This is a genomic window from uncultured Lentibacter sp. (assembly GCF_937123735.1).
Taxonomy (GTDB): Bacteria; Pseudomonadota; Alphaproteobacteria; order Rhodobacterales; family Rhodobacteraceae; genus Lentibacter.
Window position 1 is genome coordinate 1 of sequence record NZ_CAKZKL010000004.1, and the last position, 113,831, is coordinate 113,831.

109 protein-coding genes, 2 tRNA genes and 1 other RNA gene (1 of these 112 running past the window's edge) are annotated in these 113,831 nt (G+C 60.1%); 50 read left to right on the top strand and 62 right to left on the bottom strand.

Annotation, left to right across the window (positions count from 1 at the left end; genetic code table 11):
• Positions 1-70: 70 nt before the first annotated feature.
• The 14 genes from Q0478_RS00100 to Q0478_RS00165 form a co-directional block, all read right to left on the bottom strand.
• Positions 71-160: transfer RNA gene (locus tag Q0478_RS00100), tRNA-Ser, on the bottom strand.
• A gap of 52 nt (positions 161-212) precedes the next feature.
• Positions 213-941: an alanyl-tRNA editing protein gene (locus Q0478_RS00105; protein WP_298674708.1), complete on the bottom strand. Its 729-nt coding sequence runs from the start codon at positions 939-941 to the stop codon at positions 213-215.
• Positions 938-3,316 (bottom strand): DUF3772 domain-containing protein, encoded by a 2,379-nt coding sequence (locus Q0478_RS00110; protein WP_298674711.1) that lies wholly within the window; start codon positions 3,314-3,316, stop codon positions 938-940. The genes Q0478_RS00105 and Q0478_RS00110 overlap by 4 nt, the downstream gene beginning before the upstream one ends.
• A 23-nt stretch (positions 3,317-3,339) precedes the next feature.
• Positions 3,340-4,377: a cysteine synthase A gene (locus Q0478_RS00115; RefSeq protein ID WP_298674714.1), complete on the bottom strand. Its 1,038-nt coding sequence runs from the start codon at positions 4,375-4,377 to the stop codon at positions 3,340-3,342.
• Between the two features lie 110 nt (positions 4,378-4,487).
• Complete coding sequence (locus Q0478_RS00120; protein ID WP_298674716.1) at positions 4,488-5,600, bottom strand: NUDIX domain-containing protein; 1,113 nt, start codon at positions 5,598-5,600, stop codon at positions 4,488-4,490.
• A 23-nt stretch (positions 5,601-5,623) separates the two neighbouring features.
• The gene (locus Q0478_RS00125; protein WP_298674719.1) at positions 5,624-6,073 is read right to left on the bottom strand and encodes a TrgA family protein; all 450 of its coding nucleotides are present in this window, start codon (positions 6,071-6,073) and stop codon (positions 5,624-5,626) included.
• A complete protein-coding gene (locus Q0478_RS00130; protein WP_298674722.1) occupies positions 6,074-7,282 on the bottom strand; it encodes a cyclopropane-fatty-acyl-phospholipid synthase family protein in 1,209 nt (402 codons plus the stop codon).
• A gap of 74 nt (positions 7,283-7,356) precedes the next feature.
• Positions 7,357-8,763, bottom strand: a complete 1,407-nt coding sequence (locus Q0478_RS00135) for a deoxyribodipyrimidine photo-lyase (RefSeq protein ID WP_298674724.1) — start codon at positions 8,761-8,763, stop codon at positions 7,357-7,359.
• A 55-nt stretch (positions 8,764-8,818) separates the two neighbouring features.
• A complete protein-coding gene (locus tag Q0478_RS00140; RefSeq protein WP_298674727.1) occupies positions 8,819-10,039 on the bottom strand; it encodes an aminotransferase class V-fold PLP-dependent enzyme in 1,221 nt (406 codons plus the stop codon).
• Between the two features lie 96 nt (positions 10,040-10,135).
• Positions 10,136-10,552, bottom strand: a complete 417-nt coding sequence (locus tag Q0478_RS00145; RefSeq protein WP_298674730.1) for an HIT family protein — start codon at positions 10,550-10,552, stop codon at positions 10,136-10,138.
• A gap of 127 nt (positions 10,553-10,679) precedes the next feature.
• The gene (acuI, locus tag Q0478_RS00150; RefSeq protein WP_298674733.1) at positions 10,680-11,672 is read right to left on the bottom strand and encodes an acryloyl-CoA reductase; all 993 of its coding nucleotides are present in this window, start codon (positions 11,670-11,672) and stop codon (positions 10,680-10,682) included.
• A 16-nt stretch (positions 11,673-11,688) separates the two neighbouring features.
• Positions 11,689-12,792 carry a dimethylsulfoniopropionate demethylase gene (locus tag Q0478_RS00155; RefSeq protein ID WP_298674736.1) on the bottom strand — a complete coding sequence of 368 codons (1,104 nt, stop codon included), beginning with the start codon at positions 12,790-12,792 and terminating at the stop codon, positions 11,689-11,691.
• Positions 12,792-13,424, bottom strand: coding sequence for a DUF1326 domain-containing protein (locus Q0478_RS00160; protein ID WP_298674739.1), 633 nt, complete (start codon positions 13,422-13,424; stop codon positions 12,792-12,794). The genes Q0478_RS00155 and Q0478_RS00160 overlap by 1 nt, the downstream gene beginning before the upstream one ends.
• Before the next feature lie 12 nt (positions 13,425-13,436).
• On the bottom strand, positions 13,437-14,201 hold the full coding sequence (locus tag Q0478_RS00165) for a DUF2182 domain-containing protein (RefSeq protein ID WP_298674742.1): 765 nt from the start codon (positions 14,199-14,201) through the stop codon (positions 13,437-13,439).
• Between the two features lie 80 nt (positions 14,202-14,281).
• Between Q0478_RS00165 and Q0478_RS00170 the strand changes: the two genes are divergently transcribed.
• From Q0478_RS00170 to Q0478_RS00210, 9 genes are all read left to right on the top strand, one after another.
• On the top strand, positions 14,282-15,022 hold the full coding sequence (locus tag Q0478_RS00170) for a GntR family transcriptional regulator (RefSeq protein WP_298674745.1): 741 nt from the start codon (positions 14,282-14,284) through the stop codon (positions 15,020-15,022).
• 59 nt (positions 15,023-15,081) lie between these two features.
• A complete protein-coding gene (locus Q0478_RS00175) occupies positions 15,082-15,468 on the top strand; it encodes an ectoine synthase (RefSeq protein WP_298674748.1) in 387 nt (128 codons plus the stop codon).
• Positions 15,469-15,543: 75 nt separating this feature from the next.
• Positions 15,544-15,893, top strand: a transfer-messenger RNA (tmRNA) gene (gene ssrA / locus Q0478_RS00180).
• A gap of 132 nt (positions 15,894-16,025) precedes the next feature.
• On the top strand, positions 16,026-17,258 hold the full coding sequence (gene chrA / locus Q0478_RS00185; protein WP_298674751.1) for a chromate efflux transporter: 1,233 nt from the start codon (positions 16,026-16,028) through the stop codon (positions 17,256-17,258).
• A 136-nt stretch (positions 17,259-17,394) separates the two neighbouring features.
• The gene (locus Q0478_RS00190; protein WP_298674754.1) at positions 17,395-17,871 is read left to right on the top strand and encodes an SspB family protein; all 477 of its coding nucleotides are present in this window, start codon (positions 17,395-17,397) and stop codon (positions 17,869-17,871) included.
• A gap of 144 nt (positions 17,872-18,015) precedes the next feature.
• On the top strand, positions 18,016-19,407 hold the full coding sequence (gene fumC, locus Q0478_RS00195; RefSeq protein ID WP_298674757.1) for a class II fumarate hydratase: 1,392 nt from the start codon (positions 18,016-18,018) through the stop codon (positions 19,405-19,407).
• The gene (locus Q0478_RS00200) at positions 19,407-19,583 is read left to right on the top strand and encodes a DUF4169 family protein (protein WP_298674760.1); all 177 of its coding nucleotides are present in this window, start codon (positions 19,407-19,409) and stop codon (positions 19,581-19,583) included. Before fumC ends, Q0478_RS00200 begins: the two co-directional genes overlap by 1 nt.
• Positions 19,580-19,792 (top strand): ribbon-helix-helix domain-containing protein, encoded by a 213-nt coding sequence (locus tag Q0478_RS00205; protein WP_298674762.1) that lies wholly within the window; start codon positions 19,580-19,582, stop codon positions 19,790-19,792. The genes Q0478_RS00200 and Q0478_RS00205 overlap by 4 nt, the downstream gene beginning before the upstream one ends.
• 34 nt (positions 19,793-19,826) lie before the next feature.
• On the top strand, positions 19,827-20,051 hold the full coding sequence (locus tag Q0478_RS00210; protein WP_298674765.1) for an N-(5'-phosphoribosyl)anthranilate isomerase: 225 nt from the start codon (positions 19,827-19,829) through the stop codon (positions 20,049-20,051).
• 76 nt (positions 20,052-20,127) lie between these two features.
• Here the strand turns inward: Q0478_RS00210 and Q0478_RS00215 are convergent, their stop codons facing one another.
• The 3 genes from Q0478_RS00215 to Q0478_RS00225 are packed head-to-tail and all read right to left on the bottom strand — an operon-like array spanning position 20,128 to position 23,519.
• A complete protein-coding gene (locus Q0478_RS00215) occupies positions 20,128-21,471 on the bottom strand; it encodes a cytochrome P450 (RefSeq protein ID WP_298674766.1) in 1,344 nt (447 codons plus the stop codon).
• The gene (locus Q0478_RS00220) at positions 21,468-22,709 is read right to left on the bottom strand and encodes a hypothetical protein (protein WP_298674769.1); all 1,242 of its coding nucleotides are present in this window, start codon (positions 22,707-22,709) and stop codon (positions 21,468-21,470) included. Before Q0478_RS00220 ends, Q0478_RS00215 begins: the two co-directional genes overlap by 4 nt.
• A 60-nt stretch (positions 22,710-22,769) precedes the next feature.
• Positions 22,770-23,519 carry a cytochrome c biogenesis protein CcdA gene (locus tag Q0478_RS00225; protein ID WP_298674772.1) on the bottom strand — a complete coding sequence of 250 codons (750 nt, stop codon included), beginning with the start codon at positions 23,517-23,519 and terminating at the stop codon, positions 22,770-22,772.
• Between the two features lie 93 nt (positions 23,520-23,612).
• Between Q0478_RS00225 and Q0478_RS00230 the strand changes: the two genes are divergently transcribed.
• Entirely contained in the window at positions 23,613-23,834 is a 222-nt protein-coding gene (locus Q0478_RS00230; RefSeq protein ID WP_298674775.1) for a sulfurtransferase TusA family protein, read from the top strand.
• A 70-nt stretch (positions 23,835-23,904) separates the two neighbouring features.
• Here Q0478_RS00230 and Q0478_RS00235 read toward each other — a convergent pair whose 3' ends face one another.
• The 7 genes from Q0478_RS00235 to purC form a co-directional block, all read right to left on the bottom strand.
• Positions 23,905-26,721 carry an Rne/Rng family ribonuclease gene (locus Q0478_RS00235; RefSeq protein WP_298674779.1) on the bottom strand — a complete coding sequence of 939 codons (2,817 nt, stop codon included), beginning with the start codon at positions 26,719-26,721 and terminating at the stop codon, positions 23,905-23,907.
• A gap of 432 nt (positions 26,722-27,153) precedes the next feature.
• Entirely contained in the window at positions 27,154-28,491 is a 1,338-nt protein-coding gene (locus Q0478_RS00240; protein WP_298674782.1) for a sigma-54 dependent transcriptional regulator, read from the bottom strand.
• An 18-nt stretch (positions 28,492-28,509) separates the two neighbouring features.
• The gene (locus Q0478_RS00245) at positions 28,510-30,270 is read right to left on the bottom strand and encodes an ATP-binding protein (protein ID WP_298674785.1); all 1,761 of its coding nucleotides are present in this window, start codon (positions 30,268-30,270) and stop codon (positions 28,510-28,512) included.
• Between the two features lie 45 nt (positions 30,271-30,315).
• Positions 30,316-30,984: a phosphoribosylformylglycinamidine synthase subunit PurQ gene (gene purQ / locus Q0478_RS00250; protein WP_298674787.1), complete on the bottom strand. Its 669-nt coding sequence runs from the start codon at positions 30,982-30,984 to the stop codon at positions 30,316-30,318.
• A gap of 18 nt (positions 30,985-31,002) precedes the next feature.
• A complete protein-coding gene (locus tag Q0478_RS00255; protein ID WP_298674790.1) occupies positions 31,003-32,046 on the bottom strand; it encodes a zinc-dependent alcohol dehydrogenase family protein in 1,044 nt (347 codons plus the stop codon).
• Positions 32,046-32,276 (bottom strand): phosphoribosylformylglycinamidine synthase subunit PurS, encoded by a 231-nt coding sequence (purS, locus tag Q0478_RS00260; RefSeq protein ID WP_298674792.1) that lies wholly within the window; start codon positions 32,274-32,276, stop codon positions 32,046-32,048. The genes Q0478_RS00255 and purS overlap by 1 nt, the downstream gene beginning before the upstream one ends.
• Before the next feature lie 78 nt (positions 32,277-32,354).
• Positions 32,355-33,113: a phosphoribosylaminoimidazolesuccinocarboxamide synthase gene (gene purC / locus Q0478_RS00265; RefSeq protein WP_298674795.1), complete on the bottom strand. Its 759-nt coding sequence runs from the start codon at positions 33,111-33,113 to the stop codon at positions 32,355-32,357.
• A gap of 151 nt (positions 33,114-33,264) precedes the next feature.
• On the opposite strand from purC, the gene Q0478_RS00270 reads away from it, so the two are divergent.
• The 5 genes from Q0478_RS00270 to Q0478_RS00290 all read left to right on the top strand — a co-directional run bounded on the left by Q0478_RS00270 (position 33,265) and on the right by Q0478_RS00290 (position 38,219).
• Positions 33,265-33,582, top strand: coding sequence for a DUF1476 domain-containing protein (locus tag Q0478_RS00270; protein WP_298674798.1), 318 nt, complete (start codon positions 33,265-33,267; stop codon positions 33,580-33,582).
• 144 nt (positions 33,583-33,726) lie between these two features.
• Positions 33,727-35,550: a phosphatidylglycerol lysyltransferase domain-containing protein gene (locus Q0478_RS00275; RefSeq protein ID WP_298674801.1), complete on the top strand. Its 1,824-nt coding sequence runs from the start codon at positions 33,727-33,729 to the stop codon at positions 35,548-35,550.
• A gap of 78 nt (positions 35,551-35,628) precedes the next feature.
• Complete coding sequence (gene bmt / locus Q0478_RS00280) at positions 35,629-36,636, top strand: betaine--homocysteine S-methyltransferase (protein ID WP_298674803.1); 1,008 nt, start codon at positions 35,629-35,631, stop codon at positions 36,634-36,636.
• A gap of 175 nt (positions 36,637-36,811) precedes the next feature.
• Complete coding sequence (locus Q0478_RS00285; RefSeq protein ID WP_298674806.1) at positions 36,812-37,516, top strand: corrinoid protein; 705 nt, start codon at positions 36,812-36,814, stop codon at positions 37,514-37,516.
• A gap of 67 nt (positions 37,517-37,583) precedes the next feature.
• Positions 37,584-38,219 carry a DUF1638 domain-containing protein gene (locus Q0478_RS00290; protein WP_298674809.1) on the top strand — a complete coding sequence of 212 codons (636 nt, stop codon included), beginning with the start codon at positions 37,584-37,586 and terminating at the stop codon, positions 38,217-38,219.
• Positions 38,220-38,302: 83 nt separating this feature from the next.
• Here the strand turns inward: Q0478_RS00290 and Q0478_RS00295 are convergent, their stop codons facing one another.
• The gene (locus Q0478_RS00295) at positions 38,303-38,707 is read right to left on the bottom strand and encodes a SufE family protein (protein WP_298674812.1); all 405 of its coding nucleotides are present in this window, start codon (positions 38,705-38,707) and stop codon (positions 38,303-38,305) included.
• A gap of 121 nt (positions 38,708-38,828) precedes the next feature.
• Here Q0478_RS00295 and Q0478_RS00300 point away from each other — a divergent pair, with 121 nt between their 5' ends.
• Positions 38,829-39,338: a hypothetical protein gene (locus Q0478_RS00300; protein ID WP_298674815.1), complete on the top strand. Its 510-nt coding sequence runs from the start codon at positions 38,829-38,831 to the stop codon at positions 39,336-39,338.
• Between the two features lie 67 nt (positions 39,339-39,405).
• On the opposite strand, the gene rnd is transcribed toward Q0478_RS00300, so the two are convergent.
• From rnd to purM, 3 genes are all read right to left on the bottom strand, one after another.
• Positions 39,406-40,563 (bottom strand): ribonuclease D, encoded by a 1,158-nt coding sequence (gene rnd / locus Q0478_RS00305; RefSeq protein ID WP_298674818.1) that lies wholly within the window; start codon positions 40,561-40,563, stop codon positions 39,406-39,408.
• A gap of 64 nt (positions 40,564-40,627) precedes the next feature.
• Positions 40,628-41,218 (bottom strand): phosphoribosylglycinamide formyltransferase, encoded by a 591-nt coding sequence (gene purN, locus Q0478_RS00310; RefSeq protein WP_298674822.1) that lies wholly within the window; start codon positions 41,216-41,218, stop codon positions 40,628-40,630.
• Positions 41,215-42,258 (bottom strand): phosphoribosylformylglycinamidine cyclo-ligase, encoded by a 1,044-nt coding sequence (gene purM / locus Q0478_RS00315; protein ID WP_298674825.1) that lies wholly within the window; start codon positions 42,256-42,258, stop codon positions 41,215-41,217. The genes purN and purM overlap by 4 nt, the downstream gene beginning before the upstream one ends.
• Before the next feature lie 107 nt (positions 42,259-42,365).
• On the opposite strand from purM, the gene Q0478_RS00320 reads away from it, so the two are divergent.
• A tRNA-Ile gene (locus tag Q0478_RS00320) sits at positions 42,366-42,442 on the top strand.
• Between the two features lie 70 nt (positions 42,443-42,512).
• Here the strand turns inward: Q0478_RS00320 and glpK are convergent.
• Entirely contained in the window at positions 42,513-43,991 is a 1,479-nt protein-coding gene (glpK, locus tag Q0478_RS00325) for a glycerol kinase GlpK (RefSeq protein ID WP_298674828.1), read from the bottom strand.
• 133 nt (positions 43,992-44,124) lie between these two features.
• Entirely contained in the window at positions 44,125-45,648 is a 1,524-nt protein-coding gene (gene glpD / locus Q0478_RS00330; RefSeq protein WP_298674831.1) for a glycerol-3-phosphate dehydrogenase, read from the bottom strand.
• 207 nt (positions 45,649-45,855) lie between these two features.
• Here glpD and Q0478_RS00335 point away from each other — a divergent pair, with 207 nt between their 5' ends.
• Positions 45,856-46,041: a hypothetical protein gene (locus tag Q0478_RS00335; protein WP_298674834.1), complete on the top strand. Its 186-nt coding sequence runs from the start codon at positions 45,856-45,858 to the stop codon at positions 46,039-46,041.
• On the opposite strand, the gene Q0478_RS00340 is transcribed toward Q0478_RS00335, so the two are convergent.
• Both Q0478_RS00340 and Q0478_RS00345 read right to left on the bottom strand, forming a co-directional pair.
• A complete protein-coding gene (locus Q0478_RS00340) occupies positions 46,038-46,751 on the bottom strand; it encodes an RlmE family RNA methyltransferase (RefSeq protein ID WP_298674836.1) in 714 nt (237 codons plus the stop codon). The two genes, Q0478_RS00335 and Q0478_RS00340, sit on opposite strands and share 4 nt — an antisense overlap.
• Positions 46,752-46,765: 14 nt before the next feature.
• The gene (locus Q0478_RS00345) at positions 46,766-47,878 is read right to left on the bottom strand and encodes a Ppx/GppA phosphatase family protein (RefSeq protein ID WP_298675120.1); all 1,113 of its coding nucleotides are present in this window, start codon (positions 47,876-47,878) and stop codon (positions 46,766-46,768) included.
• A gap of 247 nt (positions 47,879-48,125) precedes the next feature.
• On the opposite strand from Q0478_RS00345, the gene Q0478_RS00350 reads away from it, so the two are divergent.
• Genes Q0478_RS00350 through Q0478_RS00360 form a run of 3 tightly spaced genes read left to right on the top strand, consistent with a single transcriptional unit; the run spans position 48,126 to position 50,489 of the window.
• On the top strand, positions 48,126-48,422 hold the full coding sequence (locus tag Q0478_RS00350) for a virulence factor (RefSeq protein ID WP_298674838.1): 297 nt from the start codon (positions 48,126-48,128) through the stop codon (positions 48,420-48,422).
• Positions 48,423-48,449: 27 nt separating this feature from the next.
• On the top strand, positions 48,450-49,397 hold the full coding sequence (locus Q0478_RS00355) for a methylenetetrahydrofolate reductase (RefSeq protein ID WP_298674841.1): 948 nt from the start codon (positions 48,450-48,452) through the stop codon (positions 49,395-49,397).
• A gap of 12 nt (positions 49,398-49,409) precedes the next feature.
• A complete protein-coding gene (locus Q0478_RS00360; RefSeq protein ID WP_298674844.1) occupies positions 49,410-50,489 on the top strand; it encodes a methyltetrahydrofolate cobalamin methyltransferase in 1,080 nt (359 codons plus the stop codon).
• A gap of 90 nt (positions 50,490-50,579) precedes the next feature.
• Here Q0478_RS00360 and Q0478_RS00365 read toward each other — a convergent pair whose 3' ends face one another.
• The 3 genes from Q0478_RS00365 to pdxH form a co-directional block, all read right to left on the bottom strand.
• Complete coding sequence (locus Q0478_RS00365; RefSeq protein WP_298674847.1) at positions 50,580-51,074, bottom strand: DUF192 domain-containing protein; 495 nt, start codon at positions 51,072-51,074, stop codon at positions 50,580-50,582.
• Positions 51,050-51,580 (bottom strand): cold-shock protein, encoded by a 531-nt coding sequence (locus Q0478_RS00370; protein ID WP_298674850.1) that lies wholly within the window; start codon positions 51,578-51,580, stop codon positions 51,050-51,052. The genes Q0478_RS00365 and Q0478_RS00370 overlap by 25 nt, the downstream gene beginning before the upstream one ends.
• Before the next feature lie 144 nt (positions 51,581-51,724).
• Complete coding sequence (gene pdxH / locus Q0478_RS00375) at positions 51,725-52,330, bottom strand: pyridoxamine 5'-phosphate oxidase (RefSeq protein WP_298674853.1); 606 nt, start codon at positions 52,328-52,330, stop codon at positions 51,725-51,727.
• 101 nt (positions 52,331-52,431) lie between these two features.
• Here pdxH and fabI point away from each other — a divergent pair, with 101 nt between their 5' ends.
• From fabI to Q0478_RS00410, 7 genes are all read left to right on the top strand, one after another.
• A complete protein-coding gene (gene fabI, locus Q0478_RS00380) occupies positions 52,432-53,253 on the top strand; it encodes an enoyl-ACP reductase FabI (protein WP_298674856.1) in 822 nt (273 codons plus the stop codon).
• Positions 53,254-53,258: 5 nt separating this feature from the next.
• A complete protein-coding gene (locus tag Q0478_RS00385; protein ID WP_298674859.1) occupies positions 53,259-53,870 on the top strand; it encodes a LysE family translocator in 612 nt (203 codons plus the stop codon).
• 18 nt (positions 53,871-53,888) lie between these two features.
• Positions 53,889-54,407 (top strand): xanthine phosphoribosyltransferase, encoded by a 519-nt coding sequence (gene gpt / locus Q0478_RS00390; RefSeq protein ID WP_298674861.1) that lies wholly within the window; start codon positions 53,889-53,891, stop codon positions 54,405-54,407.
• A 136-nt stretch (positions 54,408-54,543) separates the two neighbouring features.
• The gene (locus Q0478_RS00395; protein WP_298674864.1) at positions 54,544-55,719 is read left to right on the top strand and encodes an aminotransferase; all 1,176 of its coding nucleotides are present in this window, start codon (positions 54,544-54,546) and stop codon (positions 55,717-55,719) included.
• Between the two features lie 75 nt (positions 55,720-55,794).
• The gene (locus tag Q0478_RS00400; RefSeq protein WP_298674867.1) at positions 55,795-57,648 is read left to right on the top strand and encodes a peptidylprolyl isomerase; all 1,854 of its coding nucleotides are present in this window, start codon (positions 55,795-55,797) and stop codon (positions 57,646-57,648) included.
• A gap of 11 nt (positions 57,649-57,659) precedes the next feature.
• Entirely contained in the window at positions 57,660-59,171 is a 1,512-nt protein-coding gene (gene trpE, locus Q0478_RS00405; protein WP_298674869.1) for an anthranilate synthase component I, read from the top strand.
• A 143-nt stretch (positions 59,172-59,314) separates the two neighbouring features.
• A complete protein-coding gene (locus Q0478_RS00410; RefSeq protein WP_298674872.1) occupies positions 59,315-59,875 on the top strand; it encodes a pseudouridine synthase in 561 nt (186 codons plus the stop codon).
• On the opposite strand, the gene Q0478_RS00415 is transcribed toward Q0478_RS00410, so the two are convergent.
• Positions 59,872-61,416 (bottom strand): divergent polysaccharide deacetylase family protein, encoded by a 1,545-nt coding sequence (locus Q0478_RS00415; protein ID WP_298674875.1) that lies wholly within the window; start codon positions 61,414-61,416, stop codon positions 59,872-59,874. The genes Q0478_RS00410 and Q0478_RS00415 overlap by 4 nt on opposite strands.
• 124 nt (positions 61,417-61,540) lie before the next feature.
• Between Q0478_RS00415 and Q0478_RS00420 the strand changes: the two genes are divergently transcribed.
• From Q0478_RS00420 to Q0478_RS00440, 5 genes are read left to right on the top strand one after another with little or no spacing between them, the layout of a single operon-like run.
• Entirely contained in the window at positions 61,541-62,122 is a 582-nt protein-coding gene (locus Q0478_RS00420; RefSeq protein WP_298674877.1) for an aminodeoxychorismate/anthranilate synthase component II, read from the top strand.
• Positions 62,119-63,141, top strand: a complete 1,023-nt coding sequence (trpD, locus tag Q0478_RS00425; protein WP_298674880.1) for an anthranilate phosphoribosyltransferase — start codon at positions 62,119-62,121, stop codon at positions 63,139-63,141. Before Q0478_RS00420 ends, trpD begins: the two co-directional genes overlap by 4 nt.
• Complete coding sequence (gene trpC, locus Q0478_RS00430) at positions 63,138-63,950, top strand: indole-3-glycerol phosphate synthase TrpC (protein WP_298674882.1); 813 nt, start codon at positions 63,138-63,140, stop codon at positions 63,948-63,950. The genes trpD and trpC overlap by 4 nt, the downstream gene beginning before the upstream one ends.
• On the top strand, positions 63,951-64,427 hold the full coding sequence (gene moaC, locus Q0478_RS00435) for a cyclic pyranopterin monophosphate synthase MoaC (protein ID WP_298674885.1): 477 nt from the start codon (positions 63,951-63,953) through the stop codon (positions 64,425-64,427).
• Positions 64,424-65,599, top strand: a complete 1,176-nt coding sequence (locus Q0478_RS00440; RefSeq protein WP_298674888.1) for a molybdopterin molybdotransferase MoeA — start codon at positions 64,424-64,426, stop codon at positions 65,597-65,599. Before moaC ends, Q0478_RS00440 begins: the two co-directional genes overlap by 4 nt.
• Here the strand turns inward: Q0478_RS00440 and lpxB are convergent.
• The 13 genes from lpxB to pyrH form a co-directional block, all read right to left on the bottom strand.
• The gene (lpxB, locus tag Q0478_RS00445) at positions 65,592-66,725 is read right to left on the bottom strand and encodes a lipid-A-disaccharide synthase (protein ID WP_298674889.1); all 1,134 of its coding nucleotides are present in this window, start codon (positions 66,723-66,725) and stop codon (positions 65,592-65,594) included. The two genes, Q0478_RS00440 and lpxB, sit on opposite strands and share 8 nt — an antisense overlap.
• Entirely contained in the window at positions 66,722-67,504 is a 783-nt protein-coding gene (lpxI, locus tag Q0478_RS00450) for an LpxI family protein (RefSeq protein ID WP_298674891.1), read from the bottom strand. The genes lpxB and lpxI overlap by 4 nt, the downstream gene beginning before the upstream one ends.
• A 1-nt stretch (position 67,505) precedes the next feature.
• Complete coding sequence (gene lpxA / locus Q0478_RS00455) at positions 67,506-68,294, bottom strand: acyl-ACP--UDP-N-acetylglucosamine O-acyltransferase (protein ID WP_298674894.1); 789 nt, start codon at positions 68,292-68,294, stop codon at positions 67,506-67,508.
• Positions 68,291-68,764: a 3-hydroxyacyl-ACP dehydratase FabZ gene (fabZ, locus tag Q0478_RS00460; RefSeq protein ID WP_298674895.1), complete on the bottom strand. Its 474-nt coding sequence runs from the start codon at positions 68,762-68,764 to the stop codon at positions 68,291-68,293. The genes lpxA and fabZ overlap by 4 nt, the downstream gene beginning before the upstream one ends.
• Before the next feature lie 79 nt (positions 68,765-68,843).
• Positions 68,844-69,530: an OmpH family outer membrane protein gene (locus tag Q0478_RS00465; RefSeq protein ID WP_298674897.1), complete on the bottom strand. Its 687-nt coding sequence runs from the start codon at positions 69,528-69,530 to the stop codon at positions 68,844-68,846.
• A complete protein-coding gene (gene bamA / locus Q0478_RS00470; protein WP_298674899.1) occupies positions 69,502-71,877 on the bottom strand; it encodes an outer membrane protein assembly factor BamA in 2,376 nt (791 codons plus the stop codon). The genes Q0478_RS00465 and bamA overlap by 29 nt, the downstream gene beginning before the upstream one ends.
• 135 nt (positions 71,878-72,012) lie before the next feature.
• A complete protein-coding gene (locus Q0478_RS00475; protein ID WP_298674902.1) occupies positions 72,013-72,144 on the bottom strand; it encodes a hypothetical protein in 132 nt (43 codons plus the stop codon).
• A 183-nt stretch (positions 72,145-72,327) separates the two neighbouring features.
• Complete coding sequence (rseP, locus tag Q0478_RS00480) at positions 72,328-73,650, bottom strand: RIP metalloprotease RseP (RefSeq protein ID WP_366914875.1); 1,323 nt, start codon at positions 73,648-73,650, stop codon at positions 72,328-72,330.
• A 33-nt stretch (positions 73,651-73,683) separates the two neighbouring features.
• Entirely contained in the window at positions 73,684-74,862 is a 1,179-nt protein-coding gene (gene dxr, locus Q0478_RS00485; RefSeq protein WP_298675123.1) for a 1-deoxy-D-xylulose-5-phosphate reductoisomerase, read from the bottom strand.
• 2 nt (positions 74,863-74,864) lie between these two features.
• Complete coding sequence (locus Q0478_RS00490) at positions 74,865-75,674, bottom strand: phosphatidate cytidylyltransferase (RefSeq protein ID WP_298674908.1); 810 nt, start codon at positions 75,672-75,674, stop codon at positions 74,865-74,867.
• A complete protein-coding gene (uppS, locus tag Q0478_RS00495; protein ID WP_298674911.1) occupies positions 75,671-76,405 on the bottom strand; it encodes a polyprenyl diphosphate synthase in 735 nt (244 codons plus the stop codon). Before uppS ends, Q0478_RS00490 begins: the two co-directional genes overlap by 4 nt.
• A gap of 30 nt (positions 76,406-76,435) precedes the next feature.
• The gene (frr, locus tag Q0478_RS00500) at positions 76,436-76,999 is read right to left on the bottom strand and encodes a ribosome recycling factor (RefSeq protein ID WP_298674913.1); all 564 of its coding nucleotides are present in this window, start codon (positions 76,997-76,999) and stop codon (positions 76,436-76,438) included.
• A 164-nt stretch (positions 77,000-77,163) separates the two neighbouring features.
• On the bottom strand, positions 77,164-77,895 hold the full coding sequence (gene pyrH, locus Q0478_RS00505) for a UMP kinase (RefSeq protein ID WP_298674916.1): 732 nt from the start codon (positions 77,893-77,895) through the stop codon (positions 77,164-77,166).
• A 130-nt stretch (positions 77,896-78,025) separates the two neighbouring features.
• Between pyrH and miaA the strand changes: the two genes are divergently transcribed.
• The 5 genes from miaA to Q0478_RS00530 all read left to right on the top strand — a co-directional run bounded on the left by miaA (position 78,026) and on the right by Q0478_RS00530 (position 85,130).
• Positions 78,026-78,904 carry a tRNA (adenosine(37)-N6)-dimethylallyltransferase MiaA gene (gene miaA / locus Q0478_RS00510; RefSeq protein WP_298674918.1) on the top strand — a complete coding sequence of 293 codons (879 nt, stop codon included), beginning with the start codon at positions 78,026-78,028 and terminating at the stop codon, positions 78,902-78,904.
• Between the two features lie 363 nt (positions 78,905-79,267).
• Complete coding sequence (locus Q0478_RS00515; RefSeq protein WP_298674920.1) at positions 79,268-80,353, top strand: ABC transporter permease; 1,086 nt, start codon at positions 79,268-79,270, stop codon at positions 80,351-80,353.
• Between the two features lie 12 nt (positions 80,354-80,365).
• Positions 80,366-82,210: an ABC transporter permease gene (locus Q0478_RS00520; RefSeq protein ID WP_298674923.1), complete on the top strand. Its 1,845-nt coding sequence runs from the start codon at positions 80,366-80,368 to the stop codon at positions 82,208-82,210.
• A gap of 177 nt (positions 82,211-82,387) precedes the next feature.
• Positions 82,388-84,472 carry an ABC transporter ATP-binding protein gene (locus Q0478_RS00525; RefSeq protein WP_298674925.1) on the top strand — a complete coding sequence of 695 codons (2,085 nt, stop codon included), beginning with the start codon at positions 82,388-82,390 and terminating at the stop codon, positions 84,470-84,472.
• A 115-nt stretch (positions 84,473-84,587) separates the two neighbouring features.
• The gene (locus Q0478_RS00530) at positions 84,588-85,130 is read left to right on the top strand and encodes a VOC family protein (protein ID WP_298674928.1); all 543 of its coding nucleotides are present in this window, start codon (positions 84,588-84,590) and stop codon (positions 85,128-85,130) included.
• Positions 85,131-85,149: 19 nt separating this feature from the next.
• On the opposite strand, the gene Q0478_RS00535 is transcribed toward Q0478_RS00530, so the two are convergent.
• Positions 85,150-85,761: a lytic transglycosylase domain-containing protein gene (locus Q0478_RS00535; protein WP_298674931.1), complete on the bottom strand. Its 612-nt coding sequence runs from the start codon at positions 85,759-85,761 to the stop codon at positions 85,150-85,152.
• 164 nt (positions 85,762-85,925) lie between these two features.
• Between Q0478_RS00535 and ssb the strand changes: the two genes are divergently transcribed.
• The gene (gene ssb / locus Q0478_RS00540; RefSeq protein ID WP_298674935.1) at positions 85,926-86,414 is read left to right on the top strand and encodes a single-stranded DNA-binding protein; all 489 of its coding nucleotides are present in this window, start codon (positions 85,926-85,928) and stop codon (positions 86,412-86,414) included.
• Positions 86,415-86,421: 7 nt separating this feature from the next.
• Here the strand turns inward: ssb and Q0478_RS00545 are convergent, their stop codons facing one another.
• Entirely contained in the window at positions 86,422-87,582 is a 1,161-nt protein-coding gene (locus tag Q0478_RS00545) for a deoxyguanosinetriphosphate triphosphohydrolase (protein ID WP_298674937.1), read from the bottom strand.
• Between the two features lie 89 nt (positions 87,583-87,671).
• On the opposite strand from Q0478_RS00545, the gene Q0478_RS00550 reads away from it, so the two are divergent.
• Positions 87,672-87,995 (top strand): iron-sulfur cluster assembly accessory protein, encoded by a 324-nt coding sequence (locus Q0478_RS00550; RefSeq protein WP_298674940.1) that lies wholly within the window; start codon positions 87,672-87,674, stop codon positions 87,993-87,995.
• A gap of 13 nt (positions 87,996-88,008) precedes the next feature.
• Here Q0478_RS00550 and Q0478_RS00555 read toward each other — a convergent pair whose 3' ends face one another.
• Positions 88,009-89,067: a hypothetical protein gene (locus Q0478_RS00555; protein ID WP_298674943.1), complete on the bottom strand. Its 1,059-nt coding sequence runs from the start codon at positions 89,065-89,067 to the stop codon at positions 88,009-88,011.
• A gap of 89 nt (positions 89,068-89,156) precedes the next feature.
• On the bottom strand, positions 89,157-89,435 hold the full coding sequence (locus Q0478_RS00560) for a DUF6749 domain-containing protein (RefSeq protein WP_298674946.1): 279 nt from the start codon (positions 89,433-89,435) through the stop codon (positions 89,157-89,159).
• 276 nt (positions 89,436-89,711) lie between these two features.
• On the opposite strand from Q0478_RS00560, the gene xth reads away from it, so the two are divergent.
• Entirely contained in the window at positions 89,712-90,491 is a 780-nt protein-coding gene (xth, locus tag Q0478_RS00565) for an exodeoxyribonuclease III (protein ID WP_298674949.1), read from the top strand.
• Here the strand turns inward: xth and pgi are convergent.
• From pgi to zwf, 3 genes are read right to left on the bottom strand one after another with little or no spacing between them, the layout of a single operon-like run.
• Complete coding sequence (gene pgi, locus Q0478_RS00570) at positions 90,475-92,058, bottom strand: glucose-6-phosphate isomerase (protein WP_298674952.1); 1,584 nt, start codon at positions 92,056-92,058, stop codon at positions 90,475-90,477. The genes xth and pgi overlap by 17 nt on opposite strands.
• Positions 92,058-92,732 (bottom strand): 6-phosphogluconolactonase, encoded by a 675-nt coding sequence (gene pgl / locus Q0478_RS00575; protein WP_298674955.1) that lies wholly within the window; start codon positions 92,730-92,732, stop codon positions 92,058-92,060. Before pgl ends, pgi begins: the two co-directional genes overlap by 1 nt.
• Entirely contained in the window at positions 92,729-94,183 is a 1,455-nt protein-coding gene (zwf, locus tag Q0478_RS00580) for a glucose-6-phosphate dehydrogenase (RefSeq protein ID WP_298674958.1), read from the bottom strand. Before zwf ends, pgl begins: the two co-directional genes overlap by 4 nt.
• 138 nt (positions 94,184-94,321) lie before the next feature.
• On the opposite strand from zwf, the gene Q0478_RS00585 reads away from it, so the two are divergent.
• The 4 genes from Q0478_RS00585 to arsJ all read left to right on the top strand — a co-directional run bounded on the left by Q0478_RS00585 (position 94,322) and on the right by arsJ (position 98,475).
• On the top strand, positions 94,322-95,272 hold the full coding sequence (locus Q0478_RS00585; protein ID WP_298674961.1) for a radical SAM protein: 951 nt from the start codon (positions 94,322-94,324) through the stop codon (positions 95,270-95,272).
• An 88-nt stretch (positions 95,273-95,360) separates the two neighbouring features.
• A complete protein-coding gene (locus Q0478_RS00590; RefSeq protein ID WP_298674964.1) occupies positions 95,361-96,209 on the top strand; it encodes a helix-turn-helix domain-containing protein in 849 nt (282 codons plus the stop codon).
• Positions 96,206-97,204, top strand: coding sequence for an ArsJ-associated glyceraldehyde-3-phosphate dehydrogenase (locus Q0478_RS00595; RefSeq protein ID WP_298674967.1), 999 nt, complete (start codon positions 96,206-96,208; stop codon positions 97,202-97,204). The genes Q0478_RS00590 and Q0478_RS00595 overlap by 4 nt, the downstream gene beginning before the upstream one ends.
• Positions 97,201-98,475: an organoarsenical effux MFS transporter ArsJ gene (gene arsJ, locus Q0478_RS00600; RefSeq protein ID WP_298674970.1), complete on the top strand. Its 1,275-nt coding sequence runs from the start codon at positions 97,201-97,203 to the stop codon at positions 98,473-98,475. Before Q0478_RS00595 ends, arsJ begins: the two co-directional genes overlap by 4 nt.
• 71 nt (positions 98,476-98,546) lie before the next feature.
• On the opposite strand, the gene Q0478_RS00605 is transcribed toward arsJ, so the two are convergent.
• Entirely contained in the window at positions 98,547-99,647 is a 1,101-nt protein-coding gene (locus Q0478_RS00605; RefSeq protein WP_298674973.1) for an anhydro-N-acetylmuramic acid kinase, read from the bottom strand.
• Positions 99,648-99,708: 61 nt separating this feature from the next.
• Between Q0478_RS00605 and tyrS the strand changes: the two genes are divergently transcribed.
• Positions 99,709-100,995 (top strand): tyrosine--tRNA ligase, encoded by a 1,287-nt coding sequence (tyrS, locus tag Q0478_RS00610; RefSeq protein ID WP_298674976.1) that lies wholly within the window; start codon positions 99,709-99,711, stop codon positions 100,993-100,995.
• 106 nt (positions 100,996-101,101) lie between these two features.
• Here the strand turns inward: tyrS and Q0478_RS00615 are convergent, their stop codons facing one another.
• From Q0478_RS00615 to Q0478_RS00625, 3 genes are all read right to left on the bottom strand, one after another.
• Positions 101,102-102,409, bottom strand: a complete 1,308-nt coding sequence (locus Q0478_RS00615; RefSeq protein WP_298674980.1) for an HlyC/CorC family transporter — start codon at positions 102,407-102,409, stop codon at positions 101,102-101,104.
• Between the two features lie 96 nt (positions 102,410-102,505).
• A complete protein-coding gene (locus tag Q0478_RS00620; RefSeq protein ID WP_298674983.1) occupies positions 102,506-103,426 on the bottom strand; it encodes a site-specific tyrosine recombinase XerD in 921 nt (306 codons plus the stop codon).
• Position 103,427: 1 nt separating this feature from the next.
• A complete protein-coding gene (locus Q0478_RS00625) occupies positions 103,428-104,969 on the bottom strand; it encodes a hypothetical protein (RefSeq protein ID WP_298674987.1) in 1,542 nt (513 codons plus the stop codon).
• 231 nt (positions 104,970-105,200) lie between these two features.
• On the opposite strand from Q0478_RS00625, the gene Q0478_RS00630 reads away from it, so the two are divergent.
• Complete coding sequence (locus Q0478_RS00630; protein ID WP_298675125.1) at positions 105,201-105,782, top strand: shikimate kinase; 582 nt, start codon at positions 105,201-105,203, stop codon at positions 105,780-105,782.
• The gene (gene aroB, locus Q0478_RS00635; RefSeq protein WP_298674989.1) at positions 105,782-106,897 is read left to right on the top strand and encodes a 3-dehydroquinate synthase; all 1,116 of its coding nucleotides are present in this window, start codon (positions 105,782-105,784) and stop codon (positions 106,895-106,897) included. Before Q0478_RS00630 ends, aroB begins: the two co-directional genes overlap by 1 nt.
• A 111-nt stretch (positions 106,898-107,008) precedes the next feature.
• Here the strand turns inward: aroB and Q0478_RS00640 are convergent, their stop codons facing one another.
• Entirely contained in the window at positions 107,009-109,435 is a 2,427-nt protein-coding gene (locus Q0478_RS00640; protein WP_298674992.1) for an FAD-dependent oxidoreductase, read from the bottom strand.
• A 196-nt stretch (positions 109,436-109,631) separates the two neighbouring features.
• Here Q0478_RS00640 and Q0478_RS00645 point away from each other — a divergent pair, with 196 nt between their 5' ends.
• Together Q0478_RS00645 and Q0478_RS00650 are read left to right on the top strand one after the other, a co-directional pair.
• Positions 109,632-112,049 carry an FAD-dependent oxidoreductase gene (locus Q0478_RS00645; RefSeq protein WP_298674995.1) on the top strand — a complete coding sequence of 806 codons (2,418 nt, stop codon included), beginning with the start codon at positions 109,632-109,634 and terminating at the stop codon, positions 112,047-112,049.
• Positions 112,050-112,051: 2 nt separating this feature from the next.
• Positions 112,052-112,669, top strand: a complete 618-nt coding sequence (locus tag Q0478_RS00650) for a nucleotidyltransferase family protein (protein WP_298674997.1) — start codon at positions 112,052-112,054, stop codon at positions 112,667-112,669.
• Positions 112,670-112,826: 157 nt separating this feature from the next.
• Here Q0478_RS00650 and Q0478_RS00655 read toward each other — a convergent pair whose 3' ends face one another.
• Positions 112,827-113,831, bottom strand: partial view of a Hint domain-containing protein gene (locus Q0478_RS00655; RefSeq protein ID WP_298675000.1) — the final stretch only. It continues 2,277 nt past the right edge of the window; the window shows 1,005 of its 3,282 coding nt (coding positions 2,278-3,282); its start codon lies off the right edge, out of view; the stop codon is at positions 112,827-112,829.

Genomic DNA, 113,831 nt, shown 5'->3' on the forward strand with positions numbered 1-113,831 from the left:
CTAAACCCCTTTGAAACAAAAAGAAAAAAGGCCCCGTCAGGGACCTCATCTCGGGTTTGCGATGTGCAAGTGGCGGACAGGAAGGGATTCGAACCCTCGAGACGGTCACCCGCCTACGCACTTTCCAGGCGCGCGCCTTCGACCACTCGGCCACCTGTCCGCGTTCCGTCTATCCAATAAGCGGGTAGTGCTGCAAGCCCAAAAAGTGTTTTTTAAACCAGGTGCAGGTTCACGCGGCGGTTTTGTTTGCCTTTGCTTTCAACCTTGCCAAGACGCACCGCTCCGATCTCCGCTGTGCGCGCCACATGAGTGCCACCGCAAGGCTGCAAATCAACACGAGAGCTCCCCTCTCCGATGGCCACAAGGCGGATTTTGCCGCGTCCGCGCGGCGGCGCAACCGACATAGTTTTGACAAGCTCTGGCTGTGCAGCGAGCTCGTCTTCGCTGATCCAAGCTTGCGTGACCGGCAGATCCAGATCGACCAACCGATTGAGAGCCAGCTCGACAGCCTCACGGTCCTCAAGCGGGTCCGGCATCAAAAAATCAAGCCGCCCCTTATGTTCAGCGATCTGTCCGCCCGTGACCGGCAGCGCCAGAACAACCGACAACAAATGCAGCGCTGTGTGGACGCGCATATGCCGGTGGCGGCGGTCCCAATCCAGAGATTGGTGAAGCTTTACGCCCACATCCGGAAGCGCCTCAGGCGCGGCCGGCACCAGCACGATTTCCGAGCCAGCACCCTTGACCGCGGTTGCAATGTCCAGCGTCTTGCCATCCCAGCTGATCTGGCCACTGTCCCCCGGTTGGCCACCTCCAGTGGGGTAGAAAACGGATTGATCAAGCACAACACCGCCCTCGGCCGTATGCCCCAATACGGTGGCGGGGCTGTCACGCAGATAAGCATCTTGCAAATACAGGGCTGCACTCTCAAGACCGCTCATTCAGTTTCTCCCAAAGCCGTATCAGAAGGAGAGGCAGCGGCGGGAGCTTTAGGTTTCTCAGATGCACTGCCCGGCAAAAGCGCCTCTGGATTTCTAATCCAAATATCGCGCTGACCGAAGGGAATCTCGATATTCTCGGCAGCAAACCGCCGCGCTATTTCATGATTCATATCCGAGCGCACAGACATAACGAAATTCACATCTCGCAAAATGGCCCTGATTTCAAAATCGAGGCTATCAGCACCAAACCCTTGGAAAATGACAGAAGGTCGGGGGTTGGCCAGCACCATCGGATGGGCTTCGGCGATCTCCATAAGAATTGACTCGATCCAGCGGGTGTCTGTTCCATAAGCAACACCCACGGGAACAATGACCCGCCCAACCGTGTTGCCACGGGTAAAATTTGTGACCTTGCCGCTGATCAGATCAGCGTTTGGCAAGATCACATCAGACCGGTCAAAGGTTTCAATTCTGGTCGAGCGCACAGAAATGTCTCGCACCGTGCCATGGGTGCCCCCCACCTCAATCCAGTCGCCCTCCGAAATCGGGCGTTCAATCAACAAGATGATCCCGGAAACAAAATTTGAGACGATGTTCTGAAGGCCAAAGCCAATCCCGACAGACAGCGCACCTGCAACGATTGCAAGGTTGGAAAGATCTATCCCTGCGCTGGTTATGGCGGCCAAGGCGGCCAGAAAAATACCGACATAGCCGACACCGGAGACAAGCGCATTCTGGCCTCCGTGATCCATTTTTGTCTTCGGCAAGACGGTGTTCTTCAAGGCCCCTTGAAGCAAGCGTGTCATGGTATAACCCACCACAAAAACGACGGCGAACATCAGAAAGCCACCAGCCGTGATGCGGGTGTCGCCGATTGTCAAACCTTCTTGGGCGCGTGTCCAGAACTCTGAAATTCGCGCATCGCTCGTGCCCCAAATCCGTAGGAACTCAGGCGTGGCCAACACGATCAGGGTAAAGCCGCCCAATATCGGCACCAACCCCTCGCGGGCCTCCTCTGCACCCCTGCGCAGTAGAACCCAGGTTTCCGCCAGCACACGCTGAGCAAGGATTAACAGCGCAACAAGCACAAGTGTCTCAATCGTCTGAAAGCTGATCGTTCGGCCCGCTTCAAAATAGCCCAATGCAGACAGCACAGGCCCGATCACCCCGACAAGCACAACAGCCCGCCCGAGCAAACCATACATCCGGTCGACATAGCGCAGAGGTTCTTCACTTGTGAGTTCTGCCGCAGCTGTTTCGGCATGTTGGCGCAACAAACGCCCCAAGCGCCACAAAAAGGCTCCCGCAAAGGCAACAAGCGGGAAATACAACACCGCCCGCGAGCTGGCCGCCCAATTGTCATAGCGGGCGAATTCGTCAAACAAGAAGCTGATCCCGAAGAGAACGCCAAGGGCAATCACGCTTTGACGACCGCGCGTGTTTTGCGCTTCACTCAAGGTAAAGCTGTGAAAACTACGATCACTGCGCGCAAAGACAAACGCACTGAGCCAAATCGACAGGATTACAAAAAAACCACCCCGCACAATGGCATCCAAGAGCGGGCCCAATCGCAAACCCACAAGCTCGGTGAGGTAAATCGAATTGACCAGACCAAACAAACCGATGCAGGCAACGGCCAGTTGTAGCAGCGATAGAGCAAAGGCCGAGAGCCACCCTTTCGCTGTTTTGCGGTGACGCACAAACCGCTCGCTCAGTGCGCGCACCCAACGCCAGCCCAACAGCAGAAATACAACAGAGAGCGTCGCCCCGCCTACCAGAGCGGGCAAGTTGTTTTGAAAGGCCTTGCGCTGGTTTGGATTGTTCCAGCCGTTGATGACTTCACTGCGGGTGCTGGTGATCGAACCACGCAGATCAGACCAGCTGCGCGCCCATATCGTGGGGTTCAAGGGCGTCGGACCGCGCTCAAGAAAAGCATTGGTTTGTCGCTCTGCAACGATCCGGTCAATCTCTGCAATCAGGGCATCTGCCCGGCTCTGAGCAACCTCGGCGCGCTTTCCTGGCGCCACAAGCTCAGCAAGGCGCTGGTTAAGCGCGTCACGTTGTTGGGCAATCTCGTCAGGCTCAGCGCCGCCCTCCGGAGCCGGTCCAAGGGTCTCGATTTGTGCCCTAACGGTGGAAATCAGCCGTGCATTGGCATCTTTGAGCTCCAAAAATTGCGCGCGCCAAGCCGACAAATCCCTGCGCACATTCTCCAAAATACTGTCCGATGCCCGCCCCGCCTCGACCGCATCCTCAATCCTTTCTGCAAAACTGTTCCACTGCTCAAAATCCACTTTGGCAACAGCAGACGATTGCGCAAAAAGGGGGCCAATGAGCAGAAATGCGGCCAAAAGCCAGGCGAAAACATGTCTCATGCGCCCGACCGCGCCCGCGCGGCTCATTCGGAAGCCTCAAACACAGCCGGCAGCTCGCGTTCGGCCTTGTCCAGCCACGCCGGAACCGGCAGCTCCTTGCTGCGCAGGAAGTCAGGGTTGAACAATTTTGATTGGTAGCGTGTGCCATAGTCACAGAGAATGGTCACAATCTTATGGCCAGGACCCATTTCGCGCGCCATCCGCACAGCCCCAGCAATGTTGATACCCGAAGAGCCGCCCAAGCAGAGGCCTTCGTCGGCCAACAGATCAAACACATAAGGCAGCGCTTCCTCATCGGGTATCTGATAAGACATATCCGGCGTGAACCCTTCGAGGTTCTTGGTGATCCTCACTTGCCCGATCCCTTCCGCGATGGAGCTTCCCTCAAGCTTGATTTCACCGGTCGTATAATGGCTGTAAAGGCCTGCCCCCATAGGGTCTGCAAGTCCGATCTTCACCCCTTTGGGCTGAAGAGCCTGCGCCGTGCCCGCGAGGGTGCCGCCAGATCCAACAGCGCAAATAAAGCCATCTAATGTGCCATCCGTTTGGCTCCAAATTTCCGGTCCGGTGGTCTCTACATGGGCCTGCTTGTTGGCGACATTGTCAAACTGATTGGCCCATACGGCTCCGTTTGGTTCGGTTTGCATCAACGCGGCTGCAAGGCGCTCGGAATAGTGCACAAAGTTATTCGGATTGCGATAGGGAGCCGCCGGCACCTGCACAAGTTCTGCCCCGGCGAGGCGCAGCATTTCCTTTTTTTCTTCGCTCTGGGTTTGCGGAATCACAATGACCGTCCGAAACCCCATAGAAGCCCCAACCAACGCCAGTCCAATGCCGGTGTTTCCAGCAGTGCCCTCAACAATAGTGCCGCCCGGTTTTAGGGTTCCACGGGCAATGGCATCCTTGATAATATAGAGCGCGGCGCGGTCCTTGACTGACTGCCCCGGATTGAGAAACTCGGCCTTGCCATAAATTTCGCACCCGGTTTCTTCACTGGCACGCTTCAGCTTTATCAGCGGTGTGTTCCCCACCAATTGCGCCAAATCATTCGCAACCTTCATGTCTCGCTCCTTGCAGCTTCGCGGCTCAATCTAGAGCCTCACAAGAACCGCCACAAGCCGGTAGCCAGAGGAAAGCCAACTGTTCTGTTTGGCACCTTGCTGAAGGGAAATCATCCCGTTTTCAGACGGCTTCTCTCGCCTTTGAGCCACAACAAGAGATGCAGCAACGGGCCAACGTTTATTTCGCCGGTTTGCATCAACAACTCAGCCTCTTCAAACGATAGAAGATGGCTGCGAATGTCTTCTGACTCGCAGCTAAGGCCACCCAGGCCGGCGATCCCGTCAGCAAGGTCACATAAGCCAACAAAGGTATGAAAATAGGTGCTGACCTCTCCAGGAGATGGATAATAGTTCGCAACCGGCAAGAGCCTATCCAGCGTCAATCCGGCTTCTTCCAATGCTTCGCGCGCGGCCGCCTCTTCTGGCGTTTCCCCAAAATCAATACGGCCCGCAATGGGCTCCAACGTCCATGGGTGGCAATCGCCGCGCCCAAAAGGACCCATCCGAAATTGCTCAATCAGCAGCACCCGATCTCGCTGCGGATCATAGGGCAGCACAAGTGCGGCATCTCCTGTCAGAAACACCTCCCGCGACAGGGGGCCACTTTGGCCTCCATCAAAACGAGGAAAAGACAGCGAAAGCCTGTCTGTTCGAAAATAACCCAGATGGCAGCACTCCACCTCAGACACCTCGATATCCCCGTGCTGGCCCGCGCTGCGCAGCTCTGTTGGCGCGGCCTCAGATTGTGCAATATGCCGAGAAAACGCCCGGGCTTTGATACGCTCGAAAACCAGTGGGATGTCAACCGGACGAAGCTTGCCAAAAAGCGCCATGAGCTCTTTGGCCGCGTGTTGGGTCACAGGCCAATGTTGCTCCGTCCAGCTTGCAAGGCTCCACGGCTCCGCAGCGTGCCAAAGCCCCTCTTGTGGAAAGTAAACCAACGCCTCTGCCCCCTCAACAGTGCAGCGGCGCAGCTCATAGCCAAAACCCAGTTCGTAATAGTCCAACCGCGCCTTTTCTTCAGGGGTGACCTCTTGCAACAACAGCCCGTTGCAGCGCCTACCCGGCTCTGCAACAATCAACGGAAAGTCCTGATCCTGTGCCCGCGCAACATGGTGGCCCTCAAGCGCGGCCTCGCGCAGCCGCGACATGGGCAGATGGCCCAATACAATCTCCAGCAATCCCATATGCCGAAGCGTGCCGTATAAGAAAATCTGGGTCACGTGAGCTCTCTATTTTTTCTGGCCTAGCGCCAGCGACGGCTGGCAAACTCTGCAAAAAGACCACCAAATATACCCGCCACCAGTAATATCAGGATGATTTGGGGTCTCAACAGTTCGGCGCCATAGTTCAAGCCAAATTCCAGTGCGCCCAACAAGGCCTCCATGAGCCCGTCATAGCGACTGTCCAGCGCGCGTCGCAACATTTCTATGCTTGCATGGGCGAACAAACACCAAAAAACCGCCGCCGCAATGGCTGTCAGGCCAAGCCCGGTGGCAACCGAATAGGGGTTCCCAATCCGACTGCCCAACATGAACCAGCCCAGAAAAGCGCAAATTGCTAAATTTATCTCCAGAAACCGCCCGAAATTTAGCGCAGGCTCCTGCGCCAGCATCGCCGCCATAACCATCTGACTCACAAAATAGGCAACAGCAGCGAGATAAATCGCCGAAAGCAATCTGGCAGCAGTGGGCATCTAAACTCGTTTCACCAATGTAATTTGCACTACATCACAGTTACCGCCACGAAAGGAGGCAGCGCAAGAGGTTAGATAGAAATTCCACATTCTGCGAAACCGCTCATCAAACCCCATCTGCGAAATATCCGCCCAATCCGCATTGAAGCGCTCATGCCAGTGTCGCAGAGTCTTCGAATAACTTTCCCCAAACTCAAGGCATCCGACCTCTTCAAGCCCGGCCTTGAGCACCTGTTGTCGCAACACGGTCTTTGATGGCAGCATCCCGCCGGGAAAAATATATTTTTGAATGAAATCAACGCCTTTTCGGTAAACCTCAAAGCGCGCCTCTTGCAACGTGATGATCTGCAAACACGCCCGTGCCTCAGGCTTGAGGCACCCTTGGAGCTTGTCAAAATAGACGGGCCAGTATTTTTCCCCAACCGCCTCAAACATTTCAATCGAAGCAATCCCGTCATAAACACCATGTTCATCACGGTAATCTTGCATTCTCAAGTCAACCCGATCAGCAACCCCGGCGCGCGCCATCCGGGCTTGCGCATAGCGCAATTGCTCAGCGCTGATTGTCAGCCCGGTGACACGCAACCCCCGCTCTTTGGCGGCATACTCAGCAAAACCGCCCCAGCCGCAGCCGATCTCAAGAATATGATCACCCTCTTTCACGTTCAAAGCGTCAACAAGAGCCGCGTATTTGGCTCTCTGTGCCACGGCAAGAGGTTCGTTGCCTGTTTTGAAGAGAGCGCTTGAATAGGTCATCGTTTCATCCAGCCATTTGGCATAAAACGCATTTCCAAGGTCATAATGATACGCAATATTCTTGCGGGCGCGCGCCTTGCTGTTGGAGCGCAAAATATGGCGCAGGCGCTCGTAAGCCTTGAGCAACCCTTTGCCGGGAAATCCGCGGTAAAGCACTTCATTTCCCGCATTCATCAAATCCAGAAAAGCCTGCAAATCAGGGGAGGACCACCCCTGCTCGAGATAAGCGTCACAAAAGCCCAGTTCGCCATCGCGAAGCAACCGCGCAAAAACGTCTGGGTCATGTATATGAACCGCCGCAACAGGCCCTGCCTGTTGGCCAATCGCGCGAAACAACCGTCCGTCTGGCAGGGTGATGTCGAGTTGGCCCCGCGATATGCGCTGTGCCGCTTCAAAGACCTGAGAAAAATACCTGGGCAGGTTTTTTTGCCCTTTCGTCTCAGTCAATATCATCGCTGGCCTCCTTGTGTCATCGGCGCGCACCTCTCGCGGGGTGTTCACCGCCCAACTCTCTTTAGCATTGTTTTCTATCTGGCAGAATAGGCGGCCAAGGCCCGCTCGCGACCTTCCTTTAAGCCGACAATCGGCGCCCCGCGCCGCTCGTTGGGTGCAGCGCCTTGCGACAAGTAGATCGCGTCGTAATACTGCAAGGCCGTTTGCGGCGGGCTTCGTTGACCTTCCGCAAGCCAACGCCTGACATAGGCGTGATCGGGGTCAAACTTCTTCAATTGGGTCTCTGGGTTGAAAATCCTGAAATAGGGCGATGCATCCGGCCCGGACCCAGCCACCCATTGCCATCCCATAGCGTTGTTCGCAGGGTCATAATCAATCAGCTGATCCGCAAACCAACGCTCGCCCACACGCCAATGAACCATCATGTGTTTGGTCAGATAGCTGGCGGCCACCATACGGGCGCGGTTGTGCATCTTGCCGGTGACCCATAACTCACGCATGGCGGCGTCTACAAAATCAACGCCTGTCCGGCCCAGCTTCCAGGCAAGAACCTCAGGCGTGTCCGTGGCCTCGCTCCAGGGAAACGTCTCCCATCCCGGACGCCAGTTGTCGCTGAGAATATGAGGCGTGTGAAACATCAGATGATGGGCAAAATCTCGCCAGGCAATCTGGCGCAGAAAAGGCTCTAACCCGCCGGTTCCAGATGCGGCCGCCTTTTGCCCGCTATCCCAGATACTGCGCGCTGAAATTTCTCCATAAGCCAAGTTGTCAGAGAGATCCGAAGTCCCTGACAACGCCAGATTGTCTCGCGCTTCTGCGTAGGTCTCTGCGCGCTCAGACAAGAAGGTTTCTAGCTTTTCCCAAGCTTTGGCCTCGCCAGCTCCCGTGTGGCCCGCAACAACCTGCGCGCCTCTTTGCATCTTGGCCCCCAAGCGCCACTGCGCCAAAGTCTCCGAGGCCGGCCAGACACCCGGACCTTCCAACGCCCCCGGAGCAGGCCGGGGTGGCGCAACCTCATGGGCTTGCATGGCCCGCCAAAATGGCGTGAAGACTTTGTAATAATCGCCGGTTTTGGTTTTTATGGCCATGGGCTCATGCAGCAAATGCCCGGCATGGCTCTGCGCGGTATACCCTTGCGCTCGCAAGCCGGCTTTCAACGCCGTGTCAATCGCGATCGACTCCGGGTCATAGAGACGGTTCCAATGCACCTCTGTGGCCCCGGTCTCGGAGATCACCGCCTGCAAGGCTTCCTGCGCATCTCCACGACGCAGGATTAGTCTTGAGCCAAGCTCCTCAAGCGCCCGTGACAGCGCTTTGAGAGCCGCCTCTAAACGCCAGAGCGGAGCGGCTCCCAGGCTCTCAAACCGTTGATCCAGGACAAACACCGCAACAACCGCTCCCGCGGCAACACTGGCTGATAAAGCCGGGTTGTCCTTCAGACGCATATCGCGCCGAACCCACCAGATCGCTGTCTTTGTCATTTTTTTCTTTGCCCCGCCTCAGATAGGAACCCTACGGCAAGGCCTCGCGTCCAGATCACAATACCCGCTCAAGCGCTTGGATAAGCTTATCAATTTCTGCTTTGTTGGTATAATGCACGAAGGAAAGCCGCAAAACGCCCCTCTGCATATCCACGCCCATGGCCTGAAGCGCGCGCACCGCGTAAAAATCACCGCCCCCGGCCATGATGCCCTGCTGCGCGAGGTCCGCAGCAACATCTTCGCCATTGGCACTCAAAGCGAGCGCAACCGTAGGCGCGCGCAGCGTTGCATCTGCGGGGCCAATCAGGCGCACCGAATTCTTGGCGGTGAGATAGTCCAGCAAAGGTTGCAACAACTGAACTTCATGGGCGCGCATCATATCATGGACAGCCATCGCGCGCTCTGCTGCGGAGCCTTCAACACCATGATGCCAAGCCAAGGCCTCCGCGTAATCCGCCATCCCCGCACAAGCGGCAACCTGCGCATGATCTGGTCCCGCAGGTGTGAAACGCTTATAGAGGCTGCCAGCATTGAAATAATGCCCCTGGTTGGGCAGAATTTCGCCCAAGGCGCGACGCATCACCATAATGCCCTGATGAGGGCCGTATGTTTTATAGGCCGAAAACAAGTAGATATCCGGCCCCATCAACCCGACGTTTGGAATACCATGGGGCGCATAGCTGACCCCATCAACGCAAACAAAAGCGCCCGCCGCGTGCGCCAGCGCGGTGATTTCCACCACCGGGTTGATCTCACCAACCACATTCGAGCAATGTGGAAAACACACAAGCCGCACGCGCTCGTCGAGCAACTCTTCCAGCTTGCTCAGCTCCAGATGGCCCGTCTCCGGATCAATCTGCCACTCGCGCACCTCAAAGCCCTCTTCTGCCAACCGCCGCCAAGGCCCGGTATTGGCTTCATGGTCTTGATTGGTCACAATCACCGCATCGCCTGGCTGCATGAACTGGCGAAACGCGTTGGCCAGCACATAGGTGTTTTGGGTCGTTGAGGGCCCGAAACTCACTTCATCGGCCTCTACCCCCATCATGGCCGCCAGGCGGCTACGGGCCTCATCCATTTCGGCACCGCCCAATCGGGACGCTTCATAGGGGGCATATGGCTGGACCTTGCGCTGCGTATAAAAGCGCATCAACCGTTCAATCACGGGTCGACAGGTGTAAGATCCTCCCGCGTTTTCAAAAAACGCCTGACCGGCAAGAGAGCCCTGTTCAAAAGCCGGAAACTGTGCGCGCACAAAATCAATATCGAGGTTCATGTTTCGCTCCTTCATTTGACATTTTCACCGGCACCGGATCGCACACGGATTGAAGCGCTCTGCCCTACAACCATCTGCGCAATCTGTCAGCCGGTCTCACCCCAATGCGGCGATCAGTTTTTCGGCATGTGCCTTGATCACTTCCATATCTCCCATGACACCAGCCGGACCCAAAGATTTGCCGCTGTGGCGGGGTAAGATGTGAAAATGCAAATGAAACACCTCCTGCCCTCCAGCAGCCTCGGAGAACTGTTGCAATGTAATGCCATCTGCCCCAAAGGCTTTCATCGCCGCATTGGCGACCGTGCTTACGGTCGCCATACAGGCGCAAAGCTGCTCAGGGCTGGCGTCCAGAATATTGCGGCAGGGTGTCTTTGGAATGACAAGGCAGTGACCGGCGCTGCGCGGCATGATGTCCATAAAACAATAGGTTTGCTCGTCCTCATACACCTTGAAGGACGGTATCTCGCCACGCAAGATTTTGGCGAAAATATTGTCCGGATCATAACTCATGGCGCACTCCTTTTTGACGCTTTGCCAGAGAGTTTCACCAAGCAGAAAGATTGGCAAGCACCTCAAACGAAAAGAGCTGCCCAAAACAGGGCAGCTCTCCCTTATTTGGCCGGGAAACCCGGCGCGATCAGGCGTTCACATCAACGACAACGCGCCCTTTGACTTGCCCCTTGAGGATGTCACGCCCCAACTGTGGCAGATCACTCAGCACTGCGGGCTGGATCATCGCTTCAAGCTTGTCCATGGGCAGATCTTTCGCGATCCTCTCCCAGGCCCGCAACCGGTTGTCATAGGGCTGCATGACACTGTCAATTCCCAACAGGTTCACACCTCGCAGCAAGAACGGAATAACCGTCGCGGGCAAGCCCGCCCCACCGGCAAGGCCAACAGCGGCAACAGAAGCCCCATATTGCATCTGTCCCAATGCGCGGGCCAGCATCTCGCCTCCCACAGCATCCACGCAGCCGCCCCATGTTTCGGCCTCTAGCGGGCGCTTCACGGTTTCGTTCAGCTCTTCGCGGGCCACAATTTGAGACGCGCCAAGGCCTGTCAGATAGTCAGCTGTTTCCGGACGGCCCGTCACCGCAGCAACTTCGTGACCAAGGTTGGCCAGAATAGCCGTTGCCACAGACCCGACACCACCGGCCGCCCCTGTCACCAAAACAGGCCCCGCCTTGATGCCGTGATCCTCAAGCGCCATCACCGCAAGCATGGCTGTGAAGCCGGCCGTTCCAACCGCCATTGCCTGCCGTGTGGTCAGCCCTGCGGGCAGTGGCACAAGCCAATCCGCTTTCACTCGGGCCTTTTGCGCATATCCACCCCAATGGGCCTCTCCCACGCGCCACCCTGTGAGCACTACCTTGTCGCCGGCTTTGTAGCGTGGATCGTTTGAGCTTTCGACAGTCCCGGCAAAATCAATGCCCGGAACATGCGGATAGTTGCGCACAAGGCCGCCGCCGGGCCCGATGCAGAGGCCATCCTTGTAATTTACAGTGGAGTAATCCACAGCCACCGTCACATCTCCCTCGGGGAGGTCCGCAACAGAAATTTGGCGAAGCTCAGCGTTTGTCTTGCCCGTCTCAGCATCTTTATCTACGATGATCGCGTTAAATTCGCTCATCTTTTTACCTCTTCCTTCAAATCCAGAATGTTTCTCTCACAGTGGCCGCACGCACACCGGCCGGCGTGATCACATCCACTTCACTGCCTTCATCCCAATGTGTCATACGCACAAGCCCAATGGACACATTCGTTGCAAAATCAGGCGAGTATGCAGCGCTGCTAATGTTTCCAACCTGTTTATCACCCACCATAATCGGCCAGAGGCGGTCACATGGCGGAACTTTGTCACCGTGTATCTCAACCGCCCGGATCTGGCGCACAGGGCCCTCTTGGGCCACACGCAACAACGCGTCCCGCCCCACACAGCCAATCGCGGAATGTGTGTTGCAAAACTTTCCCAACCCACATTCGTGCGGCGTGTTGTCATCGGTCATGTCGTTGCCGTAACTCAGCAAGCCTCCCTCGATGCGCTCGATCAGATTTGGGCATCCCGCATGGATATCATGCGCTTTACCAGCCTCCATCAAAGCATTCCAAAGCGGCATCCCGTTCTCGGTGCCATCGACATAGATCTCAAATCCACCCTGCTTTGAGTAACCCGAGCGCGCGACAACGTGTTTGCGGCCATTGAACTCCAGCATCGCGAACCGGAAAAACCGGATATCACGCACGGCATCGCCAAAAACGTCCGCCATAACATCGTCTGCCCGTGGTCCTTGCACAGCCAGCGGGCTGACATCAGGTTCATCGACCAACACATCAAGACGATACCCATAGGCAATGCCCTTGACCCAGAGCAGCAGATCGCTGTCAGCAATCGAAATCCACCAACGATCCTCCGCCAGCTTCACAGCCACCGGATCATTAAGCATTCCCCCGGTTTCATCGACGATTGGGACATAATAACACTGCCCAACCTGCATGTTGCGCAGATCACGCGGGGTGAGCATCTGCATGAGCCGTGTGGCGTCGGGCCCGCGCAGCTCCACTTGCCGCTCACAGGCCACATCCCAGAGCTGAACCGCCTCCTTGAGGTGGCGGTAATCTTCTTCAACCGATCGAAACACGGTTGGCAGGAGCATCCGGTTATAGACCGTATACCCTTTCACACCTGCGGCCTCCACACCCTCGCTAAACGGGGTGCGGCGCAGACGGCGCGACAAAGAAATCAGCGCCATTAGCGTGGACCGTGCCAATCAATCTGACAAATCTCTGCCGAGCGGCCATCAAAGTCCCAGACACGGCCAAAAGCACGCACCCGCCCTTTTGTCGCCTTGGCAACTGTGATGTCAGGGCCCATCCAATATTCCGTGTTGGTCACGACAATCTCTTTGCCGTCCTTGCCCTCGACAGGCACAACAGAGCCCTGGATTTTCTTGCCAACGGTTAGGCGGCGCTCTTTACCTTCGGTTTCGAAGCTTACAGGTGCGCGCTCTGCTCCCAGATATTCGCCGACCAGCATTCCAAACAAACCCGTTGTTCCGCGTGCCGCGCCCGAGAAAATTGCTTCCAACGCCTCATATTGCGCTTCATCGGCGCGATCATCGATAAACGCCGCAGCCTTCCAGTTGCCACGGCCCATATTCCCCGGAATCTCCAGGAACAAACCGACATTCAGCCCCGACAGGCTGACACCGCCATACTCGCCCTCGTCGATCCGCACACCAGACCAGGCCTGACAATGGCCCTCGGTGGGCGGATGCTGCCCAAGACTGACCACACAGGGGCAAAAAACGATACAGTTGCAATTGAGAATAAGCTCCCCTTTGATCGTCCAGGGAATCGTGCCGATTTCACCATCTAAAGCCATGTTCTTCCTCCTCTAAATTAGCGTGCCCGCAAGCACAAATAGCCCCCAACCAATCAGAGCAACCCCCAAAGGTTTGGTCAGCCAGCGCCCCAAATCGGGCAGTTTTTCCAAAATCATCATCGCAGTCGCCAACCCCATGAATGCGAGGTTCATCACGCCACCTACAAAGCCCAGCAACATGAGAGCCCAGCAGCACCCAAGGCAAACCAACCCAAGCCGCAGCCCATTGCGCCACGGCCCTTCATCCCAGTGTTGCATGAAAAAGCTCATGGGGCGGCGGCACTTGCTCAAACAGGCCTCTTTGAGGGCAGAAAACTGATACGCTCCCGCAAACAGCAACAAACCTGCCGTCAAAAGCGGTGATTGGCTTTGCCCCAACACATCCACAGCACCCTTGACTGTCAGGGCCATCTGCACCCCAGCTGCCAAGGCGGCGAATCCAAGCCAGACACACAAGTAACCGGCGACCAGCGTTCCAAAACGCCCCTGCCCGGTTGCGCCTGCCAAATCGTCGTATGTGCCAAAAGCCGGCAAGGCCGTTGGCGCCATCATCGCGGCCGACATCAAGGCCCACATGGCAAACAATTTAAGCAGCCCAACGCCATCCGGCGTCACGGTGCACAAGGCTTCCCAGAACTCTGATCCATAAATCTTGGAATAGGCGCGCATCTCGGCAGGTATGGCCATGACAAACAGAGCTGTCCATGCCGACGCAATCAGCACAAAAAGCATTAGCCAGTGCAGGCCTGTCATTGTTTTGATGCGGCTCAAAAGCATTCTGTTCTCATCTGCGACTCAGGTCTTGATCGCAAATGTCAGACAATTTATCCTCTGCGTAAAGAACAATTGTAAGACAAATGAAAAAAACTCGCACAACGCCCTCGGATCTCTCTGCGACAATCGCCAAAAACATCCGTGACGCCATTGTCTCGGGAGCCTTGATTGTGGATGAGCGCTTGCCCTCCGAAGCCGATCTCTCCGAGCAGTTCAACGTCTCTCGCCCAACGGTGCGTGAAGCGCTCAAACGCCTTGCGGCACAATCTCTGATCCGCACCCAGCGGGGTGCCACGGGGGGCGCATTTGTCAATCATATCAGCTTTCAAGACGCCTATCCGCAACAAATCACCACGTCGACCTTGCTTTTGAGCATGAATGACGTGAGCTTTGAAACAGCCTGCGAAGCGCGCTTTGCTCTGGAGCGGGCTTGCGCACCTCTTTCCGCACAACGGCGCAGTGCAGATCACCTCGCCACAATGCGCACCGAAATCTTTCGCCAATCACAGCCGGGTCTTTCTGATGAGGCCTGGTGCGCCTCAGATGTCAGCTTTCACCGCGCGCTGGTCGATGGTGCGGCCAACCCGGTCTTGTCCTATCAACTCGCCGGCGCAATCGAAGCGATCGAACCTTTGATGAACATGATCACCTTCACCGCCCGCTCACGCGCCGAGATCATTGCTTTGCATACCGAAATTGCTGATGGGCTGGAAGATCAAGCTCCAGACAAGGTTGATGGCGCCTTGATTGCCCTTGAAACCTACACACGACAACTCGCCAAAGACGTCTTTTCGCGCCAAAAATCTGCCAAAACCACGACCTAAATTGGCCTTTTTTGCAAGCTATGCCTTTTGCATGAACCTTGGTTATGCAGGGAGTAGACATGTTTACCCGCACACTCACCGAAGTTGAGAAAACAGATCGTTTTGTAAACTGGGGCAACGGCACAAGCCACCGCCTTCTCACCGAGCAAGATATGATGGGTTTCACCATCTGTCATACGGTCGTCCATGCCGGGACTGAATCACGGCTGCAATATCGCAACCATCTGGAAGCCTGCTATTGTGTGTCCGGAACGGGATCAGTGCGCACCTTGGATGGCAAGGTCCACAGCATCTCACCGGGAACAGTATATGTGCTCGATCAGCATGACGACCATTATCTCTCTGCCGATCCGCAGCAGAACATGGTTCTGATCAGCGTCTTCAATCCGCCCCTGAAAGGCACAGAGCGCCACAGCTTGGCTGCAAACGCAGCCTCGGCCTATTAAGACGTCCAGTCCGCTCAATCAAAAACGGCTCTGCGCGCGCCGTATCGCCCCCTTCGCTAAACATTGCTGAAATTACCCCTTCAAATAGGCCGGATAAGAGCCTATCTTGTCATTGTCTCTCTGAGACTATGGACATAAACGCGCTCGTAATAAGCGGATCGGACCCGGGGGCGGTACCCGGCGTCTCCACCAAACATCCTTCATTTGGGGATCATGGGGACGAAATAGGATCGACGAACGTCTAAAGGGGTTAGCTTTGTTTCGGCTGTCTGCCACCGTTATCGGCGAAACTTGTACAATTGCAAATGACAATCGTGCTCCAATGGCGATGGCCGCGTAAGCGACCGGAACTGTTGAAATCTAAGTCCTTACGTTTAGCGACCTAAGGCGGGGTTCGCAGGCACCTGGCAACAGAAGCCTGCACTTTTCCCCTTATCGCGCCGCCCATACACGACCAACACGCAAGTCTGATTAAAGGTGGCAAGCGGCCTCCGAGCTTTTGCACCGGCCACATGGCAGCTAAGATGCCCGAACACAGGCTAGCCAAAGGCGATTGAATGCACGACCAGACCAGACGGCACTTTTATCAAACCTTTGCCAAAATCGGCCTGCTCTCCTTTGGTGGACCCGCCGCACAGATTGCGCTCATGCACCGGGTTCTGGTGGCTGAACAGGCTTGGCTCAAAGAGCGTGAGTTCTCAACAGCGCTGAGCTTTTGTATGCTTCTGCCCGGTCCTGAAGCCATGCAACTGGCAACCTACGCCGGATGGAAGCTGCGCGGCATCGCTGGCGGGCTCGCCGCTGGTCTGCTTTTCATCTTGCCCGGAGCCTGTCTCATTTGGGCACTGGCCTTTGGCTATATAAAATACGGTGCCACCCCTTGGGTTGAAGACGCCTTTCTTGGAATCAAAGCCTCTGTGATAACAATTGTGGCCTTGGCTTTGATCAGGCTCGCACAACGCACGCTCTTATCGGCTCCCAGCCGGCTGATTGCGCTTTGCGCCTTTCTGGGTCTGTTTGTGCTGGCCCTGCCCTACCCGCTTGTCTTGATAATGGCTGCTATCGGCGGGCTTGCCTTGCTTTCCAATTCCAAGCGCGCGGTGTCTTTGCAGCCGGTTGGCAAGAAGCAGCCCCTGCGTGTGTTGGCTGTTGGCCTGCCTCTCTGGCTTGCGCCACTTGTCTTCTTGCACACCCTTGGCTTTAGCTTCCTCACCGAGCTGTCTCTTTATTTTGCAAAACTGGCCGTCCTAAGCTTTGGCGGGGCCTATGCTTTGCTTGGCTGGATGGTGCAGACTGTGGTGCAAGATCATGGCTGGGTCACAGCCACCCAGATGATGGACGCGCTCGGATTGGCCGAAACCACACCCGGCCCCCTGATCCTTGTGACCCAATTTGTTGGCCACCTGGCCGGCTATGGGCAAGGCGGCATCGGCTTGGCAGCTCTTGCCGGCGTGCTCACGCTGTGGACGGTATTTTTGCCCTGCTTTATCTTCATTTTCGTCGGCGCCCCCTACATCGAGCAGATCCTTGCACAGCCTAGGCTTCAGGCCGCGCTCGACGGTATCACCGCCGGTGTGAATGGGGTGATTGCAAGCCTCTCGCTCTGGTTTGCCGTTTCCGTGCTCTGGCCCGGACAGCGCCTTGAAACCCTGAGCAGCCCGGATTGGGCCGCAGCCCTGCTTATCGTGACAGGAGCCACGCTGGCTTGGCGCAGCCGCGCAAATCTTTTTGTGGTCATATTGGGAAATGCCGTTCTGAGCGTGCTGTTTCACCAAATATTGTTCACCTAAACACCCGTTTTGCCCACCGCAAACTGGCGTGTCCCACAGAAGTGCAGGTGTTTTTTAGCCGTCATAGCTTTATGCGGAATCAGCCTTTTGTTTTCTGTCAAATCCCGTATTATTTTGGAAAAAAGAGGGCAAGCGCATGTCAGACACGATTGACTATGGCACATTGATGCACAACGCCATGCGCAGCCTGATCAGGCGCGTTCTTTCAGATGTATCTGATGGCGGTCTGCCAGGAATGCATCATTTCTTCATCACCTTTGACACGCGCCATCCTGAGGCAAAGCTCGCAGATTGGCTCAAAGAGCGCTACCCGAGTGAAATGACAATCGTCATCCAGCATTGGTTTGAGGATCTGCAAGTCAATGACGACGGTTTTTGTGTGACCCTCAATTTCGGTGATGCGCCTGAAAAACTCTGTGTTCCCTACGACTCGATCAAAACATTCGTCGATCCTTCCGTTGAGTTTGGATTGCGCTTTGAAACGAGCGAAGACGATGACGACTTTGAGGATGACGACACGCAAGAGCCAGAAGAGCTGCCCTCAGAGAGCCGTGAGCCAACCTCCCAAAAGCACGAAGCTGATGTTGTCAGCCTAGATCAGTTCCGCAAATAGGCTTCTCACACTTCTTGTTGCACCAGCTCTGCTGAGATCGCCTCGGCCAAAACTTAGCTTGGCGCGTTAGGGCTATCAGCCATTGCCCCAAACGGTCTGGGGCGTTAGACCCGTCGCGACAGTTTTTTTGAAGGAGCCACACACATGGCCGACACCCGCACCGAAACCGACAGCTTTGGCCCCCTCGAAGTTCCGAATGACAAATATTGGGGCGCGCAAACGCAACGCTCCATTATGAATTTCCCGATCGGATGGGAAAAACAGCCCGTTGCCATCGTGCGCGCTTTGGGTGTGATCAAGAAGGCCTGTGCCATGGCCAACCGCGACAGCGGTGCGCTTGATCCCAAACTGGCCGAAGCCATCATCCAGGCCGCCGGCGAGGTGATCGACGGCAAGTTTGATGACAACTTCCCGCTGGTTGTCTGGCAAACCGGCTCGGGCACACAATCCAACATGAACTCAAACGAGGTTATCGCAAACCGCGCTATAGAAATCCTCGGTGGCGTGATCGGCTCCAAAGACCCGGTCCACCCCAATGATCATTGCAACATGGGCCAGTCGTCCAACGACACGTTTCCAACAGCCATGCACATCGCCACAGCCATGTCCGTGCGTGATGTGCTGCTGCCCGGTCTCGAAAAGCTCGCCAGCGGCCTTGAAGCCAAGGCTGAGGCCTTCAAAGACATCATCAAGATCGGCCGCACACACACCCAAGACGCCACGCCGCTCACCCTTGGGCAAGAGTTTTCAGGCTACGCGCACCAAATCCGCATGGGAATACAGCGTGTAAAGGCCGCCCTTCCCGCAATCTACGAGCTGGCCCAGGGCGGCACCGCCGTTGGCACCGGACTCAACACCCAGCATGGCTGGGGCGAGACTGTCGCCGCACATATGGCCGACATCACCGGCCTGCCTTTCGTAACAGCGCCCAACAAGTTTGAAGCCCTGGCCGCCCATGACGCCATGGTCTTTATGTCTGGTGCCCTGGCAACAATCGCCGGCTCCGCCTATAAGATTGCGAACGATATTCGCTTCCTCGGCTCAGGCCCCCGCTCGGGCCTCGGCGAGCTGATCCTGCCTGAAAACGAGCCCGGCAGCTCGATCATGCCCGGCAAAGTCAACCCGACGCAGGCCGAAGCGCTCACACAGGTCGCCGCCCATGTCATGGGCAATGATGCGGCCATCAAATTTGCCGGCTCCCAAGGACATTTTGAGCTCAACGTCTATAACCCGATGATGAGCTACAATCTTCTGCAAAGCATCCAGCTGCTTGGCGATGCCACCGACAGCTTCACAGAGCGGATGCTCATGGGCATCGAGGCCAACGAACCGCGCATTGACAAGCTGATGAAAGAAAGCCTGATGCTCGTCACGGCCCTTGCTCCAACCATCGGCTATGATAACGCCACCAAAGTTGCCAAAACAGCCCATAAAAACGGCACAACCCTCAAGGAAGAAGCCATAGCGCTCGGCTTTGTTGATGAGGAGACTTTCGAGCGCGTTGTGCGCCCCGAAGATATGATCGGTCCGAAGTGATGACAGAGCCGGTTAATCTCAACCGGTTCAGAAAAGCGGCAGCGCGGGCCAAACACAAAGCCCGCGCTGCTGAAAACGTGGTCAAACACGGGCGCACAAAGGCTCAAAAAGAGCTTGAGAAAGCCCGCGCTGCCAAGACCGCCCATGAGTTGTCCGGCAAAGAGCGCGAGAGATGAGCCGCCCTGTTAAACGCTCCCTCACCCTGCGTGGACATCGCACCAGCGTCTCTCTGGAAGATGAATTCTGGCGCGCATTCCGCATGATTGCGGCCCGAAAGAACAAACCCATCAACGAGCTGGCCGCCGAAATAGACGACGCGCGCGGGGTAAAAAGCGGCCTCGCTTCGGCCATTCGGCTTTATGTGTTGGCAGACCTGCAACGTTAAATGTGCGTTAACCACGCTGTGGCTAAATTGGGCCATGTCTCTCTTCGCGCACCTCTCCCCCGATCTCTGGATCGAACAGATTTTCAGTTCACGCGCCGCCGCGAAGGGCGGTGTCGTGCGTCGCAAACGGCGCGACGTTGAGCGCTTGGTAGGCATGAGCCGCTTCAAACAAGAGCTGAAGCGGCGCGGCTATACCGCGCTCACCAATGCCGGCGATATTATCATCTTTTGCAACCAAGACCCAATCGAACCGCTCTAACCCACAGCCGAAGTGACGCGCCTATCAAATTTCTTCACAGAAATTTGCCCAGAAAATTCAAATTTTCTGGGTCGGCCTAGCGCTTGCTCACCTTTAGCCAGATCCCGTCTTTTGCACGCACCGTCAGATGTGCAACCGGCTGTGGACTACGGCCCTCTACCAGATCAAAGCGAAACCGTTTCAAGAGCATTGACAAAATAAGCGGCCCCTCAACCATCGCAAATCCCGCCCCGGTGCAGACCCGTGGTCCCACGCTGAACGGCATATAAGCGTTGCGCGCGCAGCTGCGCCCCTCCTCGGTCTGCCAGCGCTCCGGCTCAAACGCATCCGGCCGCGACCAAAGCCGCTCATGACGGTGCAAATGCCAGGGGCTCAGCACAATCTGGCTGCCCACAGCAACTTTGCGCCCGCGGAAAACTTCCTCACAGGAAGCCTCGCGCACCATCATTGGAACAGGTGGATAGAGCCGCAGCGCCTCTCGGAAGACATCACGGCTCAACTTCAACTGTGACGTAACCGCAAAATCACAGCTTTCAAGCACCGCGGCTTCCTGTGCCAGCTTTTCTTGCCACTCTGGATAGAGCGCCAGCAGATACAGTGACCAAGCCAACGCCGAAGCGCTGGTTTCATGGCCGGCGAGAAAGAAGATCGCAACTTGATCTACCATTTCCTCTGAACTGAATGTGTCTCCCGTTTCAGGGTCAACGGTCGTCATGATTTTGGTTGCAAGATCATCCGGTGCCGCACCGGCGTCAATTTCAGCGGCCCGGGCCTTGGTGAGCTGCGCAATCAAACTGCGAATGCTGCGCGCTGTTTCCCGTGTTTGACGTCTAAAAAATCGTGGCATCCAGCGTGGCAAAGGCAGAAAAGCAGCAATATTCACAATCGGCTGGCTGCGTTGATAGTCGCGAAACTCCGAGAAGACTTTTGCCGCAATCTCGTTTTCAATCGGGATCGAAAACAACGTGCGAAAAATCACATCCGCCGCCGCATGGCTCGTCACCTCCTCAATCTCGATAGTCCCCGTCTCAAGCCGGGCCACGCAGGCCTGCGACGCGGCCCACATCGCCGGAAAAGTATCGCGCAGCCGCCCGCCTTCAAAGGCCGGATCAATGATCCGGCGTTGCCGCCGCCATGTTTCACCATTGGTCAAGAATACGCTTTGCCCCAGCAACGGCCGCAACCCTTCGCTGACCCGCGCGGACTTTGGAAAATCCTCCGGACGCTGCTTCAAGACCAGATCAAGCAAGCGCACATCATTCACCATAAACGAGCGAAAGAACGGCGTGCGGAACTCCGCCATCCAGGCCCGATAGAGCTTTGCAGGTTGGGCTGATAGAATATCCCGGCGAAACAGCTTTATATAGCGCCACAAAGACACCTTCTCAGGCCGGGCGACGGGTTTGGGCGGCAGCGTCATGGCACCACACTTCTAAATTTGTTAACTGGGCTGACAATACGGCTCTGCGATGGACCACGGTGTGAAAACCGCGCCGCCAGGCTGAGCGGGCCAGCGGTTATCTTGAAGTAGTCATAGTCCTTGGGGCGGTCAAACGCGCACAAATACTGAAAGTGAAGCCTGAAAAAGCGCCACCTGAGCGCCTTCCAACGCTCAGCGCTCAAAGTCTGAGTGAACGCCGCAGACACCACCAAAGGCCAGCGCTGCGCGCTTGGGGCAACCCCAGACACCGCAACAGGGTCGCAAAGCGCAAAGGCACAGCCATCTCCGGGGGCTGTCACATCCAGCCAGAAAACCGCCTCTTGTGTGCTCATATAGGCCAGATCGGCCCGCAAGCGCCACGCCTCGGGCAAGAAGGAGACCATGGGCACCACCTGCCCCAATGTCAGAAACGCCAGAGCAGGCCCCCCATCGGGTTTCTCACCGGCGCGCAAAAGGTCAGCAATAATGGAAACCCCCAGATGTGCACCCGAGGAATGCCCCACAACCAGCACCTCGTCATAGTCCTGTTGCAATGCATCGCGAATTGCCGCGCCAAACTGCGCCAAGCGTGTTTCAAGCTCGGGTGGGTTTGCCCCACGGTGGCGCGCTGAATAGGCGTAATCATGCATGAGATAATAGACAAAGAACTTCCCATCCAGCCTCTTGAACCATGCCAAGAGCCCCCAAGCGGCTCCCAATCCAAACGCCAGGCCCGCCGCAGCGCCCAGCCAATCAGGACAGCCAAATTGGGCCAATAGCCCGGCCGTGGCCCAGGCGAGAGCGCCCCCCAAAACCAGCGCCAGCACGCCTTGCAAGATCAACATCAAAACAGGATAGAGCGCCGCAATCACGGGCCCTTTTCTGAGGCGCATCAACCGCCAAAGAGCTCCCGTCCCGATATAGACCCAAGCCGTGCGCAGCATTTCGCCATAAGTCGCCGCAATCGTATGGCGCATCGAGTCTTGCACGATATCAGACCACAGCAACACATCCATGTCGGTCTGAACCTGTTGCCCGTCAATGCGGGTGTCGATGTGCCACCCATAGGTGCCAGTGCTGGCCTTGGGCGACAAGCCCAGCTCATATCCCGAAATAGCGGCCTGCGCCCTGCCCTCTTTGCGATACAGCTCACGATAGCGACGCGGCGGGATCGGATCATAGCCGGGGATATAAAACACCCGTCGTCGGGTCACATTTGTTCGCACCTGCTCGGACATGTTCACTCATCACTGCAATCTTTGCACATGTCTAGCGCAGCTTTTCGTCAAGAGTAAGGCTTAACCGAGCCGCGCAAGCGCAGGAAAGGTTTCAAGAAGCCAAAAAGAAAAGTCAGAAAACCCACCTGTCAACATCAAGAGACCCACAGTCCAGAGCAACAGCCCCATAACCCGCTCGATCTGCGCCATGTGAGCCTTCATCCAGCCCATGAGCCCGCCCAAACTTGGCAGATAGAGCGCCACCATGATGAACGGAATTCCAAGGCCGATGGCATAGGTGCCCAATAACACAAGGCCCTTGGCAATGCTTGCTTCAGAGGCGGCCAGAGACAAGATGGCCCCCAGCTGTGGCCCGATACAGGGCGTCCAGCCAAAGGCAAAGGCCAGCCCGAGCACATAAGCGCCCATCGCGCTGCCACCTTGGTCACCCACTTCCAGCCGCGCTTCACGGTCCAGAAAAGCAATTCGGTATACGCCGACAAAATGCGCCCCAAAAACCATAACCACCAGCCCCGCAACCGTTGAGAAAAGGTCGCTGTAGCTCAACAACACCTTTCCCAGAGCCGAGGCCGCAAACCCAAGCAGCAGGAAAACCGTCGACAGACCCATCACAAAAAAGATCGCCGGAACAAGGGCGCTTCGAGGGCCTTCCGCCCTGTTGAGATCAGAGACAGACACCCCGGACATATAGGCCAGATAAGGCGGCACAATAGGCAGCACACACGGGCTCAGGAACGAGACAACCCCCGCCACCAACGCCACCACCATCGCAGGGAGCATCCCCGCATCTATAATCTCGATTCCAAACATACGAGATCCTTAGCGCATCTTGCACAGCCCGTCATTGACACTTTCTGTCACAAGCCTGTGGACAGCCTGAAACATTCGCCATACATCCTCATTATGAGCGAATTGGTCGATGCCCGAGGGCTGCTGTGCCCCCTGCCTGTGCTGCGTCTGCGCAAGCGGATGAGCTTGTTGAAATCAGGCGAAGAGATCACCCTTCTTGCCGATGATCCCGCCGCTGTGATCGACGTGCCCCATTTCTGTTCAGAAGCCGGTCACAACCTATTGCACAGCAGCGAGGAAGATGGCGCACAGCGCTATGTGCTGCGCAAAGCCTAGCTCGGGTCTCTAAAAACGCAAAACCGCGCCCGAAGGCGCGGCTTTTCTTCACAATTGGGCGCAAGCTTTCCTAGCCACCAAGCGACCACCAGCCCCGTTTCTTGGGCTTGGGGGGGGTCTCTTCTTTGGCTTTCGTGGCTTCAGGCTCCGGTTGCGTCTTAACCGCAGCAGGCTCAGTAGGAACTTCTACTGGGGCTTCCACAGGGTCTGTCACTGGGTCTTTCTCAGCAGCCTTTTGCGGGGCCTCAACCTGAGCTTCGCTGGGAGTTTGCGTGACAGCCTTGGCTGCATCTGCCTCAACAGGTTTTTTGCGCGCTCGTGAACGCTTTGGCTTTTCGGGTGCTGGCGTTTCAGTGTCACCCTCCGTGGCCAGAGCTTCTGCTGAGGACTCCTCAACTTTGGGCTTCCTCGCACGCGTTGCGGGCTTGCGCTTGGCCTTTGGCTTGGCCTCCTCAGGCGCTGTTTCTGTCACAGCCGCCTCTTGGCTTTCACTGGCCTCCACAGCCACTGGCGCTTCTGTTTTCTTGCGCCGCGAACGAGTCACCGTTTTCTTTTTGGGTGCCTCAGGCGCTTGCTCGGTGGAGTCTTCGTCAGCTTTATCAGGTGCCGGAGCCGTTTGAGGGTCCTGCGACGCATCAGCAGCGACCGTCTCACCGCTCGCCTCAGGCGCGGCCTCACCGGCCACTGTGCCCTCGCTGCTACCTTCAGCAGCGTTCTCACCGCCCGAGCCCTTTCCACGACGACGACGGCGGCGACGGCGCTTCTTGGGTTTATCCTCGCCAGAGCCTTCAGGCGTCTCTAAAGGATCCGTCTGATCCGCATCCACAACGGCTTCATCTTCCCCGTCGATGTCTTCCATCAAGGCCGCTGTTGCCGAAATCACGGGTGCCGCAACCTCTTTCACCGCGCGTGTGGCGGTTTTGAGCTTCTCAAGCGTAAAGTCCGGGCTGATCAAAGCCGGATCGCCTTCGATCCGCACCGACATGCCATAGCGTGCTTCGATATGCGCCACATGCTCTCGCTTTTGGTTCATCAAGAAATTGGCGATCCCGACAGGGCATGTCACCAACACCTCACGGGTGCGGCGGCGCGTGCCCTCTTCCTCAATCTGGCGCAAGACACTGAGCGCAAGGTTGTCATCCGAGCGGATCAACCCTGTGCCGTGGCAGCTTGGGCAAGGTTGGGTCGTGGCTTCCAACATACCCGGACGCAATCTCTGGCGCGACATTTCCATCAACCCGAAACCAGAAATCCGGCCCACCTGTATGCGTGCGCGATCTGACTTGAGCTTATCTTTCATGCGCTTTTCAACGGCGGCGTTGTTGCGGCGTTCATCCATATCGATGAAATCGATCACAATCAGGCCCGCCAAGTCACGCAACCTCAACTGGCGCGCCACTTCTTCCGCTGCCTCGAGGTTTGTCTTGAGCGCAGTTTCCTCAATGCTGTTTTCTTTTGTCGCGCGGCCAGAGTTTACATCAACCGCAACCAAGGCTTCCGTAACCCCGAAAACAATGTAACCCCCCGACTTGAGCTGCACAGTGGGGTTGAACATGCCCGACAAATAGCTCTCGACCTGATAGCGCGCAAACAAGGGCAACGTATCTTCATAGCGTTGCACATTCTTGGAGTGCGACGGCATGATCATCTTCATGAAGTCCTTGGCGATGCGGTATCCGCGCTCGCCTTCCACCAACACTTCATCAATCTCGCGGCTATAAAGATCACGGATCGAGCGTTTGATCAGATCGCCCTCTTCATAGATCTTGGCAGGAGCCGTTGACTTCAGGGTCAGCTCGCGGATTTGTTCCCAAAGGCGTTGCAGATACTCATAGTCGCGCTTGATCTCGGTCTTGGTGCGCTTTGCACCCGCCGTGCGCACAATGAGGCCCGCGCCCTTGGGCACTTCAATCTCGTTGGCAATTTCCTTGAGCTTCTTGCGGTCAGCAGGATTGGTAATCTTGCGTGAAATCCCACCGCCTCGCGCGGTGTTTGGCATCAAAACGCAGTAACGTCCGGCCAGGCTCAAATAAGTGGTCAGCGCCGCACCCTTGTTGCCACGCTCCTCTTTCACCACCTGCACCAGCAAGATCTGGCGCACCTTGATCACTTCCTGAATCTTATACCGGCGTGGACGGGGCTTGCGAGGGGGCCGGATATCTTCTTCCTCGTCCTCGTCTGCAACGCTTTCGATGCTCTCATCCTTGGCGCTTGCATCTTTCTTGCGCCCTCTGGCACGCCCTTTTGCAGGCTCGCCATCTTCGTCAGCGGCTTGCGCATCCTCTTGCGTGTCGTCTTCGGTGGCCTCGGCATCTTCTGCCGGCAAGGCGTCCTCGGACCTCTCTTCAGAAGCTTCCCCCGCAGGCGTGTCATCGGGTTCTTCTACCGGCGTGTCGCCAACAAGCTCCATAGGAGACAGCCCCTCGGCCGTGTCCTCACCCTCGGTGAGGTCAATCGTCTCCATTCCCTCCGCCTCGCGCGCAACGTCGCGGGTTTCAACCGCATCCGCTGTGTCGGTCTTGGCAGCCTTTGAACGCGAAGACCGACGGCGCTTGGGCTTGTCTTCCTCGTCCTCGTCGCGCGCGCGCTGTGCTTCCACATAGGCACGCTCTTCTTCCATGAGCGCTTCACGGTCAGCCACCGGAATTTGGTAATAGTCCGGGTGAATCTCGTTGAACGCCAGGAAGCCGTGGCGGTTGCCGCCATAATCGACAAACGCCGCCTGAAGCGACGGCTCGACCCGTGTTACCTTTGCAAGATAGATATTGCCGGCAAGCTGCCGGCGGTTCTCGGTTTCAAAGTCAAATTCCTCAACTTTGTTTCCATCAACCACAACAACGCGAGTTTCCTCTGCGTGGGTGGCGTCGATAAGCATTTTCTTAGCCATGAAGTCCATTTGCACGCAAAATCCCTGCAAACGCCCAAAGGGGTCGCAGGGCTCAAAACGTGTCTATTTCGGGCAATGTCAGGCGCGTGTTCAAGAGGGGCGCTTGCGCCCTCTGCTCTCAAACTCAATTGTGTCGCGCGCTTCATCGCGTTTCTTCTCCGACACTTTGCTGCAAAATCTGCAAAAAGTGCCCATTTATTGGCAAGCTCAAGGCTTTGCCGGTCCGTTTGGCCACATCTCTGGGCCAATTCATCCTGCTGGGGATCGCGTCATGCGCTACATCCGAAGCAGATAAACTCCGCAAAGGGCGAGTGTCGCGCCTCTGTCCTCCTACATAAGAGCACTCAGCAGCCAAATACAATGGCTAATCGCCTTTGGCCCCAAGGAAACAACATTTCAACGGACCCCAAGTTCACACCGCTCCCGCCCCGCTCAGCTTAGGTATTCAGACCGTTGCAACCCATATTTGGCCATCTTTTCGTTCAACGTGCGGCGCGGCAAGCACAGCTCGTCCATCACCGCCGCAATCGAGCCTTTATGGCGGCGCATGGTGTTGTCAATCAACATCCGTTCAAAGGCCTCCACATATTCTTTCAAAGGCTTGCCCTCTGTCGTCATCACGGCCTGCATGTCGTCGTGATCGCTCATCATGAGAGAGGTGATAGACCCCGCCCCACGGCGCGCCTGAAGCACAGCCTGCTCGGCTGTGTTGATCAACTGACGCACATTACCCGGCCAGGGTGCTTGCAAAAGCTGCGCCGCCTCCTGGGCGCTGACCTTGGGCGCATCACAGCCGTATTCATCGGCAAACTCGTCTACCAAGCGGGTAAACAACGTCAGAATATCCTCCCCGCGCTGGCGCAGGGGCGGCACCGTCACCCGCAACGCCGCAAGCCTGTAAAAGAGATCAGAGCGCAAAGCATCCTCCACGGTGCGGTCCTGCTCTTGAAGGTTGGAAATCGCGACAATACGGGTTTCCGCCGGCGTGCCTTCGGTGTTGAGGTGGCTTAACAGCTGCGCTTGCACAGCGTCCGGAAGCGTTTCCACATCTTCCAAAACCAATGTGCCACCGCGCGCTTCCTCCAAAGCCGGTAGCTGGCTGTCTTCCGGCATCATCGGTCCAAACAGGCGCTTGGACAGGGCGTTCTCGTCCAAGGCAGAACAGCTCACGAGCACAAATTTCTTGCCCGCCCGCGCGCCAACAGCATGAAGCGCATGGGCCAGCAGAGTCTTTCCTGTGCCGGTTTCCCCGTCAATCAACACATGCCCGTCAGCCTGCCCCAAATCGAGAATATCCTCCCGCAGCCGCTCCATCACCGGGCTTGATCCGATAAATTTCTTCATCAACTGCCCACCATCCGAAAGCTCTCGGCGCAGGGCGCGGTTGTCCAAGGTCAAACGGCGCGCATTGGCTGCCTTCTTGGCCAGTTCGGTCATGCGGTCCGGATTAAAAGGCTTTTCCAGAAAATCATAAGCCCCAACCCGCATTGCCTCGACCGCCATGGGCACATCGCCATGCCCCGTGATCATGATCACAGGCAGGCCACTGTCTGCGCCCATCAGCTTTTTGAGAAATTGCATCCCGTCCATACCCGGCATCTTGATGTCAGATATGACAATACCCGGATACTCCGGACCAAGCTCCTTGAGGGCCTCCTCTGCGCTGGCAAAGCTCTGCGTGTCATATCCGGAAAGCGCAAGCCATTGGCTTATGGATTGGCGCATATCCTGTTCATCATCCACAATCGCAATTTTCATAGCCTTCGCCATTGGTCTGTCTCTCTCAAATTATTCCGCCGCAGCTCTGCTGTCTTCCAAAATAGGAAGCTGCATCTCAAAAACTGCTCCCCCCGAGATGGTATTGCGCGCGGTCAGTCGCCCGCCCAAGTCCGTGACGATCCCCGAAGAAATAGCGAGGCCAAGGCCAACACCGTCTCCGGGCTGTTTTGTGGTGTAAAAGGGCTCAAAAAGAGCATCCAAATTGTCAATGCCCGGGCCGTTGTCGCGCACGGTCAGGATTGCCGTGTCCCCGGCGGCCAACATCAGCTCGATTTCCGGCTCTGCCACCAATTTGGTGGCATCCAGCGCATTTCGGATCAGATTTACCATGACTTGCTCAATGCGCACCCGATCCCCCATCACCATCACGGGCCATTTCGGCAAGACCCGGTCAATCTTGACATGCCGCAGCTTGAGTTGCGGCTCCATCATGGACAGCGCCGAGGTGAGCGCATCGCCCAGATTGATCGGGCTCAACTGGTCTTGGCCTTTGCGCGCATAGCTCTTGAGCTGTTTGGTGATCGCTCCCATCCGTTCAATCAGATCATCAATACGGTGGAAGGAGGACAAGGCCTCTTCAGGGCGGTTGCGCTGCAACAAGAGCCGCGACCCGGCAAGATAGGTTTTCATCGCCGCCAAGGGCTGGTTCAGCTCATGACTGACCGCTGCCGACATCTCTCCAAGAGCGGCAAGCTTGGAGCTTTGGGCAAGGCTTTGCTCGGCCGTCTTGAGCGCGCCTTGCATCTTTTCACGCTCCGCGATCTCGCGTTGCAGCCGCATGTTCAACTGGCGCAACTCAGCAGATTCTCGTTGAAACAAAGCCATCCGCAGCGCCGATTTGCGGCTGAGCACATAAAACACAAGCGACAACAAAACGGCAAATACCATGATCTCAAGAGCCAGAACCCCGTTCACGCGCTCGCGCACGCTCGCATAGGTGGTGAAGGAGGCCATTTTCCAACCCCGAAAAGGCACGCGGGTCTCTTTGCGCATCACCGCCTCGCCCTGCACATAAGCGTCAGGGGGCAAGGAGGTCCAGTTCTGTGTGGCCCGGATCGCACGCTCAATGGCGCTGGTGGCCGGGGCCTGTTGCAACGCAAGATCTTCCTTCAGACCCCGCCAGCGCGGCTCTGTCGCCAAGATAATCGTGCCCTCGCTGTCCGTAACCAACACCGCATCTGAAATGCCCGCCCAGGCGCGCTCAAACTTCGCCAGATCCACCTCAACAAGGATAACCCCAATCGTCTCGCCCTGGCTGGTGATCCGGCGCGAATACAAAAAGCGATAGCCCCCGCTCTCGCGCTCAACCGTGGAAAACAATGTGTTTGGCGCGCGCAAAGTATCAATGAAATACCCCTGCTGGCGGTGCGGCTCTCCCAAACGGGCCCGATCTGTCGCCGCCACTGTGCGTCCGCTGGCATCAAGCAGGATCAGCGAGGCCGCTCCGATCTCCTCAACAAAGGACATAAGCCGTTGCGTGGATTGGCTGAAATCGCCCGAGTTTAACGCGCCGATCAGGGCCGGATCACGACTCAGCAGCTGCGGCACAATCGCGTTGCGCTTGAGCTCCGACATCAGGTTGCCCGAATAGAGCGTCAGGCGCAGCTCGGCCCTGTTGCGCGTGTTCTCGGTAAATCTCTCGGTCAAAAACCGGTTGGTGACCGAAATTGTCACCGCCGCCAACACCACAAGCGCCACAAAAATGGCGCGCATACGCCAACTTGTGGTGCGCGGCTGCGCGCGGGAGACAATGGGTCTGGGTGTGTTCATTGCCCCAATTTACAGGGCCGTTCGCGCACTCACAAGCAGGCAGATTTACGCAAGCGCCATTTGGCTCATGAGGCTTGTGAACATCGCCTTGCCATCGGTGCCACCATGGCTTTGCTCCGCCATCCGCTCTGGGTGCGGCATCAGCCCCAAGACCCGCCGGTTGCGGCTGATAACACCCGCAATATCGGCCACCGACCCGTTGGGGTTGTTCACATAGCGAAAGGCAACCCGGCCCTCTCCCTCAAGCTCAGAGAGCTTGTTGTCATCGACAAAATAATTCCCGTCATGGTGCGCGATCGGATAAGTGACGATCTGGCCCGCTTCATAACGGCTTGTGTAAGCCGTGTCTGTCGCCTCGACGCGCAAGTCGACAGGCTTGCAAATATACTTCAGCCCCGCATTGCGCCGCAACGCCCCCGGCAAGAGCCCGGTCTCTGTCAAAACCTGAAAGCCATTGCAAATACCAAGCGCATAGCCCCCACGCGCCACATGCGCCTTCAACTCACCGCAAATGGGCGAGTTGGCCGCAATCGCCCCGCAGCGCAGATAATCACCAAACGAAAAGCCTCCCGGAACAGCCACAAGGTCTACCCCCTCCGGCAAGGCCGTATCTTTGTGCCAGACCATGCTGACATCAGCGCCCTCGTTCTGCAAAGCGACAGCAAGATCGCGGTCACAGTTTGATCCAGGGAAGACAATTACAGCGGCTTTCATGGCGCTCTCCTTCGGGTTTCAGCTCTCAAAATCGGTTATAACGGCAACACCCGCAGGTGCTGCGCGGTCAAAGGCCGCAAGCTCTTCAGTGACCGTGCTCAGCGCAATGCGGCGTGTCACAAGCGGCGTCAAATCCACTTGCCCGCCTGCGATCATTCCCAGCAAGCTCGGATATCGGTGCGCGGGCATACCCCGGGTGCCAAACAGCGCCAGCTGTCCGGAATAGACAACATCCATCGGCAGGGTCATCTCGCTCTGCGCGCCAGCCGGCATCCCGACCTGAACCATCCGCCCCAGTTTTTTGAGCGATCTGAGCGCCGCCACGGTTGTTTGCGCCGCGCCAAGCGCCTCAATCGCAAGATCCGCCCCACCACCTGTCAGGCTGCGCACCGCTTCCGCGGCATCACAATCAGCTGCATTGACAACATGCTCGGCGCCTAGCGTTTTGGCGTAAGCAAGTTTTTCCGCCACCACATCCACCACGACAACACGGGCGCCCAGGGCGCGTGCGAGCATCAAAGCAGATAACCCGACACCTCCCCCGCCAAACACAGCCAGCCATTCGCCGCCCTGCAAACCCGCACGCCCCGTGAGGGCGTGCCAAGCCGTTGTCACACGGCAGCCCAGCCCAGCGGCCAAATCGGGCTCAATACTCTCGGGCAAGGCGGTCAAATTGGCGTCCGCAAAGGGCACAGAAATCAACTCAGCAAAGGCCCCTGCCCGGGTAAACCCGGGAACCGCCTGGCTGCTGCAAATGGTCTGATGACCGGCGGCACAATCTGCACAGGTGCCACAGGCCAGGATAAAGGGGGCAATCACCCGATCCCCGATCTGCCAGCGGGTCACCCCTTTGCCGATTGCGACAACCTCCCCACAATATTCGTGGCCCAATATATGGGGCAAGGCCACATCCGGATCTGCCCCCACCCAGCCATGCCAGTCAGAGCGGCAGACACCGCAGGCCAGAACCTTCAAGACCACGCCACCCGCGTCTGGCGCAGGGTCTGGCAGCCGCACAAGCTCCAAGGGCGCGCGCCACGCTGAGAGCTGCGCCGCAATCATCAGCCAAGCTCGATCGTGTAGCTTTCGATAACCGTGTTCGCGAGGAGCTTTTCACACATCTGTGCCACAGTGTCCTCATCCGTGCCATCGGCCAGATCAAGCTCAATCACCTTGCCTTGGCGCACGCCTTCAACACCGTCAAAGCCCATGGCTCCAAGCGCATGGCGCACCGCTTCACCCTGCGGGTCAAGGACCCCGTTTTTAAGCATCACATGCACACGCGCTTTCATGGCTTTCTCCGTTTTTCTCAGTTTGCCCAGCACATCCTTGCCAGACACAGTCAATTCTTAACACCGAACCCTGGCAGCTCAGTTGATCAGCGTCGGCTTCATTGGGGTCGCGCCTTTGGGCATCACACCCAGGCGCCGGGCCACTTCGCTGTAGGCGTCAGTCAAGGAGCCCAGATCTCGGCGAAACACATCCTTATCCAGCTTTTGGCCGGTCTCGATATCCCAGAGGCGGCAACTGTCCGGGCTGATCTCATCCGCAACGATCAGGCGCTGATAATCGCCCTCATAGACCCGGCCAATTTCAATCTTGAAATCCACCAGTTTGATCCCGACCCCAAACATGACCCCCGAGAGAAAGTCATTCACCCGCAAGGCAAGGCTCAAAATATCGTCCATGTCCTGCTGGCTGGCCCAGCCAAACGCCGCAATATGCTCCTCTGTCACCAAAGGGTCGCCCAAAGCGTCATCTTTGAAGCAATACTCTACAATCGGGCGAGGCAACGCCGTGCCCTCCTCAATCCCGAGCCGCTTGGCCATGGAACCGGCGGCAAAATTGCGCACGATCACTTCCAAAGGCACAATTTCGCAAGCTTTCACAAGCTGTTCACGCATGTTCAGACGGCGGATGAAATGATTTGGCACGCCAATTTGTGTCAAACCGTTCATAAAATACTCCGAAAGCATGTTGTTCAGAACGCCTTTGCCCTCGATCACATCGCGCTTTTCCGCATTGAAGGCGGTCGCATCGTCCTTGAAATACTGAACAATCGTCCCCGGCTCAGGCCCTTCAAAAAGTGTCTTGGCCTTGCCTTCATATATTTTCTTGCGCCGTGCCATCTGGGCTCCCATCTGAGCACATCAGGTGAGTCTGCGTGCTTGCTGCTCTCTTATGGCAAAGGGCCGTTTGTCGCAAGACACGCCATGAGCCCTTGTGCTTTGGCACGGCCAACTGCATATTTGAACCGTAACAAACCAGTAGGAGCACACCATGTCCTCATTTGACGATCGCGAAAGCGCTTTTGAAAACAAATTCGCCCATGACGAAGACATGAAGTTTAAGGCAGAAGCCCGCACCAACAAGCTTTTGGGCCTTTGGGCTGCCGGGTTGCTCGGCAAAACGGGCGACGACGCCAAAGCCTACGCCGCAGAGGTTGTCAAAGCGGATTTTGAAGAGGCCGGCCATGAAGATGTGGTGCGCAAAGTCGCCGCCGACCTCGGCGACATGGCCGATCCTGACACCATTCGCGCCAAACGCGCCGAGCTCGCCATAACGGCCAAAGAGCAGGTGATGAGCGAAACAGACTGAGGCAACCAAAGCTTCTGAAAACCGGCGTCATCTCCCTCGGGGTGGCGCCTTTTTTTATGGTGCATTTTATCCGTTAAGGGGCACGTCACCGGGCTGTGGCACAACGTGGTCTCCCAAACGCCTTTTTTCGGATCTCTCGCCAGTATGCAAAAACCGCGCGCCCCCGCCCTGCCCCAGCTCACCACACGTCAGATCATCCTGCCGTTGGCGATTGCCTTTTTGTGTATCTGGGTGCTTCAGCAAAAAATTGGTCCTCTAGATGTCGCCCAAATCTGGCATGCCTTGGCGCGCGTTTCGCCCACAGCCTGGGCGCTGGCAGCACTCGCAACCTGTGCCAGCTTCTGGGCCGTCGGGCGCTATGACACGGTGCTGCACCGCCACTTTGAGACCGGCGTGCCCACCCAACAAACCGTCCAGAGCGGCGCCGCCGCCATCGCACTCAGCCAGGTTTTGGGCTGCGGCCTTGTCACAGGCAGCTTCGCGCGTTGGCGCATTCTGCCACAGCTGGGTGCGCCGCGTGCCGTTGCGCTCACTTTGCTCTGCGCCCTGTCCTTCATGCTAGCGCTCGGATTAATCACAGCGCTCAGTGCGCTGTTTTTACAACCTTCTCTGGCACATCCATGGGCTTGGCCCCTGGCCTTGCTGCTTCTTGGCGTGCCGCTGTTTGCTTTGGTGCAGCCCAATATCGTGCTGCCCGGTCGTTTGCGGCTTCAGCTGCCCTCCTTGCCCGCCATGGGCGCGCTGCTCGCGCTCACCTTTGTGGACACGCTGTTCGCCGCTTTGGCATTCTTGCTCTTGCTCCCTGCGGGATCTGATATCGGCCTGAGCGTGCTTTACCCGGCGTTTCTCATGGCTCTGGGCGCGGGCCTTCTGTCAGGCGCCCCCGCCGGGGCTGGCCCTTTTGAGCTGACCTTGCTGGCGCTCTTGCCCGGTTTGCCCGAAGCCGATCTGCTCGCCGGCTTGATCGGGTTTCGTTTGCTTTACTATGTGCTGCCGGCCGCTCTTGCCGCGCTGCTTTTGCTGCGCCCTCTGCCCCAGCTTGCGGCGCAGCACCCCACAAAACAGCCCGTCACCCGGCGCATCCTCGCGCATGCTGCGCGCGCCGAACTTGGTGTCATGCGCCAAACCAAAGGCTATCTCCTGCAAGCAAGTGAAGCACGCCTTTGTGTGGTCAAGACCCCTCAAACCCTCACGGCCCTGTTCGATCCGGCCAGCGGCACATTGCCCGAGCTTGTGAGCCCGCTTTTGTCACATGCGCGGTTGAGCAATCGCGTTCCAGCCGTTTACAAATGTTCGGCCCAAAGCGCCGTTGCCCTGCGCCGCAGAGGCTTCCGGGTATTGCATATTGCGAATGAAGCCCGAATTGATCCTCGCCAGTTCAACCTTGCGAGCCCTGCCTACCGCCAACTGCGCCGCAAACTGCGCAGGGCCAAGACAGCAGGCGTCACCGTGCGCCGCCCAGCAGAGCTTCCCATCACAGCCATGCAAAAGATTGACGCCAGCTGGGTGGCGGCGCATGGGCGCGCGCGCAGCTTTTCGATGGGCCGTTTCTGCCCCGCCTATCTTTCGCATCAGCGGGTCTATCTCGCCTATCAGAACGACATCCTTGTCGCTTTCGCCAGCTTTCATACGAGCGCCCATGAAATCTGCCTTGACCTGATGCGCAGCAGCTCAAATGCCCCGGATGGCACCATGCACGCGCTGCTCGCCAGCGCCATCGAGGAGGCCGCACAGGCCGGGCGGCGGCAAGTTTCACTGGCCGCAGTGCCCCATATCGCCGCACATATCCCTTTGCGCCAAAGGCTCCTGCGGGTGGCCGGAGCAGAGGGGCTGACGCAATTCAAATCCTGCTTTAACCCCCGCTTTGTGCCCCTCTACATGGCCGCTCCCAGCTTCTCAGGCCTGCTCATCGCCCTCTGCGATCTGGCGCGCCACATCCATCGGGGCCATTCCGAGCCCACCTCATAATCTTCATGTATTTTATGAGTTTGCCTAAAGGTTCATTTCATGAAATGGGCACACATAATCTCAAAACAGGCGCACAGCATGACGACCGCTCTTCAATCCCTCCTTGATACCCGCGACTGGCTGCTCGCAGATGGGGCAACAGGCACCAATTTGTTCAATATGGGGCTCAGCTCCGGCGATGCGCCCGAACTCTGGAATGTCACCGAACCCGCCAAAATCACAGCGCTTTACAGCTCTGCGGTCGAGGCTGGGTCTGATCTTTTCCTGACCAACTCCTTTGGCGGAAATGCGGCCCGCCTCAAACTGCACGATGCCGCCAAACGCGCCCATGAGCTTAGCCGTATCGCCGCCGAAATCGGGCGCAATGTCGCCGACCGCGCCGACCATACCGTCATTGTTGCCGGCTCTGTCGGTCCAACGGGTGAAATCATGGCCCCCCTTGGCCAGCTTACCCACGCATTGGCGGTGGAAATTTTTCATGAACAAGCCGAAGGGCTCAAAGCCGGTGGGGCCGATGTGCTTTGGCTCGAAACAATTTCAGCACCCGAAGAGTATATTGCCGCCGCAGAGGCCTTTGCACTCGCCGACATGCCGTGGTGCGGCACCATGAGCTTTGACACCGCCGGGCGCACCATGATGGGCACGACCAGCGCTGATATGGTGAAGATGGTCGAAAAGCTCGCCCATCCGCCGCTGGCCTACGGGGCCAATTGCGGCGTGGGCGCGTCCGATTTGTTACGCACGGTGCAAGGCTTTGCCGCCCAGGGCACACCCCGCCCGATTGTTGCAAAGGGCAATGCCGGCATTCCCAAATATGTTGACGGCCACATCCATTATGACGGCACCCCCGAGCTGATGGCGGACTATGCGGTGCTTGCCCGTGACAGCGGCGCAAAGATCATCGGTGGCTGTTGTGGCACCATGCCGGCGCACCTGCGAAAAATGCGTGAAGCCCTTGAAACAAAACCAAAAGGCGAAAAACCTTCGCTGGAAGAGATCACCGCACGCCTGGGCGCTTTTTCCTCGGCCAGCGACGGGCTTGACACCGGCACGCCGGCCCCCCGCAGAAACCGCCGCCGCACCTGATATGCCGCAAGAACCTGTGGTCGCGAAAGGCCCCGCAAAGGCCCTTTTTCAGGCCATAGGCCAGACAATCGCACAGATGGTCGGCAACAGCCCCGTGTGTGTCGCAATCGGGCCAGTCATATTGTCGCAATTTGGCAAAAGCTGAACCCAGAAAATTCTATCAAAGGAATCCGCCATGTCGGACGAAGAACAAGACATCATCCTTGCCGATCTTGACGACGACGAGCTTGTCCAACAAATGTTTGACGACCTCTATGATGGCCTCAAAGAGGAAATCGAAGAGGGTGTGAACATCTTGCTGTCCCGTGACTGGGCCCCCTATCGGGTGCTCACGGAAGCGCTCGTTGGCGGAATGACCATCGTCGGGCAAGACTTCCGCGATGGCATCCTTTTCGTGCCCGAAGTTCTGCTCGCGGCCAACGCCATGAAGGGCGGCATGGCCATCCTCAAGCCGCTGCTCGCCGAAACAGGCGCGCCGCGCGTTGGCGGTATGGTGATCGGGACGGTCAAAGGCGACATTCACGACATCGGCAAAAACCTTGTGGCCATGATGATGGAAGGCGCGGGTTTTGAGGTTGAAGACATCGGCATCAACAACCCGGTCGAAAACTATCTCGCCGCTCTGGAAGAGCATAAACCCGAGATCCTCGGCATGTCCGCCCTGCTCACAACCACCATGCCCTACATGAAAGTTGTGATCGACACGATGGTCGAACAGGGCATCCGCGATGACTATATCGTTCTGGTCGGCGGTGCGCCGCTCAATGAGGAATTCGGCAAGGCCATTGGTGCCGATGCTTACTGCCGCGACGCCGCCGTCGCCGTGGAAACAGCCAAGGAATTCGTGCTGCGCAAACACAACAGCGCCGCTGCCGGCTAATCGCGCAGACTGTGCGGCAAAGGCCCGTCGGCAGCGCGCCGTGCGGGTCTTTTTTTTGGAGTGCCAAATGCTACCTGATGAGGCCACACTGACAGAAGAAGGCCTGCCGCCCAAAGGCCAGGGCCGCATCCTGCTCATTGCCTGCGGCGCTTTGGCCCGCGAAATTCTGGCGCTCATCGCCCAAAACAACTGGTCTCACCTCGATCTGACATGCCTGCCCGCCAATTTGCACCTTTATCCTGACCAGATTCCACAGGCGGTCGAAGACGCCGTCCTCAAACACCGCAACACCTACGCACAGATTTTCATTGTCTACGCCGATTGCGGGACCGGCGGTTTGCTGGAAGCCAAATGCAAGGCGCTTGGCGTCGAGATGGTCGCTGGCCCGCATTGCTATTCCTTTTTTGAAGGCAATAGCCGGTTTGCCGTCCATGACGACGAGATCACCGCCTTTTACCTCACCGATTTTTTGGTCAAGCAGTTTGACGCCTTTGTCTGGAAACCCATGGGCCTGCACAAAAATCCGGAATTGCGCGACATGATTTTCGGAAATTATACAAAATTGGTCTACCAAGCCCAAACCCAAGATCCCGCTCTTGAGCACAAAGCCAAAGACTGCGCCCGCCGCCTCGGGCTGGCCTATGAGTATCGCTTTACCGGTTACGGAGACCTCGCCACAGCCCTGTCAGCACAGGCGCAGTAATTTTTTCTTTCCAAAAATATCCTGGGGGTCTGGGGGCAAAGCCCCCAGCCGGTCGGATTTTGCGCAGCAAAATTCGAAAAGTCTCAGCCCGCGGCGGCAGCTCTGATCCGCGCAATCATCGCCCGCACCCCATTGGAGCGCTGCGCTGACAAATGCTCTTGCAAGCCCAGCCGCCCAAGCTCGGCCTCAGCATCAACCGCCGCCACCTCTGCAAGTGTCAACCCGTTGTAAAGCCGTCGTAAAACAGCCACCAACCCGCGCACAATCACAGCATCGGACTCACCTTCAAAGCGAAACACGCCCGCCTCTACCACTGGGTGGAGCCACACCTGGCTGGCACAGCCCTCCACCTTGGTTGCGGGCACTTTCAAGGCCTCCTCCAGAGGTGCCATGGCTTTGCCAAGCTCAATAACCAGAGCATAGCGCTCCTCCCAGTCCTCCAAAAATTCAAAGTCCTCGACAAGTTCTTCAAACGCTGCGCTGGCCATAGGCTCTCCTCTTCCTCCCTGTGAGATAGGCACCTCTGTCGCAAAGGTCCATATCTATTCCCGTCTTTTCAAGCCCTGCGCAATCAGGTAGCACCAAGGAAGATCAACGCTGGAGTCTCACATGCGGTTTATGCTCACAACAGCCCTACTCTCGGCTCTTGCGCTGCAAGGCTGCTCTTCCGGTTCTGGATCGCGCGCGCTGAACCCGTTCAAATGGGGCGCCAAAACAGAAAGCCCCGAGGCCGCGACAGCCAGCAATCCCCTCATCCCGCAGCGCTCTGCACTCATACGCGCCGAGGCACCTTACAATGGCGTTGCGCTTGAGCAAATCTTGCAGCTGTCTCTTGAGCCGGCCGCCGGCGGGGCCATCCTGCGGGTCACGGGTCTGAGCGCCACACTGGGTGCTTATAATGTCGCGCTGATCCCGGATGACCCCACCGAACAGGGCGTCGCAGCCGGACAAAACCTCAGCTACACCCTCAAGGCCGAGTATCCCAAGGGCCGCGCCCGCACAGCTCCGCCGCGCGCGCGTGAGGTGAGTGCCGCGCTCTTTTTGCCAGACACGCAGATGCGCACCTTAAATGAGATCCGCGTCAAAGCGGCCCAAAACATGCGCACGCTGCGCCCCTGACATCTGCGCCCCTGGCATCCGCGCCGCACCGGTCCCGGAACGCGCGATACCGGGCGCGGCCCGGCCTTCAGAGCGTGAAAACCTTCACAGCGCGCCCCTTCACAGCAAGGCCGATCTCTCCATTGCAGAGCCGCAGAGCGTCCGCGCCGAATGCCTCAAGCCGCCAACCGCGCATCGCAGGCACATCCCGGTCACCCGCCGCCAACATGTCAAGGTCGCTGGCCGAGGCAATCAGCTTGGCCGCCACACCCATCTCTTCGGTTTTTGCTTTCAGCAACACCCGTAGCAAATCGGCCAGAGCCGGGTTCACATTGAGCTTCTCGCGCCGCGTGTCCACAACCGGATAATCTTCGCTTGGGCAAGCTTGCCCGGCAGCAACAGCCTTCAGAATTCCCTCGGCAATCTCACCCTTGCGCGCCTCGCGCAGCAGGAGCCGCGAACGGGACAAGTCGTTCATATCCTTGGGCTTGGTTGACGCCAGCTCGATCAATGCGTCATCTTTGTAAACCCGGCTGCGCGGCACATTGCGCGCCTGCGCGTAACTCTCGCGAAATCTGGCAAGCTCGCGCACAATCGCCAGAAACTTGCCCGAACTCGTGCGCGTCTTCACTCTTTCCCAGGCGTTGCCGGGGTCAATCTGATAGGTTTGTGGCGCGCGCAACACCGCCAGTTCTTCACGCACCCAAATATCGCGCTTTGATTTGGCAAGTTGGTCGCGCAAATATTCGTATATCTGGCGCAGATGGGTGACATCGGCCAAAGCATAGCTTTTTTGCGCCTCCGAAAGCGGCCGGCGCGACCAATCGGTAAACCGGCTGCTTTTGTCCACAGTTTCCTTGGCAATCTTGCGCACAAGTGTTTCATAACCAACCTGCTCGCCAAATCCACACACCATGGCCGCAACCTGGGTGTCAAACAGAGGCGCCGGGATCACATTGCCATCATGAAAGAAAATCTCAAGGTCCTGGCGCGCGGCATGAAACACCTTCACGGTGGTTTCATCCGCCATCAAATCATACAGCGGCTGCAGCGAAATCCCACTGGCCAATGGGTCCACCAGAACAGCCGTTTCATCGCTCGTGCCCGGCATCGCGAGCTGCACAAGACACAGCTTGGAGTAATAGGTCCGCTCTCGCAAAAACTCCGTGTCAACAGTCACATAGTCGTGGGTTGCGGCCTCTTGGCAAAATTGCGCAAGCTCTTCGGTGGTGGTGAGTGTTCTCATTAAGACGTCTGCTTTTGCTGGATCTGGCACGGCCTATATCCGAGCCGCGTGTAAATGAAAAGGATCAGGGCCAATAGAGCGGCCGCTTGTCCCCGCTGACAAACCGCGCAAGCACGGCCGGATACAGCCGATGCTCCTCCTCAAGCACACGCGCGGCAAGCGTTTGGGCCGTGTCGCCCGCCTTCACAGGCACACGCGCTTGTCCTAAAATCGGTCCGTCGTCCAGCTTCGCAGTCACCTCATGCACGGTGCAACCTGCTTGCGCGTCGCCCGCGTCGAGCGCCCGTTGGTGGGTGTTGAGCCCTTTGTATTTGGGTAGCAATGACGGATGAATATTGAGCATCCGTCCCTCCCAGTGCCCGGTAAATTCGCCAGTGAGCACCCGCATAAACCCAGCCAAACAGATCAGATCAGGCGCATATCGCGCCAATACGTCCTGCAAGGCCGCTTCAAAACCCGCCCGATCAGCCCCAAAGGGGCGGTGGTCCACAACCTCGGTTGCAATCCCCAATGCCGCCGCCTTGGCCAGCCCGCCGGCCTCAGGACGGTTGGACAAGACCAGACAGGGCCGCGCCGGATGGGCTTCTGTCATGCTCTGCACCAGCGAGAGCATGTTGGAGCCTCCCCCGGAGATGAACAGCGCCACCCGTGTCAAACGAGGCGGCCCTCATAGCGCACGCCTGCGCCCGCCGTAACGCGCCCCAGCGTGAAGACAGTCTCGCCCTCGGCCTGCAACAGCGCGCTCAAGCGTGCCGCCTCGGCTTGCTCGACAGACAGGATCATCCCAATCCCGGCGTTGAACGTCTTGAGCAGCTCGGCCTCGGCCATTGCGCCGGTTTTGGCCAGCCATTTGAACACATCCGGCAACTGCCAGGCTGAAAGATCAATCTGGGCCCCCAGCCCCTCGGGCAAAACCCGTGGCAAATTCTCGGTCAGCCCGCCGCCGGTGATATGGGCCAGCGCATGAACACCCCCGCTTTGCACGGCCGCGAGGGCCGGTTTCACATAAAGCCGTGTCGGTGTGAGCAACGCCGCGCCCAACGTGCCGTCTGCCCAGGGGCAGTCAGCATCCCAGCCCAGACCGGAGTGCTCAACCAGCTTGCGCACAAGGCTATAGCCGTTGGAATGCACCCCGTCAGAGCCCAGCCCCAGCAGCACATCGCCTTCCATCACACCGCGCGGCAAATCTGCGCCACGCTCCATCGCGCCCACAGCAAACCCCGCGAGGTCGAAATCTCCATCCGGATACATGCCCGGCATTTCCGCTGTTTCTCCGCCTATCAAAGCGCAGCCAGACAGCTCACAGCCCTTGGCAATTCCTTCAATAATGCGCGCGGCCTTGTCCATCTCAAGACGCCCCGTCGCAAAATAATCAAGAAAAAACAGCGGTTCAGCTCCCTGACACACAAGGTCGTTGACGCACATGGCCACCAAGTCAATGCCCACGCCGTCCACTTCGCCAGTGTCAATGGCGATCCTAAGCTTGGTCCCCACCCCATCTGTGGCCGCCACAAGGATCGGGTCGTTATAGCCCGCCGCCTTGAGGTCAAACAGCGCACCAAAGCCGCCCAGCCCAGCCATAACACCAGAGCGCTGTGTGCGCTTTGCAGCCGGTTTGATCCGCTCCACAAGGGCGTTGCCCGCATCAATATCTACACCCGCATCTGCGTAGGTGATCCCGTTTTTCGCCGCCATCGTGAAGCCCCCATTGTCGCTTGGCCTTCGCATTAAATCATCCCCCGCCTCTCTGCAACGGTAAGACTTGACGCGCCCGCGCACTCTGATAACCAAAGGCCCATGGGGGGCCTGTAGCTCAACTGGTTAGAGCAGAGCGCTCATAACGCTTTGGTTGCGGGTTCAAGTCCTGCCGGGCCTACCATTTCCCCAAACAAGCCGCGCACGGCCTCGCGCTTCGCGCCCCGGTGTTTCCGGCGTTCGGCCCATAGGCCCTAAACCAGCTTTGCAGCCGCCACCGCTGCTTTCCAACGGGCATAGCTGGCCGCGCGGCCCTCGGCGCTCCTATCGGGAGAAAAGCATCTGTCGCGCTGCCACAGCGTCGAAAACTCGGCTTGCCCAGGATAAAGTCCAGCCGCCCGCCCGGCCAACCAGGCCGCCCCCAAAGCGGTCGATTCCAAAAGAACAGGCCGCTCCACATCGCGACCGGTGATATCGGCCAAAGACTGCATGGTCCAATCGGACGCACACATCCCCCCGTCTACCCGCAGGGTGGCGCGCTGCGCTGCGGGCCAGTCCGCCTGCATGGCCTCCAACAGATCACGGCTCTGAAACCCAACCGATTGCAAAGCGGCGCGCACAATCTCTGCGGGTCCCGTCGCGCGGGTGAGACCAAACAGCGCCCCGCGACACTCTGGGTTCCAATACGGCGCGCCAAGCCCCGTGAAGGCCGGCACCAGCACCACATCCTGCTGAAGATCCGCCGTCGCAGCCAGGGTGTCGCAGGCCTGTGCATCGGCGATGATCCCCAAAGAATCTCGCAACCACTGCACGACGGCCCCCGCCACAAAGATCGAGCCTTCCAGCGCATAGCTCGGCTGCCCCTCCAGTTGGTAAGCCACGGTTGTCAGAAGCTTGTGTTCGGAGTTGACCGCCTCACTGCCTGTGTTGAGCAGGGCAAAACAGCCGGTGCCATAGGTGGCTTTCATCATTCCGGGCTGAAAACACCCCTGCCCGATGGCAGCAGCCTGTTGATCGCCCGCAACCCCCAAAATCGGGGCAGAGCCGCCAAAAACCTCTGTTTCGCCAAACCGCGCGGCACAATCATGCACCTCGGGCAAAAGGCGCATGGGAATGTCAAACAAAGCGCAAAGCGCCTCAGACCATTCCCCTTCGTGAATGTCATAAAGCAGCGTGCGCGCAGCATTGGTGGCGTCTGTTGCATGGGTCTTGCCGCCGGTGAGCTTCCACAACAGCCAGCTGTCAACCGTTCCAAAAGCCAGTTGCCCCGCCTCGGCGCGCGCGCGCGCGCCTTCAACATGGTCCAGAATCCAAGCCAGTTTTGTGGCGCTGAAATACGGATCCAGCAACAGCCCCGTCGTGCGCCTCACCATCGGCTCGTGGCCCTCAGCCTTTAGGCGGGCACAACGCTCTGCTGTGCGCCTGTCTTGCCAGACAATCGCATTGTAAAGCGGCACACCCGTCGTGCGGTCCCACAGCAGCGTGGTTTCGCGCTGGTTTGTGAGGCCAACCCCGGCAAGCTGCTGGCCCGAAAGCCCGGCCGCCGCCAAAGCCCTCTGCCCGCTGCGCAACACGGTCTGCCAAAGATCATCCGGCGCATGTTCAACCCAACCTGAGCGCGCAAAATGCTGCTCAAAGGCTTCTTGAGCCTGCCCGCAAGGGCGCATCTGCGCATCATAAACGATGGCACGCGAGCTTGTGGTGCCTTGATCAATCGCGAGAATATAAGACATTTCTCTCTCCCCTGCCTTACCCCAGCCTGCTCCCGGCCTTACCCTTGTCTGCGCCCTGCCTGGCCGTCATCTGGCGCAAGGCTAAAGCCTTTCATGGCATTCTCCAAGACAGAGCCGGCACAACAGGAATTTGTCAGCGCCCGCCCATATAGGCGGCCAGATGCGCCTGCTCCTCTTGCGTCATATGCAACCCGAGTTTGCTGCGCCGCCAGAGGATGTCCTGTGGAGTTTGGGCAAACTCGCGGTCAATCAGCCAATCCACTTCCCGCCGGCTCAGCCCGCCTCCCAGATCCTCCAGCTCCTCAGGCGGGCCAAGAACTTCAAAAACCTCGTCTCCATAGCTGCGCAACAAGCGCCGCTGCGTGCGCGCACAGAGCTGCGGATACTGCTCTGCAATACGCGCCAACAGGTCCGCGCGCGCCTCAAGCGCAAAATTTCCCCCGGGCAAAGGCGCGCCCCTGGTCCAGGGGGCCGTCTCTGGCGCAAGCTTGCTCACTGCTGATTCTGCCAGCTTTCGATAGGTTGTGATCTTGCCACCAAAGACTGTGAGCAAAGGGGCCTGATCTGCCTCAAGGCGCAGCTCATAATCGCGCGTTGCCGCCGAGGCGCTGGCCTGCCCGTCATCCTGAAGCGGCCGCAGCCCAGCAAAAGACCAAATGATGTCGTCTGGGCGCAGCGGCTTGCGCAGATATCTGTTGGCAAACGCCAAAAGATAGGCTTTCTCCGCGTCGCTGGCCTGCGGGCTCAGCTCAGGCGTGGCGTGCTCGGCGTCCGTCGTGCCAATCAGCGTAAAGGCTTCCTCGTAGGGAATCAAAAAACAGATCCGCCCGTCTGCGCCTTGCAGGAAATAACATTTGTCATGCTCATAAAGCCTTGGCACCACAATGTGCGAGCCGCGCACCAGCCGGATCTGCCCGCGCATTGCGCTGCTGATCTGGCCCAAAGCCTGCGCCACCCAGGGGCCCGCCGCATTGACAAGCGCACGCGCCCGGTGCCTTTGCAACACCCCATTACAGGCAACCTCAATCTCCCAGAGACCAGCCACGCGCCGCGCCGAGACAACCTCTGTGCGGGTGAGTATCTGCGCACCGCGTTGCGCCGCATCACGCGCATTCAGACTCACCAGCCGGGCATCATCAATCCAAACATCAGAGTATTCAAATCCGCGCTGAAACCGCTCCTGCAACACCGCGTCCTGCGCGCCTTGCCCAAGCCGCAGGCTGCGGGTTGGCGGCAAGAGCTTGCGCCCGCCCATATGATCATACAAGAAAAGCCCCAGCCGGATCAGCCAGTTGGGGCGCCGCCCCTTGGCCCAAGGCATCAACCGTGCCAACAGGCGCGCCGCTGGCGTGCTCGCATCAAAGCGCATCTGTGGGCTCAGGGGCAGCACAAACCGCATGGGCCAACTGATATGTGGCATCATCGCGAGCAGAACCTCGCGCTCCTTGAGCGCCTCGCGCACAAGCCGAAATTCAAAATACTCAAGATAACGCAACCCGCCGTGAAACAGCTTTGTTGACGCCGAGGAGGTGCCACTGGCCAAATCTGCCCGCTCAGCAAGCGTCACAGAAAGCCCACGGCCCGCCGCATCTCGGGCAATGCCACAGCCGTTCACGCCCCCGCCGATGATGAATATATCCTTGATCTCGCCCTGCATGATCCCCCCCAACGGCGCCATATGAGCAGTTCACGGCCAAAAGAAAACCCACTTTGGCCAAGACCACGGGTCAAGGCCAAACATCAAGGTCACTGGGGCCGCGCAAATACCCCCAAATCAGACCAGAAAAGTTGAAATTTTGACGCAATTTAGAGAGATATTAAACACTCGGTGCTTGGGTGAGGGCTCATCATTACCGAGGTCACTATGCCAAACTCACCTTCAACAACGCGTCACACACGGCTGTTTGAGCTGATCCGTCAACAAAATCTGGCGCAAGCCGCCTGCCAAGCCCACAAGAGCACCGGCCGCAAGGAGCAGACCAACGGCTCGGCCGATACGCTGGGAAAGCTTCTCACGCGCGCACACCAAAGCCTTACAGCCATGGCCTAGCCCCGAAATCCCGTTGCGATGACAAATTTTTCCGAGCTGTCGCTGCGCGAGCTTGGGGGTTTCACATTGACCACCTTGGTGAACTTCTGTTTGAGCAGCTTTTGCAGCTCACCCTCCGCGCCCCCCGCCAGAACCTTGGCGACAAATGTGCCGCCTGTTTCCAGCACATCAAAGGCAAAATAGGCCGCCGCCTCACACAGCGAGATAATGCGCAAATGGTCGGTCTGCTTGTGACCCGAGCTTGAGGCCGCCATATCTGACATCACCACGTCGGCCTTGCCGCCCAACCACGTCTTGACCTGGTCATCTGCGCCCTCATCCATAAAATCAAGCTGATGGATTTCACAGCCCGTTACCGGCTCCACCACCTGCAAATCCACGCCCAAAATAGTGCCTTTGGGGCCGGGTTTATCGCCAAGCGCATTCACCCGCGGCACCGCCACTTGCAGCCAGCCACCGGGCGCGCAACCCAGATCAACAATCCGCGCGCCGGGCACCAGAAAACCGAATTTATCGTCCAGTTCCATAATCTTGAACGCCGCGCGTCCGCGATAGCCCTCAGCCTGCGCGCGCTTCACATAGGGGTCATTGAGCTGGCGCTGTAGCCACCGCGTGGAGGAGCTGCGCCGCCCCCGCGCCGTCTTCACCTTCACTTTGAGCTCGCGCTGTCCGCGGCCGGATGTGTTTTTGCCGTCTGGTTTTTTTGCCATGGTCCCGCTCTACCCTAAAAAGGCCCGTCCTCCAACACACCATCCGCATTCATCTGCGCATAGAGCAACCCCTCGCGCAGGCCCCGATCTGCCACGCTCAACCGGTCCGTGGGCCAGCAACGCAGCAAGGCTTGCAAAATTGCGCTTCCAGACATGATCAGCGCCTGTCTGTCCTGTCCGATGCGTGGATCACGCCGCCGCCCCTCCGGACCAAGTGCGAGGTAATCGCGAATGACCGCATCAATCTGTTCGGAACTCATGCGCAACCCGTCCACCTTGGTGCGGTCATAGCGGCGCAACCCCAAATGGCTCGCCGCAACCGTGGTAACCGTGCCGGAGGTTCCCACAATCTGGAAGCGCTCGCGTTGTTGCACATCCTGATAGGGGGTGAAATCCGCGAGGTTTTCCTCAAAAAACCAGCTCATCAGGGCAAAGCGCGCCGCATCATCTTCCACATCCGCGAATTGGTCTTTCAGCGTCGCCACGCCCAGCGGAACAGAAATCCAGTCCACAACCCGCGCCGCTGGCTCGCCACTTTGCACATGGCCAAACCCTCGGTGCATCCCCATGATCGCGCGGGCGCGGTGCTTTCTGGGCACATCTGACAGATCAATCCAGACAAGCTCCGTCGAGCCGCCGCCGATATCCACAACCAGAAGCTGCTCGGTCTTGGCGCTCACAAGCGGCGCACAAGAGATGACAGCCAGCCGCGCTTCCTCTTCAGCTGGGATAATCTCAAGCGCCAGCCCGGTCTCTCGCTTGACCTTGGCAATGAAATCGCCCGCGTTCTGGGCGCGCCGGCAAGCCTCGGTGGCCACAAGCCGCATCTTGCGCACCTTGTGGCGTCTGAGCTTTTGCTGGCAGGTTTTGAGCGCCTGAATGGTGCGCTGCATGGAGCTGCGCGACAAACGCCCCGTGCTTTCCAGGCCGATCCCAAGCTGGACCGACTTTGAATAGCTATCCACCACATGAAACTGACTGCCCTTGGGGTGGGCAATCAACATGCGGCAACTGTTCGTTCCCAAGTCCAGCGCCGCATAAAGCGGGCCGGACTCAAGCGGTTTGGGCGCGGCGCTCTCGACCGATTTCGGGATAGCGCCCGCACCTTTGGGACGCATGGGCGCCATAGTCACGCCCTCCATTTTGAGTTGCTCCCAAACTATGCCGAGGCCCGCGCCTGCGCAAGGGGTTTCAATTTGCCCCGCCTCATAAAGACCGTGAAAAGGTTTCATAGCATAGGCGCTGCCGCTTCTCTCAATTTCAAGTTAGAATTTTCCACAAGGTCGCTCAGATGCGCCGCAAAGTCGAAAACGGGCGCTGATGTCGCGTTTGGGTCCTTTAGACGTGGAGATCGAAACAGGAAGGGAATCAACCATGCCCGACGTCACAATCGTTTACTGGCGCGACATTCCGGCTCAGGTCATTGTGGGCAAGGGCCGGCGCGGCTCCAAAGCCCCCCTGCCCGAGCGCTTTGAGCAAGCGATTGACCGCGCCGCCATGAAGATCGGCGCGGAAGACAGCGACGCCTACATGGCCGAGTGGCGCAAGGCCGATCCCTTCACTGTAGAAGGAGACCCCGCAGAAATCGCCGCCGCAGAGGCCGCGCGCATTGATGCAGACTACGACAAGGAGCGCATCAAAGCGCTGATCGCCAATGAAGGCTGGGCCTGAACGCCCATGAACATCAGGGAGGCCATGATGGCACTGCTCAATTTCCGCAAAAAATCGGCTGACACCGCAGCCGTCACAGCCAACCCCGCCCAGATGGAAGCTTTCCTGCAAGGCTACTCCATCGAGGTCATGCCGCGCACGGCCTCCAAGGTCGAAAGTTTCCGCGACATCCTGCCAACCGGCACACGGGTCTATATCGCCCATATCGAGGGCACGCCGATCGAGGAGATGGTCGAGACCGCCGCGCGACTCAATGGCGAAGGCTTTGAGGTGATGCCGCATTTCCCCGCGCGCATCCTCAAGGATGCCGCCATGCTGGAAAACTGGATCGCCATGTATCAAGGCGAAGCCAATGTAAAGCAGGCGCTCCTGCTAGCCGGTGGTGTGGATACTCCGCACGGTGATTTCCACTCCTCCATGCAGCTCTTGGAGACCGGCCTCTTTGACAAAGCCGGCTTCACCCGCCTGCATGTTGCCGGCCATCCGGAGGGCAACAAGGACATCGACACAGACGGCAGCACCAAAAACGTTGATGAAGCCTTGCAATGGAAGCAGAAATTCTCCGAGCGCACCGAGGCCAAAATGGCCCTCGCCACCCAGTTTGCCTTTGAGGCCGGCCCAATCATCGAATGGGCCAACAGCCTGAAGGCAGCGGGCGTCGATATCCCGGTGCATATCGGCATCGCTGGCCCGGCCAAGCTGCAAACGCTGATCAAATTTGCCATCGCCTGTGGCGTCGGCCCCTCGCTCAAAGTGCTGCAAAAGCGCGCCATGGATGTGACAAAGCTGCTTCTGCCCTACGAGCCCACAGAGGTGCTCGCAGAGCTGGCCGCTCACAAAGCCGCAAACCCCGACTTCAACATCGAGCAGGTGCATTTCTTCCCGCTCGGCGGCATCAAAACCAACGCCACTTGGGCCACAGAGCACGGCGGCGCCTCTGGCGTTCCGGCCTCAGCCCAAGCCAAACAAGCATAAGAAAGCGCTCACATGACAAGAACGATCGTCGAATCCAAAACAAAAACCGCCATCATCGGCTTTGACCAGCCGTTCACAGTGATCGGCGAGCGCATCAACCCCACCGGGCGCAAGATTCTCAACGAAGAGCTTGAGCGCGGCGATTTTTCCCGCGTGCAGGCCGATGCTCTGGCGCAGGTCGCGGCAGGGGCCACCATCCTTGACATCAACTCTGGCGCTGTCTTTTCCAACAAAATGGCCGAAGACCCCCGCTATGCGGACAACAACTTCGTTGAGCCCACGCTGATGAAACAGCTCATCGAGCATGTGCAGGCGGTGACAGATTCTCCTCTTTGCATTGACAGCTCCGTGCCGGGCGCTCTGGAAAACGGCCTCGCCACAGCCGAGGGCCGCCCGCTTCTGAACTCGGTCACAGGCGAGGAAGAGCGCCTTGAGCAGGTTCTGCCGCTCGTGAAAAAATACAACGTGCCAGTCGTGGCCATCTCCAATGACGACACCGGCATTTCCGAAGACCCTGACGTGCGCTTTGCCGTGGCCAAAAAGATCGTCGAGCGCGCGGCGGATTTCGGCATCCCCGCCCATGATATCGTGGTGGATCCGCTCGTCATGCCCATTGGCGCGATGGGCACGGCGGGTCTGCAGGTCTTCACGCTCGTGCGCCGCCTGCGCGAGGAGCTCGGCGTCAACACCACCTGCGGCGCCTCCAACATCAGCTTCGGCCTGCCCAACCGCCACGGCATCAACAACGCCTTCCTGCCCATGGCCATCACCGCCGGCATGACCTCGGCCATCATGAACCCCGTGGCCATCCCCGTTGGCCCCACCAAGATCGCCGAGAAGCGCGCCGAGGTGGAAGCCTCCGGCATCGTGCTGCCCGCCGACATGGATGATGAAACCTTCTGCCAGCTCTTCGGCCTCGGCTCCACCAAGCCGCGCGCCGGTAAGGAAATGGAGGCGATCCGCGCCGCCAACTTCCTCACAAACAATGATGATGGCGGCGGGGCCTGGATCAATTTCAACCGCGTTGCGCCCAAAGCCGGGCAAGAGCACCGTGGCCGTGCAGGCCGCACAGGCGGGCGCCGCCGCGGCTGATCTGCGCCCAAAACCTGAGACCTGAGAACGCCCCTGCACCGCTGTGCGGGGGCATCTTTTTTTGGGCCATCCGGCACGCCATACGGCGGGCTAGGACGCCTCACAGGGCCAATGCGCCACCGTTTGATCAAAACTTTCATGCTGAAGGTCACTGCCCAGGCCGATCCCGAACTGTTCCGCCATTCCGCCGTTTATCTCCAAAACAGCCGTCGCAAGCCCGTTGCTGTAAATGACTGTTTCATCAAGCGGTTGCGCGTTGTGGTGAATGTGGATGATCCGCCCACGCTCATCGACAAACAGCAAATCCAGCGGGATCAGCGTGTTGCGCATCCAAAACCCCAGCTGCGCGGGCGTGTCATAGACAAACAGCATCCCGGCGGTGCGCGCGAGCGTCTCACGATACATCAGCCCTTGCGCACGGCTGTCCGAATCGTTGGCGATCTCAACAAAAAACTGCGCCTGCCCCCATGGGCCGCGCAGCATAAGTTTGTCTGGCTCGCATCCCGCCCAAAGCGGGTGTGTGAGCCCGCCCCAGATCACCGCGGCGAGACACCAGAATTTTAGCCCTTTACGGCGCTCTCCCAAGAGCGAACCTCCGTTGCCATGCGCCCGCGCTTGCCATCAATCGTCTTGATGGCCACGGCCTCGCCTGGCTGAAGGTCGGCAAAGCCCGAACGGCGCAACACTTCAATGTGAATAAAGACATCGTCATTGTTGCCATATACATTGGCAAAACCGAAGCCTTTGGCCTTGTCAAACCACTTCACACGCGCCGCCTCAAGAGGGGCCGCCGCCATCTCGGCAGGGTCAAACTCCTCAAAGTCGGCCAACGCCACTGAATCTTCGCTGACAGGCGGCTGAATGGCAAGCACTTCAACAGCCTGCACCCCGCGCTCTGTCATCTGCACGATAATATCAACGCGCGCGCCATCCGCGACAGAATTCTGTCCAAAATTACGCAACACATTTGCATGAAGCAGAATGTCTGGGCCGCCGGTGTCTGCAACAACAAAGCCAAACCCTTTGACCGGATCAAACCATTTCACGCTTCCAGAGACATTGAATTCCGTCTCGTCGCGATCTTCCAACATTTGTTCACTCCACCCAATTAGACCAGTGGTCTTTGAAGCGAATAAACAGAGCCTCGCAAGTGTCATTTAGATGCAAATATGATCAAAAGAGGGGCCGGCTTGCGACACAAAGTGACGCCAATAAGCGTCACTGTTAACAATTATTTAGGGATTCAAACGTGTTACCTCCCAATCGTGCGCAACACTTTTGCGCACCCACCTAAATCGGTCGTGCAAACGGAACGCACCATCCGCCCAAAACTCTATTTCCAAGGGCACAATGCGAAACCCACCCCAAAAGGGCGGGCGCTCCGGGTGCATGCCTTTCTCAGCGGTGATCTTGGCAACCTTGGCCATAAGCGCCGCGCGCGAGCTCAAAGGTTGCGACTGGTCCGAGGCCCAGGCCCCCAAACGGCTCTTGAGCGAGCGCGACTGATAATAGGCATCCGCCTGTGGCCCCTCAACACGGCTCACAAGCCCGCGCACCCGCACCTGCCGGCGCAGCGATTTCCAGTGGAGCACAAAAGCCCCCTTGCCCGCCCCGTCAAGCTCGCGGGCCTTGGTTGAGCCGTAATTTGTGTAAAAGACAAAGGCATCCGCCTCGATTTCCTTGAGCAGAACCATGCGCACATTGGGCAGCCCGTCGCTGTCCACAGTGGCCAGCGCAATGGCGTTGGGGTCGTTGGGCTCGCTGTCCTCAGCCGAAGACAGCCAGCTTTGGGCAATCACGAAAGGATCATCCCCTGCAAAGAGTCCGCTTCTATCTGCCATGGGTTTTCCTTTTTGCTTTGGTGCTCAGACTTGAAGCACCCTATGCAATCGCCTAAAGACGTCAACAACCCATTAACTTTTCACACGGGCGGAGATCAGACATGTCCAATCAACTGTTGGCAGGCAAGCGCGGCCTTATCATGGGCCTTGCCAATGACAAATCTATCGCTTGGGGGATCGCCAAAGCCTGCGCCGATGCCGGTGCCGAGCTGGCCTTCTCCTATCAGGGCGAGGCCCTGTTGAAACGGGTCAAGCCGCTGGCGGCGCAGCTGGGCTCAGATATGGTCCTGCCCTGCGATGTGGCCGATGAGGCCTCCATGGATGCGCTGTTTGCCAGCCTGAAAGACAGCTGGGGAGAGTTTGATTTCGTGGTCCACGCGATCGGCTTTTCCGACAAGAACGAGCTGCGCGGCCGCTATGTCGAAACCAGCCGCGACAACTTCACCATGACCATGGACATCTCGGTCTATTCCTTCACCGCCATCATGCAGCGCGCCGAGAAAATGATGCGCCCGGGCGGCTCTGCGCTCACCCTCACCTATTACGGCGCCGAGCAGGTCATGCCGCATTATAACGTCATGGGCGTTGCCAAGGCGGCGCTGGAGGCCTCCGTGAAGTATCTTGCTGAAGATCTGGGCAAAGACGGCATCCGCGTCAACGCGATCTCCGCTGGCCCAATCAAGACACTCGCCGCCTCCGGTATCGGCGATTTCCGCTACATCCTGAAGTGGAACGAGCTGAACTCGCCCCTGCGCCGCAACGTGACAATCGATGATGTCGGCAAATCCGCGCTCTACCTGCTCTCCGATCTCGGCTCAGGCGTGACGGGCGAAAACCTGCATGTGGACGCGGGCTATCATGTCGTTGGGATGAAAGCCGTCGACGCTCCGGACATCGACGTGGTCACGGGCCGCAAGGACTGAGCCGCGTGGAGCTGTCACACCTCATTGCCTTCAACCTGACGCTGCTGGCCGCCATGGCCAGCCCCGGTCCGGCGCTGCTGCTGGCGCTCAAAACCACGCTCACCTCGGGCCGTATGGCGGGCATCATGACAGGCCTCGGCCTCGGCAGCATGGCCGCGCTCTGGACAGCGCTGGCGCTCTTGGGGCTTGAGGGCGTGTTTGCGCTTTTTCCCTGGGCCTATGCCCTCCTGAAAACGGCCGGGGCGCTCTACCTTCTCTACATCGCCTATGGCATGTGGACAGACGCCGCCAAACCGCTCCCTGAGACATCGGCAGACGCCCCGCACCTGCGCCGCGCCTTCTTTCGTGGCTTTGCCGTCAATATCGGCAACCCGAAATCGGTGATCTTCGCCGCCTCCGTGCTTCTGGTGATCTTCCCGCAGGGCATGAGCTTCGCCGAAAAGGCCAGCATCGCCCTCAACCACCTGCTGGTGGAATGCGCTGTCTACACGCTCTTTGCCCTTGCGCTCTCCACACCGCCGGCGCGCGCTGGCTACCTGCGCCTCAAGCCGGTCTTTGATCGCGCCGCAGCCCTGCTGCTGGGCGCGCTCGGCCTGCGCCTCATCTTCTCCAAATAACCACACAGGACCGCTGCCATGACCGATCGTTTGCCCCATGAAAAAGGCTTCCACATCTCCTGGGACCAGATCCACCGCGACGCCCGCGCCCTCGCTTGGCGCCTCGATGGGCGCGGCCCCCATGACGGCAGCTGGACGGCAGTGGTCGCCATCACGCGGGGTGGGATGGCCCCGGCGATGATCGTTGCGCGCGAGCTGGATATCCGCACCGTCGATACGATCTCGGTCAAATCCTACCACTCCGGCGGCGGCAAAGCCGACCAGCGCCGCGAGGCCGAGGTGATCAAATCCCCCGATCCCGCCATCATGGGCGACGGCACGGGCATTCTTGTGGTCGATGACCTGGTGGACAGCGGCAAAACACTGGAGCTGGTGCGCACGCTCTATCCAAACGCCCATTTCGCCTGCGTCTATGCCAAGCCCGAGGGCGAAAAACAGGCCGACACCTTCATCACCGGCGTGAGCCAGGACACATGGATCTTCTTCCCCTGGGATATGGCGCTGCAATACGTTGAGCCCTACCGCGGAAACGACTGAGCGCCGCGCCACCCGATCCTGCGGGACGCTCCGCGGGGGATATTTGGAGCAAGAAAAAAGAGCCTCTGTCCCTGTCCTTTTTCTTTCTGAAAATATCCCCGCCGGAGGCGCCCGCCCTGAGCACAGGACACATCCGATGACCGTCACGCGCACCAATGCCACCTTCCCGCCCCCCGTTCAGGAGGCCCGCCGCTGGCTTGAAGGCGTGCAGTTTCCAACGGATCGCCCGCTGATCAACGTCTCACAGGCCGCCCCGGTCGAGCCGCCCCCCGAGGCTTTGCGCGCGGCCATGGCCGAGGCCTTGCTCAACGCGCCGGGCGCACATCTTTACGGGCCCACGCTCGGCCTGCCCGCGCTGCGCGCCGAGGTGGCACAGCAATGGCGCGCCAGCTACGGTGGCGAGATCGCCGAAAGCGAAGTGGCCATCACGTCAGGGTGCAATCAGGCCTTCGCGGCCGCCATCGCCACCCTCTGCGGCGAGGGCGACGAGGTCATCCTGCCGACGCCCTGGTATTTCAACCACAAAATGTGGCTCGATATGTCCGGCGTGCGCACGGTGGCGCTGCCTGCCGATGCTGCGCTTTTGCCCGACCCTGAGGAGGCCCGCGCGCGCATCACCGCCCGCACCCGTGCCATTGTCCTTGTCACCCCAAACAACCCCGCCGGTGTCGAATACCCCGCAGAGCTTGTTGGCGCGTTCTTTGACCTCGCCCAAGAGCACGGGCTCGCGCTCATTGTCGATGAAACCTACCGCGATTTTGACAGCCGCACCGGCGCGCCGCATGATCTTTTCACCCGCCACGGCTGGCAGGACACGCTGATCCAGCTCTATTCCTTCTCCAAGGCCTACCGGCTCACCGGTCACCGCATCGGCGCGATTGTGGCGTCAGAAGCGCGGCTTGCCGAGGTGGAGAAGTTTCTGGACACCGTCACCATTTGCCCCAGTCAGATCGGCCAGCGCGGCGCCCTATGGGGCATGCAGAACCTCGCCCAATGGCTCGCTGGCGAGCGCGCCGAAATTCTCGCGCGCCGCGCCGCCATTCAGGCGGCGTTTTCACCGCTTGCCGCGGCGGGCTGGGAGCTTCTTGGGCTGGGGGCCTATTTCGCCTATATGGCGCACCCCTTTGCCGAGACGTCCGATGCACTCGCGCGCCGTTTGGTGGCCGAGCAAAGCGTGCTCTGCCTGCCCGGAACCATGTTTCGCCCCACCAACGACCCCGCCGCCGCCAAAGAGCTGCGCATCGCTTTTGCCAATGTCGACACGACCGGGATCAAAACCCTGTTTGAACGCCTTGAAAGGATGGGCGCTTAGGCGCGCAGAGCCCTTGCCCCTGCCCCGCCAACCGCTTAGACAGTGGCCTCAAGAATTGGGCTTGAGGAGAGCAACATGCGCGCGAGCGGAAAAACGGCCAAGACCTTCATCTGGATCCTGATGGGCCTTCTGATCCTCGGTCTTGGCGGGTTTGGCGTCACCAATCTGGGCGGATCCGTGCGCAGCATCGGCACTGTGGGCGACAAAGACATCACAACCCAGAGCTATTTCAACGCGCTCCAGCAAATGCTGCGCAGCCAAAGCTCCACAACCGGCAGCCCGCTCAGCTTTGCCGAGGCCCAGGCCCGGCAACTTGACAGGATCGTTCTGTCCCAGCTGGTGGCCACTCGGGCCCTGGACCACGAAACAGCCCAGCTTGGGCTTTCTGTCGGCGATGCACGCCTGGCCCAACAGATTGTCCAAACCGAAGCCTTTCATGGTGTCACAGGCGCGTTCAACCGCGAAGACTACCGCTTTCGCTTGCAGCAGATCGGCCTCACAGAATCAGCCTATGAGGAAATCCTGCGCGAAGAGATGGCGCGCACGCTCGTGCAGAGCGCCATGTTCAGCGCCGTCTCGCCGCCAAAAACCTATGCCGACACAATCGTGAACTTTATCGCCGAGCAACGTGACTTCACATGGGTCCTGCTGGATGAAACCGCGCTCGACACCCCCCTGCCCGCAGCCAGCGAGGCCGATCTTGCCAGCTACCACAAGGCCAATGCCGCCCGCTACATGAGCCCCGCCTTGCGCAAAATCACCTACGCCCAACTCACCCCGGAGCAAATGATACCCGAGGTTGACGTGGATGAGAGCACGCTGCAACAGCTCTTTGAAGAACGCGCCGCAGAGCAAAACCGCCCGGAGCGCCGCCTTGTGGAGCGCCTGATCTTTGCCGATCAAGCCGAGGCAGAGGCCGCCCGCGCGGCGCTTTCAGCCGGGGAAACCACCTTTGACGCCCTCGTGAGCGCGCGGGGCCTGACGGGGGCCGATGTGGACATGGGAGATGTGAGCCTTGCAGAGCTTGAAGGCGCTGGCGCGGTGATCTTTGCAGCCGCCACAGGCGATATTGTCGGCCCTGAACCCACCGATCTTGGCCCGGCCCTGTTTCGCATCAACGGGGTCCTTGCGCCTGTCACACTCGCTTACGAGGATCTGCGTGACGAGCTGCGCGACGAATTTGCCCAGGGCCGTGCGCGCCGTCTCATTGACCGCGAGCGCGAGCGCTTTGAAGACCTGCTCGCCGCAGGTGCAACCCTGGAAGAGCTTGCCGCCGAAACACTTATGACCCTCGGGCAAATCGACTGGCACAGCGCCGCCGAGGATGGCCCGGCCGGCTATCTGGCCTTTCAGGAGGCCGCCGCCTCTGTCACCAAAGAAGACTTCCCCGAGATCATTGAGCTGGAAGATGGCGGGCTGATTGCTCTGCGCCTTGATGCCGAGGTGCCCGCCGCCGAACAACCCCTGTCAGAGGTGCGCGCCACTGTTGTGGCCGATGAGCGCAACACCCGCCTCACAGAGGCGCTGATCGCCAAAGCCGACGCGCTGAAAAAGCAGCTTGAGTCCGGTGCGGACTTTGCAGAGCTCACAGCCGGTCTGGAGCTGCGTGCCGAGCAAGGGCGCACGCGGGGGGCCTTTCTTGCGGATGCCCCCGCCACGCTGATGGTCGATGTTTTTGGCCTGAAAACCCCCTCCAGCACGGTTGTGTCAGCAACCGGGCCGACAGTGGCGCTCGCACGTCTGGACAGCATCACGCCCGCCGACCTTGAGGACCCCGAGGTGGCCAGCACACGCACCATGCTCCAGGAGCAATATCGCAATGATCTGGCCCAGGACATCTACACGATGTTTATCGCCGATATCCAGTCCCGCACCCCTGTGACGCTCGATGATGCCGCAATCAATGCCGTGCACACACAGTTTCAATAAGGGCGCCGAAGATGGAACTTACCCCCGCATTTGAGACCTTCGAACGCGGCTATTCAGCCAATCAAAATCAACTTGTCTACACCCGCCTCGCCGCCGATCTCGACACGCCCGTCTCGCTCATGCTCAAGCTCACGGGGGCGGCCAAAAACGCCTTCATACTTGAATCCGTCACCGGCGGCGAGGTGCGCGGGCGCTACTCCATCATCGGCCTGAAGCCCGACCTCATTTGGCAGTGCCACGGCACAGAAAGCCGCCTCAACCGACAGGCGCGCTTTGATGAAAGCGCCTTTGAAGTGCAGCCCGGCGATCCGCTCGCCAACCTGCGCGCGCTGCTGGCCGAAAGCCGGATCGACATGCCCGAAGGTCTGCCCGCCGCCTCTGCCGGGCTTTTTGGCTATCTCGGCTATGACATGATCCGCCTTGTGGAACGTCTGCCCGATATGCCCGAAGACACGCTCGGGCTGCCCGATGCTGTGCTCTTGCGCCCCACGGTGACAGCGGTGCTCGACGGGGTGAAAGGCGAGGTCATTGTCGTTGCGCCCGCCTGGGCCAGCGAGGGGCTATCCGCCCGCGCCGCCTATGCGCAGGCCGCCGAGCGGGTGATGGATGCGGTGCGCGATCTGGAGCGCGCCCTGCCCCAGCAGGCGCGCGATCTTGGCGAAGCCGAGACCGATCCAGAGCCGCAAAGCAATTTCACCCGCGAGGGCTACAAAGCCGCCGTGGAGAAGGCCAAGGATTATATCCGCGCCGGGGATATCTTTCAGGTTGTGCCCAGCCAGCGCTGGTCGCTGCCGTTTCGCCAGCCGCCCTTCGCGCTATACCGCAGCCTCAGGCGCACCAATCCCTCGCCGTTCATGTTCTATTTCAACTTCGGCGGCTTTCAGGTCGTCGGCGCATCGCCCGAAATCCTCGTGCGCGTCTTTGGCAACGAGGTCACAATCCGCCCCATCGCCGGCACACGGCCCCGCGGCGCAACACCCGAGGAAGACCGCGCCCTCGAGGCCGATCTGCTGGCCGATGAGAAGGAACTCGCCGAGCACCTCATGCTGCTCGATTTGGGCCGCAACGACACCGCCCGCGTCTCAAAGGTGGGAACAGTGCGCCCTACCGAAGAATTTATCATCGAGCGCTACAGCCATGTGATGCACATCGTCTCCAACGTGGTGGGCGAGCTGAGCCCAGAGCACGATGCGCTCTCAGCCCTGCTCTCGGGCCTGCCCGCAGGCACCGTCTCCGGCGCGCCAAAGGTGCGCGCCATGGAAATCATCGACGAGCTTGAGCCGGAAAAGCGCGGCGTCTATGGCGGCGGTGTGGGCTACTTCGCCGCCAATGGCGATATGGACGTCTGCATCGCCCTGCGCACAGCGCTCGTCAAAAATGAAACACTGTATATCCAAGCAGGCGGCGGCGTGGTCTATGACAGTGACCCCGAAGCCGAATACATGGAAACCCTGCACAAATCCGGCGCCATCCGCCGCGCCGCCGCCGATGCCGCCCGCTTCACAGGCAACGGCAATGGGTGAGGCCAACCCAATGCTAACCACCGTAGGGTGCGCATTCATTGCGCACCGCGTATCGCCCCCCGCGCTTCACAGGCAACGGCAATCGGTGAGGCCAGCTCAATGCAATACACCGTAGGGTGCGCAGTCATTGCGCACCGTGTCTCATGCCCCGCCTGATCCTCTTCAACAAGCCCTACGGCGTGCTCAGCCAGTTCACCGACAAAGGAACCGAGGGCAGCCCCCGCGCCACTCTGTCTGACCATATTGATGTCAAAGGCGTCTACCCCGCAGGGCGTCTTGACCGTGACAGCGAGGGGCTTTTGCTGCTCACCGATGATGGCCGCCTGCAAGCGCGGCTCTCAAATCCAAAGTTCAAAGAGCCCAAAACCTACCTTGTCCAGGTCGAGGGTGCCCCCACCGATGAGGCTCTCGCAGCGCTGGCCCAGGGCGTCACGCTCAAAGACGGGCTCACACGCCCCGCCAAGGCCCGCCGCGTCGCTGCACCTGTTTGGCTCTGGCCGCGCACGCCCCCCATCAGGGTGCGAAAGGCCATTCCGGACACTTGGATCGAACTCACCCTGCGCGAGGGGCGCAACCGACAGGTGCGGCGCATGACAGCCCATGTCGGCCACCCCACCCTGCGCCTCATCCGCCTCAGCATCGGGGCGCACAGCCTCGCAGGGCTCGCGCCAGGCGCGTGGCGCAGCACAGAGACGCCCGGCTAGGGTTGCGCTGTCAGCAAGGCGCTCACAGGCGCAAGCTGAAGCCGGTCACCACGCTCCTGCAAGCCCCACAGCAACAGCGCACTGATCGTGTCCGCGCGCAAGCGTCCCAGCATCACAACACCGCCCTCAGCACCCGCTTTCAAGCCGGCATGGCCCAGGAACCGCTTGATCGCGCTGGCGTTCTGTCCGTTCTTGTCAAAATCCCGGAACACTGTTGCAGATGGCACACCGGCCTTCGCAGCCAGCTTCTGGGCCGTGTTCAGCCCCTTTGGAAAGAGCAACAACCCATGGCCACTCTCGCGCGCATAAGCGCTCACCTGGGCAATCACCTCACGGCTCGCCTGCATCCCCGCATCCGGTGTCTCCATCAGCGCCACAGCCTGTGGAAGCTTGTCCAATACCACGGGCAAAGAGACCTCCACATCTGACGCCCGCGCACCGGCAGGCAAATTGACCATCGCCAAGACTTCAAACCCCGCAGCCCGGTAGCGCGCCATGGCCTCGCTCGCGCCCGCCCAGCCACTGTCCAGGGCAATGCTCAACGGATAGGGAAAGCTGCTGAGCGCCTCGACTCCAATATCGCTGCTGCCATCGTCAATCAGCACAATTGCCATTTTCGGGGTGCCCTCTTGGCTTTCAAATGGCGCCGCAAAGCGCTGAAGCGGCGGCAAGGCGGCCTTGGCCTCTGTTGTGCTCTCGCCAGAGGGGCTGTCCTCTGGGGAGGCGGGCACCTCGGCTGTGTCGCCCATCTTGGGCAAACGGCTTGAGGAGCCCTCACCAAGGCGGCGCGCCGGTGTTCCGATGGCGACAGTGGCTCCCTGCGCGCGCGGGGCCGGCTCGGCTTGCGGAAGCTCTTGCAGAGCCACCTCAGGCAGCTCTGCCGGCTCCATCACACGCGGCACCGTCAAAACAATCTCTTCACGCTCGTCTTCCGGCAAACCCGCTGTTTCAGCCGGCGGTTCGGCCTGCATATCAAGCTGCGGTTGATCCGCCCCCAGTGGGGCCGTTGCCATGGCTTGGGGCGTGACGGGCTGCACCGCCCCGGCCGTGGCCTCAGGCGGTTGTGCGTCTTTGTCCGGAACGGGGAGCGCGCTCAAGGGTTGCGCGGGGCGTGCGGGCTGCGGGTCCACCTCGGCAGGGACCTCTGAAGTGGCTCCAGTGGTGGTTCCAGTAGTGGCTCCTGTGGCGGCCATTTGCGGCGCCGCAGCCAGCTCAGGGGCGCTTAAGGCCGCCGGGGCGGTGCTCAGCTCCGGGGGTGGTGTCTGCGCGGGCACTTGCGTGGTGGCCAAAGCTGTGCCTTGCACAGCTTCTTGTGCTGTGTCTTGGCCATCACTTTGAACCGCACTTTGGCCCTCGCCCGTGCCTGTGACTTGCTTGCCTGTGGTTTGCTTGCCTGTGCCTTGCGTCAATGCGGGCGCATCGGCCTGCGCCCTTGGCGGCATTGCCGCCTCTGGCAAATCTGTCGCCAATGAAAGCCCTGCCGCCGTCAAAACCGCCGCGCCGGTGCCGATCACAACCCCACTCAGAAATCCGCGTGCCACTCATTCACCTCTGATTTATCTGCGCGACAGGGGCATGAGCCCTTGACGCCTCCGTCGATCCCTGAACATGTATACCGCGACCTTGGGCCGAGCCTCCAGCCCTTTCCTAAGAGCGAATGGCAAGATGCTGCTACTGATAGATAATTACGACAGTTTTACCTACAACCTTGTACATTATTGCGGCGAATTGGGCGCAGAGGTTGTCGTCAAACGCAACGACGCCCTCACCGTGGCCGAGGCCCTGGCCCTGCGCCCCTCGGCCATTCTCGTTTCTCCCGGCCCGAAAGACCCGTCTCAGGCCGGCATTTGCCTGGAGCTGACCCGCGCCGCGGCCGAGGCCCGGATCCCGCTTCTGGGTGTCTGTCTGGGGCATCAAACCATCGGCGAAGCCTTCGGTGGCGAGGTCGTGCGCTGCCATGAAATCGTCCATGGCAAGATGGGCACGATCCATCATACGGGCAAAAGCGTCTTTGCGGGCCTGCCCAGCCCCTTTGAAGCCACGCGCTACCACTCGCTCGTGGTGGACCGCGAGAGCCTGCCCGCCTGCCTTGAGGTCACCGCAACCCTTGAAGATGGCACGATCATGGGCCTTGCCCACCGCGAAGCGCCTGTGCACGGCGTGCAATTCCATCCGGAGTCCATCCGCTCCGAGCACGGCCACCAGATGCTCAAAACCTTCCTCGACATGGCAAAGGAGCCCGCATGAGCCAAGCGCTGAAACCCCTCATTGGGGCCGCCGCCGAGCGCGCCCTCACCCGCTCCGAAGCCGAAGAAGCCTTCAGTGAGCTGTTCAATGGCGAGGCCACACCCGCCCAGATCGGCGGGCTGCTCATGGCCCTGCGCACCCGGGGCGAGACGGTTGAGGAGTTTGCCGCCGCCGCCGCCGTGATGCGTACCAAATGCCACGCGGTGAAAGCTCCCACTGGCGCGATGGACATCGTCGGCACCGGCGGCGATGGCAAGGGCACGCTCAACATTTCCACCGCCACAGCCTTTGTCGTGGCCGGCGCAGGCGTGCCCGTGGCCAAACACGGCAACCGCAACCTCAGCTCCAAATCCGGCGCAGCCGATGCGCTTTCCGAACTTGGCATCAACGTGATGATTGGCGCGCAAGTTGTTGAGAACGCTCTTGAAAGCTGCGGCATCTGCTTCATGATGGCCCCCATGCACCACCCTGCGATGGCCCATGTCGGCCCCGCACGCGCCGAGCTGGGCACCCGCACGATCTTCAATATCCTTGGCCCGCTGACAAACCCCGCAGGGGTCAAGCGTCAGCTCACAGGCGCGTTCACGCGTGCGCTCATCCGCCCCATGGCCGAAACCCTCGGCCAACTCGGCTCCGAGCGCGCCTGGCTCGTGCACGGCTCTGATGGAACCGACGAGCTCACCATCACAGGCCTGTCCTGGGTCGCCGCCCTCAACGAAGACGGCAGCGTGACAGAGCACGAGCTGCACCCCGAAGAGGCCGGCCTGCCGGTTCACCCCTTCGAGGCCATCCTTGGCGGCACACCATCCGAAAACGCCACCGCTCTGCGCGCCCTGCTCGCAGGCGAGGCCTCGGCCTATCGCGACGCCGTTTTGCTCAATTCCGCCGCTGCCCTGCTCGTGGCAGGCAAGGCCGAGTCCCTGAAAACCGGCGTCGAAATGGCGCGCGAGAGCATCGACAGCGGCCAAGCGGCCGCCAAGGTTGCCGCCCTCGCCAAATTCACCACGGAGACACCATGAGCCCGACCATTCTGGACAAGATCAAAACCTACAAACTTGCGGAAGTCGCCGCCGACAAGGCCGCCAGGCCGCTGGAGGCCGTCGAGGCCGCAGCACAGGCCGCGCCCCCCGTGCGCCCCTTTGCCAAAGCGCTCTTTGAGGCGAGCAAAACAGGCTATGGCCTCATCGCCGAAATCAAGAAGGCCAGCCCCTCCAAGGGCCTCATCCGCGCCGATTTTGACCCCGCCACCCTGGCCAAAGCCTATGAGGCGGGCGGCGCGGCCTGCCTCTCCGTGCTCACCGACACCCCCAGCTTTCAGGGCGCCAAAAGCTTTCTCACAGAGGCCCGCGCCGCCTGTGATCTGCCCGCGCTGCGCAAGGATTTCATGTATGACACCTATCAGGTCGCCGAGGCCCGCGCCTTGGGCGCGGACTGCATCCTGATCATCATGGCCAGCGTCTCCGATGCGCAGGCCCAGGAGCTTGAAGCCGCCGCCACCGAATGGGGCATGGATGCGCTCATCGAGGTGCATGATCTGCCAGAGCTGGAGCGCACCCATGCGCTGAACTCCAAACTTATCGGCATAAATAACCGCAATCTCAATACCTTCGAGACCTCTCTTGATGTGTCTCGCACGCTCTCCAAACATGTGCCCGTGGGCCGGATGATCGTCTCTGAAAGCGGGCTCAACACCCCTGATGATCTCGCCGAAATGGCCAAATACGGCGCGCGCTGTTTCCTTATCGGCGAAAGCCTCATGCGTCAGGACGATGTGGAAAGCGCCACGCGCCGGCTTCTGGCCAACCCCGTCCAGGCAACGGGGGTCTGAATGTCTGATCTCACCCATTTTGACGGCTCCGGCAACGCCCATATGGTCGATGTCTCTGCCAAGAGTGTCACAGCTCGTGTCGCCACCGCCAAGGGCCATGTGCGCATGGCGCGAGAAACCCTCGCAATGATCACCCAAGAGCGCGCCAAAAAGGGCGATGTCCTCGCCGTGGCCCAGCTCGCAGGCATCATGGGCGCAAAAGAAACTGCGCGCCTCATCCCGCTCTGCCACCCGCTGCCCATCACCAAGGTCGCCCTCACTCTCACGCCCGACAGCACGCTTCCGGGCGTGCAGATCGAGGCCACCGTCAAGACAACGGGCCAAACAGGTGTCGAGATGGAAGCCCTCACAGCCGTCTCCACGGCGGCGCTCACGGTCTATGACATGGTCAAGGCCGTGGATAAGGCGATGGAGATCGGCGCTATCCGCGTTGTGCTCAAAGATGGCGGTAAATCAGGGCGTTACGAAGCAGAATGATCTCCGTTTCCCAAGCTCTGGAGGCGCTCTTCGCGCTCACCCGCCCGCAGCCCAGCGAGTTTTGCCCGCTGACGCAAGCTGCTGGCCGCGTGCTGGCAACGCCGATCACAGCCAGACTCACCCAGCCGCCCTTCGCCGCCTCCTCCATGGATGGCTATGCGCTCAACTCGGTTGAGGCCGATCTGCACGCGCAATTCGTGGTGGTGGGCGAATCTGCTGCGGGCCACGGCTTCACAGGCAAGCTTGGCGCTGGCCAGGCCGTGCGCATCTTCACAGGCGCGCCAGTGCCCAAGGGGGCCGATATGGTGGCCATTCAGGAAGAGGTCGAGCGCCGCGGCAAGCTCATCACCCTGCTCACAGCCTATGACGGCAAGAGCAATATCCGCCCTGCTGGACAGGATTTCAAGCTGGGCGAGCAGATGAGCGCGCCGCGCCGCCTCACCCCGTCCGATATCGCCCTCGCCGCGTCGATGAACCACGCCACGCTGCCGGTTTTCAAAAAGCCCGTGGTCGCCCTCATCTCCACAGGCGACGAGCTGGTGCAACCGGGCGAAAGCCCCGCGCCCGAGCAGATCATCGCCTCCAACACCTATGGCCTCAAAGCCCTTTTGGAGGCAAACGGGGCTGAGGTCCGCATCCTGCCCATCGCACGCGACACCCGCGCCAGCCTGGAAACAGTCTTCGCCCTCTCAGAGGGGGCCGATCTTGTCGTCACCATCGGTGGGGCCTCGGTGGGCGATCATGACATCGTCGCCGAAGTCGCCGCCACGCTTGGCCTTGACCAGAGCTTTTACAAGGTCGCCATGCGCCCCGGCAAGCCGCTCATGGCCGGCCGCATGGGCAACACCATGATGGTCGGCCTGCCTGGCAACCCTGTTTCGGCCATGGTGTGCGGCCATGTGTTCTTGCTGCCGGTCTTGGGCGCCATGCTCGGGCTCGGGCAGGCTCCCGCGCAGCGCTTTAAGGCCACGCTCAGCGCAGATCTGCCCGCCAATGGCCCGCGCGAGCATTACATGCGCGCCACTGTTGCAGAGGGTCAGATCGAGGCCGAGATTCGGCAGGATTCGGCCCTGCTCTCCGTGTTGGCCCGCGCCAATGCCCTGCTCATCCGCCCGCCCCATGACGGCGCGCGCGCCGCAGGCGAAACGGTGGACTATATCACGCTCAGCTGAGCAGCGCCTTGGCGGCGCGCAAGCCGGGGTCTTCGCCGCCCTTGCCCAGTCGCTCCATCGTGAGGCGCGCAGCCTCCGCCTGCGCCTGAGGCTGCGCCAAAACACCCAGCACCGCCTCCGCCAGCCGCTCTGCCGTGCAGTCTTTGCCAATCCGCTCGGGAACGGCCCGCGTCTCGCTCACAAGGTTCACCAGCGTCACCGTGTCAATCAACAGCATCCGCGCCATGATCACACGGCTCAACCACGCCATATCATAGCCGATCACCATCGGCGTTCCCGCCGCCGCCAGCTCCAGCGAGACCGTGCCGGAAGCCGCCAGCGCCACATCTGCCGCCGCAAACGCCGCGCGCTTTTCTTGGCCGTCCTCGGGCCGCAAAAACAGCGTATCAGGCGGGAATAGCCCCTTATTTTCAGCAAGAAAGGCTTGCACCGCATCCGCCACAACCACCACGGCGCGCATCCCCTTATGCGCAGCCAACACGGCTTGCGCCGCCGCGCCAAAGCGCGCCGACAGCCGCGTCACCTCGCCCATGCGCGAGCCGGGCAACAAGAGCAATAGCGGCGCATCGCCCAAACCATACTTGGCGCGAAATGCAGCAATCTCTGCCGCCCCCGCCTCGGGCTCCGCCACCACTGGGTGGCCGGTAAACTCAGCCGCCATCCCCGCCGCGCGCATCAACTCGGGCTCAAAGGGCAAGAGCGTCAGCACCTTGTCGGTAAACTCTGCAAGCCTTGCCGCCCGCTTGGGCCGCCAGGCCCAAACAGAGGGCGCCACATAATGCACCGTGCGGATGGCAGGGTTGGCCGCGCGCACATCCTTGGCCACACGCTTGCAGAAATCGGGGCTATCGATGGTGAGCAGAATATCCGGCTGAAAGGCCAGCGCCGCTGCCACGGTCTCGTCCTTGCGCCTGAGCAGCGCGCGGTACTTCGGCAGCACCTCGGCCAGCCCCATGACACTCAGCTCCGCCATCGGAAACAGCGGCTGAAGCCCCTCGGCCTCCATCAGTGGCCCGCCCACACCGGCAAAGGCAATGTCCGGGTGAAGCTGTTTCAGACCGCGCATCACAGCCTGCCCCAGCTTGTCGCCCGAGGCCTCCCCCGCAACCAGAAAAATCCGTTTCACCGCACCCACAAGAACAGACCCGCCGCGTCCAGACAGTCCACAACAGCGGCCCGCTCCAGCACGATCACCTCATCAGCCTTCAAGATGAGCCCCGCCAGCCCCGCCTCAACGGCCAGTGTCGCCGTTCTGGGGCCAATGGTGGGCATATCGGCGCGCAGGTCCTGCCCGGGCTTGGGCGCTTTGAACAGCACCGCGCCCCGCGCCTGCCCCGCCGCCACACAGGCTTGCAACATCGCATCGGTGCCGCTGTCCTGCTCGCGCGCCAGAACCCCGCCAGCGCCCAGAATACAGGCCTGTCCCAGATCGGCCGCGCCCATCTCGGCCAGCACAGTGTCCCCCAGCTCGGCAAGGGCTCTCTCAGCGGCTTCCGGCTTTTGCCGCGTGAAAAACCCCGCAGGCAGCGTCAACCCTGCCAAAAGCCTGTGCGCCGCGCGAATGGTAAAACCAGCCTCCTCAAAGATCTGCATCACCGCCCGCAAAGCCCCGTCATCGCCCAGCTTCAACGCCGCCATGAAGGCCGGCACAAGCGGCAGGGTCGCCGCATCCAGCCGGCTCGGGTCCAGCGCCGGGCGCGCGATACGGCCACAAAAACACACCTCTCGCACGCCGCGCGCCTGCAACTCCTGCAAAAAGCTGCCCAGCGTTTCCAGGCGAAACGAGACAGCAGGCTCAAGCCCGTCAGGGGCAAACCCCTCCAGCGCACAGATCAGGGGCGGCTCTGATTGCGCCTGGGCAATTGCCTTGGGCAAGCCCCCTTCACCGGCCACCAGCGCCAGCATCTCAGCTGCCCGGCGTCAAAAAAGAGCGCTCGCTTGCACCGGTCACAAAACCAACAATCTGCTGGACATAAGCGCTCTCGCTTTCCTCGCCAAGCCGGCGGGCGCGCTCTTGAAACGTCCCCTCGCCCTGGGCAAGCATCTGAAACGCCGCCCGCAGCGCGGTAATGTCGGCGCGCGCCACCCCACGGCGCTTGAGGCCCACAAGGTTGAGCCCATCAAGCTCCGCGCGCGGCCCCTGCACAAGCCCATGTGGAATCACATCATTGGTCACCATGCTGAGCGCGCCGATGATCGCCCCCTGGCCAATGCGCACGAACTGGTGAATGCCCGAAAGCCCGCCAATGATCACATCATCTTCAATCACACAATGCCCGGCCACGGCCGAGCTGTTCACCACAATCACCCGGTCGCCAATCTGGGCATCATGGGCAATATGGCACCCGGCCATAAACAACCCGTCATCGCCAATACGGGTCAGCCCGCCGCCGCCTTCTGTGCCGCAGTTGATGGTCACATGCTCGCGAATGCGGTTGCGCGCGCCAATTTTGAGCGCGGTTTTCTCGCCCTTAAACTTGAGATCCTGCGGCACCTCGCCAATCACCGCAAAGGGAAAGACAACGCTGCCCGCCCCGATTTCGGTCTGGCCAGTGACCACAACATGGCTCTTGAGCTCAACCGCCTCTTTGAGCACCACATCCGCGCCCACAAGGCAAAACGGGCCGATCTTGCAGCCCGCGCCAATCACGGCGCCCGGCTCGACAACCGCACTGGGATGGATCTGCGCGCTCACGCCTCAACGTCCTTTGGCAAATCCATCATCGCGGTGAATTCGACCTCACAGGCCATTTCACCGTCAACCGTGGCCACCCCCCCAAAGCGCCAGACTTTGGCGCCCGGCTTGCCACGCAGGGTCGTGAGGTTCATCTCCAACACATCTCCGGGCACAACCATCCGGCGGAACTTGCACTTCTCGATGGCCATGAAATAAACCAAGAGCTCCTTGTCCGCCATATCCAGCGCAACCCCCACCATAACAGCCGCCGTCTGCGCCATGGCTTCCACAATGGTCACCCCCGGCATGATCGGCTTGCCCGGGAAATGGCCCTGAAAATGCGGTTCGTTCATGCTGACATTCTTGATCCCGCGGGCCGATTGCGTGCCCACAATGTCCTCCACACGGTCCACCAGCAAGAAGGGGTAACGGTGCGGAATGATCCGTTGGATAAGCCCGATGTCGGCGCGAAGAACCTCAGATGTCATGTTTTTTTCCTTTTGGACTGTCTGGCCTATCCCTAACAACGCCAGCAGCCCAAAACAAGATGTCAGCCGCGCCGGGCCGTTAGTCCTGCGGGATCAACCCTTCGCCGCGTCCGATGGCGGCATCAATTTTTTTGACAGCGTCACTGGTGATATCAATCGCATTGTCCCTCAGGATCACCGAGCGCATATCAAGCAAGACAGAAGCCCCCCGCTCCTCCATCAGCGCCACAAGCGCGCCCTGTGCGGTGGCCAGAAAGCGCGCTTCTGCCGTGGCCCGCTGGCTGTCAAGTGCGCGGGCGCGCTCGGTGCGTTCGCGCCGGATCGCCTGCACCTTCTGGTCAAAGGCTTCTGCGGTGTCTCGGAAATCCTCGGGTGTCATGCTGGGGCGCTGCGCCGTCAAGGCGCGCTCTTCGGCCCGCAGCATGGCCTCCAGCTCACGGTTGTTGGCCGAAAGCGCCTCGGCCTCGGCCTCAAGGTCGCTCAATATCTGCTGGCCAAACAGGGTTTCGGCAAACAGCCGGTTGGGATCCACCGTCAAGACAGGTGCGCGACGCTGTCCTGGCACAGGCCTGTCTGCCGCCTCTGACGCCCCCTCCGACAACGTGGCCTGCGGGGCTACCGGCGGGGCAATTTGTGTGGGTGCGGGCGCATCCACCGCCTGCGCCAGCGCCCCGCCGCCTGCACAGAGCAGGCAAAGCACAACTGCGACAGGCTTCAAGGCGCGGCGCACGGCCATATCAAAACTCGGTTGAAATGGTAAATTCAAAGCTCTGGTCTTTGTCCTGCTCTTCTTTCTTGAGCGCCTTTGACCAGTTCAACCGCATGGGGCCAACCGGCGTCTTCCAAAACACCGAGATCCCCGCTGTCTGGCGGAACGAGGCACTTTCATAAAGCACGCTGTTGGTGCTGGTCACATTGTCCAGCCCCCAAACGCTGCCCACATCAAAGAACAGCCCGCCCGAGAGGCCATATTCTTCCGGCAAGCCAAGCGGAAACAGCACTTCAAACTTGGCTGTCGCAAAGAAATTGCCGCCCAGGGCATCATTCACACCCGAGGTTGCATTGTATTCGCGCGGCCCGATCCCGTCAGGTGCAAAGCCGCGCACGATGTCATCTCCGAACAGGAACCTGTCCGTGGCCCGGCTGTCAGAGCCTGAAAAGGCCACAGCCCCGCCCGAGACAGTGGCCCGTAGGGTCACTTCCTCGTTGAGAACCCGTGTCTGGGCCACAATTTTCGCCTTGGTCTTCACAAAGGTATCATCCCCGCCAAGCCCGCCGAAATCCTGATTGATTTCAAAGCGCAGGCCCTGCTCCGGATCAAGCGAGCTCTTGCGCGAATCCCAGCTGTAATTGTAGCCCAGAGAGCTTTGCGAGCGCCGCCCCATGCCCACTTCGCGGCTGAGAACATCCCCCAGACATGTGCTCAGCGCACAGCCAGAAGATTCCAGCATCTCATCGGCACCAAACTTGTAGTTCAGGCCAAACCGCGCCCGCTCGCCGAGCGGAAACTCAAGCCCGGTGGCAAAAATTCCTTTGCTGGTGTCGTAATTGGCGTTTTCACTGGAAGTCTCAAACAGGCCAATATCAAAGAAAAATTTCACATCCCGCCCCAGAAAGGCAGGCTCTTCGAAATACAGGCCGTAATTCTCGTTGTCGCTGGCGCCAGACATGCGAAAGCGCAGGGTTTGGCCGCGGCCCAGAAAGTTTGTTTCCGTATATTGCGCCACAAGGCCAAAGCCGTCGTCGGTGGAGAATGTCCCGCCGAAGTTGAGCGAGCCTGTAGGCTTTTCAACCACATCAACATCCACAATCACCTGATTGGGCGAAGAGCCCTCGCGCGCATTGACCTGCGCATCTGCAAAAAATCCAAGCGCGCGGATGCGCTCGGCACTCTCGCGAATTTCGCGCGGGTTAAACGGGTCGCCCTCGGCAATGCGGAACTGGTGGCGCACCACGCGGTCCAGCGTTGTCGCATTGCCCTCAATATCAATCCGCTCCACAAAAATCCGCTCGCCCCGTGCAAGGTTGAATTCCAGATCCAGTGTCAGCGTTCTGTCGTTGCGGGTGATGCGCGGCTCAAAGCGCACGAAAGGCTCGCCGCGTTTGATCGCCAGCCGCTCCATCCGCCCGATGGCGTTTTCCACAAGCGCCGGCGAATAGACATCCCCCTCCGTCAGGTTCACGGCCTCAAAATAATCCTCCGCAGCCACATCTGCGAGGCTGCTCACAGCGGTGATCTTGCCAAACCGGAACTGCTGGCCTTCCTGCACATTGAACGTGACAAAATACCCGTCGCGCTGGCGGGCGATCTCGGCATTCACCGAGGTGGTGCGAAAATCAACATAGCCCCGCGACAGGTAAAAATCGCGCAGCACCTGCTGGTCAAATTGCAGCCGGTCTTCCACAAAGGTATCCTTGCGGATAAACGCGCGCAGCAGGCCCGCCTGCTTGCTCTCCAGCACCCGGCGCAACCTGCGGTCCGAATAGACCCTGTTGCCCACAAATCCGATCCGTGACACCTCGGTCATACCGCCTTCAAAAATCTCAAAGACAAGGTCCACACGATTGTCGCTGCGCCGGATGATGCGCGGCGTGATCTTGGCGCTCAGCCGGCCGTTCTCGGCATAGGCCTCCGTGAGGGTGGCGGTGTCGCGCTCCACCTGCGTGGGGCTAAAAACCAGCCGCTGCCGCAGCTTGATAAACCCGGCCAGCTCTTCGTCTTTCAGGCGCTTGTTGCCCTCAAAACTGATCTGGTTGATGGTCGGAAATTCTTTCACCCGGATAACAAGCCGCCCGCCTTGGGGCTCGATGTCCACGCTCTCAAACAAACCAGACGCCAGAATTTGCTGATAAGCTTCGTTCAGCTCGCCCGCAGACACCCGCTGGCCGCGCGCGATTCCCGCATAAGACACGATGGTCTCTGCCTCGATACGCTTGTTGCCCTCAACACGCAGCGCGTTGAACTGGTAGCTCTGCGCCTGCGCCGGCATCGGCTCAATGCTCAAAGCCACTGAAACTAAAGCAAAAACAAAAGCCCGCAAAATCAAGCTCAACGAGCCCGCAGCTTTTGGTTTGCAGATCAGGCCTTTGGCCCCTTTTTCGGTGCGCTTCATAATTCAGCTTCCAGTCAGACAAGGTTGCTTGCCTAACTAGTCTCTCTGGGCAGTGATGTCAAAACCAGAAGCCCGCTGCCAGAGCCGCGAAAACCCCGCGAAAAACCGTTCAAACCGGAGCCAAAACGGGCCAGCTCAGAGCAACAGCTTGCCCAGCAAACCACCGGCAAAAAGCGCAACCGTGATGGTGGCAAGATAGAGCAGACGATCCCAGTTGAGATCCCAAAGAAGATGCAGCCCGCGATAACCTTTTGCAATCGTATCCATAAACCCGGCTCCTTGCGTCACGTCGCCAAGCCCGGCAGCACTGGTTTTTGTGCCGCTTGGCCCTGTGTCGGGCGCAAAACACCGCCCGACCACGCTCAAAATACCGATGGTTTATGCGCAAATCTGGGCGCAAATCTGGCAATATTGTGGCAGCCGACTGGGGCAGCCCGTCCAGAGGCGCGCTTAGCAGAAAATATCATTCCAAAGCGCAAACACCATGACACTCAACACAAGCGCCATCCCAAAGCTCATCAGCAAGGTCATGACCCGCTCTGAAGGTTTGCGCCGCGCCACCGCCTCATAGCCGTAAAACATCAGATGCCCCCCATCCAGCATGGGAATGGGCAAGAGGTTCAAAAAGCCCACCGCGGTTGACAGCAGCCCCAAAAACCCGATGAAATCCACCAGCCCGGCCTCGGCCTGGTCCTTGGAGGCCCGGGCAATTCCGATGGCACCGGACATATTGCAAGAGCTGATCTTGCCAGCCGCCAAATGATAAAGCCCCGAAATCGAGCGCTCAACAACAGAGTATGTCTGGCTCACGCCAAGGCCAAATGCCTCAAAAAGGCCGGGCCGCACCGTCTGCGCCTCAAAGAAAGGCCCGCTCGAAATCCCGATCAGAAAGCGTTTCTCAAAGCCGTTGTCCGCTGTGGGCACATCGCGCAGCTCGGGCTGGATGACAAATTCCAGCGTCTCGCCAACCCGCCAGACCACCAGCCGCACCGGCGCGCCCTGTGCGGCCTTCACCACCCCGATCAACTCACCAAAGGTCTCAAGCGCCACCCCATCGGCGCTCAGGATCACATCGCCCGCCAAAAGGCCCGCCGCCTCGCCTGCCGAGCGCGGCTGCACAAATCCGATCCGCGCTGGCGCGTAGTGCGGCCCTTGCACGGTGAGCCTGTCGCCGCCCCGGATGACGTCATAATCTAGCAAAAGCTGGTCAGGCAGCGCGTCAAAATAGGCACGCGTCGGGGCTTCAGGATAGGGCTGGCCCGCAATGGCCACAATCTGATCACCCGCCTTGAGCGTGATTCCCTCATGTGGCAAAGGGTGCAGCTTGGCAATCTTCGGTGGGGTGCTCATCACCCCGACAGCCAACACCAGACCGGCAAATACCACGATCGAGAAGATAAAGTTGAACACAGGCCCCGCCACAACCGTGGCTGCCCGCGCCCAGAGCGGTGCCCCGTGCATGGTATGGCGCAGGGCATCGGCCGGCATGGCGGCCATAGCGGCCGTATCAGCGCCGCTGGCCGCATTGGCATCGCCCAGAAACTTCACATAGCCGCCAAACGGAATGGCCGCGATCTGCCATCGGGTGCCATGCCGGTCTTCTCGCGACAACAACACCGGCCCAAAGCCGATCGAAAACACCTCGGCCTTGATCCCCGACCAACGGCCAACGATGTAGTGGCCATATTCATGCACCCCCACAATGATCGAAAGCGCCACCACAAAAGAAAGGAGCGTGAGCAGCACGTTGCCGAATTCTGGCAAAAGGGTCATAAAATCCACGAGTTCAACCTGTCTTGTCTTGTGTTATCGGTGTGACGCGAGCTTGCGCACGGCCTCCCGGCTCTGTGTCTGTCCTAAGTGGGCAGCGGCGGCAATGTTATCAAGGTTCATTGGGGCGTTGATAAGGCTGTTGTCGGGCAAGAGCCTGTCAAGCACCTGCGCCACAACCTGCGCCATGTGCGTAAACCCGATCTCCCCGGCGATAAACGCGTCCAGAGCCGCATCCTTGGCAGCGTTGAACACCGCGCCGCTCAGCCCACCGCGCGCCATCACCTGATAGGCCAGCGCCAGGGCGGGATAGCGGGCCGGATCCGGCGGGGCAAAATCCAACCGGCCAATCTGAGCCAGATCAAGCCGCGCCACCGGCAGGGGCGCGCGCTGCGGATGATGCAGCGCATAGCCGATGGCATGGCGCATGTCAGGCGCGCCCAGATGCGCCATCAAGGCACCATCTTGAAACCCAACCAGCGCATGAACCAGAGATTGCGGGTGCACCAGCACCTCAATCTTTTCAGGATCAATTCCAAAGTATTCATGTGTTTCAATAACTTCCATGGCCTTGTTGAACATGGAAGCGCTGTCAATCGTGATCCTTTGGCCCATATCCCAATTGGGGTGGCTGCTGGCTTCGCCCACGCTGGCCTGCGCGAGTTTGTCCAGGGGCCAGTCGCGAAACGCGCCGCCAGAGGCGGTGATCACAAGGCGCTCCACCGCCGCCATATCCTCGCCCACAAGGGCTTGGAAAATCGCCGAGTGCTCGCTGTCCACGGGCAGAACCGTGCCGCCATGGCGCTTGGCCGTATCCAACAGCAGCGCCCCGCCACTGACCAGTGATTCCTTGTTGGCCAGGGCGAGCGTCGCGCCCTGCTTGAGAGCCTCCAGCCCGGGGGCAAGCCCGGCTGCGCCAACAATCGCACTCATGACCCAATCCGCGGGGCGCGCAGCTGCCTCCAGAAGGGCCGCCGGCCCGGCCGCAGCCTGCACGCCGCTGCCCTCCAGCGCGGCCCGCAAGGCCTCAAGGCGGCTTTCATCGGCAATCACGGCCACATCGGCCTGAAAGCGGCGTGCATCTGCGGCAAGCTGCGCCACATTGGCCCCGCCCGTGAGCGCCACCACATCATAGCCCTCCGGCGCACGCCCGATCAGGTCCAGCGTCGACTGGCCAATGGAGCCTGTCGCCCCGAAAACAGAGACCCGCCGCACGCTCACGCCAGCAACACGGCCACAAACAACACCGGGAAAAACAGCAGCGCTGCGCCAATCATACCATCAAACCGGTCAAGCACCCCGCCATGTCCGGGAATAAGGCTGGAGCTGTCCTTGAGGCCCGCCTTGCGCTTGAGGGCGCTCTCTGCAATGTCGCCCATCTGGGCAGCAAAGGCCAAAACAACCGAAAACAGCGGCAGCGCAATCGGCCAGGCGCCCGCCGCGCTCCCTGCGGCCAAAACGCCGCTCATAAGCCAGCCCACAGCGCCCGCCCCGAGCCAGCCAGCAACGGTGCCCGACCATGTTTTCTTGGGGCTGACAGAGGGCCAGAACTTTGGTCCCCCCAAAAGCCTGCCAGCGAAATAACCCATGACATCGGAGGCGATGACAAGCGCCACAAGCCACAGCAAGGCCCATATCCCGTAGATATCGCGCAGGGTATACAGCACCAGCGCCGCCACAAGGCAGCAAAACGCATAAAAAGCCAAAGCCAGCCGCAGCTGCACCGCAAGCGCAAACACCGCCGCCGCAACCGCCCCCAGCACCCCAAACCCGAGCGGGGCACCCAGCCAGACGGCCCCGGCCACAGCCAGCGCGCCCGAGAGCGGCAGCGCCACATCTCTGAGCGGCCCGCGCGCCGCGCCGCCCAGCCGTGCCGCTTCCCAAACCATGGCCGCAGCCACCAACGCCAAGAGCGCCAGAAACCATAGCCCGCCCAGCCAGATGTCCACACCGGCCACAACAACCATGACACCGGCCGAAAGCAGCCGCAGCCGCAAGTCAGCCCATTTGCCCGCCTGCACACTCATGCCAGAACCCCGCCAAAGCGCCGCTCGCGGCGGCCATAATTGTGCACAAGCCCGGCAAAAATCTCCGAAGAAAAATCAGGCCAGAGCGTGTCGATAAACTCATATTCCGCATAGGCCGATTGCCAGAGCAAAAAGTTCGAAATCCGCGCTTCGCCACTGGTGCGCACCACAAGGTCAGGATCGGGTAAAACGCAAGTATCCAAATACTTTGGCAGCGTTTCTTCATCTACATCCTCGGGCTTCAAACGCCCCGCAGCCACATCCTGGGCCAGCCGCTTGGTGGCGCGGCTCACTTCGTCACGCCCACCATAATTGAGCGCAATCGTCAGATGCACGCGCTCGTTGTCGCTGGTCAAAAGCTCCAACTCATCCATCAGCGCCACCAGCTTGTCATCCAGCCGCACCCTGTCGCCAATGAAGCGCACCCGCACGCCCTCGTCCTTGAGCGCGCGCGCCTCTTTGGCAATATATCGGCGAAACAGCCCCATCAGCCCTGCCACTTCCACTTGCGTGCGTTTCCAGTTCTCCGTCGAAAAAGCAAAAATCGTCAGATACTTCACGCCCAAATCCGGGCAGGCTTCAACAATCTCGCGCACCCTCTTGGCACCGGCATGGTGCCCAAAAAGCCGTGGCCGCCCGCGCGATTGCGCCCAGCGGCCATTGCCATCCATGATAATCGCAACATGGCGCGGGCCCGCGCCTGCGGTTTGCTCACTCGTCACATCCGTCACACTTGGCCTCTCTCGCCAGGATCACCGGGTTCACACCTGCATAATCTCGGCCTGCTTGTTTTCAAGGGCCGCATCCAGCGCCTTGATGTGCTTGTCCGTAATGGTTTGCACTTCGTCTTCCCAGAATTTCTGGTCATCTTCGGAAAGCCCGTCTGCCTTGGCTTTCTTGACCTGGTCCATCCCGTCGCGCCGGATGTTGCGCACCGCCACACGGGCGTGCTCGGCATATTGGGCCGCCACACGGCTCAGTTCGCGGCGGCGCTCCTCGTTGAGCTCCGGAATCGGCAACATCACGATCGTGCCATTGGTCTGCGGATTGATTCCCAGACCGGAGTTCATGATCGCCTTCTCCACGGCTTGCACCATAGATTTGTCCCAGACATTGATGGTCACCATCCGAGGCTCCGGAACATTCACCGTTCCCAACTGGTTGATGGGCGTTTGCTGGCCATAGGCTTCCACGACAATCGGCTCCAGCATACTGGCGGAGGCCCGCCCGGTGCGCAGACTGGCAAATTCGTTGCGCAAGCTCGCCATGGCGCCGTCCATGCGCCGTTCAAGCGCGTCTGTATCCAGCATAAAATCGTCTGACATCTGTTCTCTTCCTGTGGTCTTGCGGTGTTCGTCTTGCGCTCTGGCGCAGAGCGCGCCTCTTGAAAAACGTTTTACGCAACCTGCGGCGCAAATACCAGATATCTTTGCCAAAGCCCGCCATAAGCGCGCCACATGCGCAGCTCAGGCCGGCGGCGCGCCAGGGCTTATCCACCCACCTTGGTGTAGGTGCCTTCGCCCGCCAGAATGCCGCGGAACCCGCCGGGCTCATCAAGGCTAAAGACAATGATTGGCAGGTTGTTGTCACGCGCCAGCGCAATGGCGCTGGCGTCCATCACCCCGAGGCGCTTTTGCAGCACATCGTCATAGCTCACGCTGTCATAGCGCACCGCATCGTCAAATTTCTCCGGGTCCTTGTCATAGACACCATCCACTTTCGTACCCTTGAAAATCGCCTCACAGGCCATCTCGTTGGCGCGCAGGGTCGCGGCGGTGTCGGTGGTGAAGTAAGGGTTGCCCGTGCCGGCCGCAAAAATGCAGACCCGCTTTTTCTCAAGGTGGCGCACAGCGCGGCGGCGGATGTAAGGCTCGGCCACCTCGTTCATGGTGATCGCGCTGATCACGCGGGTAAACACGCCAAGGTCTTCCAGAGCGCTCTGCATCGCCAGCGCGTTCATCACCGTGGCCAGCATCCCCATGTAATCCGCCGTGGTGCGCTCCATCCCCTGCGCGCTGCCTTGCAGCCCGCGAAAGATATTGCCGCCGCCGATGACCATGCAGATCTCGACACCCATCTCCTGAACCGACTTCACTTCCTGGGCAATCCGCTGGACAGTGGGCGGGTGCAACCCGTAGCCCTGATCTCCCATCAAGGCTTCGCCCGATATCTTGAGCATCACGCGTTTGAAGGTTGTGTTCGGCGCGGCTGGCTCTGACATCTTAGGTCTCCTGATGGGGTTGGGCTTTTGCCTAAATGTAACAAATTCCTGAAAGGCGCAACGCCCGAAACCGCCCCTTCGGCCAAAAAGCGCGCTTTGCCTTGCGGCAAGGCTGCGCTAAAGGCGGGGCATGTATGACATCACCCGCCTCTCCCCTGAACGGCCCGTGCTCATCGCGGGGCCAACGGCCTCCGGCAAGTCCGCGCTGGCGCTTGCGATCGCCGAGGCGCAGGGCGGCACGGTGGTGAATGCCGACGCCCTTCAGGTCTATTCCGACTGGCGCGTGCTCACCGCGCGCCCCAGCCCTGAGGATGAAGCCCGCGCGCCCCACGCGCTTTATGGCCATGTGGCGGGCACGCACCCTTACTCGGTCGGCGAATGGCTTTCGCAGGTGCGCGCGCTGGCCAGTGGTGGCAGCCGCCTCATCATCGTTGGCGGCACGGGGCTTTACTTTTCTGCGCTCACAGAGGGTTTGGCGGCGATTCCCCCAACCCCGCCCGAGGTGCGCGCCACAGCCGATGCGCTGCGCCTTGCGCCCGGGGGGCTGGCGGAGATGATCGCGGCACTCGATGCCGAGACGGCGGCGAAGATTGATCTGCAAAACCCGATGCGCGTGCAGCGGGCCTTTGAGGTTTTGCGCGCCACGGGCCGTGGCCTTGCGCTCTGGCAGGCTGAAACGCCGCCGCCCGACCTGCCCCTCAGCCGCGCGCAACCGCTTGTGATTGATGCCGAAAAAGACTGGCTCAACGCCCGCATCAGCCAGCGGTTTGATCTCATGCTGAAGGAGGGTGCGCTGGCAGAGGCGGCGGCCAACCTTCCCGATTGGGCGCCCGGCAAGCCCTCCTCCAAAGCCATCGGCGCCCCCGAGCTCATCGCCCATCTGGCGGGCGAAATCACGCTCAAAGAGGCGCGCAGCCGCGCCATCATCGCCAGCCGCCAATACGCCAAACGCCAGCGCACATGGTTTCGCGCCCGAATGCAAAACTGGCAGCCCATCCGCCCCGCCTAGCAGTTGCCGCCTGGGGAGGGATGTCGCTTTTTGCCCATGAAAGCGTCGCAAAATAACAAAAATAAACCGAACAGGCCATTGACGCGGGGGGGCAAAATATGTCCAAATCGCCAAGCCGAAGGGACAAGACCGCAGCAAAGCGGCACGGCCTCGGCCCAAAAGGGAGAAAACAATGCCGCATCTGTCATGCGCGGCTGTCGCGGGTCTGATCAGCCTGCGCCAGAGCCATCAAGGCCGCAACGCCACAAGGCCACAGAAGGCCCGCCTCTCCCCATTTTTGACCGCTCCGCAGATGCCCCCCCGCGCGCATCACCCAAAACAGGCGCAATCGCCTGACAATCGCCTGATGAACAGGGGAACCTAATGGGACTATTCATCCTCCGACGGCTCGGCGTCATGCTTCTGACAGCGCTTTGCCTGACCTTCGTGGTCTTTTTTCTGACCAATCTTTACCCCAACCTTGAGAAACTGGCCAAAACCCAGGGCAACATGCGCATGTCCGACGCGCAGGTCTCAAGCTGGCTCGACAGCCGCGGCTACACCCAGCCGCTGCCGCGCAAATATGCCGAGTGGCTCGGCGTTGCGCCCGGTTTCACCAGCACAACAGCCAGCGGCGAGCAAATCGGCCGCTGCCTGCGCCCGGGCGTTGATCCAGACAAGGCCCCGCGCTTCTGCGGCATCTTGCAAGGAGATTGGGGCTATTCCACCGTCTTCAAAGAACCGGTCACCGAAATCATCAGCGTCCGCCTGAGCCTCACCGCCAAACTCATGTTCTGGGTCATGGTGCTCATGGTGCCCTCGGCTCTGCTGGTGGGGGTGCTCGCCGGAATGCGCGAAGGCTCGCGCACCGACCGCTCGCTCTCCACCGCCTCCATCGCAACCACCGCCACGCCAGAATATGTCTCCGGGGTGATCTTCATCGCCCTTCTGGCCAGCTCGCGCTTTGGCCTCTCGCCCATTCTGGCCGATGCCGGGCTGATCGAGGGCAAAACGCTCTTCAAGGGCACAGCCACCTCGGCCATGGAAAGTGCCAACTTCGAAAACTTTTTTCTGCCGGTGCTCACCATCGCGCTCTACGGCATGGGCTATATCGCCCGCATGACCCGCGCCTCCATGGCCGAAGTCATGACAGCGCAATACATCCGCACCGCCCGGCTCAAGGGCGTGGCCTTCCGCAACATCGTCATGCAACACGCGCTCCGAAACGCGCTGATCGCCCCCTTCACAGTGATCATGCTCCAGCTTCCGTGGCTGCTCAACGGCGTGGTCATCGTCGAGACGCTCTTTAACTACAAGGGCTTCGGCTGGACGCTGGTGGCGGCCGCCGGCAACAATGATATCGAGCTGTTGCTCGGGGTTTCGGTTGTCTCTGTCTTCGTGGTCCTTGTCACCCAGCTTCTGAGTGACATCGGCTATGTGTTCCTCAACCCGCGCATCCGCATTTCGTAAGGGAGAAAGATAATGGAACCTCTTACATGGTTTGGCGCCTACGCAGGCTTCTTTGGAAGCTTCCTTGCGGTCTTTGCCACCCTCGCGGTGCTTGCGGGCCTGTGCTCGATGTTGCTTGCGCTCACCGACAGCTCTCCCAGAGGCAGCTTCTCGCTCTTTAACGGCATCGCCGTTGTCACCCTTCTGCTTGTCGGAATCGGCTATATCTACAACGCCCTCTCGCCCAGCTTGAGCGGCGGAATGGAGCTGGCGGCTTTGGGCAAAATTCTTCTTGGCCTGCTGGCGCTTGGCGTCTTTGCCGCAATGCTTGGCGTCTTTATGAAGACCTTCTTTGACAACCCTGCCGAGACCATGGGCAGCCTCTTTGCGCTGATGCTCAAACTGATCGGGCTGACCGCCGTTGCCTGGCTGGGTTACACGCTGCTCTTTGCCGGCGCGGGCTTTCGCGACACGCTGGCCTCCATGGACCCAGCGGCCCTGCCCACGGGCGAGGAGCTGGCCCAACAAAAGCGCATCGCCACCATGCAGGGGCGCGGCATTCTGGCCTCGATCTTCATGCGCTTCCTGCCGGTCTGGATCGCGCTTGGGCTGCTTTTTGCCCTCTCCATGGCCTACAAACGCAAGCTCGGGCTTTATGGCAAGCTCTTTGACAACGCGATTGGGATCTTCGGGTTCTTTCTGGTCATGTTCTGGGTGTTTACCGCGCTGTTCAACGGTCTGTTTGACATGATCGCAACCCACGGCCCGCTGGACCAGCTTTCAGGCATGAAAAACAAGGTCCCGGGCACGCCGCTGCGCGACATCTCGGAGGGCGCCTACCCGTTCTATCTTCTGGGCGGCGACAATCTGGCGCGCGATGTCTTCAGCCGCATGGTCACAGGCTCGGTGATCGTGGTGATGATCGCGCCGCTGGCCACGCTCTTTGCCTTCATGGTCGGCATCACGCTCGGCTTGCCGGCGGGCTACTTCTCGGGGCCGGCGCTGCGCAAAGGCTCCCTGGGGATGATCGCCACAGGCGTTGTCTTTGGGCTGGCAACACTCGCCGCTCTGGTCTGGGGCGGGCTGGCAAACTTCCTGATGCTGGCCGTAATTTTGGGGATGCTCTTTGTGCTCATGTTCCGTGCTTCGCTTGATACGGTGCTGAGCTTTCTGGCCAATCTCATTCTCGCCTTCCCGGTGATCTTGCTGTTTTATCTGTTGGTCACCCCGGAGATCGTGGAAACAGGCCTGCCGCAATATATGGCGATTGTGCTCTTCATCTTCCCCATCGTCTTTGCCGGTGTGCTGATCAGCTCGCGCTTTCAAACAGACCCCGGCAAAAACCGCTTCTGGCTGATGGTGGTGCTGATTCCGATGGCGGTGCTTTATGCGGTGACCATCAACGCCCCTGACAGCCAGATCAACCTTCTCGGCCCGCTCGATTTCTTCAATCCGGCCCCGGGCGTTCTGGTGGTGTTTGTCTCGGTGGTCTTTGTGAACTCGCCCACGGTCTTTCGGATCGTGCGGGGCCTCGCGCTCGATATTCACAGCCGCGACTATGTTGCCGCGGCGCAGACGCGCGGCGAAGGCCCGTGGTATATCATGCTCTGGGAGATCCTGCCCAACGCGCGCGGGCCGCTCATCGTCGATTTTTGCCTGCGCATCGGCTACACCACGATCCTGCTGGGCACGCTTGGCTTCTTCGGCCTTGGGCTGCCGCCCGAGAGCCCGGACTGGGGCAGCACAATCAACGAGGGCCGCAAGCTTTTGTCGATCTATGCCCACCCGGCTTTGCCACCGGCCTTTGCCTTGCTGACGCTCGTTCTGGGCCTCAACCTCTTGGCCGACGGTTTGCGCGAAGAAAGCCTGAAAGACTAACTGAGGCGCGCGGCTCTGTCGGGCCGCGCCGCCGCTGGTATGACCAAAAGATTAAGGACGCAACGGAATGGTTAACGAAAACACACCCCCAAAAGCCGCATCAGGCGGTGCACGCTTTGTGCACGGGGTGTGCACGCTTTTCACCCCCCCGTTTTGCGCCGCTCAGGGAGAAAGTTAATGGCAAAAATTCAGTATGATGGTCCGATCCTGGAGATCGACAAACTGTCAATTTCCTTCTTCACGCGGCTGCGTGAAATTCCGGCGGTGATGGATTTTTCTGTCAAGGTCGCTCCGGGCGAAGCCGTTGGTTTGGTTGGAGAATCCGGTTGCGGCAAGTCAACAGTGGCGCTTGGGGTCATGCGCGATCTGGGCAAGAACGGCCATATTGTGGGCGGCAGTATCAAATTCAAGGGCCGCGACATGGCCTCGATGAGCGCTGACGAGCTGCGCGACATCCGCGGAAACGAAATTGCCATGATATATCAAGAGCCTATGGCATCTCTGAACCCAGCGATGAAGATCGGCCGCCAGCTCATGGAAGTGCCGATGATCCATGAAGGCGTCTCCGAAGAAGAGGCCTACAACCGCGCGCTCGAGGTGGTCACAGACGTGAAACTCCCCGACCCGGCCCGCATGCTCTCAAGCTATCCGCACCAGCTTTCCGGCGGCCAGCAACAGCGCATCGTGATCGCTATGGCCTTGATGTCAAAGCCTTCTTTGCTCATCCTCGATGAGCCAACCACCGCGCTTGACGTGACAGTCGAGGCCGCCGTTGTGGAGCTTGTGAAGGATCTGGGCAAGAAATACGGCACCTCCATGCTCTTTATCTCCCACAACCTCGGGCTTGTGTTGGAAACCTGCGACCGTATCTGCGTGATGTATTCCGGTGAAGCGGTTGAGCGCGGTGACATCAAAGAGGTGTTCAACAACATGCAACACCCTTATACACAAGCCCTTTTCCGCTCTATCCCCCTGCCCGGCGCCGACAAAAACGCGCGCCCGCTGGTGGCGATCCCGGGCAATTTTCCCCTGCCCCATGAGCGCCCCAAAGGCTGCAATTTCGGCCCGCGCTGCGACTATTTTGAGGAAGGGCGGTGCGATCAGGGCTTTGTGCCCATGGCCGCCGCCGATGAAACGGGCAGCCATGAAACCCGCTGTCTGAAGTTTACGGAAATCGACTGGAAAGCCCCCCTCATCGCCGCCGAAACCAAGACCAAAGGCGAGATCGGCGAGGTGGTGCTGTCCATGCAAAACCTCAAGAAATATTATGAAGTTGCGGCGAATGCGCTGTTTGGCGGCGGCGAAAAGCGGGTGGTTAAAGCCAATGAAACCCTGAGCTTTGAGGCCCGCGAAAGCGAAACACTGGCCATTGTCGGCGAGTCAGGTTGCGGCAAATCCACCTTCGCCAAAGTGCTCATGGGGCTGGAAACGGCCACTGACGGGCAGATCCTGCTCGACGGTCAGGGTATCGGCAACACCCCGATCGAGAAACGCGACACCAAAACAGTGGCCGACGTGCAAATGGTCTTCCAGAATCCTTTTGACACGCTCAATCCCTCCATGACCGTAGGGCGTCAGATCATCCGCGCACTGGAGATCTTTGACATTGGCAACAGCGACGCCGAGCGCCGCGAGCGGATGCTCAAACTGCTTGATCTGGTGAAGCTGCCCCGCGCCTTCGCCGACCGGATGCCGCGCCAGCTCTCGGGTGGCCAAAAACAGCGTGTCGGCATCGCCCGTGCCTTTGCCGGGGATGCGCGGATTGTGGTGGCCGATGAGCCCGTATCCGCGCTCGATGTTTCCGTCCAAGCCGCTGTGACAGACCTTCTGATGGAAATCCAGCGCGAGCATAAAACCACCCTGCTCTTCATCAGCCACGACTTGAGCATCGTGCGTTATCTCTCTGATCGCGTTATGGTTATGTATCTTGGCCATGTGGTTGAGCTTGGCACCACAGATGAAGTTTTTTCACCGCCCTACCACCCTTACACCGAGGCGCTTCTCTCGGCTGTGCCCATCGCGGATACCAGCATTGAGAAACAGCATATCGTGCTCGAAGGCGATATCCCATCAGCCATGAACCCGCCCTCCGGCTGTCCGTTCCAAACCCGGTGCCGCTGGAAATCTGAGGTTCCCGGCGGCCTTTGCGACAGCGAAATCCCACCCGTCAAAGATATGGGCAACGGGCATCAGATCAAATGCCACCTCAGTAATGAGATCCTGAAGAAAATGGACCCGGTGATCAAGATCGCCGCAGAATAACCCCACGGAGCCGCCCAAGCGCGGCTCCTTTTGGGTGTTTATGGTTACAGATGTAACTTTTTGCTTGATGGTTACAAATGCAACCTTCATCACTCCCATCAAAAGGAGTGCCGCCATGAAAATTGAACAGATCCACCACGTCGCCTACCGCTGCAAGGATGCCAAAGAAACGGTGGAGTGGTATCACAAGATGCTCAACATGGATTTCGTGCTCGCCATCGCCGAAGACCATGTCCCCTCCACCCATGAGCCGGACCCTTACATGCATGTCTTCATGGATGCGGGCAACGGCAACGTTCTGGCCTTTTTCGAGCTGCCCACCAAGCCGGAAATGAGCCGCGACCTCAACACCCCGATCTGGGTGCAACATATCGCATTCAAGGTGAAAGACCGTGCGGAGCTGATTGCGTTCAAGGAACATCTTGAAGCCAATGGCGTGGAAGTTCTCGGTGTCACAGACCACTCGATCTTCCACTCGATCTACTTTTTTGACCCGAACGGCCACCGCATAGAGCTGGCCTGCCCCGACCCTGAGGAAGACGCCCTTTTGGCCAAGCTTGACGCCGTCAAATGGGAGATGCTCAAGGAGTGGAGCCGCACCAAGAAGGCCCCCAAACACGCTGAATGGCTCCATCAAAAAGAGCTTTCCAAGGTCTGAAACAAGAAGGGGACGCGCGCTAGCTTCCCCAGATCACCTTCACATAATGGCGGGTCTCCTTGAAGGGCGGCACGCCGCCATATTTCTTCACAGCGCCCGGCCCGGCGTTATAAGCCGCCAGCGCCAGCCGCCAGGAGCCAAATGCGCGATACTGCTCTTTCAGATAACGCGCCCCCCCATCGAGGTTTTCATAAGGGTCATGCGGGTTTACGCGCAGCGCGCGCGCGGTGCCGGGCATGAGCTGCGCCAGCCCCATCGCCCCTTTGTGCGAGCGCGCACGCGCATTCCAGCCGCTTTCCTGTTGCACAAGCCGCAGAAAGAGATCCACCGGCACACCATGCTTGTGTGCCACCCTGCGGGCCATATCCACATAAAGCTTGTTGGCCCGCCCCAGCGAGACAGACAGGGCCTCATCTCCCCATTTTGTTGGCGCGTGCACCTGACTGGGTTGCAGGCGCACTGAGGCCGAATACTGGGCTTGGGCGCGGCTGTCCAAGACACGCGTTTGCGATTGAAACTGTGATTTGGCCGCACGCCCAAACAGATCGGCCTGTGCCGCGACAGGCACAAGGCTCAACAAGAGCGCGGCGCTCGCAAGAATTTTTGGCATCTGCCACAGGCGCAATCTCATGGCGCCACCCTACGCGCGGCGCGCCAATTTTCCAGCCCCAAGTTCAAGCCGGCGCAGATTTCGCAACTTCTCGCTCATTTATCTCAAGTTTTATCCTTTCATTAACGCCTGCGTGATGGTGTAACCTATGTCCGAAACAAAAGAGATTCTCAGAAAGGCGCAACATGGCAGGCTCGGTAAATAAGGTCATTCTCATCGGCAATCTGGGGCGCGACCCCGAGGTGCGCACCTTCCAGAATGGCGGCAAGGTCTGCAACCTGCGCATTGCCACATCGGAAAACTGGAAAGACAAATCCACCGGCGAGCGCCGCGAGCGCACCGAATGGCATACGGTGGCCATCTTTCAAGAAGGTCTGGTGCGCATCGCCGAGCAATACCTGCGCAAAGGCTCCAAGGTTTATATCGAGGGCAAGCTTCAAACCCGCAAATGGCAAGACCAGTCTGGCAATGACCGCTACAGCACCGAGGTTGTGCTGCAAGGCTATGACGGTGTGCTGACCATGCTGGATGGCCGGGGCGAAGGGGGTGGCAACGGGTCCGGCGCGGGCGGTGGCTCCAGCTATGGTGGCGGCCAGGATGACCGCTTCGGCGGCCCGTCAGAGCCACAGCAGATGGGCAACAACTCGGATTTTGACGACGAAATCCCCTTCTAACGCGGCCTCAAGCGGGCAAAGCCCCGATCAGGCGCTGATACTCCTGGGTGGCAAAACGGTCTGTCATGCCACTCAGGTAATCGCTGACAATGCGCGCCGTGGCCGTGGGCGCGCCCAAAGCGGCGCTCAACGCCTCATGCCACTCCTCGGGCAACAGCTCGGGCGTGGCCATGTAGCCCTCAAACAGCCCCTCCACAATCAAGGCCGCGCGCGCGCGCATCCGCACAACCGAAGGCGCGCGATACATGCGCTGGAACAGAAATCCGCGGATCACCTTCAGATCGGCCCAAAGCTCGGGCGAAAACTGCACGAGCGGCCGCCCGGCCAGGCGCACATCGGCCACGCTCTGCGGCCTTATATCCGCCGCCACGGCGCGGCTGGTGCGGATCACATCCTCCACCAGCACCCCAAAAAACCGTCGCAAGGCCTCGTGCTGGCGCCGGGCCGGCTCCAGCGCCGGATAGCGCGCATCGACTTGGGCAAAACAGCTGCCCACAATCGGCAGGCTCAATAGCTCCTCGACGTCAAACAGCCCGGCGCGCAGCCCGTCGTGAATATCGTGATGGTTGTAAGCAATATCATCAGACAGCGCCGCCACCTGCGCCTCAGCACTGGCATGGGTGCCCAACTCAAGGTCATGGCGGGCGTCATAAGCCGCCAAAGCATACGGGGCCGGCAGCGCAACGGGGCCATTGTGTTTGGCAATACCCTCCAGGCACTCCCAGGTCAGGTTCAACCCGTCCCAAGCCGCATAATGGCGCTCAAGCGCGGTGACAATCCGGATGGCCTGCGCGTTATGGTCAAAGCCGCCAAAGGGCTGCATCAACGCGTCCAGCGTGTCTTCGCCGGTGTGGCCAAAAGGCGTATGCCCAAGGTCATGCGCCAATGCCACAGCCTCGGTCAGCTCCGAATTGAGCCCCAGTGCGCCACAAATCGTGCGCGCCACCTGCGCCACCTCAATGGAGTGGGTCAGCCGCGTGCGGTAGTAATCTCCCTCATGCTCCAGAAAAACCTGTGTCTTATGCTTCAGCCGCCGAAAGGCGCTGGAATGGATAATTCTGTCCCGATCCCTCTGAAAACAGGTGCGAAACGCGCTCTCAGATTCAGAAAACAGCCGCCCGCGGGCCTCTTCGGGGCGGCTGGCAAAAGGCGCCATTTCAATTTGCATTGCGTCTCATCCTTGCCGCCGCTTCACTGGCCCCATATATATTGCACAGAGCCGTCAGGTAAACCCGCGAACCCCAAGGAGCCGAGCCCATGTTCGTCCCGCCCTCAGTGACCCCAGAAGCCTTTGCCCAACTCGCTACCATAGGTGCCAGCAAAGCAGGCAAGGCGCTGCGCGTGGCCGTTGAAGGGGGGGGCTGCTCGGGTTTTCAATATGAAATCAAGCTGGACACCCCCGCCCCGGAAGATCTGGTTCTAGAGGGGGCGGGCGAAAAAGTGGTGATCGACACAGTCAGCCAGCCTTTTCTGACCGGTGCCAAAATTGACTATGTGCAAGAATTAATTGGGGCCCGGTTCGTGATCGACAATCCCAATGCTTCCAGCTCCTGTGGCTGTGGCGTGTCGTTTTCCATGTGACGCCGCGCTCAGGCTAACGCCCGGCCCGCGCAAAATGTTCAAAGAATGTCCCGAAATCGGCATATGCGGCTTCAGCTTCCAGCAGATGGGCATACGCCCCCTGGGCCAGCCGGCTTTCCAATGCGCCGCGCATCACCTCCCAGTCGCCCAAACGGCGGTCGGCAAGGTTGTATAGATGCTCCGAAACCGCCCGCAACACGCCGTGATGCCCGCGCGATTTGCTGAAAATCATACGCTCGCCACTCAGGGGCTGCACAAAGCTGTCTCCCCCGCTGACCATGGCAAACCAATTGCAGGTCAGATATTCGTGGTAATCATCCACCGGCGGCGACGCCTCCGCGCGCACCTGAAACTGCCGCTGCACCGCCTGCACCCAGCTTTCCCAGGCCGGCGGCACAGCCTGCCCCGCAAAGCGCAGCGCAAGGCAGACTTCGGCCAAGAGATCGGCGTTTTCGTCAATCAGCGCCAAAGTGCCCGCAAACATCAGGCTGCGCAGGGCTGCGGCCCCGATCTGCGGATCAGATTTCCCATAATCGCTGAGATAGAACACAATATGCGTCAACTCATAGGCCGCTTTTTTGTTGGGGAGCGAGAAGGTTTCGCTGCGCGCCATAAACCGGCGCAAACGCGCCGCCAGCGCAGGTTCGAGGGCGGTTTGGCGCGCCCCGCCCCGTGCAAAAAGCCGCCCCGCCTCCGCCCGTTGCAAATCTGACAGCTCCGCATCCGCAAGCCCCGCCTGCGCAGCCCAATGGCACAGGGCCTCCGCCCGGTTGCCCTCAAAGCCAAGCGCCTCCAGATCCAGCGCGATCGACAGCAAGAAACGGTAATATTGAGGGAAAAACCTCAGACGGTTTTCCACATCGGCATAATAACTCTCATAGGCCTCCAGCGCCGGCGCTGCGAGCCGTTTGCCGGCGGTCTCGTGAATGGTGAGAAATTCGGCGTTTTCCTTGAGCCAGAAAACATCATCTCCAATTCTGCGATGACGGGCAAAACACAGGGCAAGGGCCGTTTGCTGCTCCGCCTCACTTGGCGCAGCTTTTGGAACTTCAAATTGGATCACCTCGCCCATCGTGCACCCTCACCTCTTTATCTTTCTACCAGCATCCATCTTGGAAGGCCCGGGCAGCAACCATCCGCCCGGGCCATCTGCATTGGCCGTTATGAACAGCAGACGGTCATGTCCAGCTTATCACCTGACATCGCATCCGACCCGACAGGCTCAGAACAGCACACATAGCTGCCCGTGGCCTCTCCGGACAGGCTGTCAGAGCCCATAGGATCAGAGCAGCAGACATAGCTTCCAACCGCATCGCCCAGCATGGTGTCAGACTGGCTTGGCTCAGAGCAGCAAACAAAAAGCTCAACACCTGCGCCCTCAAAAAGGCTTGTCGGTGTCAGCTCTGTTTCAGCGATCAGTGTTTTACGAAGTGCAGACATTTGGTTCCCTCCAGGTTTGTGTGCTTTCAGCATTATCTACCTAGAGTTGTTTTTCAACATTTTTTAATCTCCTTAAGGTTGCCATCAATTCGCCCAATGCAACCTATTGTGTTTCCGATGAAAAACCCCGCGCCACCGCCTCCCAAAGAGCGGCCAAACCCCTTCTGGCTGGCGAGATCCCGCGCATCCTTGGCGCAAGAGCGGCTCTCAACGTGCACTCTGGTCGCGCGGTGATTCTTCGGCTAAACCTCTCTGAGAAGCAAAACAGGCATCCCCATGAAGATCGCGACTTTCAACATCAACGGCGTCAAAGCGCGCTTTGAAACCCTGATCACATGGCTGCGGGAAGACGCGCCGGATGTGGCCATCCTCCAGGAAATCAAATCTGTCGATGAGGCCTTCCCCCGCGACGAGATAGAAGCCCTGGGCTATCAGCTCGAAACCCACGGACAGAAATCCTTCAACGGCGTTGCCTTGCTGTCCAAATTGCCCCTCGAAGACATCACCCGCGGCCTGCCCGGCGATGAAGGCGATGAACAGGCCCGCTACATTGAAGCCACCGTGATGGGCAAAACCGCGCTGCGCATTTGCGGGCTCTACCTGCCCAATGGCAACCCGGCCCCCGGGCCCAAATATGACTACAAACTCGCCTGGATGGAGCGGCTGCACAGCCGCGCCGAGGAACTGCTCGCGTTGGAAGAGCCTTTCCTCATGGCGGGGGATTACAATGTCATCCCGCAGGATGAAGACGCTGCCAAGCCCGAGAGCTGGCATGAGGATGCGCTTGCGCTGCCCCAGAGCCGCGCGGCCTTTCGCCGGCTCCTCGCCCTCGGCCTCACAGAGGCCTTTCGCACCCAAACACACGGCGGCGGACATTACAGCTTCTGGGATTATCAAGCCGGCGCCTGGCAGCGCAACAACGGCATTCGCATTGACCACTTCCTGCTCAGCCCCGAATGCGCCGATCTGATGCTCAAATGCGAGATCCAAGCCGAGATGCGCGGCCGTGAAAAGCCGTCAGATCACGTTCCCGTCTGGCTTACGCTCGATCTGTGACATCCCGATAAAAGGCCGCAAGCTGCGCGGTTGAGCTGTCCAACTCTGCGCGCGGCGCGCCCGCCTGGGCCGGGTCCAGCAAAGGGGCCAGCGCATCGGCCAGCTCTTTGCCAAGCTCCACGCCGAACTGGTCAAACGAGTTGAGGCCCAGAATCACCCCCTCGACAAAAACACGGTGCTCATAAAGCGCAAGGATCTTGCCAAGCGTTGCCGGTGTGAGCTGCTCAAAGGCCAGGGTCACAGAGGGGCGGTTGCCCTCAAAGTGCCGCTCTGGATCGCTGTGCGCGCGCCCCAGCATGAGCGCCTGCGATTGTGCAAGGCAATTGGCCACCAAAAGCGCTTGGTGATGCGCCAGATCCGGCTCATGCCCGCGCATGGCCACAAGAAATTCCGCCGGCACAATCTGGCTGCCTTGGTGCAGGAGCTGGTAAAAAGCGTGTTGCCCGTTGGTCCCCGCTGCGCCCCAGACAAGCGGAGCAGAGCCAAAGGCCAGCGGTGCGCCCTCTTTTGTGGCCCGCTTGCCGTTGCTCTCCATCTCAAGCTGTTGAAGATAGGCCGGCAACAGCGCCAAACGTTGGGCATAGGGCAACACCGCACGGCTTTTGAATCCGCACACCTGATGGTGCCACAGCCCGACAAGCGCGTGCAACACCGGCAGGTTTTGCGCAAAGGGCGCATCAGCAAAATGCGCGTCCATCTCACGCGCTCCGGCAAGAAACGCATCAAAGTTTTCTGGTCCGATCGCCACCATCAGGCTCAGGCCAATCGGCCCCCAAACCGAGTAGCGCCCCCCGACCCAATCTTCAAAGCCAAAGACCCGCTCCGGCGCAATCCCAAACGCCACCGCCTTGTCCTGCGCGCTGGAAATGGCCACAAACTGCGCCGCAGGGTCGGCCACATGCTGCGCCATCCAGGCCTGCGCGCTGGCCGCGTTGGTCATGGTTTCAAGGGTGGTGAAGGTCTTTGAAGCCACCAGAACCAGCGTTGTTTCAGGGTTGAGCCCCGCCAGCACATCCGTCAGATGCGCACCATCAATATTGGAGACAAAATGCGCCCGCGGCCCGTCCGCATAGGGCGCAAGCGCGCGCGTCGCCATGGCTGGCCCTAAGTCCGAGCCGCCGATCCCGATGTTCACCACATCGCTAATCTGGCCGCCCTGCCCGCCAAAACGCCCGCTGCGCACATCCTGCGCAAAGCGGCGCATCCGCGCAAGCGTGGCGCGCACGTGCGGCATCACGTCGGCCCCGTCCACATAGATTTCGGCCTCAGGCCCAGCCCTCAGCGCCGTGTGCAGCACAGCGCGCCCCTCGGTGGTGTTGATCTTCACACCGCTCAGCATATCGCTGCGCGCCTGCGCCAGCCCCGAAGCCTGTGCCAGCGCCAAAAGCGCCTCCAGGCTCTGCGCGCTCAGCGCGGTCTTGCTGAAATCATAAAACAGCCCACAGGCATGACGGGAGAAGGCCGCGCCCCGGTCGGCTTGGGCCTCAAAGAGCGCCGCAATCGGGCGGCGCGCCTTGCCCTGGGTGAACACCGCCGCCCACTGCGCCGCAACCTGCGCCGCCTCCATCAGGGCGCCCAATGCACTGTGGTGCCTTCCAGAATGGCATTCACAGGCGCCTTATGCGGCGGCAGGGTGGCGGCGCGCTCCAATGCCGCGCGTTTTTGCGCCCCGGTAATCATCAAGTGTTTGCTCAATGCGCCATTGAGCACAGTGGCGCTCAAACTCACCCGCACTTCAGGCTCGCCCGCCGCCGCAATCGGCACCAGAAGCGCCTGTGTCTGCGCACTCAGAGCCGCCTCAAGCCCCTCGGCCCCGGGAAACAAGGACGCCGTGTGCATATCTGCCCCCATGCCAAGCAGCAAAACAGAGATCGGCAGACAGGGATAAATCATGCTTTCCACCTCGGCCAGCGTGTCATCCGGGCTTGGCGCACCGGTATAATAGGGGTGAAACACCGCCGCCGCCGCACGCCCCTGCAACAGCCGCTCACGGATCAGCCGCGCGTTGGAGCGCAAATGGATTTCGGGCCGCCAGCGCTCATCGGACAGGAAAACATCCACCCGCCCCCACTCCAGATCGGCGCCGCAAAGCGCATCAAACACCGGCCCGGGGGTGCTCCCCCCCGGCACAACCAGGCTGGCGCGTTCAGCATGAACCAACACGTTCTCAAGCTCGCCCGCCATCTTGTTGGCAAGGCTCATCGCCATCAGCTCGGCATCTGGATATGTCTCAAATTTCATTCTCTGATCTCCCGCCAGCGGCGTCCGTCACGTTGCATCAATCGCAGTGCCTCTTCAGGGCCCGCACTGCCGGGCACATAGCTCAGAGCCGCCGCGCCGCAGCCCTCCCAGCTCTGCACAATAGGGTCTGTCCAGCGCCAGGCCGCCTCGACCTCGTCATCTCGCATGAACAACGTCTGGTTGCCCCGGATCACATCCATGATCAAGCGCTCATAAGCATCCGGCACCGCTTCTCCCTCCGGCCCGAGCGCCTCGGCAAAGCTCATGTCCAGCGGCACATCAATCAACCGCATCCCGCCCGGCCCCGGCTCCTTGATCGTCACACCCAGCTCGATGCCTTCATTGGGCTGCAAGCGGATGCTGAGGATGTTGCGGTGCCGCCCTGCCTCTTCGCCGAAGATGCTGTGGGGCGTGTCCTTGAAAACAACCGCAATCTCGCTGGCGCGGTGCTTGAGCCGTTTGCCCGTGCGCAGATAAAACGGCGTCCCAGCCCACCGCCAGTTTGAAATATGCGCCTTCAGCGCAATGAAACTCTCGGTCTGGCTTTCGCTGGCTCCCACGTCCTGCAAATAGCTCTGCGTGTCCGCACTGGGGCCGTATTGCCCGCGCACAAGGTCCTGTGGTGCCACCGGCTCAAGGGCCCGGATCACCTTGAGCTTCTCGTCGCGCACCGCATCCGGTTCAAACCGCGCCGGAGGCTCCATGGCAATCAGGCACAACAGCTGCATGAGATGATTTTGCACCATATCCCGCATCGCCCCGGCGCGGTTGTAATATTCGCCCCGCCCAGAGACCCCGACGGTCTCGGCAACGGTGATCTGGATATGGTCGATATACTGGCTGTTCCACAGCGGCTCAAAGAGCATGTTTCCAAAGCGCACCGCCATGAGGTTTTGGACGGTTTCCTTACCCAGATAATGGTCGATCCGGTAAATCTGGCGCTCTTCAAAATGCGCAGCCAGGGCCGCATTCAACAGTTTGGCGCTGGCGAGATCGCGCCCGAAGGGCTTTTCCACAACAATGCGCGTTTCAGCGCCCGCCAGCCCATAAAGATGCAGCCGCTGGGCGAGGTCTTCAAACAGGCTTGGCCCGACAGAAAAGTAAAACGCCCGCGTGACCGCTCTCTGGCATAAGGCGCGCAAACGCTCCCAGCCCTCAGTGCCACGCGCATCCACGGTGACATAGTCCAAACGGGTCACAAAGGCCGCATAATCGGCGCGCGTTGCCCCCTTGACCTGTGCAAACTCGCAAAGCCCCTCCAGCACAAACGCCCGAAAGCTCTCCGGGCTATGCGCGGAGCGGGCCGCCCCGATCACCCGCGCCCCCTCCGGCATCTGCCCGGCATGAAAGCGCCTGAACAGGCTCGGCAGGATCTTGCGCTGTGCAAGGTCGCCCGTGGCCCCAAATATGACCAGATCAAAGTCTTCGACAGGAATGACGCGCGAAACCATGGTTCACCTTGCGATGTGCGTTTGCAGCGAGGATAACAGCCCTGCCCGCGTTCACAATGGCGTCAGCCCGGGGTTGCGCTCTTTTTTGCCACCTTCCTTTGGGTTAGCCAGAGAAAACACCAAAATAGGCTCGCCCCGATGGAAGATTTCGCTCCACCCGCCAACCAAGGCAAATTCGCCGATCCCGTGCTCACGGCCACAGGCGAGGCCCGGGCCTCGGTTGCGCTGACCAAGCCTGAGACGCTCTGGTTCAACACGGGCACGCTGTGCAACATCACCTGCGCCAATTGCTACATTGAAAGCTCCCCCACCAATGACGCGCTGGTCTATATCACCCGCGCCGAAATGGAGCCTTACCTTGATGAAATCGCCACGCTGGGCTGGCCGATCCGCGAAATCGCCTTCACAGGTGGCGAGCCTTTCATGAACCCCGAGATGACCAGCATGATGCAAGCCGCGCTTGCGCGTGGTTTCGAGGTGCTTGTGCTCACCAACGCCATGCGCCCGATGATGCGCAAATCGGTGCAAAAAGCGCTGTTGGCGCTGGTGGCGCAGTATCGCGACAAGATCACCCTGCGCATCTCGCTGGATCACTGGTCCGAAGAGCTGCACAACGCCGAACGCGGCAAAAATGCCTTTGCGCGCACACTTGAGGGCATGTTCTGGCTGCGCGACAACGGCTTTCAAATGGCCGTGGCTGGGCGCATTGCCTTTCACGAGAGCGAGGCCGAGGCCCGCGCGGGCTATGCCCGCCTCTACGCGGCGCATAACTTCAAGATTGATGCGCAAGCCCCTGGTGAAACAGTTCTTTTCCCCGAAATGGATATGAGCGTCGAAGTCCCCGAGATCACCACCGCCTGCTGGGGCATCCTGAACAAATCCCCCGAGGATGTCATGTGCGCCTCCTCGCGCATGGTGGTGAAGCGCAAAGGCGCGCGCGCGCCAGCCGTTTTGGCCTGCACGCTGCTCGCCTATACGCCCGAGTTTGAACTTGGCGCGACCTTGGCTGAGGCCAGCCGGCCGGTGCAGCTCAACCACCCCCATTGCGCCAAGTTCTGCGTGTTGGGCGGCGCAAGCTGCTCGGCCTGAGGCAACCACCTGCGCGCGCCCTGAGCTGAGGGGCGGTTTTACAAAAGCTTCACTTGGCCGGCCAATCTATTTCAGATATTCGCGAAGTATGGAAACATCGATTCACACCAGCCTTTCAACCCTGGGTCATCCGCAGCGGCTGGCCCTGTTTCGGCTGCTCATGCGCCGCTACCCCGACCGCGTTCCTGCGTCTGAGCTGGCCCAAGCGCTCGGGTTAAAGCCCAATACGCTGTCCACTTATGTCAATGCGCTGATGCACGCCGGCCTGGTCACGCAGGAGCGTGTCGGAACATCTCTGCGCTACGCCATCCACATGGAAGCCACGCGCAAAACCATCGACCACCTCCTTCTGGACTGCTGCCGCGGCCGACCAGACATCTGTTCTCCCCATCTTTACCCACCCCCTCTTGGAGAGAGAGCCATGAGCGATCGCAAGTTCAACGTCCTTTTCATCTGCACCGGCAATTCCGCCCGCTCCATCTTTGCCGAATCCATCCTGCGGGACATGGCGCAGGATCGGTTTGTGGCCTATTCTGCGGGCACAAGGCCACGCTCAGAGCTCAACCCCTTCGCCCTTGAGGTGCTGGCGCAAAAAGGCCATGACACCTCTGTTTTGCGCTCCAAAAACATCACCGAGTTCCAAGGCCCCGACGCCGTGCAATTCGATTTCGTCTTCACCGTCTGCAACAGAGCCGCAAACGAGGAATGCCCGTCATGGCAGGGCCAACCTGTCACCGCTCATTGGGGGCTGCCCGATCCTGTCGCCGCGACAGGCTCGGACGCCGAAAAGAGCCTCGCCTTCCATCAGGTCTACGGCGCACTGCGCAACCGGATGGTTGGCTTTACCAACCTGCCCCTCGAAACCCTCGACCGCATCTCGCTGCAAAAAGCCGTCGACGGTCTGGGCCAAATAGAAAATGAAGGATCCTCCACATGACCGTTTATGCCCTCAATGGCCTTGGCCGCATCGGCAAACTTGCCCTGAAACCGCTGCTGGCGCGCGGGGCGCAGATTGCCTGGATCAACGATGCCGTGGGCGATCCTGAAATGCACGCACATCTGTTGGAGTTTGATACGGTGCATGGCCGCTGGCAGGCCGCTTTTGCCCATGATGCCCAGAGCGTTACAATCGACGGCACCCGCATTCCCTTCATCGGAACCCAGAACATCGCAGATCTGCCCTTAGAGGGTGTTGATGTGGTGATCGATTGCACCGGCGTCTTCAAGACAGAGGCCAAGCTTGCGCCCTATTTTGAGGCGGGTGTGAAGAAGGTCGTTGTCTCCGCCCCCGTCAAAGACGGCGACGCCGCAAACATCGTTTACGGGGTGAACCACGATATCTACACAAGCGCGCGGCACCACATTGTCACCGCTGCCAGCTGCACAACAAACTGCCTCGCCCCTGTGGTGAAGGTGATTCACGAAAATTTGGGCATCAAGCATGGCTCGATCACCACGATCCACGACGTGACAAACACCCAAACCATCGTTGACCGGCCCGCCAAGGATCTGCGCCGCGCCCGCTCGGCACTGAATTCCATGATCCCGACAACAACCGGCAGTGCCACGGCGATCACGCTGATTTACCCCGAACTCAAAGGCCGTCTGAACGGCCACGCCGTCCGCGTCCCGCTCCTCAACGCCTCTCTGACCGATTGTGTCTTTGAGGTCGCGCGCGAAACAACGGCCCAAGAGGTCAATGCCCTGTTCAAAACAGCCTCCCAAGGGGCGCTCAAGGGCATTCTCGGCTACGAAGAACGCCCCCTGGTGTCGACCGATTACACCAACGACGAGCGTTCCAGCATTGTCGATGCGCTTTCCACAATGGTCATCAACGGCACACAGGTGAAAATCTACGCATGGTATGACAATGAAATGGGCTATGCCCATCGCCTTGTTGATGTGGCGCTCATGGTCGGGGACAGCCTGTGAGCAACCCCCGCCCCGAAGCCCTGTCGGCCTATATCGCTGTCACGGCGGCCTATTGGGCCTTTATGCTGACCGATGGCGCGCTGCGGATGCTGGTGCTGCTTCATTTCCACGGGCTGGGCTTTAGCCCCGTGCAACTGGCCTATCTCTTCGTGCTCTACGAGATCGCCGGCATGATCACCAATCTGGCCGCAGGCTGGATTGCGGCACGCTTCGGGCTGACGGCCACCCTTTATGCGGGGCTGAGCATACAGGTGTTGGCGCTTCTGGCCCTGACCCAGCTGAGCCCAACCTGGGCGATGGGCACCTCGGTGGCCTTCGTGATGCTGGTGCAAGGCGCAAGCGGCGTCGCCAAGGATCTGGCCAAAATGTCCTCCAAATCTGCGGTCAAGGTCCTCGCCCCGTCAGAGGGCGGCGGGCTGTTTAGGTGGGTGGCCCTGCTGACAGGGTCCAAAAATGCCGTGAAAGGGCTGGGCTTTCTGCTCGGGGCAGCCCTTCTTGCAAGCTTTGGGTTTCAAGCGGCGGTGCTGGGGATGGCGGCGGTTCTCTTTGTCATCTTGCTGGCCGTGTTTCTGCTGATGCCCGCAGGCCTGCCCAAAGGGCGCAAGGGCGCCAAATTCTCCGAGGTCTTTTCCAAGTCGGCCAATGTAAACTGGCTGTCGCTCGCGCGGGTGTTCCTGTTTGGCGCGCGGGATGTCTGGTTCGTTGTGGGCATTCCGATCTACTTCTATGCCGTGCTCTCTGATGGCTCAGAGGCCAGCAACCGCGCAGCATTCTTTCTGATTGGCAGCTTCATGGCGCTCTGGATCATCCTCTACGGGGCCGTGCAAGCCGCCGCACCGCGGCTTTTGCGCGCCAACAGCCGCAGCGCGGCAGCGCTGATCAAATCTGCGCAAAGCTGGGCTTGGGCGCTGGCCGTGGTGCCTGCCGTGCTGACAGGCGCAGCCTTTGCCGCCCCGGCCCCCGCGAGTTGGCTCACCATGCTGCTCGTGCTGGGCCTGCTCGCCTTTGGCGGCTTGTTCGCCGTCAACTCGGCGCTGCACTCCTACCTGATCCTCGCCTTCACCAAGACCGAGCGGGTGACCATGGACGTCGGCTTTTACTATATGGCCAATGCCGGCGGCCGCTTGGCGGGCACGGTTCTCTCGGGCGTCACCTATCAGCTTGGCGGATTGGCGCTCATGCTGGGCACCGCAACTGCGATGGTGGCGGTTGCGGCGCTCACGGCGGCCCTGCTCAAGCCTGATCCGGCCATGGAGGGGCTCACCGGGTAACGCGCTTTCTCGCGAAATACACCCCAGGGCGTCAGGGTTGCGCGCCTCTCGGATCTGGGCCAAACCCGGCCCTAGCCCGGCGCACTCACGATCCCGCCCCCCACCGCCGCGCGCACGCCGGTGGTGCGGGGGCAGGATGTCGGCAAGCCCCGCGCCACGCGCACCGCAAGATAGCCAAAGGCCTGCGCCTCCAGCATATCGCCGTTGAGCCCTGTCTCGTCTATATCGCGCACCGGACAGTCCAGCGCCGCCGCCAGCATCTGCATCATCACAGGGTTGAGCCGCCCCCCGCCCGTCACAAGCAGCTCACAAGGCGGCTCGGGCGCATGGTCCATCGCCTGCAATACCGAGGCCGCCGCCATGCCTGTCAGCGTCGCTGCTGCATCCGCATCTGAAAGCTCCAGCACCAGCGCGCGCATCTCGCCAAAGGCGTCCCGGTCCAGCGATTTGGGCGGCATCCGGTAAAAATACGGATCCGCCAGAAACAGCTCCAACGCACCTGTTTCAACCGTGCCGCGCCTGGCCAGCGCACCGCCCTTGTCATAGGGCTGGCCCAGTCGCTCGGTGCACAAATCATTCAGCGGCGCATTGGCTGGCCCGGTGTCAAAGGCCAGCACAGCCGCCTCAGGCTGCGCAATGCGCGGGTCCACGAAACTGATGTTGCCCACGCCGCCAAGGTTCAGGAACGCCACAGGCCGCTCGTATGTCAAATACCGCGCGCAGGCATGGTGGAAAAACGGCGCAAGCGGCGCGCCCTCCCCGCCCAGCTCCACATCGGCTGAGCGAAAATCCCAAACAACCGTCTTGCCAAGCGCGTCAGCCAGCGCCGCGCCATCGCCCATCTGATGCGTGCCCCGCCCGCGCGGCTCATGCGCCAAGGTCTGGCCATGAAACCCGACAAGATCTGCCTCAAACCCGCTCAGCGCCTCGATATGCGCGCGCTGCACGGTCTCAAACGCGGCCTCCAGCCCCGCATCCCCGTGCCACTTGCCCAAAGCCGCGCGCAAAACGGCCTGCTCCGCGCCCGTATAGGCGCGATAGCCCATCGCGCCGAAACCAAAAATTTCGGCCCCGTCCGTCAACACTTCGGCCACATCCACCCCATCCAGGGAGGTGCCGCTCATCGCACCGAGTGCGCGCAGCGCGCCAGAGGGTTTTTGCGCCTTAATCATGGTCTTTTCCTTCGCCCATGAGCGCTCTATACAAGCGCCACAGCAGCCAAGGAATATGAAAATGACATATCACCCCAAATCGGAGTTCATGCGCGTCATGATGGAGCGCGGCTTTCTGGCCGATTGCACCGATTATCAGGGCCTCGACGAGGCCATGGTCGCGGGGGTTGTGCCGGCCTATATCGGCTTTGATGCCACAGCCAAGTCGCTCCATGTCGGCTCGCTGATCCAGATCATGATGCTGCGCTGGCTGCAAAAAACCGGCCACAAGCCGATCACCCTCATGGGCGGTGGCACCACCAAGGTGGGCGATCCATCGTTTCGCGCCGATGAGCGCCCGCTGCTCACAGAAGAGCAGATCAACGCCAATATCGATGGCATCCAGCAGGTCTTCGCCAAATACGTCAGCTATGATGAAGGTGACATGCCCTCAAGCAGCGAAGCGGTAGGGCAAAATAATGTCGCTTTGATGCTCAACAACGCCGAATGGCTCGATGGCCTCAACTACCTCGCGTTCCTGCGCGACATCGGCCGCCACTTCTCGGTCAACCGCATGCTCGCCTTTGAAAGCGTCAAAAGTCGGATCGACCGCGAGCAAAGCCTAAGCTTCCTTGAATTCAACTACATGATCCTGCAGGCCTATGACTTTCTGGAGATCAACCGCCGCTACGGCTGTCTGCTCCAAATGGGCGGCTCCGATCAATGGGGCAACATCGTCAACGGGATCGACCTCACCCGCCGCGTGAGTGGCGCCGAAATCTACGGCCTCACCTCGCCGCTTCTGACCACCTCTGATGGTAAGAAAATGGGCAAATCCGCCGATGGCGCAGTCTGGCTCAACGCCGATATGCGCTCCCCTTACGAGTTCTGGCAGTTCTGGCGCAACACAACAGATGCCGATGTCGGCCGCTTCCTAAAGCTCTACACCGAGCTGCCGATCGCCGAATGCGAGCGCCTCGGCGCGCTGGAAGGCTCCGAAATCAATGAGGCCAAAGTGGTGCTCGCCAATGAGGTGACAACCCTCTGCCACGGCCGCGCCGCCGCTGAGGCCGCCGAAGCCACCGCGCGCGCGGTGTTTGAAAAGGGTGGCGTGGGCGAAGAGCTCACCACAGTCGCCCTGCCCGCCGCCGATCTGGCCGATGGCATCTCCGCCGCACAGCTCTTCGTGCGCGCAGGGCTAGTCGCCTCCGGCAAAGAGGCCAAACGCCTCATCGCCGAGGGCGGCGCGCGGGTCAATGACACAGCCGTCAGCGCGCCGGGCCAGATGTTCACAGCCGCAGAACTCGCCACCCCCCTCAAACTCACCGCCGGCAAAAAGCGCCATGCCCTGGTGAAGCTCGCAGACTAACCCAAGCACACCCGCTGTTGCTTCTTCTGGTCGCAAATACCTCAGGGGGTCTGGGGGACTGGTCCCCCAGCGGGTCGGCGTCAGCCGATCCTGCCCCACACCCGCCTCACAGCGGGCGGATCTTGAGCTTGGTAATCCGGTTGTCCTCGCGCGTCTCCACCGTAAAGCGAAAGCCGTGAAAGGCAAAGACCTGCCCCACCTCGGGGATCATCTGCGCTTCATGGATCACCAGCCCGGCAACGGTGTTGGCGTCCTCATCCGGCAGGCTCCAGTCGGTGGCGCGGTTGAGGTCGCGAATGGTCATGGCCCCATCCACAAAATAACTGCCATCCTCGCCCTTGGTCACGCTATGGTCAGCATCCGGATCATGCTCGTCGGTGATCTCGCCAACGATTTCCTCCAGAATATCCTCCAGCGTGATCAACCCCTGCAACACCCCATATTCGTCCACCACCAGCGCAAAATGGGTGCGCCGGCGCAAAAATTGGCGCATCTGCTCGTCCAATGTGGTGGTCTCAGGCACAAAATAAGGCTCCATCGCCACATCCGCGATATCAAATCCGCGAAAGGCCCCCTCCACAGAATCCGCCGCCACCATATGTTTGTGCATGGAGCGCAGCAGATCCTTGGCATGGATCACCCCGATGATATTGTCCTGATCATTGCGATACACCGGCAGGCGGGTGTGGTTGCTGCTCAGACAGCGCCCAAGTATCTCCTGCGGCTCCAGATCGGCATCAATCATCTCGATACCGGAGCGATGCAGCATGATTTCCTCCACCGCCCGCTCCGCCAGATCAAGCGCGCCGAGGATGCGGTCACGGTCTTCTTTTTCCACCACCCCTTCGGAATGGCCCAGCGAGAGCGCCCCGGCAATTTCCTCGCGCACCGCCAGAATATGGCTGTCCGGGTCGGCCTGAATGCCAAACAGCCGCAAAAGCAGGCGCACAAACCAGCGCACCGCCGTCACCACAGGGGCAAACACCAACACAACAATGCGAATGGGCGCCGAAACCAGCCCCGCCGCGCGCTCGGCATTGGTGATCGCGTAGGTCTTGGGCAGCACCTCGGCAAAGATCAGAACCAACATGGTCATCACCAGCGTCGCCATGGCCACACCGCTTTCGCCAAACAACGCCGTAAACAGCGAAGTCGCCAGCGAGGCGGCGAGAATGTTTACAAGGTTGTTGCCCAAAAGCACCGAGCCAATCAAGCGCTCGTTGTCCTCGGTGATCGCCAGCGCCCGCTTGGCCCCCGAATTGCCCTTGTCTGCCTGGTTGCGCAGCTTGCCGCGCGAGGCCGCGGTGAGCGCGGTTTCACTTCCCGAGAAAAACCCCGACAAAACCAGCAAAAAGCCGATCGCCACGGCGGTTATCCAATACGCCCCATCCGGTGAGGCCACATTCGGATCCATTGATCCCTCCCAATAAACTCTTGTGCTTATGAAACGTGTGCAGCCCCAGTTTCAAGACCTGCGCTGGCTTTTACATCAGGTTGCGGCACCTCTGCGTCAGTCTTGCGCCATAGGATGATGCCTCAGCACCAGCTCTTGGAGGCGTTTTTCCAACACATGGGTGTAAATTTCCGTGGTCGCCACATCCGCATGGCCCAACAATGTCTGGATCGCCCGCAGATCAGCGCCATTGGCCAGAAGATGGGTCGCAAAAGCATGGCGCAGCTTGTGCGGGCTCACCAAAGCCGGGCTGATGCCCGCCTGCACGGCAATTTCCTTGATCAGCAGATAAAACCTGTGGCGCGTCATATGCCCGGCCTTAGAGCGGCTCGGAAACAAAAAGCTTGATGGCCCCAGACCCTCTTGGCGCGCAGCCTCCTCGGCCGCATCGCGTGCCACAAGCCACTCTTGCAACAGCGCCCGCGCATCCGGCGAGAGCGGCACAATCCGCTCCTTGCCGCCCTTGCCCTTGATCAGCAAAACCTGCGGGTCTCCGCGCGCCGCCGCGACCGGCAGGCTCACAAGCTCGCTCACCCGCATCCCGGTGGCATAAAGCAGCTCCAGCAAGCACCGGTTGCGCAGCCGCACCACCGCCGTGCGCCCCACGTCTCCCGCCCCGGCCAAAAGCCGTGTGACCTGCGCTTCGCTCAAAACCTGCGGCAGCGCCTTCGTGCGCCCCGGCCCGGCAATCTGAAGCGCCGGATTGTCGGCCCGCAAACGCTCCTCATAGGCAAAACGAAAATATTGTTTGATCGCCGAGAGCCTGCGGGCGCGGGTGGCGCGGGCCAGTCCGGCCGCGTCGCAAAACACCAGATAGCCCTCGATATCCGCCGCGCTCATCTGGCGCGGCGCGTGGCCCTCTGCGCGACACCAGCCCAGAAAATCCTCCAGATCGCGGCGATAGGCGGCCAGCGTGTTTTGGGCCGCCCCCGCCTCTGCGGCCTTGCTCTCCAAGAACATCCCAAGCCAATCCGCCATATCAGGGCCGCCGCCGCATCAGCATGATCTCAAGGCTCGCCCGGCGCGCCACATCCTCAAGCCCCAGCTGTCGCAAAGCGGCAATCCCGCGCGACAAGGCTTCCGGATCGCCAATAAGCCCCGCACGCACTTGGGCCGCGGCCAGCAAAATCGCCTCTCCCAGCTTGCCCTGCATCGCCAACAGAGCCACCGTCTCTTGCGGCGCCAAGGCTCCAAAACCCGCCTCGATCGCTTCAGCCAAAGGGTCTTGCAGCGCCGCAGCGCCCCGCGGCTGCCCGGCGGCCAGTGCGCTCAAAAAAAGCGTCAACGGCGTTTGCTGTGCCACCTGCGCCTGTTCATAGAGCCCGCTCAGCAGCGTCAACCGAAAGCGCAGCGCATCCCCCTGCGCTGTCATGGGAAGCCCCGAAAGCTCGGGCGCATAAATCTGTGCCAAAGCCCCGAGTAACCCCGCCGCGAGCATCTCCTCATAGGCCGCAGCCAGGGCCGCACTCAGCGCCTCTGCCTGCCCGGCCTGAAAGCCCGTCTCCAAAGCCGCCTCCAGCGCTTGCACCCGGCGCACCCGCTCCCAAACGCCCCCTGAGGCCGCCGCGCGGCGCTCGGTGTAAAGCCCAAGCAAGACATTGGGCGACAAGGCCGCATTGCGCACCAGCCTCTCGGCCGCCTCCAGCTGTGCCTTCCATCCGGCCAGATCCCGCAGATCTGCCACCGCAAAGGCGATTGGCAGGTTGGCCGTGGGCAAGGGCTGCCCGACGGCCTCAAACAGACGAAACTCCAGCGCCGTCACACTGCGCGGCGGCGCCAGATCGGGCGCAAGCTCGGCATAGTCAGGGTCCAAAAACGCGCGCAACAGCCCGCGCTCGGTCGCCGTGAGAAGCCCAAGCGCATCTGCCGTGTCAAACAGCAAAACAGCCTCGGCCCAATCGCCGCCGCGCAGCGCGCAAAAAATTTGCGCCGCATAGTCGTTTGAGAGCCCGCGCTTGGCATTGAGCTCCTGACACGCGCGATCCTCAAGACCCGCCAGGAGCGTCAGATCAAACCAAAGCGCAAAATGCGCGGGGCTCGCAAGCGGCAAACGCGCCACCAAAGCCTCGGCTGGCTCTATGGCCCCAAAGGCGCGCAAACGCTCCGCCCGCAAGGTCAGAAAAGCCTCCGCATCCTGCCCCACCGGGGGCAGGGCCTCGGCCAGCAACAGCGTGTAAAACAGCTTTTGCAGCGCCATCAGCGGGCGCAGATCGGCCTGCGCAATCAGCCGCTCAAGCGCGTCTGGGGTGCTCGCCTGCCAAAGGCCCTCGGGCAGCCCTGTCTGGGCCAGGCTCAAAAGGCCAACGCTCTGCGCATCTGGCGCGGCAATGGGCGAAATCTGCACCTCCGGCGTGACAACGCCCCCGCTCACCGGCGCTTCGCCCGCCGTCACCTCGCCCAAGCGCCGCGCCTGCGGGTCAGCCAAGCTGTTCAACCAGTCAATCGCCGACAAAGGCGCCTGCGCCCGCGCCGGCAAGGCCAGCAGCGCCACACAGAGCGCAACGGTGAATTTACTGCGCATCCAACTCAACCGGAATCCGAATCTCTTGCGCCTCAGGGGCAAACTCGGGGTCCAGGAAAGGTCCGGCATAAGAATAGGCCAACAATCCGAGAAACCCCAGAATTATCAAGTAAAACAACCACTTGAAAGCCCTGCCCATCTTTGCCCTACCCTCGCTTTATCGCGTTTGTCTCACTTTATATCTGGCATTTTACAAAAGATCACGCCATTCAGGCACAGAGCAAACCAAAACTGCAAACTTACGCCGATAAGGCCGGGAGCCAAATGCAGGTCAGACTGAAAAAGACAGTCGTTCTCGTCGGCATGATGGGAGCCGGAAAAACCGCCGTTGGCCGCGCCCTCGCGGCAAAGCTTGCCGTGCCGTTCCTGGATTCGGATGCCGAAATCACTCAGGCCGCGAATATGAGCATCCCCGAAATTTTTGCCCGCGACGGCGAGGCTTTTTTTCGGGCCCGCGAAACCGAGGTGATCCGCCGCCTGCTCAAAGCCCGCCGCAAGAGCGTGCTCTCCACGGGGGGCGGCGCTTTTCTGGCCGCCGAAAACCGGCAAATGATCTCCGATATCGGTGTGTCCGTGTTTCTGTCGGCCGATGTCGATCTGCTCTGGAGCCGGGTCGGACATAAAGACACCCGCCCGCTGTTGCGCACCGCCAATCCACGCGCCACCTTGGAAGACATCTACACCGCCCGCGCGCCGGTTTATGCCTTGGCCGATCTTGAGGTTGCCGCCGATGCAGCCTATTCGATCTCCCAAATGGCCGAGAAAGTGCTTGAGCGGCTAGAAGCGCGCGGCGATATTCTGGAGAAAGCCTGATGCTGGCCACACAACATGTCTCTCTTGGTGCGCGCAGCTATGATGTGCTCATGGGCGCAGGCCTGCTTGAGGCCGCCGGAGCTCACATCGCGCCGCTGCTCAAACGCCCCAAAGTGGCGATTGTCAGCGACGCCCATGTCGCTGAGCTTCATTTAACAACGCTCTCCAAGTCACTGGATGCAAACGGTATTACCCATTCCAACCTCTCCCTTCCGCAAGGCGAGGCCACCAAAAGCTGGGCACACCTGCAAGAGGTGGTGCACTGGCTCCTCTCCGAGCAGATCGAGCGCAATGATGTGGTCGTGGCCTTCGGCGGCGGGGTGATCGGCGATCTGGTGGGCTTTGCCGCCGCCATCCTGCGCCGCGGCGTGCGCTTCGTGCAGATCCCCACGTCGCTCCTGGCGCAGGTCGATAGCTCCGTGGGCGGCAAAACCGGCATCAACGCACCCCACGGCAAAAACCTGATCGGCGCCTTTCACCAGCCCGCGCGCGTGCTGGCCGATATCTCGGTGCTCGGCACGCTTAGCCCGCGCGATTTTCTCGCCGGCTACGGCGAAGTCGCCAAATACGGGCTTCTGGGCGATGCGGCTTTCTTCGGATGGCTGGAGGCCAACGGCCCCGCCCTCGCCACGGGCGATGAGGCGCTGCGCCTTGAGGCCGTCAAGCGCTCCGTGGCCATGAAAGCGGGCATCGTGGCCCGGGATGAAACCGAGCAAGGCGAGCGCGCCCTGCTCAACCTCGGCCACACCTTCTGCCACGCGCTGGAGGCCGCCACCGGCTATTCTGAGCGCCTGCTGCACGGCGAAGGTGTCGCCATCGGCTGCGCGCTGGCCTTTGAAACCTCCGCCCGCCTCGGCCTCTGTTCCCAAGAAGCCCCAAGCCGGGTGCGCGCCCACCTCAAAGCCATGAATATGAAAACCGACCTCTCCGACATCCCCGGCACCTTGCCCGATGCCGAAGGCCTCATCGCCCTGATGAAGCAAGACAAAAAAGTCAGCGCCGGCACGCTCAATTTCATCATGGCGCGCGACATCGGCAAAGCCTTCGTCACCGCCGATGTCCCCCACAGCGTGCTCAAATCCGTCCTCACAGACGCTCTGGCCACCCGCCTCTAACTTCTTCTGGTCAAAAATACCTCAGGGGGCGCTTCAAAAGCAAAGCTTTTGAAGCAGGGGGACAGCGTCCCCCAGCTCAACAAACCTGTGCGGCGCAGCCGCGCCTTTGGATCACGCCCGCAGCTTTTCACCCTTGGGGTCAAACGGCGGTTCCGCCAGCACGCGCGCGCGGTGCGGCTGGCCCAGAACCATCACCTCGACAGCATCGCCCGCCTTGGCCGTTCCTGCCTTCACAAAGCCAAGCGCAAGGCTCATGCCCACGGTGTAGCCATAAGCGCCCGAGCTGACACGGCCCAGAGGCTCACCGTCCTTGAAGATCGGCTCTCCCCCCGTTGCATCAGCGTTGGAGGCCGCCACATCCGCCTCGTTGAGCGCCAAAATCACAAGCTCCTCACGCGCAGGCTTGCCCATCGCCTCGGCCACAGCCGCCTTGTGCAAGAAGTCCTTGTCCAGCTTGCAAAGCCGCTCAATGCCCACCTCCTGCGGCCAGTATTCGGGCGAGTACTCGCGGCTCCAGCTGCCATAGCCCTTCTCAATCCGCAGGCTCATCAGCGCACGGCTGCCCACCGGTCCGGCCCCCAGCTCCTTACCCGCCGCGATCAGCGCCTCCCAAAGGCGCAGCTGGTCTTCGGCCGCGCAATGCAGCTCCCAGCCCAAATCGCCGGTGAAGCTCACCCGCAGCGCGATACAGTCCACCCCCGCGATCTCCACGCGCTTTGAGCGCATGAATTTGAAGTCATCGGTCTCAAAGCTCGCGTTGGACAGCCGCTGAAGCAGCGCGCGGCTCTTCGGCCCGGCCACATTAAAGCCACACATCGCCTCGGTCATGCTCTCAAAGGTCGTGCCCAGAGGCAGCGGGACCATGTCATAAAAGCGCTTCTGATAGCGCTCCGCCATGCCCGAGCTGATGATCCAGTATTCATCTTCTGCCAGCTTGGTCACAGTCGCATCGCCCGCGATCCCGCCATGCACCCCAATCAGCGGTGTCAGGCAGGAGCGCCCCACTTCGCTGGGCATCTTGTTGGCAAAGACGGCGTTAAGCCAGTCTTCCGCCCCCGGCCCCTTGCAGCGGTATTTGGCAAAATTGGAAATATCGATGATGCCCGCGTGCGCGCGCAGCCCCTTGCATTCTTCGCCCACAGGCCCCCACCAGTTCTGGCGCGTGAAGCCGTCGGTGTCTTCCGTGCCTTCCACGCCCGAATACCAAAGCGGGTGCTCCCAACCGTAGTTAAGGCCAAAGACCGCGCCCATCGCCTTCTGGCGCGCGTAAGCAGGCCGCGTGCGCACAGGCCGCCCCGCCGCGCGCTCCTCGCCGGGAAAATGGATCTTGAAGCGGTGCGCATAGACATCCTGCACCCGCGCCTTGGTAAATTTCTTGTCCGCCCAGGCGCCAAACCGCGCCATATCCCAGGCAAACATGTCATATTCCATCTCGCCCGTGGTCAGCCACTGCGCCACCATAAGCCCCATGCCCGCCGACTGGCTGAAGCCCGGAATGATCCCGTTGCAGCAGAAATAGCCCTTGAGTTCGGGCACAGGCCCCAAAATCACGTTGCTGTCGGGCGACCAGATCATCGGGCCGTTGATCACCCGCTTGATCCCGGCCGTGCCCGCCACAGGCACACGGTCAATCGCGCGCAGGATGTTTTCCTCGATGCGCTCAAGATCATCGGCAAACAGATCATGGGCAAAGTCCAGAGGCGTGCCCTCTTCGGCCCAGAAGCGCATGTCTTTCTCATAAGCGCCGATGAGCAGCCCCTTGCCCTCCTGACGCATGTAATACTCGCCGTCCCGGTCGGCAACCGAGGGCAAACGCCGCTCAATCGCGGCAATCTCGGGGATGCTCTCGGTGACAAAATACTGGTGCTCTGTGGGCTGGAGCGGCAGTTCGATCCCGGCCAGAGCGGCCACTTCACGGCCCCAGAGGCCAGCAGCGTTGATCACCCAGTCGGTGCGGATGTCGCCCTTTGGGGTGCGCACAATCCAGCTTCCGTCCGGCTGCGCCTCCGTAGCGGTGACGGGCGTGAAGCGGTGAATTTCCGCGCCCCTTTGGCGCGCGCCAGCGGCATAGGCATTGGTCACGCCCGAAGGGTCCACATTGCCCCCTGATGGCTCCCACATGATACATTTGATGCCGTCAAAGTTCACCAGCGGGTGCAGCTCTTCGGCGCGCGCACGGCTGATCTCGCCAAAATCCATGCCATAAAGCTTGGCCTTGGCCTCTTGCAGCTTGAGCTGGTGCACCCGCTCCTCGGTCTGTGCCAAATAGAGCGAGCCGGGCTGAAACACACCGCAGCTCTGGCCTGTCTCTTCTTCTAAGCTGTTGTAAAGGTTCATCGTATAGTGCTGAAGGCGGCTGATATTGGCGCTGTCATGCAAGCCATGAATGCCCGCCGCCGCGTGCCAGGTGGAGCCGCTTGTCAGCTCGTCGCGCTCCAGCAGGACAACATCTTTCCAGCCCAGCTTGGTGAGATGGTAAAGAATGGAGCAGCCAATAAGCCCGCCCCCGATAACAACAGCCTGAGCCTCTGTGCGCATGATTTTGCCTTTGCATTTGCGTTCTCTTGCAAGACACTCTCTCGCAAGCGCGGCCGATTCAGTTGCCAGTCTCCGACACTTCCCGTCGCTGTGAGGCAAACCCGCAAAAACCCGTTCGCGACACATCATGTCGCCCGCAGCAAAGAGAAACCCGGCTTGCTATTGCTTGCTCTGGCCAAAATGAAAGGGAGTCTCCATGAAAACCACAACCCGCGTCGCCATCATCGGCGGAGGTGTCGTTGGCGCATCCGTGCTCTATCACCTCACCAAGCTAGGCTGGTCCGATGTCATGTTGCTTGAGCGCTCCGAGCTGACATCCGGCTCCACATGGCACGCGGCGGGCGGCTTTCATACGCTCAACGGCGACACCAATATGGCCGCGCTGCAAGGCTACACCATCCGCCTCTATAAGGAGCTAGAAGAGCTGACAGGCCTCTCCTGCGGGCTGCACCATGTCGGCGGCGTGACGCTGGCCGAAGATCAGGACCGCTTTGACATGCTGCTCGCCGAACGCGCCAAGCACCGTTTCATGGGCCTTGAAACAGAGATCGTCACCCCCGAAGAGATCAAGAAAATCGCCCCCGTCACCAATATCGAAGGCATCGTCGGCGGGCTTTATGATCCGCTCGATGGCCACCTTGACCCCTCAGGCACAACCCACGCCTACGCCAAGGCCGCGCGCATGGGCGGCGCCACGATCGAGACGCATACAATGGTCAAGGAAACCAACCAGCGCCCCGATGGCACCTGGGATGTGGTCACCGACAAAGGCACAATTCACGCCGAACATGTGGTCAATGCCGCGGGCCTCTGGGCGCGCGAGGTGGGTGCGCTGGCGGGGGTCTACTTCCCGCTGCACCCGATGGAGCACCAATATATCGTCACCGACGAAGTGCCGCTCATCCGCGAGATGATGGCCGACGGCATCGAGCACCCCCATGTGATGGACCCGGCGGGCGAAAGCTACCTGCGCCAGGAGGGCAAGGGGCTGTGCATCGGCTTTTACGAGCAAACCTGCCGCCCCTGGGCGGTGGATGGCACAAGCTATGACTTCGGCCAGGAGCTTCTGGCCGATGATTTCGACAAGATCGAAGACAGCATCAACTTCGCTTACAACCGCTTCCCCGATCTGCAAAAAGCCGGCGTAAAATCGGTGATCCACGGCCCCTTCACCTTCGCCCCCGATGGCAACCCACTCGTCGGCCCGGTGCCCGGAATGCGCAACTACTGGTCCGCCTGCGGCGTCATGGCGGGCTTTTCCCAAGGCGGCGGCGTGGGCCTCATGCTGGCACAATGGATGGTTGAGGGCGAATGCGAGCGTGACACGATGGCCATGGATGTCGCCCGCTTCGGCGACTGGATCACACCGGGCTACACGCTGCCCAAGGTGATTGAGAACTACCAGAAGCGCTTCTCCGTCGCCTATCCCAACGAGGAGCTGCCCGCCGCACGGCCTTTCCGCCAGACGCCCATGTATGACGTGTTTGACGAAATGGGCGCTGTCTGGGGCCAGCAGTTCGGCCTTGAGGTCGTCAATTACTTCGCCGAGGGCGATGAGCCACGCTTTGAAACCCCCAGCTTCCGCCGCTCCAACGCATGGGAGGCGACAAAACGCGAGGTCAAATCCGTCCGCGAGGCCGTCGGCATCAACGAGACCCACAACTTCGGCAAATACCTTGTCACAGGCCCCAACGCCCGCGCTTGGCTTGACCGTGTCATGGCAGGCCGCGTGCCCCAGCCGGGCCGCCTATCGCTCACACCCATGCTCAGCCCCAAGGGCCGCCTCATCGGCGATTTCACCATCTCCTGCCTCGGCGAAGAAGCCTTCCAGCTCACCGCCAGCTACGGCAGCCAAGCCTACCACATGCGCTGGTTTGAGCAGAACGAAATGGACGGCGTCATCGTCGAAAACGTCTCCGACAAGCTCAACGGCTTCCAGATCGCAGGGCCAAACGCCGCAAAGGTGCTCGCCGCCTGCACCCGCGCCGATATCTCGACCATGAAGTTCATGGATGTGCGCCACATGACAGTCGGCATGGTCGATTGCGTGGTGCAGCGCGTCAGCTACACAGGGGATTTGGGTTATGAAATCTACTGTGACCCCATGGCGCAACGCGCGCTCTGGCGCACCCTCTGGGAGGCCGGCCAAGACCACGGGATGCGCCCCTTCGGGATGCGCGCGATGATGTCGCTGCGCCTCGATAAGTTCTTTGGCAGCTGGCTCTCGGAGTTCTCGCCTGACTATACCGCCGCCGAAACCGGGCTTGACCGCTTCATCAGCTTCAAGAAAAACACCGATTTCATCGGCCGCGCCGCCGCCGAGGCAGAGCGCGAGCGCGGGGCCGCGCGCAAGCTCTGCACCTTTGAAGTCGAGGCGGTGGATGCGGATGTCAATGCCTATGAGCCGATCTGGCTGGGGGGCGAGGTCGTCGGCTTTTGCACCTCGGGGGGCTATTCGCACCACGGCGAAAAGTCGATCGCACAGGGCTTTGTGCCCACAGAACACGCGCGCGAGGGGCTGGACGTCGAGATCGAGATCCTCGGCCATATGCGCAAAGCAAAGCTGATCACCACGCCGCTCTTTGATGCCGATGGCGCAAGGATGCGCGGCTGATCATGCGCCGCGCGGTCCTTCTCCCCGCGGCGGGCGCCTCCTCGCGGATGAGGGGGCGCGACAAGCTGCTGGAAGATGTGGGCGGCCAGCCCTGCCTGCGTCATCTGGCGCAGGCCGCGCTGGCCAGTGCGGACAGTGTCTTTGTGGCCCTGCCTGCGCTCGCCCATCCGCGCGCTGAGGCGCTGGCTGGTCTCGCGCTCACGCTTGTGCCCGTGCCAGATGCCGCCACAGGTATGTCCGCCGCGCTTAAGGCCGGGGCAGTGGCTGCGCGCGCTGTGCAGGCCGAGGCGCTTATGGTGCTGCCTGCCGATATGCCTGACCTCGCGCCCCACCTCGCGCCGCTCTGGGACGCCTTTGAAGCGTTCCCGGAGGGCCAGATCCTGCGGGCCTTCACCGACGGTGGCCAGGCCGGTCATCCGGTGATCTTCCCGGCGGCCTGTCTGCGGGCCTTTGCCACCCTGACCGGAGACAGCGGGGCGGCTCCGGTTCTGCGGCAGTTTGAGGCCGCGCTGGTGGCGCACAAGCTGCCCGACGCCAGCCCAACCCGTGATCTGGACACGCCACAAGATTGGGCGCAGTGGCGGGCCAGCGGCGCCCGGCCCGCGCCATCCGCAGACTGAGCCAGACGTCTTAGGGCAAAACAATAAAGAGAGGGCGCACCCGGGCGCGCCCTCTCAGGCGCCCCGAAGCGGTGGGGCGCAGCTGCATATTCCAATGATCTCTGTGATAAGGCCCCAGCGCCCTTGTCTCCAAAGGCGCTGGCGGGGTGTGTGCGCCTCAGCTGACCAAGAGCTGGGCTTCGTGCTTCTTGAGCGCGCGGCGCGCCGCAGTATAGCTCTCAATGCCCTCGGAGGTGGTCAGCTCCGGGAAGAGCTGGTAGATTTCCTCGCGCTGTGGCGCGCCCAAGCCGTCAATCACCGACTGGCCGGGCTGGAAGCTTTCTGTCCAGGCTCCGTTGCTCAAGACAACCTCGTGGTTGTCAAACATGAAGTGCAGGTAGTTCACACCAAGCGTGCCCACTTCATCCACCCCCTTGAGGCCAGTAAGATGTTTCGCCGCCGCGAGCACCTCTGTTTCCTCAAAGTAAAGCGCGCTGCGCTCGGTGTTGATCAGAATACGGTGTTGCGGGCTGACCAGAATATCATGTTCCGGCAGGTTGTTGCCCAGCGCCCCCTTCTGGATCAGAATTGGCCGCAAATGAGGCGCGCGCGCCAGTTCATGCCCGGAGAGCACCTTCTGACCGATCCAGCGGATCTCCTGAATGCCGTTGTCGCGGGTGATGATCTTGTCACCCACTTGCAGCTCTTCCACCAGCCGCTCACCGCGTGGCGTGGCAATCGCCGTGCCCGGCGTGAAGCATGGCACCACATTCTCGATCTCTTCGAAATTCATGGTCGATGTGATGTTGCCATCCACATCCAGGAACTCGACAAAACCATCTTCGCGGTCAGCGGATGTATAGGTGATGTTGAGGCTGCCACCCGGGTTCACGGCGCCGGCTGCCCCGGTCAGATCAAGCGTATCCCAATCGTTGGGGATACCATCTGCGCGCAGACCATCCGGGCCTGAGCCCCCGTCCACCATATCGCCTGCGGTAATATCGGTGAAAGTGTCACGGCCCTGGCCACCCAGCATGGTGTCCGCCCCCGCGCCACCAGACAACAGATCGTCTCCAACCACACCGTCCAGCAGGTCATCGCCAGACCCGCCAATCAGCGTGTCATCGCCCAGCGCGCCGATGGCGGTATCATCGCCGTCACCGCCCATCAGGCTGTCATTGCC

Coding starts and splice junctions, on each gene's coding strand:
- glpD (WP_298674831.1), bottom strand. CDS start 45,648: ATGCAGGGCGAGATCAAGGATATATTCATCATCGGCGGGGGCGTGAAC.
- Q0478_RS00190 (WP_298674754.1), top strand. CDS start 17,395: ATGTCAGACACGATTGACTATGGCACATTGATGCACAACGCCATGCGC.
- Q0478_RS00585 (WP_298674961.1), top strand. CDS start 94,322: ATGGAAGATTTCGCTCCACCCGCCAACCAAGGCAAATTCGCCGATCCC.
- Q0478_RS00525 (WP_298674925.1), top strand. CDS start 82,388: ATGGCAAAAATTCAGTATGATGGTCCGATCCTGGAGATCGACAAACTG.
- bamA (WP_298674899.1), bottom strand. CDS start 71,877: ATGAAGCGCACCGAAAAAGGGGCCAAAGGCCTGATCTGCAAACCAAAA.
- Q0478_RS00625 (WP_298674987.1), bottom strand. CDS start 104,969: ATGCGCAGTAAATTCACCGTTGCGCTCTGTGTGGCGCTGCTGGCCTTG.
- Q0478_RS00215 (WP_298674766.1), bottom strand. CDS start 21,471: ATGACGCTGCCGCCCAAACCCGTCGCCCGGCCTGAGAAGGTGTCTTTG.
- Q0478_RS00135 (WP_298674724.1), bottom strand. CDS start 8,763: ATGACAAAGACAGCGATCTGGTGGGTTCGGCGCGATATGCGTCTGAAG.
- Q0478_RS00240 (WP_298674782.1), bottom strand. CDS start 28,491: ATGGCGAAGGCTATGAAAATTGCGATTGTGGATGATGAACAGGATATG.
- pdxH (WP_298674853.1), bottom strand. CDS start 52,330: ATGGCAGATAGAAGCGGACTCTTTGCAGGGGATGATCCTTTCGTGATT.
- purM (WP_298674825.1), bottom strand. CDS start 42,258: ATGGCGGCGAAAAACGGGATCACCTACGCAGATGCGGGTGTAGATATT.
- Q0478_RS00645 (WP_298674995.1), top strand. CDS start 109,632: ATGAAAACCACAACCCGCGTCGCCATCATCGGCGGAGGTGTCGTTGGC.
- chrA (WP_298674751.1), top strand. CDS start 16,026: ATGCACGACCAGACCAGACGGCACTTTTATCAAACCTTTGCCAAAATC.
- miaA (WP_298674918.1), top strand. CDS start 78,026: ATGTATGACATCACCCGCCTCTCCCCTGAACGGCCCGTGCTCATCGCG.
- Q0478_RS00170 (WP_298674745.1), top strand. CDS start 14,282: ATGAAAAAAACTCGCACAACGCCCTCGGATCTCTCTGCGACAATCGCC.
- Q0478_RS00275 (WP_298674801.1), top strand. CDS start 33,727: ATGCAAAAACCGCGCGCCCCCGCCCTGCCCCAGCTCACCACACGTCAG.
- purC (WP_298674795.1), bottom strand. CDS start 33,113: ATGGCACGGCGCAAGAAAATATATGAAGGCAAGGCCAAGACACTTTTT.
- Q0478_RS00335 (WP_298674834.1), top strand. CDS start 45,856: ATGCCAAACTCACCTTCAACAACGCGTCACACACGGCTGTTTGAGCTG.
- Q0478_RS00520 (WP_298674923.1), top strand. CDS start 80,366: ATGGAACCTCTTACATGGTTTGGCGCCTACGCAGGCTTCTTTGGAAGC.
- fumC (WP_298674757.1), top strand. CDS start 18,016: ATGGCCGACACCCGCACCGAAACCGACAGCTTTGGCCCCCTCGAAGTT.
- Q0478_RS00440 (WP_298674888.1), top strand. CDS start 64,424: ATGATCTCCGTTTCCCAAGCTCTGGAGGCGCTCTTCGCGCTCACCCGC.
- Q0478_RS00550 (WP_298674940.1), top strand. CDS start 87,672: ATGTTCGTCCCGCCCTCAGTGACCCCAGAAGCCTTTGCCCAACTCGCT.
- xth (WP_298674949.1), top strand. CDS start 89,712: ATGAAGATCGCGACTTTCAACATCAACGGCGTCAAAGCGCGCTTTGAA.
- aroB (WP_298674989.1), top strand. CDS start 105,782: ATGCTGGCCACACAACATGTCTCTCTTGGTGCGCGCAGCTATGATGTG.
- Q0478_RS00590 (WP_298674964.1), top strand. CDS start 95,361: ATGGAAACATCGATTCACACCAGCCTTTCAACCCTGGGTCATCCGCAG.
- Q0478_RS00420 (WP_298674877.1), top strand. CDS start 61,541: ATGCTGCTACTGATAGATAATTACGACAGTTTTACCTACAACCTTGTA.
- moaC (WP_298674885.1), top strand. CDS start 63,951: ATGTCTGATCTCACCCATTTTGACGGCTCCGGCAACGCCCATATGGTC.
- Q0478_RS00475 (WP_298674902.1), bottom strand. CDS start 72,144: ATGGATACGATTGCAAAAGGTTATCGCGGGCTGCATCTTCTTTGGGAT.
- Q0478_RS00345 (WP_298675120.1), bottom strand. CDS start 47,878: ATGGCGCCCATGCGTCCCAAAGGTGCGGGCGCTATCCCGAAATCGGTC.
- Q0478_RS00125 (WP_298674719.1), bottom strand. CDS start 6,073: ATGCCCACTGCTGCCAGATTGCTTTCGGCGATTTATCTCGCTGCTGTT.
- frr (WP_298674913.1), bottom strand. CDS start 76,999: ATGTCAGACGATTTTATGCTGGATACAGACGCGCTTGAACGGCGCATG.
- Q0478_RS00270 (WP_298674798.1), top strand. CDS start 33,265: ATGTCCTCATTTGACGATCGCGAAAGCGCTTTTGAAAACAAATTCGCC.
- glpK (WP_298674828.1), bottom strand. CDS start 43,991: ATGTCTTATATTCTCGCGATTGATCAAGGCACCACAAGCTCGCGTGCC.
- Q0478_RS00360 (WP_298674844.1), top strand. CDS start 49,410: ATGACAAGAACGATCGTCGAATCCAAAACAAAAACCGCCATCATCGGC.
- Q0478_RS00515 (WP_298674920.1), top strand. CDS start 79,268: ATGGGACTATTCATCCTCCGACGGCTCGGCGTCATGCTTCTGACAGCG.
- Q0478_RS00640 (WP_298674992.1), bottom strand. CDS start 109,435: ATGCGCACAGAGGCTCAGGCTGTTGTTATCGGGGGCGGGCTTATTGGC.
- Q0478_RS00155 (WP_298674736.1), bottom strand. CDS start 12,792: ATGGCGCTGATTTCTTTGTCGCGCCGTCTGCGCCGCACCCCGTTTAGC.
- Q0478_RS00160 (WP_298674739.1), bottom strand. CDS start 13,424: ATGGCTTTAGATGGTGAAATCGGCACGATTCCCTGGACGATCAAAGGG.
- Q0478_RS00235 (WP_298674779.1), bottom strand. CDS start 26,721: ATGGCTAAGAAAATGCTTATCGACGCCACCCACGCAGAGGAAACTCGC.
- Q0478_RS00595 (WP_298674967.1), top strand. CDS start 96,206: ATGACCGTTTATGCCCTCAATGGCCTTGGCCGCATCGGCAAACTTGCC.
- Q0478_RS00300 (WP_298674815.1), top strand. CDS start 38,829: ATGCGGTTTATGCTCACAACAGCCCTACTCTCGGCTCTTGCGCTGCAA.
- acuI (WP_298674733.1), bottom strand. CDS start 11,672: ATGAGCGAATTTAACGCGATCATCGTAGATAAAGATGCTGAGACGGGC.
- Q0478_RS00115 (WP_298674714.1), bottom strand. CDS start 4,377: ATGAAGGTTGCGAATGATTTGGCGCAATTGGTGGGGAACACACCGCTG.
- Q0478_RS00105 (WP_298674708.1), bottom strand. CDS start 941: ATGAGCGGTCTTGAGAGTGCAGCCCTGTATTTGCAAGATGCTTATCTG.
- rseP (WP_366914875.1), bottom strand. CDS start 73,650: ATGACCCTTTTGCCAGAATTCGGCAACGTGCTGCTCACGCTCCTTTCT.
- Q0478_RS00350 (WP_298674838.1), top strand. CDS start 48,126: ATGCCCGACGTCACAATCGTTTACTGGCGCGACATTCCGGCTCAGGTC.
- Q0478_RS00140 (WP_298674727.1), bottom strand. CDS start 10,039: ATGAACCTCGATATTGATTTTGTGCGCGCACAGTTTCCGGCTTTTGAA.
- Q0478_RS00225 (WP_298674772.1), bottom strand. CDS start 23,519: ATGTTTGGAATCGAGATTATAGATGCGGGGATGCTCCCTGCGATGGTG.
- purQ (WP_298674787.1), bottom strand. CDS start 30,984: ATGAAAGCCGCTGTAATTGTCTTCCCTGGATCAAACTGTGACCGCGAT.
- Q0478_RS00355 (WP_298674841.1), top strand. CDS start 48,450: ATGGCACTGCTCAATTTCCGCAAAAAATCGGCTGACACCGCAGCCGTC.
- zwf (WP_298674958.1), bottom strand. CDS start 94,183: ATGGTTTCGCGCGTCATTCCTGTCGAAGACTTTGATCTGGTCATATTT.
- Q0478_RS00290 (WP_298674809.1), top strand. CDS start 37,584: ATGCTACCTGATGAGGCCACACTGACAGAAGAAGGCCTGCCGCCCAAA.
- fabI (WP_298674856.1), top strand. CDS start 52,432: ATGTCCAATCAACTGTTGGCAGGCAAGCGCGGCCTTATCATGGGCCTT.
- Q0478_RS00255 (WP_298674790.1), bottom strand. CDS start 32,046: ATGATTGCGGCGCAGCTCTCAGCGTGGCGCGCGCCCTTGGAGCTTGTG.
- lpxI (WP_298674891.1), bottom strand. CDS start 67,504: ATGCTGGCGCTGGTGGCCGGTGAAGGGGGCTTGCCCAAGGCAATTGCC.
- Q0478_RS00400 (WP_298674867.1), top strand. CDS start 55,795: ATGCGCGCGAGCGGAAAAACGGCCAAGACCTTCATCTGGATCCTGATG.
- Q0478_RS00220 (WP_298674769.1), bottom strand. CDS start 22,709: ATGTCCGAGCAGGTGCGAACAAATGTGACCCGACGACGGGTGTTTTAT.
- Q0478_RS00165 (WP_298674742.1), bottom strand. CDS start 14,201: ATGCTTTTGAGCCGCATCAAAACAATGACAGGCCTGCACTGGCTAATG.
- Q0478_RS00340 (WP_298674836.1), bottom strand. CDS start 46,751: ATGGCAAAAAAACCAGACGGCAAAAACACATCCGGCCGCGGACAGCGC.
- Q0478_RS00560 (WP_298674946.1), bottom strand. CDS start 89,435: ATGTCTGCACTTCGTAAAACACTGATCGCTGAAACAGAGCTGACACCG.
- Q0478_RS00395 (WP_298674864.1), top strand. CDS start 54,544: ATGACCGTCACGCGCACCAATGCCACCTTCCCGCCCCCCGTTCAGGAG.
- Q0478_RS00295 (WP_298674812.1), bottom strand. CDS start 38,707: ATGGCCAGCGCAGCGTTTGAAGAACTTGTCGAGGACTTTGAATTTTTG.
- Q0478_RS00620 (WP_298674983.1), bottom strand. CDS start 103,426: ATGGCGGATTGGCTTGGGATGTTCTTGGAGAGCAAGGCCGCAGAGGCG.
- Q0478_RS00205 (WP_298674762.1), top strand. CDS start 19,580: ATGAGCCGCCCTGTTAAACGCTCCCTCACCCTGCGTGGACATCGCACC.
- Q0478_RS00130 (WP_298674722.1), bottom strand. CDS start 7,282: ATGATATTGACTGAGACGAAAGGGCAAAAAAACCTGCCCAGGTATTTT.
- Q0478_RS00615 (WP_298674980.1), bottom strand. CDS start 102,409: ATGGATCCGAATGTGGCCTCACCGGATGGGGCGTATTGGATAACCGCC.
- rnd (WP_298674818.1), bottom strand. CDS start 40,563: ATGAGAACACTCACCACCACCGAAGAGCTTGCGCAATTTTGCCAAGAG.
- bmt (WP_298674803.1), top strand. CDS start 35,629: ATGACGACCGCTCTTCAATCCCTCCTTGATACCCGCGACTGGCTGCTC.
- Q0478_RS00110 (WP_298674711.1), bottom strand. CDS start 3,316: ATGAGACATGTTTTCGCCTGGCTTTTGGCCGCATTTCTGCTCATTGGC.
- trpD (WP_298674880.1), top strand. CDS start 62,119: ATGAGCCAAGCGCTGAAACCCCTCATTGGGGCCGCCGCCGAGCGCGCC.
- Q0478_RS00245 (WP_298674785.1), bottom strand. CDS start 30,270: ATGAACACACCCAGACCCATTGTCTCCCGCGCGCAGCCGCGCACCACA.
- Q0478_RS00200 (WP_298674760.1), top strand. CDS start 19,407: ATGACAGAGCCGGTTAATCTCAACCGGTTCAGAAAAGCGGCAGCGCGG.
- Q0478_RS00535 (WP_298674931.1), bottom strand. CDS start 85,761: ATGAGATTGCGCCTGTGGCAGATGCCAAAAATTCTTGCGAGCGCCGCG.
- Q0478_RS00605 (WP_298674973.1), bottom strand. CDS start 99,647: ATGATTAAGGCGCAAAAACCCTCTGGCGCGCTGCGCGCACTCGGTGCG.
- Q0478_RS00285 (WP_298674806.1), top strand. CDS start 36,812: ATGTCGGACGAAGAACAAGACATCATCCTTGCCGATCTTGACGACGAC.
- pgi (WP_298674952.1), bottom strand. CDS start 92,058: ATGGAGGCGGCGCAGGTTGCGGCGCAGTGGGCGGCGGTGTTCACCCAG.
- Q0478_RS00370 (WP_298674850.1), bottom strand. CDS start 51,580: ATGTTGGAAGATCGCGACGAGACGGAATTCAATGTCTCTGGAAGCGTG.
- Q0478_RS00555 (WP_298674943.1), bottom strand. CDS start 89,067: ATGGGCGAGGTGATCCAATTTGAAGTTCCAAAAGCTGCGCCAAGTGAG.
- Q0478_RS00175 (WP_298674748.1), top strand. CDS start 15,082: ATGTTTACCCGCACACTCACCGAAGTTGAGAAAACAGATCGTTTTGTA.
- Q0478_RS00545 (WP_298674937.1), bottom strand. CDS start 87,582: ATGCAAATTGAAATGGCGCCTTTTGCCAGCCGCCCCGAAGAGGCCCGC.
- pyrH (WP_298674916.1), bottom strand. CDS start 77,895: ATGTCAGAGCCAGCCGCGCCGAACACAACCTTCAAACGCGTGATGCTC.
- Q0478_RS00230 (WP_298674775.1), top strand. CDS start 23,613: ATGAGCGAATTGGTCGATGCCCGAGGGCTGCTGTGCCCCCTGCCTGTG.
- Q0478_RS00530 (WP_298674928.1), top strand. CDS start 84,588: ATGAAAATTGAACAGATCCACCACGTCGCCTACCGCTGCAAGGATGCC.
- trpE (WP_298674869.1), top strand. CDS start 57,660: ATGGAACTTACCCCCGCATTTGAGACCTTCGAACGCGGCTATTCAGCC.
- gpt (WP_298674861.1), top strand. CDS start 53,889: ATGACCGATCGTTTGCCCCATGAAAAAGGCTTCCACATCTCCTGGGAC.
- Q0478_RS00145 (WP_298674730.1), bottom strand. CDS start 10,552: ATGAGTTATGATCCGGACAATATTTTCGCCAAAATCTTGCGTGGCGAG.
- fabZ (WP_298674895.1), bottom strand. CDS start 68,764: ATGACATCTGAGGTTCTTCGCGCCGACATCGGGCTTATCCAACGGATC.
- Q0478_RS00210 (WP_298674765.1), top strand. CDS start 19,827: ATGTCTCTCTTCGCGCACCTCTCCCCCGATCTCTGGATCGAACAGATT.
- Q0478_RS00650 (WP_298674997.1), top strand. CDS start 112,052: ATGCGCCGCGCGGTCCTTCTCCCCGCGGCGGGCGCCTCCTCGCGGATG.
- Q0478_RS00410 (WP_298674872.1), top strand. CDS start 59,315: ATGCCCCGCCTGATCCTCTTCAACAAGCCCTACGGCGTGCTCAGCCAG.
- purS (WP_298674792.1), bottom strand. CDS start 32,276: ATGAAAGCGCGTGTGCATGTGATGCTTAAAAACGGGGTCCTTGACCCG.
- pgl (WP_298674955.1), bottom strand. CDS start 92,732: ATGAAATTTGAGACATATCCAGATGCCGAGCTGATGGCGATGAGCCTT.
- ssb (WP_298674935.1), top strand. CDS start 85,926: ATGGCAGGCTCGGTAAATAAGGTCATTCTCATCGGCAATCTGGGGCGC.
- Q0478_RS00490 (WP_298674908.1), bottom strand. CDS start 75,674: ATGAGTGTGCAGGCGGGCAAATGGGCTGACTTGCGGCTGCGGCTGCTT.
- trpC (WP_298674882.1), top strand. CDS start 63,138: ATGAGCCCGACCATTCTGGACAAGATCAAAACCTACAAACTTGCGGAA.
- tyrS (WP_298674976.1), top strand. CDS start 99,709: ATGACATATCACCCCAAATCGGAGTTCATGCGCGTCATGATGGAGCGC.